General features: G+C 70.5%; 102 protein-coding genes (2 of these 102 only partly in view). 40 read left to right on the plus strand and 62 right to left on the minus strand.

Features of this window, described 5'->3' with window-relative positions; all coding sequences use genetic code 11:
* Nucleotides 1-84: the 3' end of an ornithine--oxo-acid transaminase gene (rocD, locus tag AB0436_RS22995; RefSeq protein ID WP_366469819.1), read on the plus strand. 1,122 nt of this gene lie to the left of the window's left edge; the window shows 84 of its 1,206 coding nt (coding positions 1,123-1,206); its start codon lies beyond the left edge, outside the window; the stop codon is at nucleotides 82-84.
* Between the two features lie 17 nt (nucleotides 85-101).
* Here the strand turns inward: rocD and AB0436_RS23000 are convergent, their stop codons facing one another.
* The 3 genes from AB0436_RS23000 to AB0436_RS23010 form a co-directional block, all read right to left on the minus strand.
* Nucleotides 102-1,307 carry a glutathionylspermidine synthase family protein gene (locus tag AB0436_RS23000; RefSeq protein WP_366469820.1) on the minus strand — a complete coding sequence of 402 codons (1,206 nt, stop codon included), beginning with the start codon at nucleotides 1,305-1,307 and terminating at the stop codon, nucleotides 102-104.
* A 20-nt stretch (nucleotides 1,308-1,327) separates the two neighbouring features.
* Entirely contained in the window at nucleotides 1,328-1,600 is a 273-nt protein-coding gene (locus AB0436_RS23005) for a hypothetical protein (RefSeq protein ID WP_366469821.1), read from the minus strand.
* Between the two features lie 138 nt (nucleotides 1,601-1,738).
* Nucleotides 1,739-3,127, minus strand: a complete 1,389-nt coding sequence (locus AB0436_RS23010) for a PLP-dependent aminotransferase family protein (protein ID WP_366469822.1) — start codon at nucleotides 3,125-3,127, stop codon at nucleotides 1,739-1,741.
* A 47-nt stretch (nucleotides 3,128-3,174) separates the two neighbouring features.
* Between AB0436_RS23010 and AB0436_RS23015 the strand changes: the two genes are divergently transcribed.
* Nucleotides 3,175-3,696, plus strand: coding sequence for a carboxymuconolactone decarboxylase family protein (locus AB0436_RS23015; RefSeq protein WP_366469823.1), 522 nt, complete (start codon nucleotides 3,175-3,177; stop codon nucleotides 3,694-3,696).
* 86 nt (nucleotides 3,697-3,782) lie between these two features.
* Here AB0436_RS23015 and AB0436_RS23020 read toward each other — a convergent pair whose 3' ends face one another.
* From AB0436_RS23020 to AB0436_RS23030, 3 genes are all read right to left on the minus strand, one after another.
* Entirely contained in the window at nucleotides 3,783-4,772 is a 990-nt protein-coding gene (locus tag AB0436_RS23020) for a malate dehydrogenase (protein WP_365851664.1), read from the minus strand.
* Between the two features lie 391 nt (nucleotides 4,773-5,163).
* Nucleotides 5,164-5,709 (minus strand): DUF3017 domain-containing protein, encoded by a 546-nt coding sequence (locus AB0436_RS23025; protein WP_366469824.1) that lies wholly within the window; start codon nucleotides 5,707-5,709, stop codon nucleotides 5,164-5,166.
* Nucleotides 5,699-6,553 (minus strand): bifunctional methylenetetrahydrofolate dehydrogenase/methenyltetrahydrofolate cyclohydrolase, encoded by an 855-nt coding sequence (locus tag AB0436_RS23030; protein WP_366469825.1) that lies wholly within the window; start codon nucleotides 6,551-6,553, stop codon nucleotides 5,699-5,701. The genes AB0436_RS23025 and AB0436_RS23030 overlap by 11 nt, the downstream gene beginning before the upstream one ends.
* Before the next feature lie 213 nt (nucleotides 6,554-6,766).
* On the opposite strand from AB0436_RS23030, the gene AB0436_RS23035 reads away from it, so the two are divergent.
* Nucleotides 6,767-7,390, plus strand: coding sequence for an RDD family protein (locus tag AB0436_RS23035; protein WP_366469826.1), 624 nt, complete (start codon nucleotides 6,767-6,769; stop codon nucleotides 7,388-7,390).
* Nucleotides 7,391-7,473: 83 nt separating this feature from the next.
* On the opposite strand, the gene purH is transcribed toward AB0436_RS23035, so the two are convergent.
* Together purH and purN are read right to left on the minus strand one after the other, a co-directional pair.
* Nucleotides 7,474-9,111 (minus strand): bifunctional phosphoribosylaminoimidazolecarboxamide formyltransferase/IMP cyclohydrolase, encoded by a 1,638-nt coding sequence (gene purH, locus AB0436_RS23040; RefSeq protein WP_366469827.1) that lies wholly within the window; start codon nucleotides 9,109-9,111, stop codon nucleotides 7,474-7,476.
* Nucleotides 9,023-9,709 carry a phosphoribosylglycinamide formyltransferase gene (purN, locus tag AB0436_RS23045; RefSeq protein ID WP_366469828.1) on the minus strand — a complete coding sequence of 229 codons (687 nt, stop codon included), beginning with the start codon at nucleotides 9,707-9,709 and terminating at the stop codon, nucleotides 9,023-9,025. The genes purH and purN overlap by 89 nt, the downstream gene beginning before the upstream one ends.
* Before the next feature lie 171 nt (nucleotides 9,710-9,880).
* Between purN and AB0436_RS23050 the strand changes: the two genes are divergently transcribed.
* Nucleotides 9,881-10,696, plus strand: coding sequence for a hypothetical protein (locus tag AB0436_RS23050; protein ID WP_366469829.1), 816 nt, complete (start codon nucleotides 9,881-9,883; stop codon nucleotides 10,694-10,696).
* Between the two features lie 17 nt (nucleotides 10,697-10,713).
* On the opposite strand, the gene AB0436_RS23055 is transcribed toward AB0436_RS23050, so the two are convergent.
* Nucleotides 10,714-12,552 (minus strand): DUF6350 family protein, encoded by a 1,839-nt coding sequence (locus AB0436_RS23055; RefSeq protein WP_366469830.1) that lies wholly within the window; start codon nucleotides 12,550-12,552, stop codon nucleotides 10,714-10,716.
* A gap of 125 nt (nucleotides 12,553-12,677) precedes the next feature.
* Here AB0436_RS23055 and AB0436_RS23060 point away from each other — a divergent pair, with 125 nt between their 5' ends.
* A complete protein-coding gene (locus AB0436_RS23060; protein WP_366469831.1) occupies nucleotides 12,678-13,481 on the plus strand; it encodes an RNA polymerase subunit sigma-70 in 804 nt (267 codons plus the stop codon).
* A 65-nt stretch (nucleotides 13,482-13,546) separates the two neighbouring features.
* Here AB0436_RS23060 and sucD read toward each other — a convergent pair whose 3' ends face one another.
* From sucD to AB0436_RS23085, 5 genes are all read right to left on the minus strand, one after another.
* The gene (sucD, locus tag AB0436_RS23065) at nucleotides 13,547-14,434 is read right to left on the minus strand and encodes a succinate--CoA ligase subunit alpha (RefSeq protein ID WP_365851673.1); all 888 of its coding nucleotides are present in this window, start codon (nucleotides 14,432-14,434) and stop codon (nucleotides 13,547-13,549) included.
* A 45-nt stretch (nucleotides 14,435-14,479) separates the two neighbouring features.
* Nucleotides 14,480-15,655, minus strand: a complete 1,176-nt coding sequence (gene sucC, locus AB0436_RS23070; protein ID WP_366469832.1) for an ADP-forming succinate--CoA ligase subunit beta — start codon at nucleotides 15,653-15,655, stop codon at nucleotides 14,480-14,482.
* 302 nt (nucleotides 15,656-15,957) lie between these two features.
* The gene (locus AB0436_RS23075) at nucleotides 15,958-17,157 is read right to left on the minus strand and encodes a VWA domain-containing protein (RefSeq protein ID WP_366469833.1); all 1,200 of its coding nucleotides are present in this window, start codon (nucleotides 17,155-17,157) and stop codon (nucleotides 15,958-15,960) included.
* Entirely contained in the window at nucleotides 17,157-19,559 is a 2,403-nt protein-coding gene (locus AB0436_RS23080) for a DUF5682 family protein (RefSeq protein ID WP_366469834.1), read from the minus strand. The genes AB0436_RS23075 and AB0436_RS23080 overlap by 1 nt, the downstream gene beginning before the upstream one ends.
* Nucleotides 19,556-20,659, minus strand: coding sequence for an AAA family ATPase (locus tag AB0436_RS23085; RefSeq protein WP_366469835.1), 1,104 nt, complete (start codon nucleotides 20,657-20,659; stop codon nucleotides 19,556-19,558). The genes AB0436_RS23080 and AB0436_RS23085 overlap by 4 nt, the downstream gene beginning before the upstream one ends.
* Before the next feature lie 118 nt (nucleotides 20,660-20,777).
* On the opposite strand from AB0436_RS23085, the gene AB0436_RS23090 reads away from it, so the two are divergent.
* The gene (locus AB0436_RS23090; RefSeq protein WP_366469836.1) at nucleotides 20,778-22,193 is read left to right on the plus strand and encodes an SWIM zinc finger family protein; all 1,416 of its coding nucleotides are present in this window, start codon (nucleotides 20,778-20,780) and stop codon (nucleotides 22,191-22,193) included.
* Between the two features lie 76 nt (nucleotides 22,194-22,269).
* On the plus strand, nucleotides 22,270-23,823 hold the full coding sequence (locus AB0436_RS23095) for a DUF5691 domain-containing protein (RefSeq protein ID WP_366469837.1): 1,554 nt from the start codon (nucleotides 22,270-22,272) through the stop codon (nucleotides 23,821-23,823).
* A gap of 90 nt (nucleotides 23,824-23,913) precedes the next feature.
* Here AB0436_RS23095 and AB0436_RS23100 read toward each other — a convergent pair whose 3' ends face one another.
* The gene (locus AB0436_RS23100; RefSeq protein WP_366469838.1) at nucleotides 23,914-24,327 is read right to left on the minus strand and encodes a cobalamin B12-binding domain-containing protein; all 414 of its coding nucleotides are present in this window, start codon (nucleotides 24,325-24,327) and stop codon (nucleotides 23,914-23,916) included.
* Nucleotides 24,328-24,606: 279 nt separating this feature from the next.
* Here AB0436_RS23100 and AB0436_RS23105 point away from each other — a divergent pair, with 279 nt between their 5' ends.
* The gene (locus AB0436_RS23105; protein WP_366469839.1) at nucleotides 24,607-25,518 is read left to right on the plus strand and encodes an alpha/beta fold hydrolase; all 912 of its coding nucleotides are present in this window, start codon (nucleotides 24,607-24,609) and stop codon (nucleotides 25,516-25,518) included.
* 270 nt (nucleotides 25,519-25,788) lie between these two features.
* Nucleotides 25,789-27,288, plus strand: a complete 1,500-nt coding sequence (locus AB0436_RS23110; protein ID WP_366469840.1) for a M23 family metallopeptidase — start codon at nucleotides 25,789-25,791, stop codon at nucleotides 27,286-27,288.
* Nucleotides 27,289-27,299: 11 nt separating this feature from the next.
* Here AB0436_RS23110 and pcrA read toward each other — a convergent pair whose 3' ends face one another.
* A complete protein-coding gene (gene pcrA, locus AB0436_RS23115; RefSeq protein WP_366469841.1) occupies nucleotides 27,300-29,801 on the minus strand; it encodes a DNA helicase PcrA in 2,502 nt (833 codons plus the stop codon).
* A gap of 330 nt (nucleotides 29,802-30,131) precedes the next feature.
* Between pcrA and AB0436_RS23120 the strand changes: the two genes are divergently transcribed.
* Complete coding sequence (locus tag AB0436_RS23120) at nucleotides 30,132-31,283, plus strand: NlpC/P60 family protein (protein WP_366469842.1); 1,152 nt, start codon at nucleotides 30,132-30,134, stop codon at nucleotides 31,281-31,283.
* A gap of 7 nt (nucleotides 31,284-31,290) precedes the next feature.
* Here the strand turns inward: AB0436_RS23120 and AB0436_RS23125 are convergent, their stop codons facing one another.
* The gene (locus AB0436_RS23125) at nucleotides 31,291-31,644 is read right to left on the minus strand and encodes a hypothetical protein (RefSeq protein ID WP_366469843.1); all 354 of its coding nucleotides are present in this window, start codon (nucleotides 31,642-31,644) and stop codon (nucleotides 31,291-31,293) included.
* A gap of 354 nt (nucleotides 31,645-31,998) precedes the next feature.
* Here AB0436_RS23125 and AB0436_RS23130 point away from each other — a divergent pair, with 354 nt between their 5' ends.
* The gene (locus AB0436_RS23130; protein WP_366470037.1) at nucleotides 31,999-33,045 is read left to right on the plus strand and encodes an NlpC/P60 family protein; all 1,047 of its coding nucleotides are present in this window, start codon (nucleotides 31,999-32,001) and stop codon (nucleotides 33,043-33,045) included.
* On the opposite strand, the gene AB0436_RS23135 is transcribed toward AB0436_RS23130, so the two are convergent.
* Together AB0436_RS23135 and AB0436_RS23140 are read right to left on the minus strand one after the other, a co-directional pair.
* On the minus strand, nucleotides 33,009-34,157 hold the full coding sequence (locus tag AB0436_RS23135) for an alpha/beta hydrolase-fold protein (RefSeq protein WP_366469844.1): 1,149 nt from the start codon (nucleotides 34,155-34,157) through the stop codon (nucleotides 33,009-33,011). The genes AB0436_RS23130 and AB0436_RS23135 overlap by 37 nt on opposite strands.
* Before the next feature lie 90 nt (nucleotides 34,158-34,247).
* Nucleotides 34,248-34,622, minus strand: coding sequence for a VOC family protein (locus AB0436_RS23140; protein ID WP_366469845.1), 375 nt, complete (start codon nucleotides 34,620-34,622; stop codon nucleotides 34,248-34,250).
* Between the two features lie 277 nt (nucleotides 34,623-34,899).
* On the opposite strand from AB0436_RS23140, the gene AB0436_RS23145 reads away from it, so the two are divergent.
* The 3 genes from AB0436_RS23145 to AB0436_RS23155 all read left to right on the plus strand — a co-directional run bounded on the left by AB0436_RS23145 (nucleotide 34,900) and on the right by AB0436_RS23155 (nucleotide 36,588).
* Entirely contained in the window at nucleotides 34,900-35,793 is an 894-nt protein-coding gene (locus tag AB0436_RS23145) for an SPFH domain-containing protein (protein ID WP_366470038.1), read from the plus strand.
* Nucleotides 35,790-36,047, plus strand: a complete 258-nt coding sequence (locus tag AB0436_RS23150; protein WP_366469846.1) for a hypothetical protein — start codon at nucleotides 35,790-35,792, stop codon at nucleotides 36,045-36,047. The genes AB0436_RS23145 and AB0436_RS23150 overlap by 4 nt, the downstream gene beginning before the upstream one ends.
* 154 nt (nucleotides 36,048-36,201) lie before the next feature.
* Nucleotides 36,202-36,588 carry a cupredoxin domain-containing protein gene (locus AB0436_RS23155; RefSeq protein WP_366469847.1) on the plus strand — a complete coding sequence of 129 codons (387 nt, stop codon included), beginning with the start codon at nucleotides 36,202-36,204 and terminating at the stop codon, nucleotides 36,586-36,588.
* 4 nt (nucleotides 36,589-36,592) lie between these two features.
* Here the strand turns inward: AB0436_RS23155 and AB0436_RS23160 are convergent, their stop codons facing one another.
* The 7 genes from AB0436_RS23160 to AB0436_RS23190 all read right to left on the minus strand — a co-directional run bounded on the left by AB0436_RS23160 (nucleotide 36,593) and on the right by AB0436_RS23190 (nucleotide 43,577).
* Nucleotides 36,593-36,709, minus strand: a complete 117-nt coding sequence (locus AB0436_RS23160) for a DUF397 domain-containing protein (protein ID WP_366469848.1) — start codon at nucleotides 36,707-36,709, stop codon at nucleotides 36,593-36,595.
* 130 nt (nucleotides 36,710-36,839) lie between these two features.
* Nucleotides 36,840-37,757, minus strand: a complete 918-nt coding sequence (locus tag AB0436_RS23165) for an RNA polymerase sigma-70 factor (protein ID WP_366469849.1) — start codon at nucleotides 37,755-37,757, stop codon at nucleotides 36,840-36,842.
* Nucleotides 37,754-38,947 carry an FAD-dependent oxidoreductase gene (locus AB0436_RS23170; RefSeq protein WP_366469850.1) on the minus strand — a complete coding sequence of 398 codons (1,194 nt, stop codon included), beginning with the start codon at nucleotides 38,945-38,947 and terminating at the stop codon, nucleotides 37,754-37,756. Before AB0436_RS23170 ends, AB0436_RS23165 begins: the two co-directional genes overlap by 4 nt.
* A gap of 135 nt (nucleotides 38,948-39,082) precedes the next feature.
* Nucleotides 39,083-40,747 (minus strand): hypothetical protein, encoded by a 1,665-nt coding sequence (locus AB0436_RS23175; protein WP_366470039.1) that lies wholly within the window; start codon nucleotides 40,745-40,747, stop codon nucleotides 39,083-39,085.
* Nucleotides 40,748-40,781: 34 nt separating this feature from the next.
* The gene (locus tag AB0436_RS23180; RefSeq protein ID WP_366469851.1) at nucleotides 40,782-41,561 is read right to left on the minus strand and encodes an SDR family oxidoreductase; all 780 of its coding nucleotides are present in this window, start codon (nucleotides 41,559-41,561) and stop codon (nucleotides 40,782-40,784) included.
* 37 nt (nucleotides 41,562-41,598) lie between these two features.
* Complete coding sequence (locus AB0436_RS23185) at nucleotides 41,599-42,294, minus strand: response regulator transcription factor (RefSeq protein WP_366469852.1); 696 nt, start codon at nucleotides 42,292-42,294, stop codon at nucleotides 41,599-41,601.
* On the minus strand, nucleotides 42,291-43,577 hold the full coding sequence (locus tag AB0436_RS23190; protein WP_366469853.1) for a PspC domain-containing protein: 1,287 nt from the start codon (nucleotides 43,575-43,577) through the stop codon (nucleotides 42,291-42,293). Before AB0436_RS23190 ends, AB0436_RS23185 begins: the two co-directional genes overlap by 4 nt.
* 130 nt (nucleotides 43,578-43,707) lie before the next feature.
* Here AB0436_RS23190 and AB0436_RS23195 point away from each other — a divergent pair, with 130 nt between their 5' ends.
* The gene (locus tag AB0436_RS23195; RefSeq protein ID WP_366469854.1) at nucleotides 43,708-45,027 is read left to right on the plus strand and encodes a PspC domain-containing protein; all 1,320 of its coding nucleotides are present in this window, start codon (nucleotides 43,708-43,710) and stop codon (nucleotides 45,025-45,027) included.
* Nucleotides 45,017-45,340: a hypothetical protein gene (locus AB0436_RS23200; RefSeq protein ID WP_366469855.1), complete on the plus strand. Its 324-nt coding sequence runs from the start codon at nucleotides 45,017-45,019 to the stop codon at nucleotides 45,338-45,340. Before AB0436_RS23195 ends, AB0436_RS23200 begins: the two co-directional genes overlap by 11 nt.
* Here AB0436_RS23200 and AB0436_RS23205 read toward each other — a convergent pair.
* Both AB0436_RS23205 and AB0436_RS23210 read right to left on the minus strand, forming a co-directional pair.
* Nucleotides 45,247-45,747: a DoxX family protein gene (locus AB0436_RS23205; protein WP_366470040.1), complete on the minus strand. Its 501-nt coding sequence runs from the start codon at nucleotides 45,745-45,747 to the stop codon at nucleotides 45,247-45,249. The two genes, AB0436_RS23200 and AB0436_RS23205, sit on opposite strands and share 94 nt — an antisense overlap.
* Nucleotides 45,748-45,946: 199 nt before the next feature.
* A complete protein-coding gene (locus AB0436_RS23210) occupies nucleotides 45,947-46,723 on the minus strand; it encodes a GntR family transcriptional regulator (protein WP_366469856.1) in 777 nt (258 codons plus the stop codon).
* A 249-nt stretch (nucleotides 46,724-46,972) separates the two neighbouring features.
* Here AB0436_RS23210 and AB0436_RS23215 point away from each other — a divergent pair, with 249 nt between their 5' ends.
* The 6 genes from AB0436_RS23215 (at nucleotide 46,973) to AB0436_RS23240 (ending at nucleotide 56,982) form a co-directional block, all read left to right on the plus strand.
* Entirely contained in the window at nucleotides 46,973-48,352 is a 1,380-nt protein-coding gene (locus AB0436_RS23215) for an MFS transporter (protein ID WP_366469857.1), read from the plus strand.
* A gap of 104 nt (nucleotides 48,353-48,456) precedes the next feature.
* On the plus strand, nucleotides 48,457-49,671 hold the full coding sequence (gene manD / locus AB0436_RS23220) for a D-mannonate dehydratase ManD (RefSeq protein WP_366469858.1): 1,215 nt from the start codon (nucleotides 48,457-48,459) through the stop codon (nucleotides 49,669-49,671).
* Nucleotides 49,672-49,679: 8 nt separating this feature from the next.
* A complete protein-coding gene (locus AB0436_RS23225; RefSeq protein WP_366469859.1) occupies nucleotides 49,680-51,086 on the plus strand; it encodes a mannitol dehydrogenase family protein in 1,407 nt (468 codons plus the stop codon).
* A 334-nt stretch (nucleotides 51,087-51,420) separates the two neighbouring features.
* Nucleotides 51,421-51,831, plus strand: a complete 411-nt coding sequence (locus AB0436_RS23230; RefSeq protein WP_366469860.1) for a hypothetical protein — start codon at nucleotides 51,421-51,423, stop codon at nucleotides 51,829-51,831.
* A 160-nt stretch (nucleotides 51,832-51,991) separates the two neighbouring features.
* Entirely contained in the window at nucleotides 51,992-52,558 is a 567-nt protein-coding gene (locus AB0436_RS23235) for a PASTA domain-containing protein (RefSeq protein ID WP_366469861.1), read from the plus strand.
* A gap of 62 nt (nucleotides 52,559-52,620) precedes the next feature.
* Nucleotides 52,621-56,982, plus strand: a complete 4,362-nt coding sequence (locus AB0436_RS23240) for a Tat pathway signal protein (RefSeq protein ID WP_366469862.1) — start codon at nucleotides 52,621-52,623, stop codon at nucleotides 56,980-56,982.
* Between the two features lie 67 nt (nucleotides 56,983-57,049).
* Here AB0436_RS23240 and AB0436_RS23245 read toward each other — a convergent pair whose 3' ends face one another.
* The 5 genes from AB0436_RS23245 to guaA all read right to left on the minus strand — a co-directional run bounded on the left by AB0436_RS23245 (nucleotide 57,050) and on the right by guaA (nucleotide 61,784).
* On the minus strand, nucleotides 57,050-57,616 hold the full coding sequence (locus AB0436_RS23245; protein WP_366469863.1) for an SMI1/KNR4 family protein: 567 nt from the start codon (nucleotides 57,614-57,616) through the stop codon (nucleotides 57,050-57,052).
* Nucleotides 57,613-57,828 carry a hypothetical protein gene (locus tag AB0436_RS23250; protein ID WP_366469864.1) on the minus strand — a complete coding sequence of 72 codons (216 nt, stop codon included), beginning with the start codon at nucleotides 57,826-57,828 and terminating at the stop codon, nucleotides 57,613-57,615. The genes AB0436_RS23245 and AB0436_RS23250 overlap by 4 nt, the downstream gene beginning before the upstream one ends.
* 39 nt (nucleotides 57,829-57,867) lie before the next feature.
* Entirely contained in the window at nucleotides 57,868-59,163 is a 1,296-nt protein-coding gene (locus tag AB0436_RS23255) for a hypothetical protein (protein WP_366469865.1), read from the minus strand.
* Between the two features lie 144 nt (nucleotides 59,164-59,307).
* A complete protein-coding gene (locus tag AB0436_RS23260) occupies nucleotides 59,308-60,096 on the minus strand; it encodes a class II aldolase/adducin family protein (RefSeq protein WP_366469866.1) in 789 nt (262 codons plus the stop codon).
* 113 nt (nucleotides 60,097-60,209) lie between these two features.
* On the minus strand, nucleotides 60,210-61,784 hold the full coding sequence (guaA, locus tag AB0436_RS23265) for a glutamine-hydrolyzing GMP synthase (protein ID WP_366469867.1): 1,575 nt from the start codon (nucleotides 61,782-61,784) through the stop codon (nucleotides 60,210-60,212).
* Nucleotides 61,785-62,081: 297 nt separating this feature from the next.
* On the opposite strand from guaA, the gene AB0436_RS23270 reads away from it, so the two are divergent.
* Complete coding sequence (locus tag AB0436_RS23270; protein ID WP_366469868.1) at nucleotides 62,082-62,408, plus strand: chorismate mutase; 327 nt, start codon at nucleotides 62,082-62,084, stop codon at nucleotides 62,406-62,408.
* A gap of 646 nt (nucleotides 62,409-63,054) precedes the next feature.
* Here AB0436_RS23270 and AB0436_RS23275 read toward each other — a convergent pair.
* The 8 genes from AB0436_RS23275 to AB0436_RS23310 all read right to left on the minus strand — a co-directional run bounded on the left by AB0436_RS23275 (nucleotide 63,055) and on the right by AB0436_RS23310 (nucleotide 78,157).
* Complete coding sequence (locus tag AB0436_RS23275; RefSeq protein WP_366469869.1) at nucleotides 63,055-64,881, minus strand: GMC family oxidoreductase; 1,827 nt, start codon at nucleotides 64,879-64,881, stop codon at nucleotides 63,055-63,057.
* A gap of 19 nt (nucleotides 64,882-64,900) precedes the next feature.
* Nucleotides 64,901-66,523, minus strand: a complete 1,623-nt coding sequence (locus tag AB0436_RS23280; protein WP_366469870.1) for a succinic semialdehyde dehydrogenase — start codon at nucleotides 66,521-66,523, stop codon at nucleotides 64,901-64,903.
* 141 nt (nucleotides 66,524-66,664) lie between these two features.
* Nucleotides 66,665-68,380, minus strand: a complete 1,716-nt coding sequence (locus AB0436_RS23285; RefSeq protein ID WP_366469871.1) for a serine/threonine-protein kinase — start codon at nucleotides 68,378-68,380, stop codon at nucleotides 66,665-66,667.
* Nucleotides 68,381-68,436: 56 nt separating this feature from the next.
* Entirely contained in the window at nucleotides 68,437-70,095 is a 1,659-nt protein-coding gene (locus AB0436_RS23290) for a serine/threonine-protein kinase (RefSeq protein ID WP_366469872.1), read from the minus strand.
* A gap of 32 nt (nucleotides 70,096-70,127) precedes the next feature.
* Nucleotides 70,128-71,681, minus strand: coding sequence for a serine/threonine-protein kinase (locus tag AB0436_RS23295; RefSeq protein ID WP_366470041.1), 1,554 nt, complete (start codon nucleotides 71,679-71,681; stop codon nucleotides 70,128-70,130).
* A 148-nt stretch (nucleotides 71,682-71,829) separates the two neighbouring features.
* Complete coding sequence (locus AB0436_RS23300) at nucleotides 71,830-74,238, minus strand: protein kinase (RefSeq protein WP_366469873.1); 2,409 nt, start codon at nucleotides 74,236-74,238, stop codon at nucleotides 71,830-71,832.
* A 122-nt stretch (nucleotides 74,239-74,360) separates the two neighbouring features.
* Nucleotides 74,361-76,328 (minus strand): protein kinase, encoded by a 1,968-nt coding sequence (locus AB0436_RS23305; protein ID WP_366469874.1) that lies wholly within the window; start codon nucleotides 76,326-76,328, stop codon nucleotides 74,361-74,363.
* A 119-nt stretch (nucleotides 76,329-76,447) separates the two neighbouring features.
* Nucleotides 76,448-78,157: a glycerol-3-phosphate dehydrogenase/oxidase gene (locus AB0436_RS23310; RefSeq protein ID WP_366469875.1), complete on the minus strand. Its 1,710-nt coding sequence runs from the start codon at nucleotides 78,155-78,157 to the stop codon at nucleotides 76,448-76,450.
* Between the two features lie 207 nt (nucleotides 78,158-78,364).
* On the opposite strand from AB0436_RS23310, the gene AB0436_RS23315 reads away from it, so the two are divergent.
* Together AB0436_RS23315 and AB0436_RS23320 are read left to right on the plus strand one after the other, a co-directional pair.
* A complete protein-coding gene (locus AB0436_RS23315; RefSeq protein ID WP_366469876.1) occupies nucleotides 78,365-79,615 on the plus strand; it encodes a nucleotide sugar dehydrogenase in 1,251 nt (416 codons plus the stop codon).
* A gap of 130 nt (nucleotides 79,616-79,745) precedes the next feature.
* The gene (locus tag AB0436_RS23320) at nucleotides 79,746-80,246 is read left to right on the plus strand and encodes a hypothetical protein (RefSeq protein ID WP_366469877.1); all 501 of its coding nucleotides are present in this window, start codon (nucleotides 79,746-79,748) and stop codon (nucleotides 80,244-80,246) included.
* 73 nt (nucleotides 80,247-80,319) lie between these two features.
* On the opposite strand, the gene AB0436_RS23325 is transcribed toward AB0436_RS23320, so the two are convergent.
* The 4 genes from AB0436_RS23325 to AB0436_RS23340 form a co-directional block, all read right to left on the minus strand.
* On the minus strand, nucleotides 80,320-81,444 hold the full coding sequence (locus AB0436_RS23325; RefSeq protein WP_366469878.1) for a GuaB3 family IMP dehydrogenase-related protein: 1,125 nt from the start codon (nucleotides 81,442-81,444) through the stop codon (nucleotides 80,320-80,322).
* Nucleotides 81,445-81,552: 108 nt separating this feature from the next.
* Nucleotides 81,553-83,055 (minus strand): IMP dehydrogenase, encoded by a 1,503-nt coding sequence (gene guaB / locus AB0436_RS23330; protein ID WP_366469879.1) that lies wholly within the window; start codon nucleotides 83,053-83,055, stop codon nucleotides 81,553-81,555.
* Nucleotides 83,056-83,158: 103 nt separating this feature from the next.
* The gene (locus tag AB0436_RS23335) at nucleotides 83,159-83,746 is read right to left on the minus strand and encodes a sigma-70 family RNA polymerase sigma factor (protein ID WP_366469880.1); all 588 of its coding nucleotides are present in this window, start codon (nucleotides 83,744-83,746) and stop codon (nucleotides 83,159-83,161) included.
* Nucleotides 83,747-83,979: 233 nt separating this feature from the next.
* A complete protein-coding gene (locus AB0436_RS23340) occupies nucleotides 83,980-84,591 on the minus strand; it encodes a response regulator transcription factor (protein WP_003948568.1) in 612 nt (203 codons plus the stop codon).
* Between the two features lie 393 nt (nucleotides 84,592-84,984).
* On the opposite strand from AB0436_RS23340, the gene AB0436_RS23345 reads away from it, so the two are divergent.
* Complete coding sequence (locus AB0436_RS23345; protein WP_365851724.1) at nucleotides 84,985-85,308, plus strand: WhiB family transcriptional regulator; 324 nt, start codon at nucleotides 84,985-84,987, stop codon at nucleotides 85,306-85,308.
* A 117-nt stretch (nucleotides 85,309-85,425) separates the two neighbouring features.
* Here AB0436_RS23345 and AB0436_RS23350 read toward each other — a convergent pair whose 3' ends face one another.
* Entirely contained in the window at nucleotides 85,426-86,316 is an 891-nt protein-coding gene (locus tag AB0436_RS23350) for a LysR family transcriptional regulator (RefSeq protein WP_366469881.1), read from the minus strand.
* 80 nt (nucleotides 86,317-86,396) lie between these two features.
* On the opposite strand from AB0436_RS23350, the gene AB0436_RS23355 reads away from it, so the two are divergent.
* The 4 genes from AB0436_RS23355 (at nucleotide 86,397) to AB0436_RS23370 (ending at nucleotide 88,760) form a co-directional block, all read left to right on the plus strand.
* Complete coding sequence (locus tag AB0436_RS23355; RefSeq protein ID WP_366469883.1) at nucleotides 86,397-87,074, plus strand: MOSC domain-containing protein; 678 nt, start codon at nucleotides 86,397-86,399, stop codon at nucleotides 87,072-87,074.
* Nucleotides 87,075-87,269: 195 nt separating this feature from the next.
* The gene (locus AB0436_RS23360; RefSeq protein WP_366469884.1) at nucleotides 87,270-87,569 is read left to right on the plus strand and encodes a multicopper oxidase domain-containing protein; all 300 of its coding nucleotides are present in this window, start codon (nucleotides 87,270-87,272) and stop codon (nucleotides 87,567-87,569) included.
* Entirely contained in the window at nucleotides 87,509-87,976 is a 468-nt protein-coding gene (locus tag AB0436_RS23365) for a multicopper oxidase domain-containing protein (RefSeq protein WP_366469885.1), read from the plus strand. The genes AB0436_RS23360 and AB0436_RS23365 overlap by 61 nt, the downstream gene beginning before the upstream one ends.
* A 10-nt stretch (nucleotides 87,977-87,986) precedes the next feature.
* Complete coding sequence (locus AB0436_RS23370) at nucleotides 87,987-88,760, plus strand: SDR family oxidoreductase (protein ID WP_366469886.1); 774 nt, start codon at nucleotides 87,987-87,989, stop codon at nucleotides 88,758-88,760.
* Nucleotides 88,761-88,793: 33 nt separating this feature from the next.
* Here the strand turns inward: AB0436_RS23370 and AB0436_RS23375 are convergent, their stop codons facing one another.
* On the minus strand, nucleotides 88,794-90,320 hold the full coding sequence (locus AB0436_RS23375; protein ID WP_366469887.1) for a right-handed parallel beta-helix repeat-containing protein: 1,527 nt from the start codon (nucleotides 90,318-90,320) through the stop codon (nucleotides 88,794-88,796).
* 214 nt (nucleotides 90,321-90,534) lie between these two features.
* Between AB0436_RS23375 and AB0436_RS23380 the strand changes: the two genes are divergently transcribed.
* The 6 genes from AB0436_RS23380 to AB0436_RS23405 all read left to right on the plus strand — a co-directional run bounded on the left by AB0436_RS23380 (nucleotide 90,535) and on the right by AB0436_RS23405 (nucleotide 96,652).
* Nucleotides 90,535-91,650, plus strand: a complete 1,116-nt coding sequence (locus tag AB0436_RS23380) for a substrate-binding domain-containing protein (protein ID WP_366469888.1) — start codon at nucleotides 90,535-90,537, stop codon at nucleotides 91,648-91,650.
* A gap of 128 nt (nucleotides 91,651-91,778) precedes the next feature.
* Nucleotides 91,779-93,098: a sugar ABC transporter substrate-binding protein gene (locus AB0436_RS23385; protein ID WP_366469889.1), complete on the plus strand. Its 1,320-nt coding sequence runs from the start codon at nucleotides 91,779-91,781 to the stop codon at nucleotides 93,096-93,098.
* A gap of 5 nt (nucleotides 93,099-93,103) precedes the next feature.
* The gene (locus AB0436_RS23390; RefSeq protein WP_366469890.1) at nucleotides 93,104-93,991 is read left to right on the plus strand and encodes a sugar ABC transporter permease; all 888 of its coding nucleotides are present in this window, start codon (nucleotides 93,104-93,106) and stop codon (nucleotides 93,989-93,991) included.
* Complete coding sequence (locus AB0436_RS23395; protein ID WP_366469891.1) at nucleotides 93,988-94,845, plus strand: carbohydrate ABC transporter permease; 858 nt, start codon at nucleotides 93,988-93,990, stop codon at nucleotides 94,843-94,845. The genes AB0436_RS23390 and AB0436_RS23395 overlap by 4 nt, the downstream gene beginning before the upstream one ends.
* A gap of 41 nt (nucleotides 94,846-94,886) precedes the next feature.
* Nucleotides 94,887-95,915 (plus strand): hydroxyacid dehydrogenase, encoded by a 1,029-nt coding sequence (locus AB0436_RS23400; RefSeq protein WP_366469892.1) that lies wholly within the window; start codon nucleotides 94,887-94,889, stop codon nucleotides 95,913-95,915.
* Between the two features lie 41 nt (nucleotides 95,916-95,956).
* A complete protein-coding gene (locus AB0436_RS23405; protein ID WP_366469893.1) occupies nucleotides 95,957-96,652 on the plus strand; it encodes an ester cyclase in 696 nt (231 codons plus the stop codon).
* 78 nt (nucleotides 96,653-96,730) lie between these two features.
* Here AB0436_RS23405 and groL read toward each other — a convergent pair whose 3' ends face one another.
* Both groL and groES read right to left on the minus strand, forming a co-directional pair.
* Nucleotides 96,731-98,356, minus strand: a complete 1,626-nt coding sequence (gene groL, locus AB0436_RS23410; RefSeq protein WP_366469894.1) for a chaperonin GroEL — start codon at nucleotides 98,354-98,356, stop codon at nucleotides 96,731-96,733.
* Nucleotides 98,357-98,469: 113 nt separating this feature from the next.
* A complete protein-coding gene (gene groES / locus AB0436_RS23415) occupies nucleotides 98,470-98,778 on the minus strand; it encodes a co-chaperone GroES (protein ID WP_328537177.1) in 309 nt (102 codons plus the stop codon).
* A 290-nt stretch (nucleotides 98,779-99,068) separates the two neighbouring features.
* On the opposite strand from groES, the gene AB0436_RS23420 reads away from it, so the two are divergent.
* Nucleotides 99,069-100,268 carry a class I SAM-dependent methyltransferase gene (locus tag AB0436_RS23420; protein WP_366469895.1) on the plus strand — a complete coding sequence of 400 codons (1,200 nt, stop codon included), beginning with the start codon at nucleotides 99,069-99,071 and terminating at the stop codon, nucleotides 100,266-100,268.
* Here AB0436_RS23420 and AB0436_RS23425 read toward each other — a convergent pair.
* The 6 genes from AB0436_RS23425 to tsaB form a co-directional block, all read right to left on the minus strand.
* Complete coding sequence (locus AB0436_RS23425) at nucleotides 100,265-100,630, minus strand: hypothetical protein (RefSeq protein ID WP_365851733.1); 366 nt, start codon at nucleotides 100,628-100,630, stop codon at nucleotides 100,265-100,267. The genes AB0436_RS23420 and AB0436_RS23425 overlap by 4 nt on opposite strands.
* 94 nt (nucleotides 100,631-100,724) lie before the next feature.
* Nucleotides 100,725-101,444, minus strand: coding sequence for a hypothetical protein (locus AB0436_RS23430; protein ID WP_366469896.1), 720 nt, complete (start codon nucleotides 101,442-101,444; stop codon nucleotides 100,725-100,727).
* Nucleotides 101,445-101,513: 69 nt separating this feature from the next.
* Nucleotides 101,514-101,771, minus strand: coding sequence for a hypothetical protein (locus tag AB0436_RS23435; protein ID WP_366469897.1), 258 nt, complete (start codon nucleotides 101,769-101,771; stop codon nucleotides 101,514-101,516).
* Nucleotides 101,768-102,877, minus strand: a complete 1,110-nt coding sequence (tsaD, locus tag AB0436_RS23440) for a tRNA (adenosine(37)-N6)-threonylcarbamoyltransferase complex transferase subunit TsaD (RefSeq protein ID WP_366469898.1) — start codon at nucleotides 102,875-102,877, stop codon at nucleotides 101,768-101,770. Before tsaD ends, AB0436_RS23435 begins: the two co-directional genes overlap by 4 nt.
* A complete protein-coding gene (gene rimI, locus AB0436_RS23445; RefSeq protein WP_366470042.1) occupies nucleotides 102,870-103,379 on the minus strand; it encodes a ribosomal protein S18-alanine N-acetyltransferase in 510 nt (169 codons plus the stop codon). The genes tsaD and rimI overlap by 8 nt, the downstream gene beginning before the upstream one ends.
* A 35-nt stretch (nucleotides 103,380-103,414) precedes the next feature.
* Nucleotides 103,415-104,074, minus strand: a complete 660-nt coding sequence (gene tsaB / locus AB0436_RS23450) for a tRNA (adenosine(37)-N6)-threonylcarbamoyltransferase complex dimerization subunit type 1 TsaB (RefSeq protein ID WP_366469899.1) — start codon at nucleotides 104,072-104,074, stop codon at nucleotides 103,415-103,417.
* A 107-nt stretch (nucleotides 104,075-104,181) separates the two neighbouring features.
* On the opposite strand from tsaB, the gene AB0436_RS23455 reads away from it, so the two are divergent.
* On the plus strand, nucleotides 104,182-104,742 hold the full coding sequence (locus AB0436_RS23455; protein ID WP_366469900.1) for a hypothetical protein: 561 nt from the start codon (nucleotides 104,182-104,184) through the stop codon (nucleotides 104,740-104,742).
* Between the two features lie 43 nt (nucleotides 104,743-104,785).
* Here AB0436_RS23455 and AB0436_RS23460 read toward each other — a convergent pair whose 3' ends face one another.
* The 7 genes from AB0436_RS23460 to glmS form a co-directional block, all read right to left on the minus strand.
* Nucleotides 104,786-104,980: a hypothetical protein gene (locus AB0436_RS23460; protein ID WP_366470043.1), complete on the minus strand. Its 195-nt coding sequence runs from the start codon at nucleotides 104,978-104,980 to the stop codon at nucleotides 104,786-104,788.
* Between the two features lie 294 nt (nucleotides 104,981-105,274).
* Nucleotides 105,275-105,796, minus strand: coding sequence for a tRNA (adenosine(37)-N6)-threonylcarbamoyltransferase complex ATPase subunit type 1 TsaE (tsaE, locus tag AB0436_RS23465; RefSeq protein ID WP_366469901.1), 522 nt, complete (start codon nucleotides 105,794-105,796; stop codon nucleotides 105,275-105,277).
* On the minus strand, nucleotides 105,771-106,985 hold the full coding sequence (locus AB0436_RS23470) for an alpha/beta hydrolase (protein WP_366469902.1): 1,215 nt from the start codon (nucleotides 106,983-106,985) through the stop codon (nucleotides 105,771-105,773). The genes tsaE and AB0436_RS23470 overlap by 26 nt, the downstream gene beginning before the upstream one ends.
* Nucleotides 106,982-108,187, minus strand: coding sequence for an alanine racemase (alr, locus tag AB0436_RS23475; RefSeq protein ID WP_366469903.1), 1,206 nt, complete (start codon nucleotides 108,185-108,187; stop codon nucleotides 106,982-106,984). Before alr ends, AB0436_RS23470 begins: the two co-directional genes overlap by 4 nt.
* Nucleotides 108,188-108,310: 123 nt before the next feature.
* Nucleotides 108,311-109,735, minus strand: a complete 1,425-nt coding sequence (locus tag AB0436_RS23480; protein WP_366469904.1) for an NAD(P)H-hydrate dehydratase — start codon at nucleotides 109,733-109,735, stop codon at nucleotides 108,311-108,313.
* Nucleotides 109,736-109,738: 3 nt separating this feature from the next.
* Nucleotides 109,739-110,107 (minus strand): holo-ACP synthase, encoded by a 369-nt coding sequence (locus AB0436_RS23485; RefSeq protein ID WP_366469905.1) that lies wholly within the window; start codon nucleotides 110,105-110,107, stop codon nucleotides 109,739-109,741.
* Nucleotides 110,104-111,951, minus strand: a complete 1,848-nt coding sequence (glmS, locus tag AB0436_RS23490) for a glutamine--fructose-6-phosphate transaminase (isomerizing) (RefSeq protein ID WP_366469906.1) — start codon at nucleotides 111,949-111,951, stop codon at nucleotides 110,104-110,106. Before glmS ends, AB0436_RS23485 begins: the two co-directional genes overlap by 4 nt.
* Before the next feature lie 175 nt (nucleotides 111,952-112,126).
* On the opposite strand from glmS, the gene AB0436_RS23495 reads away from it, so the two are divergent.
* Together AB0436_RS23495 and coaA are read left to right on the plus strand one after the other, a co-directional pair.
* Complete coding sequence (locus tag AB0436_RS23495) at nucleotides 112,127-112,744, plus strand: GPP34 family phosphoprotein (protein ID WP_366469907.1); 618 nt, start codon at nucleotides 112,127-112,129, stop codon at nucleotides 112,742-112,744.
* An 82-nt stretch (nucleotides 112,745-112,826) separates the two neighbouring features.
* Nucleotides 112,827-113,501, plus strand: partial view of a type I pantothenate kinase gene (gene coaA, locus AB0436_RS23500; RefSeq protein ID WP_366469908.1) — the 5' portion only. 327 nt of this gene lie beyond the right edge of the window; 675 of the gene's 1,002 nt are visible here — the first part of the coding sequence; it begins with the start codon at nucleotides 112,827-112,829; the stop codon falls past the right edge of the window.

Raw genomic sequence — 113,501 nt, forward strand, 5'->3', positions numbered from 1 at the left:
ATTCGGCTCGCCCCGCCCCTGGTGATCAGCAAGGAGGATCTGGACTGGGGCCTGGACCAGCTGCGGACCGTCCTCAGCACCTGACGGCCCCCGCGGGCTCCCTAAAGGATGACGTGGGGCAGGAAACGGGCGTACTCGTCCGTGACCGGCCCCGCCGACTCCCTGATACCGAGCCCCGCCGCCTCGTCCTCGACCACCCACGCACCGAGCACCACACGGTTGCCGTCGAAGTCCGGCAGCGGGGCCAGCTCCTGATAGCAGCAGACCTCGTCGGTCCGCACCGCGCACCCGGCGGTGCTGTCCGGCCCCGTCTCGTGCAGCAGGACCCCCGCGCCCTCGCGGCCGAGCAGCGGCTTGGAGACGTACCCCCTGGACGTCGCCGAGTCGGCAAGCTCACGGGGCCCGTCCAGATAGGCGGCCAGCAGATTGGGGTGTCCCGGATACAGCTCCCACAACACGGCCAGCAGCGCCTTGTTGGAGAGCAGCATCTTCCAGGCCGGCTCGATCCAGCAAGTGGAGCCGGTGGAACCGCCGTTGTCGAGGGTGTCGAGGACGTGCGGCCCGAAGCGGTCGGTCGTCAGCCACTCCCACGGGTAGAGCTTGAAGCAGCTGCGGATGAACCGCATCCGTTCGTCGACGAACCGACCGGACAGCGGGTCCCAGCCGATCTGCTCCACCGAGAGCGCCTCGGTGTCGAGGCCGGCCTGCTGGGCGGTCTCCCGGAGGTAGGCAACCGTCATGAGGTCTTCGCCGAGCTCGTCGGCTTCGGAGTGCGCGAAGTGCAGCGGCCCCGGCGGCAGCAGCGGTGCCTGCCGCTTCCAGGCCGCGATGAGCCGTTCGTGCAGCGAGTTCCACTGGTCGGCGCCGGGGAAGCGGTCCTCCATCCAGAACCACTGGGGGCTTGCCGCCTCCACCAGCGAGGTCGGGGTGTCGGCGTTGTACTCCAGCATCTTGGCCGGGCCTTCACCGTCGTAACGCAGATCGAACCGTGCGTAGACGGAGGGCAGTTCGGCCCGCCGGTGCCACGCCTCGCCGACCAGCCGGGCGAGTCGCCGGTCGGTGATCCCCAGCTCGGCGAACCGGTCGTGCTCGACGATGTGCGCTGCCGCCGCGAGGCACATGGCGTGCAGTTCCTCGACGACCTCCTCCAGCGCCTCGACCTCCGGGAGGGAGAACGAGTAGTAGGCGCTCTCGTCCCAGTAGGGGCGCAGCGAATCGTCGGGGTAGCGGGTCAGTGGATAGATCAGTCCCTGTTCCTCGACGATCTGCTGCCAGCCGGGGCGGGGATCTATGGTGTGGCGCTGCATGATGTCGCGTACGCCCCGGCTCAGCCGCCGCTGGAGTGGAAGCCGCCGCCGAAACCGCCGCGGTGCACCGAGGACTTGTTGAAACTGCCGCCGGAGATCCTGCCGTTCCTCGACGAGCCGCCGTAGTAGTACGTGCCGTGTCCGTTGCTGTCGCTGCACTCGTACTTCGGCAGTTGCTTGTAGGTGTCCGGGTCCACGCAGCGCTTGTCCACGTCGGAACCGCAGGCGGTGAGCGTGGCCGCCAGCATCCCCATACCGCCGAGCACCACGGCGCTCGACCTCATCTTGCGCATGCGCTGTCCTCCCCCGTCGTCGCCGGCACCATCCGGGTGTGGGCGTGTTCGAACTGTCGGTGTACAGACTAGAGGCCGTCCTCGGCAGCCCGCATGGCCGGTAGCCGCACGGCCGGCAGGCGCTGGTCGGCAGGCGCGCTACGGGAGCACCCGGCACAGCGCATCCAGCGCAGCCGGGTAGGCGCTGTCGGTCGGTGTGCCGTACCCCACGACCAGGGCATCGCGCCCCGGGGCCGCGTCGGGGTGGCGGAACCGGCTCAGTCCCTCCAGGGCCAGCCCCTGCCAGGCGGCAGCCTGCACGACGGAACTCTCGGTGCCCGGCGGGAGTTCCAGTACGGCGTGGAGCCCGGCCGCGATACCGTGCACCCGGATGTCCGGCGCCCGTTCGGCGAGCGCGGCCATCAGCTGGTCCCGGCGCCGGCGGTAGCGCAGCCGTTTCCCGCGGACGTGCCGGTCGTAGGCGCCGGACGTGATGAACTCGGCGAGCGTCAGCTGGTCCAGCGCACTCGACAGATCGTGGATCCCCTTCGCCGCCGTCAGTTCCCCCACCACGTCCTGCGGGGCCACCATCCAGGCCAGCCGCAGCCCCGGCGCGACGGACTTGCTCGCCGTGCCGAAGTAGACGACGCGTTCCGGGTCAAGTCCCTGCAGGGCGCCGACCGGTTGGCGGTCGTAGCGGAACTCGCCGTCGTAGTCGTCCTCCAGGATCAGACCGCCCGAGGTACGGGCCCAGTCGACGACTGCCGCGCGCCGGGCCGGGCTGAGCGCGATGCCCACCGGAAACTGGTGTGCCGGGGTCATCAGTACCGCGCCTTCCCGGGTCAGGGCCTCCGTCCGTGACCCTTGTGCGTCGAAGGGCATCGCCGGGGTGCGCATCCCGGCCTCGGCCAGCAGGTCCCAGTGCACGTCGAGGCCGTACGCCTCGACGGCCACCTCCCGTACCCGGCGGTTTCGCAGCACCTTCCCCATCAGCGACAGCCCGTGCACGAACCCCGAGCAGATGACGATGCGTTGCGGGTCGGCGTAGACGCCCCGGGCTCGCGCCAGGTAGTCCGCGAGGGCGGTCCGCAACTCGATGCGGCCGCGCGGGTCGCCGTAGCCGAACGCCTCGTTGGGTGCGGCGAGCAGCGACTTTCTGGCCGCCTTGAGCCACTCCGTGCGGGGGAAGGACGCCAGGTCGGGCGAGCCCGGTTTGAGGTTGTGGACGGGTCCGCGGCGCACCGGCCGCCGGACGGCGACCGCCTTCTTCACCGGCCGCGGCGCCGACCGCCGGGCGACCTGCGTACCGGAACCCTGCCGGGCGGTCAGCCACCCCTCGGCCACCAGTTCGGCGTAAGCATCAGCGACCGTGTTCCGGGCGATACCCAGGTCGGCCGCGAGTGTCCTGGAGGACGGCAGCCGGCTTCCCGGCGCCAGCCGTCCGGTGCGCACGGCCTGGCGCAACGCGTCCGTGAGGCCCAGCCGCAGCCCCGGGCCGGTCACGTCCAGATGCAGGTCGACACCGATAGTGGCCCAGGAATCTGTCATGAAAGTGGACCATACGCCTGCGCCACACCGCCCGTAGTGTTCTAGTCATGACGACAGAACCGAAGCCGGACACGGACCAGCAGGCCCCGCAGTACGCCCCGGAGCACACACCCCGCCTGCAGTTGGCGGAGCTGGCCCCCGAGGTCTACAAGGCGATGGTGAGGCTGGACGCCGCTGCGCGCCAGGGCGTCGATCCGACCACGCTGGAGCTGGTCAAGATCCGCGCCTCGCAGCTCAACCACTGCGCCTTCTGCCTCGACATGCACACCAAGGACGCGCTCGCCGCGGGTGAGTCGTTCGAGCGGATCGTCCAGCTCAGCGGCTGGGAGGAGTCGAAGCACTTCTACACCGAGAAGGAGCTCGCGGCGATCGAGCTGACCGAGGCCATCACGGTGCTCACCGACGGATTCGTCCCGGACGAGGTCTACGCACACGCCGCCCGTCATTTCGACGACACCGAGCTCGCGCATCTGATCTCGGCGATCACCGTGATCAACGCCTGGAACCGCTTCGCCGTCACCACCCGGATGGTTCCCGGCCACTACACGCCCGGCGCCCACCGCGGCTGAGCAGCGGGCACTCACACAGATGCCCCCGGCAACCGGATGGTTGCCGGGGGCATCGTGTGCGGTACGGGCCGCGCGGGCCCGGATGCTCAGATCAGGCCGAGCTCGCGCACCGCGTCGCGCTCTTCGGAGAGCTCCTTCACCGAGGCGTCGATGCGGGCCCGCGAGAAGTCGTTGATCTCCAGGCCCTGGACGATCTCGTACTTCCCGTCCTTCGTGGTGACCGGGAAGGAGGAGATGAGGCCCTCGGGGACGCCGTACGAACCGTCCGACGGAATGCCCATCGAGGTCCAGTCGCCGTCCGCGGTGCCGTTGACCCAGGTGTGCACGTGGTCGATGGCGGCATTGGCGGCCGAGGCGGCCGACGAGGCGCCGCGCGCCTCGATGATCGCCGCGCCGCGCTTGGCCACGGTCGGGATAAAGGTGTCGGCCAGCCACTTCTCGTCGTTGACGGTCTCGGCGGCGTTCTTGCCGGCGACCTCGGCGTGGAAGATGTCCGGGTACTGCGTGGCGGAGTGGTTGCCCCAGATGGTGAGGCGGCGGATCTGCGAGACCGTGGAGCCGGTCTTCTGCGCGAGCTGCGAGACCGCACGGTTGTGGTCGAGACGGGTCATCGCGGTGAAGCGCTCGGCCGGTACGTCCGGGGCCGAGGCCTGCGCGATGAGCGCGTTGGTGTTGGCCGGGTTGCCGACGACGAGGACCTTGATGTCGTCAGCGGCGTTGTCGTTGATGGCCTTGCCCTGCGGACCGAAGATGCCACCGTTGGCGGCGAGCAGGTCACCGCGCTCCATGCCCTTGGTACGCGGACGGGCCCCGACCAGCAGCGCGACGTTGGCGCCGGCGAAGGCGACATTCGGGTCGTCGGTGATGTCGATGCCCTGCAGCAGCGGGAAGGCGCAGTCGTCGAGCTCCATCGCGGTGCCCTCGGCGGCCTTCAGGCCCTGCGGGATCTCGAGGAGACGCAGCCTGACCGGCACATCGGAGCCGAGCAGATGGCCGGAGGCGATGCGGAAGAGCAGCGCGTAACCGATCTGGCCGGCCGCGCCGGTGACGGTGACATTCACAGGAGTGCGGGTCATGGCGTTCTCCGTAAGACAGCTGGCGGTAGGGGTCCTGCCCCTGGTGCGGGAAATCCCGGTGTCTCACATCCGGAACGAATCTTGATGTGAAGAGACTTCCGACGTCAGGCTATCCGACCCGGTGAGTGACCGACTCCCGCCCCCATGTGGCACGCCGCACACAGTGCCGCACACAGCGCCACCGACGCCCGGTGCGTCCCGCATACGACGGTGGCCGCCGGCGCCGCCCGGGGGGGGTGAGGCGGTGCCGGCGGCCACCGTCGGGTGCAGACACCCGTGGGGGGATGCCGGTCGTCTGCCCCGTCCAGCGCGGGGCACTCCCCCGGCTTCCCACTATTTTCCGGGCCACCGGTGCGGCCAACCGACCACGGCAGCACCCGCGTTCCGGCGATCACCGCACGGTGAAATGGACCAGGTCCTCCAGGAACGGGATCTCCAGCCAGGGTTTCGGCTGCACCATCAGCGCAAGCAGCGTGATGGCCGCTCCGAGCACCCCGTAGGTCACCATGTCGGTGAACCGCGAGCGCACGGCCAGCATCCCCACCGACCGCACCCACCAGCGCATCACCGCGCCGGCGATCAGTGCGGCGCCGATGACGAGCAGGCCCACCCGGGTGACGTCCAGGGCGACCAGCAGCAGTCCCACAGCCGCCACGATGAGCACCGTCAGCAGCGGCCACTGGCGGGCGGGCGCCGGGGCGTCGCTCCCGGCGGCGTGGCCGCCGCCCTCCGGCCGGGCGGTGTCGCGGGTCAGCCGGGGGAAGCGCCGGGTGGTGCGTACCGGTTCGCCCTCGGGGCCGGGCGCGCTGACGACGCCCTTCGCCTCGGGCTCGTCCGGCTCGTCCGGCTGGTCCGGCTCGTCCGGCTCCTCGGGTTCGTCGGGCCTTTCGGGTTCGGGCTCGTCGGGACCGGTCCTGGCGGCGGCGTCAGCCGACACTGCGCTCCGCCGCCTCCACGACGTTGACCAGCAACTGGGCGCGGGTCATCGGGCCCACGCCGCCGGGGTTCGGCGAGATCCAGGCGGCCACCTCGGCGACGCCGGGGTGCACATCGCCGACGATCTTGCCGTTCTCGTCGCGGCTGACGCCGACATCGAGGACGGCGGCGCCCGGCTTCACGTCCTCCGGCTTGACGATGTGCGGCACGCCGGCGGCGGCGACGATGATGTCGGCCTGCCTGAGCTGGGCGGAGAGATCGCGGGTGCCGGTGTGACACTGCGTCACCGTGGCGTTCTCGGACTTGCGGGTCAGCAGCAGCGGGATCGACCGGCCGACGGTGATGCCGCGGCCGACCACCACGACATGCGCCCCGTTGATCTCCACACCATGATGGCGCAGCAGCTGGATGATGCCGTACGGGGTGCAGGGCAGCGGGCCTGTCTCGTTCAGCACGAGCTTGCCGAGGCTGGTCGGGTGCAGGCCGTCGGCGTCCTTCGCCGGGTCCATCAACTCCAGGACCCGGTTGGTGTCGATGCCCTTGGGCAGCGGCAACTGCACGATGTATCCGGTGCACTCCGGGTTGTCGTTCAGCTCCCGGACGACCGCCTCGATCTCTTCCTGGGTGGCGGTGTCGGGGAGTTCACGCTGGATGGATCCCATGCCGACCTCGGCGCAGTCGCGGTGCTTGCCGTTGACGTACCACCGGCTGCCGGGGTCGTCACCGACCAGCAGGGTGCCGAGACCGGGAGTGAATCCCTTCTCCTTGAGGGCCGCCACGCGGGCGGTCAGGTCGGACTTGATCGCGGCCGCGGTGGCCTTGCCATCGAGAATCTGGGCTGTCATAACGGCCATTCTTTCAGGGCTTGCCCCGATCCCCCAAGTTGCACTTGCACAACTCATAGTCAATGTGACTGGACAAACTTATGCGTTGTTTAGAACGATGATCCCGCAGTGCCGCGGGCAGTGCCGGGGGGGCAGGACCGCTTCATTCGCTTTTCTCACCAATCCTCCGCTCGAACCGCGTCGTCCCCGCAGTACCTACGGAGGAAACACCGCATGAGCTTCGGCGATCCGAACCCGAACAACCCTTACGGCCAGCCCCAGGGCCAGCCCCAGCAGCCGCCGCAGCCCGGCTATGGCTACCCGCAGCAGGCTCCGCAGGGCGTCCCGCCGCAGCAGGGCATGCCCCCGCAGCCGGGCTACGGCTACCCGCAGGCGCCGCCGGTCCAGCCGTACGGCGCGGGCGGGTACCAGCAGCCGGGGTACGGCATCCAGCCGCAGTACGCCGGCTGGTGGAGCCGGGCCGGTGCCCTCGTGCTCGACGCCCTGGTCATCGGCATCCCTTACGGCGTCATCGTCGGCATCGGTGGCGCCATCGGCGGTGGCGCGGGATCGGCCGTCGTCGTGATCGGCCTTCTCGTCGGCCTCGGGCTCGGCCTCTTCAAGCTCTACAAGGAGGGCACCACCGGCCAGTTCATCGGCAAGAAGGCCCTCGGCATCAGCCTGCTGCGGGAGGCCGACGGCCGGCCCATGGGCTTCGGCATGGCGTTCGTCCGCTACCTCGCCCACTTCCTGGACAGCCTCGCCTGCTACATCGGGTGGCTGTGGCCGGCCTGGGACGCCAAGAAGCAGACGTTCGCGGACAAGGTCTGCTCCAGTGTGGTCGTCAAGGCCGGCTGACCCGCGCACTGCAGGACCGAGGGCCGTGGCCCGGCGCGCATCGCGCCGGGCCACGGCCCTTCGCCGTCCACTCCGCGGCGACGTCAGTGGAAGAAGTGCCGCGTACCGGTGAAGTACATCGTCACGCCCGCCTTCTCGGCGGCCTCCACGACCTGCTCGTCGCGGATCGAACCGCCCGGCTGGGCCACCGCCTTGACGCCGGCGTTGGCGAGGATCTCGAAGCCGTCCGGGAACGGGAAGAACGCGTCGGACGCGGCGTACGCACCCCGGGCGCGCTCCTCGCCCGCGCGCTCCACCGCGAGCCTCGCCGAGTCGACCCGGTTGACCTGACCCATGCCGACGCCGACCGAAGCGCCGTCCTTGGCCAGCAGGATCGCGTTGGACTTCACCGCGCGGCAGGCCTTCCAGGCGAACGACAGCTCGGCGAGCTCGTCGGCCGAGAGGGCCTCGCCCGAGGCGAGCGTCCAGTTCGCGGAGTCGTCGCCGTCGGCCTGCAGCCGGTCGGCCGCCTGCAGCAGCGCGCCGCCGTCGATCTGCTTGACCTCGAAGGCCGCTGACGGCGCGTCGGGGCAGCGCAGCACCCGGAGGTTCTTCTTGCGGGTCAGCGCTTCGAGGGCGCCGTCCTCGTAGTCCGGGGCGACGATGACCTCGGTGAAGATCTCCGCGACCTGCTCGGCGAGGGCCACCGTGACCGGCCGGTTGACGGCGATCACGCCACCGTAGGCGGAAACCGGGTCACAGGCGTGCGCCTTGCGGTGCGCCTCGGCCAGATCGCCCGCGATGGCGATACCGCACGGGTTGGCGTGCTTGATGATCGCCACGCACGGCTCGGCGTGGTCGTACGCGGCCCGGCGCGCGGCGTCGGTGTCCGTGTAGTTGTTGTACGACATCTCCTTGCCGTGCAGCTGCTCGGCCTGGGCCAGGCCACCCGTGCCCGACAGGTACAGCGCGGCGCCCTGGTGCGGGTTCTCGCCGTACCGCAGCACGTTGCCGCGTTCGTAGGTGGCACCCAGGAACTCGGGGAAGCCGCTGTCGGACGCCGCGTCGTCAGCGGCGTAGTCGACCGCGAACCAGCTGGCCACCGCGACGTCGTAGGCAGCGGTGTGCCGGAAGGCCTCGGCCGCCAGCCGCTTGCGCGCGGTCAGGTCGAAACCGCCGCTGCGGACCGCGGCGAGCACGTCCGCGTACCGCTGGGGGTGGGTGACGACCGCCACGGACGGGTGATTCTTGGCGGCGGCACGGACCATCGAAGGCCCACCGATGTCGATCTGCTCGACGCACTCGTCGTCGGTGGCGCCCGACGCGACGGTCTGGGTGAACGGGTAGAGGTTGACCACGACCAGGTCGAAGGGCTCCACACCCAGCTCGTCGAGCTGACGCCGGTGGTCGTCGAGCCGCAGATCGGCGAGGATCCCGGCGTGCACCCGGGGGTGCAGCGTCTTGACCCGGCCGTCCAGGCACTCCGGGAAGCCGGTGAGCTCCTCGACCTTGGTGACCGGCACGCCGGCAGCCGCGATCTTCGCGGCGGTGGAACCGGTGGAGACGAGCGTGACACCCGCCTCGTGCAGTCCGAGGGCCAGCTCCTCCAGACCGGACTTGTCGTAGACGCTGACGAGCGCGCGGCGGATGGGCTTAACGGTGTCCGTATTCTCGGTGTGCACCGACCTGAACCTTTCGTCCCTCAATGCGATAGCCGTCACGGGACAGACGCCCCACGACATCGACGAGCAGCTGTCGCTCGACTTCCTTGATGCGCTCGTGAAGAGCGCTTTCGTCGTCCTGCTCCCGGATCTCGACCACGCCCTGCGCGATGATCGGGCCGGTGTCGACGCCGTCGTCGACGAAGTGGACGGTGCAGCCGGTGACCCGCACGCCGTACGCGAGCGCGTCGCGTACACCGTGCGCTCCCGGAAAGGCGGGCAGCAGGGCCGGGTGGGTGTTGACGAACCGGCCGCCGAAGGCCCCGAGGAATTCCTTCCCCACGATCTTCATGAAACCGGCCGAGACGACCAGGTCCGGCCGGTACGCGGCGGTGGCCTCGGTCAGTGCGGCGTCCCAGCTCTCGCGGTCCGGGTGGTCCTTCACCTTGCATACGAAGGTCGGGATCCCGGCGCGGCGGGCCCGCTCGAGTCCGGCGATGTCGTCACGGTCCGCGCCGACCGCGACGACCTCGGCGCCGTAGGCAGCCGGATCGTCACCGATGGCGTCGAGCAGCGCCTGCAGATTGGTTCCGGAACCGGAGACCAGCACGACCAGGCGGGCGGGAGTGTGCGGGGAGGCCACGGCGGGGCCCTTTCTGGATACGACTTGTGCGGTCATACGAATTGATCGCATCCCCCGATACGGGGAACTCTACGAACGCGCCGACCGTCGGCAACGATACCGGCACACCGAGCGGCCCCCACGGGACGGGGCCACAGCCGGGAGGTAGCGTCTGGGGACAGGACCGTCTTCCGGACGGGAACCGAATGAGGGGAAGACGTTCACCAGATGCAGGACCGACGCCACCGCGCGACTCTCCGCACCCCACTGCAGGAGCAGGGTTCGCTGCTGCTGCGGGAACGCCGGCCCTCTTCCACGGAGCCCGACGACAACCCCTTCGCGCCACCGCCCGAGGACCGGCCGGAACAGCCGTGGCAGCCCCGGCACCCGGCCAACGGTGACGAGGAGTCCTCGTCGTCCGAACCCTCTTCTCCCGGCCGTGGCAGCCAGTGGAGCCCGGTGCAGCCGGGCCGCCAGGACGGCGGTTTCGGCAGCGGTCCGCAGCGGCCCAAGAGCGGCCCGAACGAGCCGGACGGCGGCCAGGGCGGTAAGGGCGGCCCGGGCCCCGGGCTGCGCTGGGACCCGACGGACCCCGTTCAGCGCCGGGCGCGCTATGCCTTGCTCGCCGGGATGTGGGCGTTCTTCTTCGCCCTCTTCAACCTGCCGCAGGTCGGGCTGCTGCTCGGCGCCCTCGCGGTGTACTGGGGCATCAGTTCACTGCGGGCGGAGCCGCGGCAGCGAGCCGGCGGGCACCCGGCTGTGAACCCGCGGACCGACGCGACGGCTCCGCCGACGGGCCCGCCTGCCGCGCCGCCGACACCCGGCCCGTACCCCGGCTCGTCGAAGCCGCAGATCACGGCGGCGGTGAGCGGACTGGTCACGGCGGGCCTCGCGCTGCTGATCGTGGCGCTCACGTTCACGTCGCAGCTGGTGTACCGGGACTACTACACGTGCGTGCACGACTCGCTGACCAAGCAGGGTCAACTCGCATGCAACTCGCATCTCCCGGACTCTTTGGTGCCGATCCTCGGAACGAAGAAGTAGGAAAAGTCGCGGCACTGCTACGCGTCGGCGTCCGGGGGCTCGGCGTCCGGGGGCTCGGCGTCGGCGGTACCGGTGTCGGCAGTAACGGCGTCGGTGGTATCGGCGTCCGTCGCGCTTCTCTCTTGTGGTGGCCGGTCACCGCCCCCTTCGGCAGAACCGTCACCCGAGCTGACGCCGGCACTGCTGCCCGTCCCGGCGGACGCCGTGGCGTCGATCGGGGGCTCTGCGCTCTCCTGCGCCACAGTTGACTCCGGGGGCTCCGAGGGCTCCGGGGGCTCTGCGGTCGGCGCGAGGACGGGGGCCGCCGGGAGGGCGTCCTCAAGCGCCTGAACCGCGCTCAGCACCTCCGCGACCGCCTCGGCGGCCCGGGCATGCGCATCGTCCGGCCTGCCTCCGGTGGCGCCGGGCGCCCCGCCCGGCGCGCCCTCGGCGTCCGGGCCGACCGGCGCCGTGCGCCGCCACCAGTTCCGCCGCTCCGGCCGCGCCGACTGCTCCCGCGCCCGCTCCGCCGCCTTCGCGGCTTGAACGGCCTGCGCGGCCTTCGCCGCTCGCGCCGCCTCCGCGTCCTTCGCCGCCGTCACCGCGGCCCTGCGCGCGACCCTCTCGGGGTGCCCTGCCCACCAGTGCCGGACAAGCGCCACCGGCATGCCCGTGGTCAGGGTCCAGACCAGGGTCGCCACTCCCGTACGCCACCACACCGGCCCGAAGGACCTCAGGGCGCCCGTCCCCAGCGGACCGCCCGCCAGCTCTGCCAGTACCGCCATCGCGATCGCGCACCCCACTGCCGCCACGGCGGCCGTGCGCACGGTGTCGCGGAGCGCTCGGCGCCGGCCGCCGTGCCGCACCCGGGTCGCGAACCAGCCGAGCACCACCCCCGCGGCCACCGGGATTGCAGCAACCGCCCAGGTCAGCGGGGTTCCACGGCCCTCGGTCGGCAGCGCGGCCAGCAGCGGGAAGTACGGCAGGGCGGGATTTCCGGCCATCGCGAGTGGCGTGGCCGTCGCCCCGGCACCGAGCGCGAAGCCCGGGCCGAGCGCGTATGACGCCGCCCACACCGCCGCGTTCGGCACCAGCGCCATCGCCAGCAGCAGCACCGCGAACCGGCCCGACCACACCCCGGTGAGCTGCAGCAAGGAATCCCGGGCCGCACCTTCGTGCCACACCAGTGAGCCGCCGACCAGCAGGGCGCCACCACCCACCAGCACGGCGGTCGCCGCGCCGGCCGACCTGAGCGCGGTGGCCGCCCAGGGGCGCCCGATCGAGGTCCGTACGCCTGCGGGCACTACGACACGCAGCCATCGGGGAAGCGGGCCGCCGGGGCACCCGTTGGCCTTCCAGACGCCGATCCCGGCCGCACCCCCGATGGCGGCCGGCAGATGGAGCAGTGCGCTCAACGGCGCCGCGGGCATCGGACCGCCCGCTGCGTACGCCAGGACGGCGGCGGTGACCAGCAGATAGCCGCCGGTCACCGCCGTGAAGGCGCCTCGGTCGGTGGCGACGGGACGGCGTTCCTCGGGGTCGAGCGCGTCGCGCGCGGCCCGGTAGATCAGCCACATCGGCAGCAGCATCAGCAGCATCGGCGCCACACCGAGCGGGGCCGGCGCACCGGAGAGGGTGCTCTGCCTGGTCAGTGCGGTGCCATGGGCGAGCAACCACAGTCCGGCCGTGACGTGCAGCGCGCCGCGGGGTCCGCTGTCCGGGTACGGGGAGCTGATCCACAGCAGCATCACCAGTACCGCCAGCGAGCTGAACCCGAGACCCGCCGCGACGGCACCGCGCAGCACACAGTGGGCCAGCGCGGTGGGCCGGCTCCGCAGGGGCGGAAGGAGCGGGCGGTATTCGGTCGTCTGGGTCACCCGGCCATGCTGCCAACGACACGCGCTTTCCCGGCGTAACGGCGAAAGGCCGGTCGTGTCACTCAATATACGTTTATGTACTTTTCAGACTGGTGCATGGCCCGGGGCAGCGCAGCGGGCACCTCATGAACGCCACGCCGGCCGAGGCCTTCGACCTGCTCTATGCGGAAGCCGCCCCTGCACTGGCCCAGCAGACGTATCTGCTCACCGGCCGCCGCCGGCCGGCCGAGGAGTCCGTCGAACGCGCCTTCCAGCTGGCCTGGGAGCGGTGGCCCGAAGTCGCGACCGACCCGGATCCAGCGGGGTGGGTGCGCGCCGCGGCATACGAGTACGCGGTGTCGCCCTGGTACCTGCTGCGCCGCGGTTACGAACAGCCCGACCACCCCGTCACCGATCCCGCGGGATCACCGCTGCGGGCGGCGCTGCTCGCGCTGCCGCCCGCCCACCGGCGCACTCTGCTGCTCTACGACGGCCTGGGGCTCGACCTGCCGGAGACCGCCGCCGAGACGGAGGCGAGCACCCCGGCCACCGCCGGCCGCCTGCTGCACGCCAGGGCCGCCGTCGTCCGGCAGGTACCGGAGCTGCGAGCGCCGGGACTGCTGCAGGAACGTTTGAGCGCGCTCGCCCGGATCGGCCCGGCCCCCGGCCTGGCCACTGCCCGGGCGGTGCGCACCGGCAGCGAGCGCAAGGCCCGGTTCTGGACGCGGCTCACCATCAGCTGCGTCGTGCTGCTCGCCGCGGTCACCGCTTTCGCCCTGGCCACCGCGCCGACCCACTACGCACGACCGACCGGCCCGCCGCATCGCGTCGAGGGTGTCCCGCCGCGCGGCGGCCCGCAGAAGCTGACCGCCGCCGACAAGAAGCTCTGGAAGAAGCTCAGCACCACCCGGCCGAACGGCCCGGGCCGGCTGGTCCCGCGACCCGAGTAGCACCGGACATGCGACCGGGCCGGTACCCCCGAGAGGGGTACCGGCCCGGATCAGGCAAACGGTGACTACGCGCCGGCCAGAATCGCCCGGGCCAGCTTGGCGGTCTCGGTCGGCGTCTTGCCGACCTTCACGCCTGCGGCCTCGAGCGCTTCCTTCTTGGCCTGCGCCGTGCCGGAGGAACCGGAGACGATGGCGCCGGCGTGGCCCATCGTCTTGCCCTCGGGCGCGGTGAAGCCCGCGACGTAACCGACGACCGGCTTCGTCACGTTCTTCGCGATGTAGTCGGCCGCACGCTCCTCGGCGTCGCCGCCGATCTCGCCGATCATCACGATCAGGTCGGTCTCGGGGTCGGCCTCGAACGCCGCCAGGGCGTCGATGTGCGTCGTACCGATGACCGGGTCGCCACCGATGCCGACGGCGGAGGAGAAGCCGATGTCCCGGAGCTCGTACATCATCTGGTAGGTCAGCGTGCCGGACTTCGACACCAGCCCGATGCGGCCGGGCTTGGTGATGTCGCCCGGAATGATGCCGGCGTTCGACTGGCCGGGGGTGATGAGGCCGGGGCAGTTCGGACCGATGATCCGGGTCTTGTTGCCCTTCGAGCCCGCGTACGCCCAGAAGGCGGCCGAGTCGTGCACGGCGATGCCCTCGGTGATGACGACCGCGAGGCCGATCTCCGCGTCGATCGCCTCGACGACCGCGGCCTTGGCGAAGGCCGGCGGCACGAAGACGACGGAGACGTCGGCGCCGGTCTTCTCCATCGCCTCGGCGACGGAGCCGAAGACGGGTACGGAGGTCCCGTCGAAGTCGACGGAGGTACCGGCCTTGCGCGGGTTCACGCCGCCGACGATGTTGGTGCCGTCAGCGAGCATGAGCTTGGTGTGCTTCATGCCGGTGGCGCCGGTCATCCCCTGGACGATGACCTTGCTTTCCTTGGTCAGGAAAATAGCCATGGTGTTAGTGCCCTTGTTCCCTTGTCGTGTCGAAGACGCGCGATGTCAGCGTGCAGCCGCGAGCTCGGCGGCCTTGTCGGCGGCGCCGTCCATGGTGTCCACGCGCTGCACCAGCGGGTGGTTGGCGTCCGACAGGATCTTGCGACCCAGCTCCGCGTTGTTGCCGTCGAGGCGCACGACCAGCGGCTTGGTGACCTCTTCGCCCTTGGACTTGAGGAGCTCGAGCGCCTGGACGATGCCGTTGGCGACCTCGTCACACGCGGTGATGCCACCGAAGACGTTGACGAACACGGACTTGACGTCCGGGTCGCCGAGGATGATCTCCAGGCCGTTCGCCATGACCTCTGCGGAGGCGCCGCCACCGATGTCGAGGAAGTTGGCGGGCTTTACGTTGTTGTGCTTCTCACCGGCGTAGGCGACCACGTCGAGGGTGCTCATCACGAGCCCCGCGCCGTTGCCGATGATGCCGACCTCACCGTCGAGCTTGACGTAGTTGAGGTTCTTGGCCTTGGCGGCGGCCTCGAGCGGGTTGGCCGCCGCCTTGTCCTCGAGAGCCTCGTGCTCGGGCTGGCGGAAGTCGGCGTTCTCGTCGAGCGAGACCTTGCCGTCAAGGGCGATGATCTTGCCGTCGCCGGACTTGATCAGCGGGTTGACCTCGACGAGGAGGGCGTCCTCCTTGATGAAGACGGTCCACAGCTTCTGCAGGACATCGGCGACCTGTCCGGCGATCTCGGCCGGGAACTTCGCCGCTGCGACGATCTCGGCGGCCTTCTCCGGCGTGCAGCCGTCGTTGGCGTCGACCGGGATCTTCGCCAGCGCGTCGGGGTTCTCCTCCGCGACGACCTCGATCTCCACGCCGCCCTCGACGGAGGCCATGGCGAGGAAGGTGCGGTTGGTGCGGTCCAGCAGGAAGGAGACGTAGTACTCCTCCGCGATGTCCGCGGTCTGGGCGAGCATGACCTTCTGGACCGTGTGGCCCTTGATGTCCATGCCCAGAATGGCGTCGGCCTTCGCTACGGCGTCGGCCGGGTCGGAGGCGAGCTTCACGCCGCCGGCCTTGCCGCGGCCGCCGACCTTGACCTGCGCCTTGACGACGGCCTTGCCGCCCAGACGCTCGGCCACCTCGCGCGCCGCCTCAGGCGTGTCGATGACTTCACCGGCCAGCACCGGTACACCGTGCTTGGCGAAGAGGTCCCTCGCCTGGTACTCGAACAGGTCCACGCGCGTCCGTCTCCCTTTGCTTTGAATCGTCGTCGCAGTAGTGATCGCGGTTCGTTCTCTGCGTGGGCGTGCCGCGAAGGGCAACGTGACCGCTGTCACAAGGGAGGCGTACACGGTGTCCGAGTACGCGGCATGTCCGTCTCGCAGGTTATCCCCGTGGGAGCTTGGTCCCTAAATCGCAGATCACACCTGCGCGGTGATTACGGTCACAGCCCGCCCGCCCGGCACCAGCGTATCGCTTGCACTCGGAAACTGCCCTGTGAGCTGCGGTGATGCCCCTCCCGGGCCGACCGGGGAGCGGGTCAGGGGTGCGCTCCGAGCGTGTCCGGGACATCGCCCGGGGTGACCGACGACACAAGCGGTCTCTTCTCTATCGCCGCCGCCATGACCTCCGGGAACCGGTCCGGTGTACAGGCGAAGGCCGGCGCCCCCAGCGCGGCGAGGGCAGCCGCGTGTTCGTGGTCGTGGGCGGGCGCCCCCTCGTCGGACAGTGCGAGCAGCGCTACGAACTGCACACCCGATGCCTTCATCGCCGCGACCCGCTTGAGCATCTCGTCCCGTATCCCCCCTTCGTAGAGGTCGCTGATCAGCACCACCACGGTGTCTGCGGGGCGGCTGATCCGCGACTGGCAGTACGCGAGGGCCCGGTTGATGTCGGTACCGCCGCCCAGCTGGGTGCCGAACAGGACGTCGACCGGATCATCGAGCTGGTCGGTCAGATCGACGACTGCCGTGTCGAAGACGACGAGCCGGGTGGCGAGGGAACGCATCGATGCGAGCACCGCGCCGAACACCGAGGCGTAGACGACCGAGGCCGCCATCGACCCGGACTGGTCGATGCAGAGGATCACGTCCTTCTTCACCGACTGCGAGGCGTGTCCGAACCCGACGAGCCGCTCCGGAACGACCGTGCGGTACTCGGGCAGATAGTTCTTCAGGTTGGCGCGGACGGTCCGGTCCCAGTCGATGTCCCGGTGACGCGGACGGTTGATCCGCACCGAGCGGTCCAGCGCCCCGGTGAGCGTGGCCCTGGTGCGCGTCGCCAGTCGCTTCTCCAGGTCTTCGACCACCTTGCGGACCACCGCACGGGCGGTCTCCCGGGTGGTCTCCGGCATCGCCTTGTTGAGCGAGAGCAGGGTCCCGACCAGGTGTACGTCCGCCTCGACCGCCTCGAGCATCTCCGGTTCGAGCAACAGGGCCGACAGTCCGAGCCGTTCGATGGCGTCGCGCTGCATCACCTGGACGACCGAACGGGGGAAGTACCTGCGGATGTCCCCGAGCCAGCGCGCCACGGACGGCGCGGACGCACCGAGCCCCGCCGATCGGTCGCCGCCGCTTCCGGAAGGCGTGCGTCCGGCCTCGGGGAGCCCGCTGCCGTAGAGCGCGCCCAGTGCGCTGTCCATCGCGGCGTCCTTGCCGCCGAGTGAGACACCGGTGCCGTCCGCCGCCTCGCTGCCGAGGACCAGCCGCCAGCGTCGTAGCCGTTCGTCCACCGCCTTCATCAGCCCACCCCCACCAGGTCGTTGTTCCCGTCGGTGCCATGGCCGTCGGTGGCATGACCCTCGCCGAGGATCAGCCGCAGTACCGGAAGCACCGCGTCCGCGCGCTCCGTGTCGAGCCCGGCGCCGAAGCCGGGCGCTGAGGTCTCCAGCGCGGCGGCCCGGCCCGGTCTGCCGTCGGCCGGACCGCGCCCGACCAGCTCACCGAGGGTGCGGCGGACCCCTGGTTGGTACGCCGAGAAGGTGCGGCGCAGCAGGGGCAGCACGTCGGTGAACGCATCCGCCGGTACGGCGATCAGCCAGCCGTCGATCAGACCGAGCAGCCGCTCGTCGTGGACCAGCAGCATTCCTCCGCCGGAGGCTCCGCCGACGAAGCCCTCGATCCAAGCGGCCGCATCGGCGGGCGGCGCACTCGGTGACAGGGCGAGAGCCATCAGCAGCGCCGCCGCGTCCTGCGCCAGTCGGCCGTCGTCGAGCAGCAGGCGGGCCGCCCGCCCGCGTATCACCCCGGCAACCGAGTCATGCCGGGCCAGTCGGCCCAGCACATCGGCCCAGCGGTCGCGGAGTTCGCCGGTGCCGTCCGGAAGCAGCCCTATGGCGGTGTGCACCGCGTCCAGGTGAGTGCGCATCTGCTGTGCGCCATCGGTGTCCAGGCCGGTGCAGGCCGGTGGCAATCCGACGCAGATGCGCTCGGCCAGGCCGACCGCCACCTCGTCCAGCGAGGCGCTGTCCGTGGACCGCACGTCTCCGTAGCGCAGCGAGCGGGCCAGCGCGGGCAGCGCCTGGGCGAGGTGTCCGACGTCGGTGTCCAGCGCGGCACGGTCGGCGAGCGCTCGCATCACCACCGGGAGGGCGTCCGGCAGTTCGGCGAGCAGACACTCCTCGGCCAGCGCGGTGATCGCCGAGAGCGCGGGCGCCGATATGGCCTGTGCCTCGGCTTTGGCGGTGGCCGCGGACAACACGGTGGTTCCCCATACTCCCGCCTCCGCGACCCGCACCGCGAGCTCCGGCTCCCAGCGCAACCGCCAACTCTCCCGGAAGGTGCCGGTGCTCCCCCGGCCTGCGGCAGGCTCGCCCCAGTGCACCCCGAGCAGCCGCAGCCGGTGCAGCATCCGGGAGCGTGCCGCGTCGATCTCTTTCCGCAGATCGAGATCGAGCTCCCGGTCGATCGCTTCCGGTTTGAGCCGCAGGGACCGCTGAGCCCGCGTCAGGTCACGCTGGAGCGGTACGGCCGGCGAGGTGTCCGGGACCTCACCGAGCACATCGCCGACGACGAGCCGGTCGTGTATCAGGGCGAGCGGTAGGTCAGAGCCTTCGCACATCACCGCCCGGATCGCGTCGGTCGTCTCGGTCAGTCCGGGCAGCGGCCTCCCCCGCATGGCGGCGAGCGTCCCGGCCAGCCGCACCGCCTCGATGACGTGGGCCGAGGAGATCAGCCGGTCCTCGCCCCGCAGCAGTTGGGCGACCTTGGTCATCCAGCGCTCGACGGGGCGGTCCGCGGCGCTGAACAGATGCCCGTACCAGCCGGGCGATTCGATGCCCGCGCCGTAACCACTGCGGCGGCCGAGTCTGCGATGGGTCCAGGGCACCCAGGTCATCTCGGTCCTGACCTTGGGCAGCCCCTTGAGCAGGGCGCGGTCAGCGGCGAGAGTGGTCTTCGCGGCAAGTGCGGGCACGTGCCAGGCGCCGCAGACCACGGCCACCGCCGGTCCGAAATCCTTCTGGGCGGTGCGCAATTGGATGCGCATGCTGGCCTCGCGCGCCGCATCGTGCGGAAAGCCGCCGTCGCCGAACGTGTTCCGCAGCACGCCCATGGCCTCGGCGAGCGCGGTGAACGGCGCCAAGGCGTCTGCGGACCCGGAGATCCGGTGCTCGACGACGTCCTCCCACCAGCGCTCGGCGTCGTCGTAACCGGCGGTCTCGGCGAGCACCCCGATGGGATCGATCCTTACCGCACCGGGTCCCGGACGGGATTCCGGATCGGATCGCGCGCTTGGTCCCACGTCTGCTCCGGGACCGTCCTCCCTCTCTTCACTCGCAGCAGTCTCCTCCTCCCCCATCGCCAGCAAGTGGGCTGCCGGCAGGTCGATGAAGCGAACCGGCACCTGGTGCTGCTGGGCCCAGCGGATCGCCACCCATTCCGGTGAGAAGTCGGCGAGCGGCCAGAACGCGGCTCTGCCCGGGTCGTCCATGACGTGGGCCAGCAGCGCGACCGGCGGACGCATGTCGGGATCGGCGGCGAGCGACAGCAACGCGTCGCCTTCGGGCGGCCCTTCGATCAGAACGGCGCTGGGGGTGGCGGCCTCCAGCGCGGCCCGCACCGCACGGGCGGAGCCCGGTCCGTGATGGCGCACCCCGAGGAGCAACGGGGTGGCGAACGCGTGAGGCGTCGAGGATGCCGTCATACCGAGACCTCCCGGCAGGCGCGATAGAAGTCCTTCCAGCCCTCCCGCTCGCGGACCACCGTCTCCAGATACTCCTGCCAGATCACCCGGTCGGCCGCCGGTTCACGGACGACCGCGCCCAGCAGCCCCGCGGCGACATCGGCCGGCCGCAGCACGCCGTCCCCGAAGTGCGCGGCGAGCGCCAGGCCGTTGGTGACGACGGAGATCGCCTCTGCCGTGGAGAGTGTCCCCGACGGCGACTTGACCTTGGTGCGCCCGTCGGCTGTCACCCCGCCCCGCAGTTCGCGGAAGACGGTGACCACCCGGCGGATCTCGTCCATGCCCTCGGGTGCGGCGGGCAGTTCGAGGGAGCGACCTATCTGGTCGACCCGCCGGGAGACGATGTCGACCTCTGCGTCGGCCGATGCGGGCAGCGGCAGGACCACCGTGTTGAAGCGGCGGCGCAGCGCGCTGGAGAGTTCGTTGACCCCGCGGTCTCGGTCGTTGGCCGTGGCGATCAGATTGAATCCGCGGACGGCCTGTGTCTCCTGGCCCAACTCCGGAATGGGCAGCGTCTTCTCCGACAGGATCGTGATCAGCGTGTCCTGCACGTCGGCGGGGACCCGGGTCAGCTCCTCGACCCGGGCGGTCATGCCCTGCGCCATCGCCCGCATCACCGGGCTGGGCACCAGGGCGTCCCGGCTCGGGCCGTGGGCCAGCAGCGCGGCGTAGTTCCAACCGTATCTGATCGCTTCCTCCGGCGTGCCCGCGGTGCCCTGGACGAGCAGCGTGGAGTCACCGCTGACGGCCGCCGCCAGGTGTTCGGAGACCCAGGTCTTGGCGGTGCCCGGGACACCGAGCAGGAGCAGCGCGCGATCGGTGGCGAGCGTGGTGACAGCGACCTCGATGATGCGGCGCGGCCCGACGTACTTGGGAGTGATCACGGTGCCGTCGGGCAGCGTACCGCCCTGCAGATAGGTGGCCACGGCCCACGGCGAGAGCCGCCAACGCTCGGGACGCGGCCGGTCGTCGGCGGCGGCGAGTGCCGACAGTTCGTGGGCGAACGCGTCTTCGGCGTGCGGCCGCAGAACCTCTGCTGGGGTGGTGTCGGACGCGGTCATGGATCCCCCTCCAGATCATTCGACCCGATGTGCTTCCCACCGTGCACCATGCCACTGACAATCGACTGTTTCCGCAGGTCAGGGTCGATTGTCAGTGGCGGCGCCTAGCTTGAGGAACATGCTGCGAAACAGCGGGGAACAACACCCGGCCCCCCGGGGACAGGGGGTGCGCTGGACCGTGGATCAGGTGCTGGCACTGGCTCCTGACGCGGCCTCACGTAAGGCGGGAAGCAGGCTCGGGTCATCAGGGCCGTGGTCGGAAACGGGGTGCGGAGGCGGCTCGGGAGCCGTTTGGGGACTGTGCGGGGGTAGCGGCAGCAAGCCGTACCGGACCGTCGTGGACACGGCGGGCGTGGCGTACCGGTGCAGTTGTCCCAGCCGGAAGTTCCCCTGCAAGCACGCACTGGGACTTTTGTTGCTCTGGGCGGCAGAAGTGCACGAGGTGCGGGAGACGGAGACACCGCCGGAGTGGGCCGGCGAGTGGCTCCGCACACGGCAGCAGCAGGGAGCACGGCAGCCGCAGCGGACGCCGGAGCCGGGCGGTGGGTCCGGCCCCGTGGCGGCCAGGACGGTTGATCCGGAGGCGGCCAGGCGCAGGGCGGAGCGCAGGGCCGAGCGGGTCACCGCGGGGGCGACCGAGCTGGAGCAGCGGCTGGCGGATCTGCTGCGGGGCGGTCTCTCGACGGCCGAGCAGGCGGGGTACGGCCTGTGGGAGGAGACCGCGGCCCGGATGATCGACGCGCAGGCTCCCGGACTGGCCGGCCGAGTGCGGGAGTTGGGGGCGATACCGGCCTCGGGGTCCGGCTGGCCGGTGCGGCTGCTCGAGGAATGCGCCCTGCTGCATCTGCTCGACCGGGCCTGGCTGGAACGCGAACTGCTGCCCGAGCCGCTGGCAGCGACGGTCCGGGCACGCGTCGGCCTTCCCACCGCGCCCGCCGGCCCGGCCATCCGCGACCACTGGCTGGTGCTGTCGCAGTACGACACCTTCGACGGCAAGCTCACCACGCGACGCATCTGGCTGTACGGCCGCCGGACCGGCCGGACGGCCCAACTGCTGGACTTCGGGGCAGCGGGGCGGGCACCGGGAATCGCCCTGCCGACGGGGCTGACGCTGGACGCCGAGCTCACCGCGTACCCGGGCGCGGGTCAACTGCGGGCCGCGCTCGGCGAGCGGTTCGACATCCCCGCGCAGTCGGGACGCCCGCCGTCGGGGACGACGGTCGGCGGCGCACTCGCCGCCTACGGTCGGGCGCTGAGCGACGATCCCTGGCTCACCGACCGACCGGTGACCCTTGGCTCCGTCATACCGATTCCCGACGCAGGCGACGGCGTCGGCTGGCAACTGCTCGACGCCGAAGGACAGTCCGCCCTGCCGGTAGCGCCGGATGCACCGTCGCGGTCCGGGCTGTGGAGGCTCACCGCGCTCTCCGGCGGAGAGCCGGTCACCGTCTTCGGGGAGTGCGGCCACCGCGGCTTCACCCCGCTCACGGCCTGGCGGCCCGGCAGTTCCGAAGCCGTACCACTGCACCGTTGAGCGGAACCATCCGCCTACCCGCACCATCCGCCGACCCGCACCATCCGCCGATCCGCACCATCCATGGAGGGAACCGATGACCAGCACCGCCACCTGGGAAGAGCTCGTCACCGCGGCTCTGCTCGGCACCGATCGCCGCCCATCGCCGGCCGGCGCCCCGGCGCTGCTGGACCTCGCCGCCGTGCACACCGTGCGGCGAAGGGCCGGTCTGCGCCCCGCGCCCGCCGCGGCTCGGCCGGTCCCGGCGCCGCCCGATCCACGGCCGGAGCCGCCGGCGCCCGCCCGGCACAGACTCGCCCAGCTGCTCGCCGACCGGGCCGGAACCTCGAACTCCGGCGGCCGACGCGGCGCTGCCCCCGATCTGACCGAGCTGCTGCCCGCCTGGCTGACCGCGGCAGCCCACTTCGGCTACCGGGCACCGGCCTCGCTCATCGACGCGCTGCTGGACGCGGCGCGGGCCCGGACGGATCTGCGGCCTCAGGCCCTGGCCTTCGTCGGACCGCGTGGACTGTGGCTGGCCCGGCTCAACCCGGAGTGGAAGTACGCGCTGCGCGGTACGTCCGGCGCAGCCGTGCTGCCGTCACCGGACGACGCAGGAGCCGTCCGGCGTCTGTGGGAGGAGGGCCTGTTCGCCGAGCGAGTCGCGCTGCTCGCCGCGGTACGGGCCGACGCCCCCGCGGCCGGGCTCGAACTGCTCGGCACCACCTGGACGACGGAGCGGGCCGAGGACCGGCTGATGTTCCTGGACTCCCTGCGCACCGGGCTCACCGCAGCGGACGAACCCTTCCTGGAACAGGCCCTGTCCGACCGCAGCCGGAACGTCCGCAGCACGGCGGCCGAGCTGCTTTCCGCGCTCCCCCGGTCCGCCCTGGCCGGGCGGATGGCGAGCCGTGCGGTGACCTGCGTCAGCCTCGACCGGACCGACGACCATGCCCGCATAGCGGTCGAGGCGCCGCACGAATGCGACGCGGCGATGCAGCGCGACGGTGTGGTCCCGGTACCTCCGGCAGGCCGCGGCGAGCGGTCCTGGTGGCTCGGCCAGCTGGTGGAGGCGGCGCCCCTCACCGTTTGGCCCGGGGTGCTCGGTGGCCGTACACCGCAGCAGATCGTCGGTCTGATGGTGACCGACGGATGGGACGAGGAACTGCACGCCGCATGGTGCCGGGCCGCGGTGCGGCAGGGCGACGCCGAGTGGTCCCGTGCGCTGCTGGCCGGGCCCGGTACGGCGTCGCCGGCCGAACGCGCCAAGTTGCTGGCCACGCTGCCGGACGGCGAGCGAGCCGACCGGGTCGCCGGGTTCATCGCGGGACACGGCCTGTCCGAGGCGTTCCAGCTGCTGTCCGTCTGCGCGGTCCCCTGGGCCGAGCCGCTGGGCCGGGCGGTGGTCGAGGCCCTGGAGATCGCCCGGGACGCGGGCAGCTACCCGTGGAGCTTCAGCGGTGTCATGGGTCTGGCCGAGCGCTGCCTGGACCCGGCGGAGGCGCGTCGGCTGGAGGCCCTCACCGCGATACCCGCCGAGCTGGAGGGGGCGTCGCCAGGGGCCGGGGGCTACTGGTCGGAGGCCTTTCAGCGGCTGGTGGCCACGTTGCGGCTGCGGGCCGCGATGTGGGCGGAGCTGGCGAGGACGTGACCCGCTGCGCGGGGTTCAGCCGCCGCGTGGGGAGCTCCCACACGGCGGATCCTCCCATGGAGGGCCCCTGAGGTCCCGCAGCCCGGTTTCCTACGCCTCGGCCGGCTGGCGGACATTCGCGTGGACCCAGTCCACGATGGAGGCCGTCGTCGCGCCGGGCGTGAAGATCTCCGCCACGCCCTGCTCCTTCAGCGGTGCGATGTCCGCCTCCGGGATGATGCCGCCGCCGAAGACCTTGATGTCCGCCGCCTCGCGTTCCCGGAGCAGCTCGAGGACCTTCGCGAACAGCGTGTTGTGGGCGCCGGAGAGGATGGAGAGCCCGATGGCGTCGGCATCCTCCTGGATCGCGGTGTCCACGATCTGCTCGGGTGTCTGGTGGAGGCCGGTGTAGATGACCTCCATACCCGCATCCCGCAGCGCACGGGCGATTACCTTCGCGCCGCGATCGTGCCCGTCGAGTCCCGGCTTGGCGACCACTACGCGGATCGGACCGACGACACCCATCACTGCCTCCATGCACGATGTGAACGAACGTTATCCACAGCATCCCGCAACCAGCGGTTTCGCGGTGGCCGGAGAGGGGGAAATCACACATGGGACGTATTCGTTACGCGCCGTACCCCCCTTTCGGCAGACAAATGGGCCGCATTCGGGGCCGGTGCAAGCGGGAGTCGCAGTCGAGAGGCGGTCTACGGCCCACCGGCCGGTCTCTCCCCGGCGACCCCATGAGTGCATACGGATTCCACCGCGTCACCCTCCGTATGCCGTTCAGGAGGTCGGCCAATGAAGGTCCTGCCCTTCGTCCTCTGCCCGCGGTCCTTGCTCAGCCCGCAGCTCCTGCCCGGCCCGCGAACCCTGCTCAGCCCGCGGGGCCTGATTCGGCACCTGCGCCTCTCTTCGGTGCTGCTGCGAGCCACCGCGCTCGACCTGGCGATTCTCGCCGGCCATCTGTTGCTCTACCCGTCCGGCATCTCGGCCGAGCGCAGGACCCTCCCGCCCGTGAGCGAGACCCCCGACTCCACGCCGGCTGCTGCCCAGGGGGCCGAGGCGGCTGCGGTGAGTGATCAGCCGCCCGTCATCCTGCTGCACGGCTTCATCGACAACCGCTCCGTTTTCCTGCTGCTGCGCCGCTCACTGTCCCGGCACGGCCGCCCCCATGCGGAGTCACTCAATTACTCGCTGCTGACCTGCGACGTCCGGGCCGCCGCCGAGTTGCTGGGACGCCACATCGAGGAGATCTGCGCCCGCACCGGACACCACCAGGTGGACATCGTCGGCCACAGTCTGGGCGGACTGATCGCCCGCTACTACGTGCAGCGCCTGGGCGGCGACGTCCGAGTGCGGACCCTGGTCACCCTGGGCACCCCGCATGCGGGCACCCAAATGGCCCAGTTGCTGAGTGCCCATCCCCTGATGCGCCAGATGCTCCCGCACTCCGACCTGATCGAGGAGCTGCGCAGTCCGGCGGTGGGCTGCCGCACCCGGTTCGTGAGCTTCTGGAGCGATCTCGACCATCTGATGGCACCGGTCGAAGCGGCCTGCATCGACCACCCGGATCTGATCGCGACCAACGTCCGGGTCACCGGCATCGGCCACCTCGCCCTGCCGGTTCATCCCGCCGTCGCGGCCGGTATCCGGCAGGCCCTGGACGCTCAGGAGACCACCGGCCTCGAGGGCGCGGCGTCGGTGGCCTGAGGGAGGGCCTCGTACCGTTGGCTCGCCCCGGTGACTCGTCCGTGGCTCGAAAGGAGCCCCGGAAGCGGGTCGGCAGCTCGAACGCTCTCCGAACGCCGTACCAAAGGTGCGCCCATAGTCCCCCGAAAGACGGCCGAATGACCCTTTCGCGAGCCACCGATGGCCGCCGAAGATTGTCGCCGCCGCGTACTGCCGGGTACAGTCGCGCCACTGCTCTGGACCGGGGGGTGCCCCAGGGCAGGCCCTGCTGCCGAGGCGAGAGAGACGTTGGTGAACGACCAGCAAACCCACGCCGGGTATGGGGAAAGCGACTCCCTCCCCACCCACGGTTACCCCACCGGCGGCTACCCCGGCAGCAGTTACTCCACCGGCACGTATGCGGCCGACCCGCTCTTCGGCGACCTACCCGGCCATTACGAGGCAGGGCACCCGGCACATCCCAGCGGGCAGTACGACACCACTCAGTGGGACACCGGGGCGCAACAGACGGCCGGTTACGACGCGGCCCATGCGGCTGCCCAGCAGGTCCAGCAAGGCGGCGGGGACACCTACAACACCACCGGCCAGTGGTCCTTCCCGACGCCGGCCCACGAGACGCCGGCCCACGGGACGGCGACCGCCGACTACGACACGACCGGCCAGTGGGACGCCAACGCCTGGAACGGCACGGGCCAGTTCGAGACGGCCGCCCAGGCCACCACGCAGTGGCCGGCTCAGGACTACGGCACGGGGATCACGTACGGCACCGACACGTACGGCACCGACGCGTACGGAAGCACCGGCAGCTACGACACGGGCGCCTACCTCGATGACCCGACCGCCTACGGCACAAGCCAGTTCAGCGCCATCGACGTCGCGGACATCGCCGACGTCCCGGACCTCGCGGAAACCGCCGACACCGCCAACCCCGCGGACGCCCCGGAGGCCCCGGAGAGCGCCGACGACAGCGCGGACCGCACGGAGCAGGCGGAGAGCTCGGGCCACGCCCCCTACGAGCTGAGCCGCGCGCCCGCCGCCCGCCGCGCCTCCGGCGGTCGCGGCCGCCGCCGCACCCCCGCGAAGCGCTCCGCGCTGCTCACCGTCGCCGTCCCCTCGGTGTGCGTGATGGGCGTGGCCGGGGTCGCCGCCGCGACCGTCGGCGGCTTCAGCGGGGACGACAGCGGCGCCACGACCCGCGCCGCGGCCGATCCCTCGTCCGTCAAGCCGGTCGCCGTCAACAGCAAGTTGGACACCCAGCTCGCCAACCTCAGCCATGAGGCCGACGATTTCGCCGGCCGCGCCAGCCGCACGCAGGAGCGCATCGATCTCAAACAGCGGCAGGCCGACGCCAAGAAGAAGGCCGCGGAGGAGGCCGCACGCAAGGAAGCCGCGCGGCCGAAGTTCCTGCTGCCGGTGAAACAGAAGGGCCTCAGCGCCTACTTCGGCCAGGCGGGGGTCAACTGGATGTCGGTGCACACCGGTATCGACTTCCCCGTCTCGTACGGGACCCCGGTCATGGCGGCGACCGACGGCACGGTCCGGACCAAGTGGAACAGCGCCTACGGCAACATGGCGATGGTGACAGCGCCCGACGGCACCGTGACCTGGTACTGCCACCTCAGCAGCACCAAGATCCGTTCCGGCACCGTCAAGGCCGGTGACGTCATCGCCTACTCGGGGAACTCCGGTAACTCCACCGGACCGCATATGCACTTCGAGGTGCATCCGCACGGCGGTGCAGCCGTCGACCCGCTGCCGTGGCTGCGCAGCCACGGCCTCGACCCGACGTAAGCGAAGCCCCGCTACAGCTTCTCGACCGGTGCGTACCGCAGCAGCAGTTTCTTCGGCCGCTCGTCGCCGAAGTCCACCGTCACCTGGGCGTCCGCACCCGACCCGGTCACCTGCATCACGGTGCCCAGGCCGAACTGGTCGTGCGTGACCCGGTCCCCCACCTGCAGCGTGATCACCGGCTTGTCGCCGGCCCGCCGCGTCGCGAAGCCCGTGGCGCCGCCCGAACCGGAGCGCGACCGCGAGGACGACAGCGACGAGGTCAGCGAGGAAGTGACCCCGGACGTCGGGCCCGCCGGCGCCGCCATCGCTCCGGTGCGCTTCCACTCCAGGTGGTGCGCGGGGATCTCCTCCAGGAACCGCGAGGCCGGGTTGTACGAGGGCTGGCCCCAGGCGCTGCGCAGCGTCGAGCGCGTCAGATACAGGCGCTCACGGGCGCGGGTGATCCCGACGTACGCCAGCCGCCGCTCCTCCTCGAGCTCCTTCACCTGCCCCAGCGCGCGCATGTGCGGGAAGACGCCGTCCTCCATACCGGTCAGGAACACCACCGGGAATTCCAGGCCCTTCGCGGTGTGCAGCGTCATCAGCGTTATGACGCCGGAGCCGTCCTCGTCCTCGTCGGGGATCTGGTCCGAGTCGGCGACCAGGGCGACCTTCTCCAGGAATTCCGCCAGCGTGCCCGCGCCCTCCTCCTCGCCGCGCTCCTGCTCGAACTCCAGTGCCACCGCGGCGAGTTCCTGCAGGTTCTCGATCCGGGTCTCGTCCTGCGGGTCGGTGGACGCCTGCAACTCGGCGAGGTAACCGGTCCGTTCGAGGACCGCCTCCAGCACCACCGCAGGTCCGGCCCCCGACTCGACGACGGTACGCAACTCCTCCATCAGCACGTTGAAGCGTTTGACGGCGTTCGACGAGCGGGCCGCCATGCCGTACGCCTCGTCGACCCGCCGCAGCGCCTGCGGGAAGCTGATCCGCTCGCGCTGCGAGAGCGCGTCGATCATCGCCTCGGCCCGGTCGCCGATGCCGCGCTTGGGCACGTTCAGAATCCGGCGCAGCGGAACGGTGTCTTCAGGGTTGGCCAGCACCCGTAGGTAGGCCAGCACGTCGCGGACCTCCTTGCGCTCGTAGAACCGGACACCGCCGACGACCTTGTACGGCAGCCCGACCCTGATGAAGATCTCCTCGAAGACACGGGATTGGGCGTTCGTACGGTAGAAGACGGCGACGTCGCCCGCCTTCGCGTCGCCCGCGTCGGTCAGCCGGTCGATCTCATCGGCGACGAACTGCGCCTCGTCGTGTTCGGTGTCCGCGACATAGCCGATGATCTTCGCGCCCTCGCCCGCCTCCGTCCAGAGGTTCTTGGCGCGGCGGTTCTCGTTGCGCTCGATCACGGCGTTGGCGGCGGAGAGGATCGTCTGGGAGGAGCGGTAGTTCTGCTCCAGCAGGATGGTCGTGGCGTCCGGATAGTCCTCCTCGAACTGGAGGATGTTACGGATGGTGGCGCCGCGGAACGCATAGATCGACTGGTCCGCGTCACCGACCACGCAGAGCTCTCCGGGAGCCTTGTCCTCCCCGGACGGGCCGACCAGTTCGCGGACGAGCGTGTACTGGGCGTGGTTGGTGTCCTGGTACTCGTCCACCAGGACGTGCCGGAAGCGCATCCGGTAGTGCTCGGCGACGTCCGGGAACGCCTGGAGCAGGTGCACGGTGGTCATGATGATGTCGTCGAAGTCCAGGGCGTTGGCCTCGCGCAGCCGCGCCTGGTACAGCGCGTACGCCTCGGCGAGGGTCTTCTCGAAACCTCCCCCGGACTCCGTCTGGGAGGTGCCCCCAGCGGCCTGCCCGGCGAAGGTCTCCTCGTCGATCAGCTCGTTCTTCAGGTTCGAGATCTTGGCGCTGAAGGACTTCGGCGGGTAACGCTTCGGGTCGAGGTCCAGGTCACGGCAGACCAGGGCCATCAGCCGCTTCGAGTCGGCCGCGTCGTAGATCGAGAACGACGAGGTGAAGCCGAGCTTCTTGGACTCGCGGCGCAGGATGCGGACGCACGCGCTGTGGAAGGTCATGACCCACATGGCCTGGGCGCGCGGACCGACGAGCTCGGCCACCCGCTCCTTCATCTCGCCCGCGGCCTTGTTGGTGAAGGTGATCGCCAGGATCTGCCCGGGGTGCACCCCGCGCGAGCCCAGCAGATGCCCGATCCGGTGGGTCAGCACCCTGGTCTTGCCGGAACCGGCTCCGGCCACGATGAGCAGCGGGGAACCCGCGTGCACGACGGCGGCGCGCTGCTCGGCGTTCAGCCCCTCGAGCAGCGCGGCGGGGTCCACGGCCGGGCGCGGGGCACCATTCCGGTAGTACGCGTCCCGCTGGGGCGGGGGCCCGTCGAACGCGCCGCCGAAAAGGTCGTGCGGGACCTCTTCCCGGTCCCCGGGCCCGCCGGCGGGGTCCTCGGCGGGCGGCGGGGGCTCTTCCTCCGAGGGCTGGAGGTTCGCCAGGAAACTGTCGTCAAAGAGGCTGCTCATCGTCTACCGAGTCTAGGCCGACCCACCGACAGCCCGGAGCCGTATCTCCGGAGCCGAACCTCCGGAGCCGAACCTCTCCGGGGCCGGGCCCAGGTCACGAAAATGTATCGGGCATATCGAACATCAGCCTTCCCAGCCGTCACAGGAGTTGGCTATCTTGCTCGCTCAGGACCGCCCGTACCCGTCGGCGAACCACGCCGAAGCGAGCGGCCCGCGCCGAGTCCGCTCTGCCGTGAACCGCGTCACGTACCGGATATGACGTATGTCGCACGGCCTGGGCGGTACCCCCGCCGCTAACCCGGTAGGCGGTTCACGGAAGGAATGCCCGACTTGGCATCGCACCGAAAACCGCGCAACCGCTCGCACAGTACGGTCCCCGCCCTCGGCATCACCACGGCCGCGCTCGCCTCGGTCTCGCTGCTCGCCCAGAGCGCCGGCGCCGCCCCGGCTCCCGCCGCCAAGCCGAAGCCGAGCATCGAAGAGGTGCAGAAGAAGGTCGACGACCTGTACCGGGAAGCCGGGTCGGCCACCGAGAGGTACAACAAGTCGAAAGAGGACACGACGACCCAGCGCAAGAAGGTCGGCGGTCTGCTCGATCAGGTGGCCGCGCGCACCGAAAAGCTGAACGAGTCCCGCCGGACGCTCGGCAACTACGCCGCCGCGCAGTACCGCGAAGGCACCCTCTCCTCCACCGCCACGCTGCTGCTGGCCGACGACCCGCAGTCGTACTTCGACCAGAACCACCTGATGGCCACGCTGACCGGCCGGGAGGGCAAGGCGGTCGCGGACTACCGGGTGCAGCAGAAGGCAGCGGCGGAGAAGCGCGGCGAGGCCGCGCGCGGTCTGGCGGCGCTGACCGGAAAGCAGGCCTCGCTCAGGTCGAGCAAGGAGACCGTGCAGTCGAAGCTCGCCGAGGCGCGTCGGCTGCTGTCCAGGATGACCGCCGAGGAGAAGGCGCGACTGGCGGCGCTGGAGAAGAAGAAGCAGGCCGAGGCCAGGCGCAGGGCGGCGAAGCTGGCGCAGGAGCAGGCCGCGGCGGAGCAGAAGCGCAAGGCCGCCGAGAAGGCGGCGGCGAAGAGCGGCAGCAGTACCGGACCAAGCACCGGTACCGGTGCCGGCAGCAGCACGTCCTCCGGCAAGGCCGCCCGGGCCCTCGCCTTCGCCCGCGCCCAGATCGGCAAGCCGTACGTCTGGGGCGCCACCGGGCCCAGTTCCTACGACTGCTCGGGGCTCACCCAGGCCGCGTGGAAGGCGGCCGGCGTCGATCTGCCGCGGACCACCTGGGACCAGGTGAAGGTCGGCACCCGGGTCGCCACGCAGGATCTGCGCCCCGGTGACCTGGTCTTCTTCTACGACGACATCAGCCATGTCGGGATGTACATCGGCAACGGCATGATGATCCACGCCCCGAAGCCGGGTGCGTCCGTGCGTGAGGAGTCGATCTACTACATGCCGATCCACGGCAGCGTGCGGCCGGGCTAGTGCTCGCTCAGGTCCAGAGCAGTGCGATGAAGATGTTGACGACGGTCAGACCGCCGACCGCCCCGAAGACGCGCTTGTCGATCCGGTCGTCGTCACGCTTCACGTAGACGAGTCCCAGGATCACCACCAGTACCGCAGCCTTGATCCCGTACTTGACGGTGTTGATGGTGTAGCCGTCGGCCTGGCTGAGGCCGATCAGCGCGACCCCGGTGACCAGCATCGTCAGTGCGCCGTACAGCATCGGCTGCCCGAAGCGGGCGGTGCCCGAGCGCATCGGGCCGAGCTGGGTCAGAAAGCCGCCGAGCAGTGCCCCGATGCCGATGATGTGCAGGCCGACAACGGCATGGATCAGTTCGTTCATGAAATTCGACCTTAGCCACCCCGCCACCGGCTTCGGTCAGAGGGGCACGCAATCAACGAGCGCACCGAAGATCCAATGATCCTTGACGGTCACGGTCGGCCAGATGCGACCAGTACCTTTCATGACGTCTCGTTCCCATAACCCCGGGTTTAACGTTCTTGATCAGGTGACCGGCTCCCCACCGTCGTCCGGAATCGGACGGCCGTCGGTCACCACCGCCGAGAGATCCGGCGGCGGCCCGTTCCCCCTGTGCGGACCGCCGCCGGGCACGTATCCGTCCGCCGGCTCACCGGCTCGCCCGGGGCGAACACGGGTGGATGCGGCAAGGACGTACGGAAGGACGTGAACGCCCTCGTGGCCGCTCACCGAAAGCCCAGGCAACGCCCGCTCACCGGCCCCGCGGCCCGGACCGCCGCCACCCTCGCACTCGCCGGAGCCGCGTCGGCAACCGCCTTCGAAGGCGTCGGTCATGCCGAACCCCAGCTCTCCCGGGCACAGGTCAAGGCCAAGGTCGACCAGCTGTACCAGCAGGCGGAGGTCGCCACCGACAAGTACAACGGGGCGAAGGCCGAGACGCAGGCCACCGAGAAGTCGCTGCGGACGCTGCACGACGAGGCCGCCCGGCGGACCCAGGAGCTCAACACCGCCCGCGACGCGCTCGGTGCGGCCGCCGAGGCCCAGTACCGCAATGGTGCCATCGACCCGTCGCTCCAGGTCCTCCTCTCCTCCGACCCCACGCAGTACCTGGAGCGGGCGGCCTACGTGGAGCGCGCGGACGACCTGCAGGCCGCAAAGGTGACCGGGGTGCGCAAGCAGCTCGGCGACCTCGCCCAGCTCCGCTCGGAGGCGGACCGCAAGATCAGCGAGCTCCGCACCCAGCAGGCGGATCTGAAGAAGCAGAAGACCACCGTGCAGAGCAAGATCCGCACGGCGCAGGCACTGCTCGCCCGGCTGACCGCCCCGGAACGCGCGCAGTACGCCGCTCAGGACACCGGAGCCGCCGTGCCGCGCGCCGACCGTTCCGCCCTGCGCGGCTCGTTGGTGGCTCCCAGCTCACGTGCCGCGCAGGCCCTTGCCTTCGCCTACGGCGCCCTCGGCAAGCCGTACGCATGGGGGGCGACCGGTCCTTCGTCCTTCGACTGCTCGGGGCTGACCCAGGCGGCGTACCGCTCGGCCGGCGTATCGCTGCCGCGCACCACGTACACCCAGATCAACTCGGGCCGGCGGGTGAGCCGCTCGGAGCTGGCGCCGGGGGACCTTGTCTTCTTCTTCTCGGGCATCAGCCATGTGGGCATCTACATCGGCAACGGCGAGATGATCCACGCCCCGCATCCCGGCGCGCCGGTCCGGATCGCCCCCATCGATCAGATGCCCTTCGCCGGAGCGACCCGCCCGGTGTAGGGCGCCGACCCCGCGAACTGTTCCGACAGCCACAGGAACACGTCCGGTACCTGCTTCCGCCAGACGGCCCGGCTGTGCCCGCCGGTCACCGGTACGACATGCACCCGCGTCGGCCTCCTGGCCGCCGCCCGCAGTGCGAGGCCGTCCCGGTAGCCGTCCCGCGGAGCGCCCGAGAGGTACAGCGCCGTACGGGGCGGGGTCTTGGCGTGCCGCAGAATCCACAGCGGGTTGTTGTCGCGGCGCAGGGCCGGGTTCTTCGCCGTGATGGACGCGCGTTCGGCGGCCGGATCGTTGTAGCCGGAGAGGCCGACGGCCGCCCGGTAACGGTTGGGGTGCGCGAGCGCGAGCTTGACCGCGCAGTGCGCCCCCGCGGAGTATCCCGCGACCGCCCACCCCCGCGGCCCCCGCTGGGCCCGGAACGTGTCGGTCACCATCCTCGGCACGTCCACGCTCAGCCAGGTTTCCGCGTCGACCACGCCCGCCACGTTGGCGCACCCGGTGTCCCGGCTGCCCAGCAGCGACGTCCTCGGCGACACCAGGATGAACGGCGCGACTTCCCCGCTCGCCATCATCGGCGCCAGCTGGGTCTGCACGTCCAGGCTGCCGAACCAGGCCTTCGCCGTCCCGGGGAAGCCCGCCAGCAACTCCACCACCGGAAACTTCTTGTCCCGGTACGCGGGCCGGTCGTACTGCGGCGGCAGCCATACGTACACCTCACCGCGTACCCCGGACACCCGTCCGGTCAGTGTCGTGCCGATCACCCCGCGCCCCATCCGCCGGTCGTGCGACGGCGCGAAGTCAGCCGGCTGCCGGGGCCCGGCGTCCGGTCGCAGGCCGCCCAGACCGTCGGGTCCGAGGTCGGGCGCGGCGACGACGTGGTGGCCCCTGCCCAGCAGGTCGGACCAGTTGTCGTACAGCCCGTTGCTGTTGTTCACCGCGACGAACACCGTCAGCACCGCGGTCGCCTGCGCCACCAGCACCATGCCCAGCCGCACCGCCCCCCGCACAGCCGCGGGACCGGCGACCCGCCCCCACAGCAGCAGCGGCAGCAGCACTGCGATGACCGTCGCGGCAATCGCGGTCAGGAAGAACGGGGTCCCCGTCAGGCTCATCACGCGTGAAGAGATGCCCAACCGACGACCGGGGTTACCTGTTTTGCCCCCTTTTTACATCGGCGCCCCCGGCGGGTGCGCCCGTCCGGTTCAGGACGTTGCGGGCCCCTGCAGGAGCTGGAGGTAGTTGCCGACCGGATCCAGCACGGTGCAGATGATCCAGCCGCCACCCATCTCCTCGACGGGTCGAGCCCACTTCACCCCGACGCTGTCGAGGTGCTGCTCAGCGGCGCGGATGTCCCGAACCGTGATGTTGACCATGTGCCGCCCCGGCTCCGCCGCCGTGTCCGCGACATCGTCGCGCCGGTCGAACCCGATGATCGACTGCTGTCCGATGACCAGCATGTGCCCTTCCCAACGGGCGCCCAATGGCTCCAGCACGGCGCGGTACCACTCGACGAGCCGGTCGGGCTCCGCACTGCCGAGAATCACACCGAGTCCGGTGAGGTTGTCCTGCGATGCCATGAAGGCACCTCCTTGTGCATAGGTGGTTGCAGAGGTGATGACGCCGCGCGGAGGCCAAACTCATCGCTCGGCGGCTCGTCGGCCGCCGGCAGCTACCGCACCGTGCTAAATTAGCTATCACTTTGATTCTTCCCCGCAAGCAGACATGCGACTCCGGTCCGGCCGGAGTCCGGAGACGGAGCTCTTCATGACCGGATCGCCCGACCAAGACCCTGCGAAGCACCCCGCGCACCCCGCCACGACCACTGCGGCGGGGCTCGATGCGGACACTCCGGAGATGCCCGCGCCGCAGGTCCGGGAAAGGACCGCGCACGGCATCGCGGGCGGGCTGGCACTGCTGCTGACCGTGCTCGGTGTCGCGGTGGGCCTCGGCCTGCTCATCGGCGGCGGGGTCTCCACCGGCGGCGGCAGCAAGGCCGCCCTGATCATCGTCGGCATCCTGGTGCTGGTCGTCTCGCTGTTCTGCATGACCGGCGTGAAGATGGTCGCGCCCGGCGAGGCCCGGGTCATCCAGCTGTTCGGGCGGTACGTCGGCACCATCCGGCAGGACGGCCTGCGCTGGGTCAACCCGCTGACCAGTTCACGGAAGATCTCCACCCGGGTACGGAACAACGAGACCTCCGTCCTGAAGGTCAACGACGCGTACGGCAACCCGATCGAGCTGGCGGCCGTCGTGGTGTGGAAGGTCGAGGACACCGCGCAGGCGCTGTTCGAGGTGGACGACTACCCGGAGTTCGTGGCCACCCAGACCGAGTCCGCCGTCCGGCACATCGCCATCGAGTATCCCTACGACGCCCACGACGACAACGCGCTGTCGCTGCGCGGCAACGCCGAGGAGATCACCGAGAAGCTCTCTCTCGAACTGACCGCCCGGGTGCAGGCCGCGGGCGTACGGATCATCGAGTCCCGTTTCAGCCACCTCGCCTACGCACCGGAGATCGCCTCCGCGATGCTCCAGCGCCAGCAGGCCGGCGCCGTCGTCGCCGCCCGTCAGCAGATCGTCGAAGGCGCGGTCGGTATGGTCGAGCAGGCGCTGATCCGGATCAGCGAGCAGGGCATCGTCGAACTGGACGAGGAGCGGAAGGCCGCGATGGTGAGCAACCTGATGGTCGTGCTGTGCGGCGACCGGGCGGTACAGCCGGTCCTGAACACCGGCTCGCTCTACCAGTGAACGAGGACGAATCCGGCGCACCGCCGCCACCGCGCGCGGCCCGGCAGCGCAAGCAGGTCCTGCTGCGGCTGGACCCCGCCGTGCACGACGCGCTGGCCCGCTGGGCCGGCGACGAACTGCGCAGCACGAACGCGCAGATCGAGTTCCTGCTCCGCAGGGCCCTGGCCGACGCGGGCCGCCTGCCGCGCGATACCGGCGCCCTCCCCCGTCGGGGCCGGCCGCCGGGGTCGGGGCGCGGTCCGGCGAAGGCATAGGCAACGCAGCGCCTCGAGGCCATCCGTTCGGGTGAGCCGTCGGCCCGGTCGGCTCCGTGGATCGCCACGTCCTGCGGTCCGCTCCGGAACACTCGAGCCAACAGCCGTACCGTTATGCCTGCTTGCCCCGATCGTCCGAGACCACCGGAGAGAGATGCCCTTCCTCACCCACAAGCCGTGCGCCGTCGCGGCCGTGGCCGCACTGTGCGTGCTCACCACCGTGACCGGTTGTTCGAGCGGCGGCTCGAAGACCTCTTCCGCTACGGCGTCGGCGTCCGGAAGCGGCAAGTCGGCGCACATCACGATCAAGGACTTCGCGTTCAAGCCCGCACATCTCACGGTCGCCGCCGGAACGAAGATCACCGTGACCAACAACGACTCGGCAGCGCACACCGTGACGGCCAAGGACAAGAAGTCCTTCGACACCGACACCATCGCGCCGGGGCAGACGGTCACCTTCAACGCGCCCGCCAAGGCGGGCACGTACCCCTACTACTGCTCGATCCACCCGTACATGAAGGGCACCCTCACGCTCCGCTGACCGCCTACACGAGAAAGGCCGCCCAGGCCGGGGCGGGCACGGCCAGTTGGGAACTCCCGGCCAGCTTCGAGTCCCGGACGTGGACGGTGGCGGGACAGGCGCCGACCTCTACGCAGAACACGCTCTTCAACCGTCTCAGCGCGAACTCGTACCAGCAGACGGCAACTGCGCGCTTTTCCGCCTCCGCGTACTCCTGCGAGTACTCCGCAAACTTTTCCGGTCGCAGGAAAGCCAGCGTGCTGCGGCAGCGGTCAGGAGAGCTCGTGCCGAGTGCCGTCGGCGACCGCGTGGAGCTTGTCCGGGTTGGCCACGTTGTGGATGGTCGAGATGCTGCCCGCCGGATCGAAGTCGAAGGTCAGCGTGGCGATCACGCGGTCCGGGCCGCGGAAGACCACGCCCGGGCCACCGTTGATCCAGGTGAGCTCTGCCCGCATCTGCCCGGGCTCGATGCCCTGGTAGGTCGCGGTGCCGAGCGCGGCGAACCAACGGGCCACGGCCTCCAGGCCGACGACCGGCTTGAGGGCCTGGCGGACCTTGCCGCCGCCATCGGTCCACAGCGTCACGTCCGGGGAGAGCAGCTCCATGAGGGTGTTGATGTCGCCGCCCGACGTCGCCGCCAAGAAGCGCTCGGTGACGTCGCGTTGGCGGGCGCGGTCCGCGGTGAAACGGGGCCGGCGGGACTGGACGTGCTCCCGGGCGCGGTGCGCGGCTTGCCGGACCGCCGCCTCCGAGCGTTCCACCGCCTCCGCGATCTCCGCATAGCTGAAGGCGAAGACCTCCTTCAGCACGAAGACCGCGCGTTCCAGGGGGCTCAGTGTCTCCAGCACAACCAGCAGGGCCATGGAGACCGAGTCCGCCGTGGCAACGCCGTCAGCGGTGTCCGGGCCCGTGAGGATCGGCTCGGGGAGCCAGGGCCCGACGTACGTCTCGCGCTGGTGGCGGGTCGAACGAAACCGCTCCATCGCCAGGTTGGAGACGATCCGGGTCAGGTAGGCCTTGGGGTCGGCGACCTGCGAACGTTCGGCCGCCGACCACTTGAGCCAGGCGTCCTGGACCACGTCCTCGGCGTCGGCGGCGGTGCCGAGGATGCGGTAGCCGACGGAAAAGAGCAGGGTGCGGTACTTCTGGAAGGCAAGCTGGTCGGGTCCGGCCTGCTGCGGCTGGTTCACTTGGCGCTCCGAATCCGGGTGTAGCGGCCGCCGTGCGGCCAGAAGGCGCCCGAGGCCGGCATCTTCTTCATACGGGCGAAGGTCGGCCACGGCGCGGCGGTGACCGTCTCCTTGTACTTCGCGGCTCGCTTGCCGGTCAGCACGATACGGCGCGGGCTGTCGTCGGGGTGGGTGAACTGTACGACGGCGTCGTTCCGGCCCAGGCTGACAGGTGTGTGGTAGTAGCCGAAACGGAAGGGCTTGGGCTCCTTGCCGGCCAGCACCCGCAGGATCGAACGGGCCGCGTGCACGCCGGTGGGCATACCGCCCTGACAGGTCCCGTGCATCACGCCGTAGCCCTGACCGATCGCCGCCGCGTCGCCCACGGCGTAGACATCCGGGTGGGAGACCGAGCGCAGCGCGCTGTCGGTGACCACACGGCCGCGCTCGTCGACGGTCAGGCCCGCGGCGGCAGCCAACGGCGAGACACGGGTGCCGCTGGTCCACAGCACCGCGCCCGCCGGGATGCTGGAGCCGTCCGCGAGCTCGACACTGTCCGGCAGTACCTTGGCCACTTCAACGCCGCTGCGCACCCGCACGCCGAGCCGGGCGAGCGCCGCGTCCAGGTAGGCCTTGGCCTTCGGGTGCATGGTCTCCCCCGGTTCCCGCCGTCCCAGCAGCACGACTTGGAGCTCCGGATGCCGCTCGGCGATCTCCGCGGCGGCCTCGACGCCGGTGAGGCCGCTGCCGCCGACCACGACGGTCCCGCCGTCGAGCCGGGTCAGTCGGTCGGCGAGAACAGCGGCGTCCTCCGGGCTGTTGAGGGTGTGGGCGTGGTCGTCCACGCCGGGGACGGCGATGGTGTCCGCGATGCTGCCCAGGCCGTAGACCAGGGTGTCGTAGCGCAGGACCCGGTCGTCATCGATCCGGACGGTTTTCGCCTCGGCGTCCACGGCGGTGACCCAGCCGCGGACGAAGCCGGCGCCGGTGCCGTCCAGCAGGTCCGGGATGTTCCTCTCGGCCGTCTCCTGACCGGTGGCGGTCATGTGGAGTCGGAGCCGCTCGGTGAAGGTGTCGTAGGGGTTGACCAGCGTCACTCGCAGGTTCCCCTGCTTCCTGGCGCGGGCCGCGAGCTGGATCGCGGCGGAGAGCCCGGCGTAACCGGCGCCCAGGACCAGGACCTCGTGCTGCTGCGCTGCTGTCGCGTTCATTGCTCTGCCGTCTCTTTCCTGTCGGTCATTCCCGCTGTGCGGACGACCACCAGACGCAAGCTGCCCTTCCGTTCGTGACGCGAGGCTGGTGTGACCTGCGTCATATTTCGAGGGGAGAGCGGGGCGCCTGCGGGATCAGCAGCCGTTCGCCCACGGGAGCCGGTACTCGGAGCTCAATCGGTACGTCCCGGCAGCCGGGGCCGTGAGCCGCACCCAGTCACCCGCCCGCTTCAGGCACGCGCCACCGTCGGCGTGCAGCCAGGACGAGAAGACGATACGCACGAGAACCGGCCCCTTGCGGCGGGCTTTGATGACGACCTCGGAACCGTCGGACGAGACGACCTGTGCCGGGCCGGTGACGAGTGCCGGTGCGCTGCGTACGCGGTAGATGCTCCAGTGGCTGTCGTGCCAGACCGGGTCGAGCCAGCCGGGCCCGGACCGTACGAGAGCGGCCTCCTGCTCTGCCGGGCCGTCCGGTTTGCCGTCGTGCAGGACGACGTAGCCCACCGCCCAGTGGTTCAGCCAGTCGCGGTACGAGGCCTCGGACAGCGTGCCGTCGTAGAAGAGCCGTCCGCGTTCCACGTCCAGTTGCCGGTTCCAGCCACGGGCCATGTTCACGTGGGACGCCAGCACGTCGGCCTCACGGTGGTTGCGGGCCGGGACGACTTCCACCCGGGTCCGGTCGGCACGGAGGGCCGCCAGTTCGCGTACGACGCCGTCGGTGTGCGATGCCCAGGCCGGCACCTCGGTGGAGACGGTTATGTCATCCGCCGTCTTCTTGATCACCCAGCCCGACGATACGGCGACCGAGACGGCCGCTCCGATACTCACCAGGGACCGGAGCCGGCGGGGGACGGGCTGGAGGGCGCAGGCGAGCAGGGCCGCCGGTGCGGCGAGTTCGGAGAGTCGTTCGACGTTCGTGCCGATGGGGGACGGAATGAGATACGTGAGGACGATGCCCACTGCGTAGACCGCTGCCGCGTTCCGCAGCACCCGCCAGGCCCGGGGGGCGAACACCACAACGGCGAGAGCGAGACAGGACGGCTGCCAGACCCGGCCCAGGGACATGGGTTGCTCACCCTGAAACGGAAACAGCAGCGTCGTCGCGCCGACAACGACCGCGGGCGGAAGCAGCAGAACCGACGCCCTGGGCCAGTCTCCGGCGAGGAGCCAGCCGGCGCCCGCCACGACGAGGAACAGGCCCGCGACCGGGCTCGCCAGGGTCGCCAGCGCGGCGAGCATCGGCGCGGCGACGAGCTTGCGCGCACCACCGGTCACCACGAGACACGCCGCGAGGGCGAACGCCGTGCCGAGTGCGAAGGTCGTCCGGCCCGACACCACGTCGCACCACAGCGCGAGCGCCGCCAACAGCGCGGGCCACAGTGGTCTGCGGACCCCGGCGCGTACCATCAGCACGCCCACCAGCCACGAAGAGGCGAGCCCGGCAAGGACGCTGACCGTCCGGACTCCGAAGAGCGCCATCAGCTGGGGCGATATCACGCTGTAGTTGGCGGTGTGCATGCCGCCGTACCAGAAGAGGTTGTACGCGGACGACGGGGACCGCGAAACGAACCCGGCCCAGGCGAGCTGCGCCGCCAGGTCGCCGCCACCGGTGGCCAGGAAAACGGCCCATATCGCGTAAAGGGGCGCGGTGACGGCCACAGCGCACAGCGGAACGGCGTATCGGTCCCGGGTGAGCTGAGACCGGAGGAGTCCCGGCTTCTCCGCCGGACTCGCATCGGACCGTCGTACGGGCAGCTCATCAGTGGACACGGGACATCGTTTCTGTGCGGACGGCAGACGACGGGCCGGAGTCGACCAGGATCGCAGAATCTCAGTGAACGGAGAACCCGCCATCGACGAAGACCGACTGCCCGGTGACGTAGGCGGATGCGCGGCTTGCCAGGAAGACCGCCGCGCCCGCGAAGTCCTCGGCCAGGCCGTTCCGCCCGACCATCGTGCGCGCGGCCAACGCCGCCACCTTCTCGGTGTCCGACGACAGCCGCGCGTTGAGCGGCGTCCTCACGAAGCCGGGCACGAGCGTGTTGCAGGTGACGCCGTACGGCGACCAGGCCTCGGCCTGCGAACGGGCCAGTGACTCCAACGCCCCCTTGGAGACCCCGTAGGCACCGCTCTGGACGAACGCCCGATGCGCCTGCTGGGAGGTGACGTGGATGATCCGGCCGAAGCCGCGGTCGGCCATGCCGGGACCGAAACGCTGTCCCAGCAGGTAGGGCGCCTCCAGGTTCACCGCCATCGTGGTGTCCCAGACCTCGTCGCCCAACTCGCTCATCGGCGGGCGCAGGTTGACGCCCGCGCAGTTGACGAGGATGTCGGGCTCCCCGAACGGCTCTGCCGCCCGGTCGGCCGCCGCACGCACACGGTCGCGGATGCCGAGGTCGGCGCTCACCCACGCCGCCCGGCAGCCTTCGGCCGTCAGCTCGTCCACCGTGGCGGCCAGCTCCGCCTCCTTGCGCGCCACGATGACGACGCTCGCCCCGGCCCGGGCGAGTGCCCCGGCGATGGCCCGGCCGATGCCGGAACTGCCGCCGGTCACCAGGGCGACCCGGTCGTCCAGCGAGAAGAGTTCGGAGAGGTAGGCCTGCGCAGTCATGACCGCACCCTAACCGCAACGCGGCGATAAGTGCAGGTCAGACCAGGCGTCGTGCCGTCGCCCAGCGGGTCAGTTCGTGACGGTTGGAGAGCTGGAGCTTCCTGAGCACGGCGGAGACATGGGACTCGACGGTCTTCACCGAGATGAAGAGCTGCTTGGCGATCTCCTTGTAGGCGTAGCCGCGCGCGATCAGGCGCAGCACCTCGCGTTCGCGCTGGGTCAGCCGGTCCATGTCCTCGTCGACCGGCGGGGCGTCCGTGGAGGCGAAGGCGTCGAGGACGAAGCCGGCCAGGCGCGGGGAGAAGACCGCGTCGCCGTCCTGGACGCGGAAGATGGAGCTGACCAGGTCGGTGCCGGTGATCGTCTTGGTGACGTAGCCGCGGGCGCCGCCCCGGATGACGCCGATGACGTCCTCCGCCGCGTCCGAGACGGACAGGGCGAGGAAGCGGACCGGGCTCTCCGCGTCGGACATCAGCGCGGCCGAGCGGCGCAGCACCTCGACGCCGCCGCCGCCCGGGAGGTGGACGTCGAGCAGGACGACCTCGGGGCGGGTGGCCTTGATGACGGTGACCGCCTGGTCGACATCGGCCGCCTCGCCGACCACTTCGACGCCGGTGGTCTCGGTCCGGCCGATCTCGGCCTGTACGCCGGTGCGAAACATCCGGTGGTCGTCGACGAGCACGACCCGGACCCGGCGGCTCTCGGTGGTCTGCTCGGTCTCGGTCTCGGTCATGCTCGCTCCATCTCCAGTTCCACTACGGTGCCGCCCTCCGGCGCGGAACGCAGGTGCGCCGTACCGCCGTTGCGCTGCATCCGGCCGATGATCGATTCCCGGACGCCCATCCGGTCGTCGGGTACCGCGTCCAGATCGAAGCCGGGGCCCCGGTCGCGTACGGATACGAAGACGGTACGGCCTTCGACCTCCGCGTAGACCTGCACCGCCCCGCCCCCGCCACCGTACTTGGCCGCGTTCACCATTGCCTCGCGTGCGGCCTGCATCTGTGCGGACAGCTTCTCGTCGAGCGGGCAGTCGCCGACGACCACCACCTCCAGCGGCACACCGTGCTTGTCCTCGACCTCGGCGGCGGCGCTCTTGACCGCTTCGGCGAGGGTCTCGGGTTCGTCGTCCTGGTCCTTGCCGGTGCCCTCGGGTTTGTACAGCCAGGCGCGGAGTTCGCGTTCCTGGGCGCGGGCGAGCCTGCGCACCTCGCCGCCGTCGTCGGCGTTGCGCTGGATCAGGGTGAGGGTGTGCAGCACCGAGTCGTGCACATGGGCGGCGACCTCGGCGCGTTCCTGCGCGCGGATGCGCATCAGGCGTTCCTGCGAGAGGTCCTGGGTCATCCGCACCAGCCAGGGGCCGGCGAGCAGGGCGATGCCGGCGACCACGGCGAGGGTCGCGGTCAGTACGTTGCCCAGCTGGGCGGCCGAGCCGCGGATCACGATGAACGCCGCCAGGCCGGTACCGACCAGGACGACGCCCGCCAGCGCCCGTCCCAGCGGGAGCAGCCGGCTGCGGCGACCGACCTCGGACCAGTGCGCGCGGCGGGAGTTGTCCGCCTGGCGCCAGACCAGCACGACACCGGCGCCGATCAGCAGGACGGGCCAGATGTACGGGCTCGCGGCGCCGCCGATGTCGACGTTCGTCGCGAAGATCCCCACCCCGATGACCAGCGCGATCAGTGCGACGATCTGGCCCCGGTCCGGCTTGCGCAGCAGCCGGGCGCGGCCGTCCGGGGACTCCTCGAAGGCAGAACGGTTGGCATCCACCCCACCCGCACCCAGCGGGACCACGAACCAGAACGCCACATAGACCAGGGCACCGAGCCCCTCCAGCGTGAACAGCACGATGAAGGCCGCCCGCACCCAGGAGACGGGCACCCCGAGGTGGCCGGCGAGCCCGCGCGCGACACCGCCCAGCATGCGCCCCTCGGCGCTGCGGTACAGCTTGCGCAGCGGGGGCTCTTCCGGCGCTTCGGCGGCGCCGGAGCCTGCGGCGCGGGGTGGGGCGACTGGCATGGTTCGATCGTCACATGCACAGGCATACCGAGGCATCAGGGAAAACCCCCTGGTTCGCCGCACCGAAATCAGGGACCGGCCAGGGTTGCGACGGCTCCCTTCCGTGCGCGGTGCCGGTCACCATGGACGCATGACATCCCCGCCGCCGCAGTACGAGCCGGCACCGCAGTTGCGGCGCCACCGGAGGAACAAGGTGGTCGCCGGGGTGTGCGGCGGTCTCGGCAGGCATTTCGACCTGGACCCGGTGATCTTCCGGGTGGTGCTCGGGGTGCTGACGGTGACCGGCGGCCTCGGGCTGATCTTCTACGGTTTCGCCTGGCTGCTGCTGCCGCTGGACGGCGAGGACGAGAGTGAGGGACACCGGCTGCTGACCGGGCGGGTCGAGGGCGCGTCGATGGCGGCGGTGCTCGCCGCGCTGGTCGGCTGCGGCCTGTTCCTGTCGATGCTGCACTACGTGTCGGTACTCGTCTTCTCGGCGCTGCTCGCGCTGGCCGCGGGCGGCTCGGCGGTGTGGTCGCAGCGGCGGCGGCTGGTGCCACCGGAGGAGACCGCCCCGGACGGCGGCCAACCGGCCGGCCCGGCCAGGGCCTCCGCGCAGAAGGTGGCGGCGCAGCGGGTGACCGCGCAGACGGTGGCCGACGCGCCGCCGGAGACCCAGGCGCCGCCGTCCCCGGGAAGCCCGTCCTGGTGGCGGGATCCGATCATCAAGGACGGCACCACGGGGCCGGTGGGCCCGGGTTATCTGTGGGGGCCCGCGGATGCCGTGGTGGACCGTCCGGCACCGTCCCGAGGACCGGCCTGGCCTCCTGCCGCGATCCGCGGCCCCCGGGGCATCGGCGGACGGGTGTTCCTGCTGGCGCTGTGCGCGGCCGGTCTCGGCGCCGGGCTCTCCTGGCACGCCCAGCCGGTCGGCAGCAGCCTGCAGATCGGGCTGGCCTGCGCACTCGCCGTCTTCGGCCTGGGCATGCTGGTGAGCGCGTTCGTCGGGCGTACCGGCGTCGGCACGATCATCCTGGCGGTGCTCACCACGGCGCTGCTCGCGGTGTCCGCGTCCTTGCCGAAGAACATCACATCCGACTGGGTCCGTACGGACTGGCGGCCCGCGTCGGTCTCCGCTCTGCAGCCGAAGTACGAGGTCGGCTCCGGGGTCGGCACCCTGAACCTCCGCGATCTGGCCCTGCCGGCGGGCGCCTCGGCCGGCACCCGTGCGGAGGTCGGTGCGGGGCGGCTGGTCGTGGTCGTACCGAAGAATGTGACGGTACGGCTCCGGGTCGACGTCGGCATCGGCGACATCCAGTTGCCCGGCGAGGACGGCAATGACGTCGACATTCAGCCCGACCAGAAGAAGACGGTGACGCTCGACCCGCCGCCCGGCGGGAAGGCGGCAGGCACCCTCGACCTCCGCATGGAGGTCGGCGTGGGACAGGCGGAGGTGACCCGTGCACGGTGACGACTCGGGGCGTGAGCGCGGGGACGAACGGCTGCGCACGCCCAGGCGTGAGTACCGGCATGAGGTCCGGCCGGGGAAGGTGGTCGCGGGGCTGGTGCTGCTGGGCATCGCCGCCCTCTACCTCGGTGATGCGGGCGGTCTCTGGGTGACACCGGCCGGGGTCGCCGCGCCGGTACTCATCGCCGGTCTGGTGGTGGCGGGGGTGACGAGCCGGATCAGTTACGGCGTACGCCGGCGCCGGGCCGCCCGGAGGGCATCGGCGGACAGCACAGACGATCCCGCGAGCACCAGCGGCAGCCAGGCCATGAGGTAGGCGAGGTCGTTGCCGTAGTAGTACGGCGTGGTCTGCCAGCTCACGGTCAGCCAGAGGCTGAGCGAGATCGCCGCCCCGCCGAGCGCGGCGAGCCGGCCGAAGAGCCCGAGCAGGGTGCCGACGCCCACCGCGAGTTCGCCCAGGGCCATGGCGTAGCCGAAGCCCGACGGGTTCTTCAGGGCGAGGTCCACCAGGGCCGGGACGGCGGCCGAATCGCGGACCGAGTGCATGAGTTCGCCGATGGAGCCGGTGCCGGATGCGTGCAGGAACGCGGAATCGGTGAGCTTGTCGAGACCTGCGTAGGTGAAGGTAACGCCGAGGAAGAGGCGGAGGGGGACCAGGGCGTAGGTGCGGGCGGTCTCCCTCCAGTCGGCGCGCCGGCTGCCGCGCCGGGCGGGGCCGCCCATGGCGGCGGGCGTCGTCTCTGTCCGATATCCGTGAACCATGTCTGGGTTCTGCCTCTCCGGGTGCCCCCGTCCGCGCGGATCGCGTTTTGGGCCTTGGTGAGGAATACGTGTGGGGTGGGCGGGGAGCTCAATCCCGCGCCGAGCAATCCCGACAGGCGGTAGACGGGGCGCCGCCCCGGTCCGCCGGGGGGCTGCGCCCCTAGGCTCCTGACCGCCTGCGGGGACGCGCACCCGCGCCGTCCTCCGCGAAGAGTTCCGGGTGCTGCCCACGGATCTTCTGCACGTCGCTGAAGACCAGGCGCAGATGGTCGCGCAGCGACTGCTCGGCGCGGGAGTGGTCGCGGGCCTCCAGCAGGTCGACGATCACGCGGTGCTGGCCGATCAGCAGCGGCAGCTGCTGGGTCAGCGGGAGGGACAGCCGCCGCGCCCGGTCCAGCTGGGCCTTGGCCTGGGCGACGACCGGCCAGGCGGGGGCATGTCCGCCGACCGCCATCAGCCGCGCGTGGAAGTCCTCGTCCAGCTGGAAGAACTCGTCCATGTCGCCGTCCTGCGCCGAGTCCTCCTGGGCGCGCAGCAGTCGGCGCAGGTCGGTCAGGTCGCGTTCCGAGGCGCGCCCCGCGGCGTCCTGCAATGCCGCGCACTCCAGGGCCTCCCTGATGAACTGTGCGGCGGTGATGTCGCTCAGCCGGATCCGCGAGACGAACGTGCCCAGCTGCGGATAGACATCGACAAGTCCCTCGTCCCCGAGCAGGATCAGGCTCTCCCTGACCGGGGTCCGGCTCACGCCGAGCTCTGCGGCGAGGTCGTTCTCCGAGAGGGCCGTGCCCGGCTCGAGCTCGAGGCGGATGATGCGTGCGCGCAGCAGCTCGTGCACCCACTGCCTGGTATTGCCGCCCCGGCCGCCGGCACCCCGCCGGGCCCCCGTGCCGTCCTGACCGAGTGTGCCCTGCAGATTTCCATTTCCGCTGGATGCCACGAGCTCCCCCTTGCTCCTTCACTGCTCGGACCGATGACCGGACGCTACCTGGTGCCGCCCGGCCGCTTTCCCCGAACGTCCGCGTATGGCGCCCCGGCCGCGGCAGTGGCGGCCGGTGCGGACCCTTGACCGACTCCACTGATGTACTTGTATGGTAGCCGACGCGAGACAAAAGCGGCGACCGCTCGGCGGCCTGCCGACGGCCGTCCCGCCGTTCCCTCCGTTCCCGCCGTCTTCAAGGACCCCACCATGAGCGGACCAACCCGGCCGGCAGCCACCGAAGACCCCGTGCTGCCCGCAGAGAGCACTGCCAACCGTCGGGCGCTGTGGCGGATCGTGTTCGCCTCGGTCGTCGGGACGGTGGCCGAGTACTACGACTTCTTCATCTACGGCACGGCCTCCGCGCTCGCTTTCGACAAGGTCTTCTTCCCGGACGTCGATCCCGCCCTCGGCACACTCGCCTCCTTCTCCACTTATGCGGTCGGCTTCTTCGCCAGGCCGCTCGGCGGACTCGTCTGGGGCATGGTGGGCGACCGATTGGGCCGTAAGAAGGCCCTGGTCTTCACCCTGCTGCTGACCGGTCTCGGGACATTCGCGGTGGGCTGCCTGCCGACCTACCACCAGATCGGCATCTGGGCCGCCGTCATCCTGGTGTTCGTCCGCCTGGTGCAGGGCTTCGGCGTGGGCGGGGAACAGGGCGGTGCGGTCCTGCTCACCGCGGAGGCCGCGCCCCGCGAGCGGCGCGGTTTCTGGGCGAGCCTCGTCCAGCTCGGCTCCCCGGCTGCCTATCTCATCCCGACCGCTCTCTTCGCGCTGCTCGACAACCAGTTGTCGGAGGCGGCCTTCCTCTCCTGGGGCTGGCGGGTGCCCTTCCTGCTGAGCGCGATCGTGGTGGCCGTCGGTCTGTTCGTACGCAGCCGGGTCGAGGAGTCCGAGACGTTCCGCGCGGTCAAGGAGCAGCGCCCCGAGCGGTCGCCGGTGAAGACCCTGTTCCGCGGCCACCGGCGGGAGCTCGTCGGCGGGCTGTTCGCGAAGTTCGTCGAGGCGGCGGTCTTCCCCTTCTACACGGTGTTCCTGGTCTCCTACGCCGATTCACTGCACCATGACACCGGCGTCGTCCTCGACGCCGTGATCATCGCGGTGATCTGCGAACTCGTCGCGCTCCCGCTGCTGGGCCGGCTCACCGACCGGGTCGGCAGACGCCCGGTGTTTCTTGCCGCCGCCGTACTCAACCTGCTCCTGGTCGTCCCGGCGTTCGAAGCCGTACGCAGCGGGGACACCGCCGTGATCGTCATCGCGCTCGTCGCGGGGCTGGCCCTGGGGCATGCGGGGTCCTACGCTCCGCAGGCCTCGTACTTCCCCGAGCTCTTTCCGTCGGCCACGCGCTACAGCGGGGTCTCGATCGTCTGGCAGTTCGGCTCGATGATCGCCAGCGGGCCGTTCACCGTGGTGGCCGCAGCGCTGCTGATCGCGGGGGACGGCTCGTACGTCTGGGACGCGGTCTATGTCTGTGCCCTGATCACCACCAGCATCGTCGCTCTGTGCCTCCTCCCGGAGACCGCACCCGCCCGGCGCGGCGGGCATGAATACGCACCATGGCCGCAGCGGGAGGCCCGCCGGTCCGGGTGAATCACCGCCCGGCCGCGTCGGGAACCCAGCGGAACGGAACCGCGGCACCAGCGGAAACCGCAGCACCAGCAGAACCGGAACAGCCGGCAGAAAGAGGACGGCCCATGGCCACCATCACCGACGCACAGGTCTTCGTCACCTCCCCCGGGCGTAACTTCGTCACCCTGCGGATCACCACGTCCGACGGCGTGACGGGCCTGGGCGACGCCACGCTCAATGGCCGCGAACTCGCCGTCGCCTCCTATCTGCGCGACCACCTGGTGCCGCTGCTGATCGGCCGCGACCCCGCGCGGATCGAGGACATGTGGCACTACCTGTACAAGGGCGCGTACTGGCGGCGCGGTCCCGTCACGATGACCGCCATCGCCGGCGTCGACACCGCCCTGTGGGACATCAAGGGCAAGGTCGCCGGGATGCCGGTTTACGACCTGCTGGGCGGCCGGGCCCGGGACGGCGCGATGGTGTACGGGCACGCGAGCGGGCAGGACACCGCTGAACTCCTGGACGACGTGGCCCGGTTCAAGGAGCTGGGGTTCCACGCGATCCGCGCACAGGCCGCTGTCCCCGGATCGCCCGGCAGTTACGGCATCCGGCACGGCGACGGCCAGGGCTACGAGCCCGCAGCGACCGCGCTGCCGGACGAACAGTCCTGGCACACCGAGGACTACCTGGATTTCGCCCCGCAGTATCTGACCGCGGTCCGCGAACGCTTCGGGTTCGGCTTCCATCTGCTGCACGACGTGCACCACAGGCTCACCCCGACCGAGGCCGGACGGCTCGGCCACCGGCTGGAGGAACTGCGGCTGTTCTGGATGGAGGACCCGTCCCCCGCCGAACTCCAGGAGTCGTTCCGCGGCATCCGCCGGGCCACCACCACGCCCATCGCGGTCGGAGAGGTCTTCAACTCCATCTGGGACTGCCAGCAGTTGATCACCGAGCGGCTCATCGACTACATCCGGGCCTCCGTGGTGCACGCGGGCGGCATCACCCATGTGCGGCGCATCTTCCATCTGGCCGAGCTGTACCAGGTGCGCACCGGCTCGCACGGCGCCACCGACCTCTCCCCGGTCAGCCTCTCCGCCGCGGTACATCTCGACGTCACCGTGCCCAACTTCGGCATCCAGGAGTACATGGCGCACGACCCGCTCACTCACGAGGTGTTCCAGCCGGGTTACACCTACCGCGACGGTGCGCTGTACCCGTCCGACCGGCCCGGGCTGGGTATCGAGTTCGACGAGAAGGCGGCCGCCCGCTTCCCGTACGACCCCAAGTACCTCCCGGTGAGCCGCCGTACCGACGGCTCCGTGCACGACTGGTGATGGCGCCCATGTCCCGCCTCTCGTACGCGGCCCTCCCCGGCCTCCCACCCGAGACCCGCCCGCAGGCCGACCCGCGGGAACTGCGGCCGCGCATCGTCCACCTCGGGCTCGGCGCCTTCCACCGTGCCCACCAGGCTGTGTACACCGAACAGAACACCGGTGGGGGCGGCTGGGGCATCGCCGGGTTCGCCCAGCGCAGCCACAGCGTGGTGGAAGCACTGCGGCCGCAGGACGGCCTGTACTCGCTGACCCTGCGCCACCCCGGCGCGCCGTCCACCCGGGTCGTCGGTTCGCTCGTGGAGGTCCTGCACGCCACCGGCGACGCCGAGCGGCTGACCGCGCTGCTCACCTCGTCCGACGTCACGGTCGTCACCAGCACCGTGACGGAGAAGGGCTACCGCCGCGATGCCGTCGGCGGGGGGCTTGATCTCGCCGATCCGCTGATCCGTGCCGACCTCGGCGCCGACTCGGACCACGCACCGGCCACCGTCGTCGGCCAGGTGGCGAACGGGCTGCGTGCCCGCTTCCGGCGGAGCGGCGCCCCGCTGTCGATGGTGTGCTGCGACAACATGGCAGCCAACGGGCCGGTGGTGGCCCGCCTGGTACGGGAGTTCATCCAGGCCGCACCGTGGCCGGAGCGCGACCGGCTGCTCGAGTGGGTGACCGAAGCAGTGGCCTTCCCGGCGACCGTCGTGGACCGCATCGTTCCCGCGGCGACCGAAAGAGACCGGGTCACCGCGGCCGGTGTGCTGGGGGTGCGCGACGAGGGAGCCGTGGTCGGCGAACCGTTCACCCAATGGGTCCTGGAGGACCGCTTCGCAGCGGACCGTCCGCGCTGGGAGACGGGGGGCGCCCGGTTCGTCGCGGATGTGACCCCGTATCAGCTGACCAAGCTCAGGCTGCTCAACGGCGCGCACTCGCTCATCGCCCAACTCGGCCTGCGGGCAGGCTGCGTCACGGTCGCGGACGCACTGGCCACCGAATGGGGCGAAGAAGCGGTACGGGCCTTCTGCGCGGAGGTCTCCCCGACCCTGCCGTCCGCCGAAGGCCTCGACATCGCCGCTTACACGGACGCCCTGGTGGCTCGCTTCGGCAATCCGTCGATGCACCACCGGCTGCACCAGATCGCTTCGGACAGCTCCCTGAAGATCCCGGAACGCTGGCTCGCCCCGGTACGCGAGCTCCGCGCCGCCGGCCGGGAAACCCCCCAGCTTTCCCGCGCCCTGGCCGCCTGGGCCCGCGGCACCCGCGATCCGTCCGCTGCCCGCCCGGCCGACCCCGCCGCCGCCCTGCTGCACGCGGCCTGGCAGGGGCGGGCCCCCGCTGACGCGGTCCGCGCGCTGTTCACGGTGCTGGGCGCGGACGATCTCGCGCAGGACGGCGAACTGGTCGCAGAGGTGGCAGCGGAGCTCTGACCGCCCGCCGTCCGGGAAGTGAGGTAGCTCACGCCCTACTACCTTCCGTTGACGAATTCCGCAGGGCGAATCAGGCATATGCAAATCAAGCCAGGTCCCTCGTGCTACGCACGGTAACTGTCCGATCGGCGGCCTCAATATTCCTGTGCAGCCTGTGCGCCTCATGTGATTAGCTTGTGCAGTACGCGGTCAAGTCGCCGTCAGGCGATATGGGGGGCCATCTATTCATCCATCTTTCGATGGGCGGAGGCCGCGCTTTCGGGGAGAAAAGGGCCGGGCTGCGCCCCCTTGACTGCTGAACACATGGAACCTCTGATCATTCATGGGGAGAGAAATGAACAAGTTCATGAAGGTTGTCAGCGTCGGCGCCACCGTCATTACACTCGCTCTGGCGGGTGCGACGAACAGCCAAGCGGCGAGCGGGGACGGCACCGCTTATGCGAGCGGATCGGCCGGAAAAGCGCATTTTCAGGCGTACGGAGAAATCTTTACCGTCTACGACCTGAAGAAGGACGGGCACTCAGCGATAGGCATTCTGAGTTTCGGAAGTGCATCAAGCAATTACTACTACTGGGACCGAAACGGTTCTGGCACGAGCGTCAAGCACGACCTGTCGATCGCGGAGGGGACGCCGCTCCACATCTGGTCGTGCTTGGGCGACTGGGACGGCACGGTGACCGGTGGTCTCCACTGGGAAACCGGCTGCAGCCCGTCCACTTGGCCGGGCACCTCCGTCTGGGCGTGAGCTGAGCAGGCACCTTTCATAACGGCGAGCCCCACAGGACGAGTGGCTCCCAGGTCGGGGGCAAGGGCGACGAGGTCGCCCTTGCCCCCGGCCGTCTCTACCGCAGGCCGCACATTCACGGAAGATCGGACGATTGAAACTAAAACCACTTGGTAGTGCCGTGGGACTGATTCTGGCGGCGACCCTGATGGTCGGTTGCTCGGATCATCCTTCCGATGATGCGGCTTCGGCGACACACAGTGCGTCAGCATCGGCGACCCTGCCACCGGACAGCTTGCCCACAAAAATGAAAGGCGCGATCAACAAAGACCTCGCCTTTTCCGTTCAGGATGCCACGGACCTCGGCCGAACGGTCGATCTGCAGCATGCGGATGTGTGGCGCGTCTGTCTGACAAGGAAAGGGAAGCTGGAGAATTCTGTCACCTTCGGCGCCGTCCCGCGAGGGGAAAAATGTCCGACTCATTGGGACGCGCATGTCCCGACCCCGCAGACGCCAAAAGTCATCGGGGATGATTTTCAGCACGCCTACAAGGAGCTGCTGAAAAAGGGATACAACCACGAATTCATTGATGTCCTGTACGGGTCGGACCAGGGCGCCGTCAATCAGCAGGACATCCAGCGTGTTCACGGTCAGGTATGTCATCAGTATCCGAAACCGGGGCAGCCGCTCGACGCTTCGGAGAACGTCAAGCTCTACGTCGCCCTGAAAAAGTGTCCGCGCACATGAGGAGACGCTCCGTGAAATCCAGAAGACGACCCCGCACAGGGTTCGTTGCCACGCTCGCCTGCGTGGTCGTGGCTGGGGGCGTGCTGCCGGCCGCCGGGCCGGCCTTCGCCGCGTCCAGCGCCGAAGCCGCCCCGCAGCAGCAGGAGAAGCCGCTTGCTCCCGGGCACGTCCCCGACCCGGACACGAAGCTGGGCAAGGGATGGAAGACCAGCACGGACCGCGCCGTGATCGCTGCTGCGGACACCGACGGCCTGAGTGTCCTGGTCGCCGACCGCGCCAAGGCGTACGCATGGAAGACCGCTGCGGTGTTGAGCGAACCGGGACTGCCCGCGGACTCCTGGATCGGCAACCAGTGCGTCATGGACCACGACCATGCCGCCGTGGTCTACGCGCCCCGTACCTTCACCAACAAGCCCGACCTGATGCAGGGCGGCGCTTTCACCGCCATCGTCGACCTCAACACCGGCCGTGTGACGAAGCTGCCGTTCACCGCGTCGCTGGCGTACTTCGACCCGTCGTGCAACCCGGGCACGCACACAGCCGCCTTCACGGCCTTCCGCGACATGAACGACCCCGCCCGCACCAAGACCCGGGTCGTGACCGTGAACTCCGCCGGCAAGACGCTCAGCAAGGCGGCGGCCAAGGGCGAGATCACCAGCGCCGTTCCGAGCCAGGACGGCACGATCGCCGCGCTGGGCCCGGACCTGGTTCACCTCGACGCTTCCGGCAAGGTCAAAAAGCTGGTCGCAACCGGCGGCGTCCCCTCCGACATCCAGCCGGTCGACGGCGGCGACGTGGCCTTCGTGGAAAGCCACGGTTCCACCACGGCACGAGCGCGAATATGGCACGGCAAGGGCGAGCCCGTCACGATCGCCACGGGCAAGATCGGCGACCTGGAGCTGAAGCGGGGCGGCTCCAGCAAGGTGTTCCTCACCGGCCACCCCTCCGGCACTCCGGAAACCCACGGCACCGGCGTGACCCGCATCAAGGCCGACGCCGGCGCCGACGTCTCCAGCCAAGGCCAACTCGCCGTCGATCCCGTCCTGACGGCCGGGATGCGATCGGGCCTCGCGCACATCAAGAACGCGGGCAGGAACGTCAGCGGATCCGAACCCGCACCGCAGTACGGCGGCGCCGAGACCGCTGCGGCCGACGCACCCATGACGGTGACCTCGACCGCGACAGGCACCGGCGCGGACATCAGCCAGCAGGTCGCCGGCCCCGGGAAGTCCGCCGGGCAGCGCACCGTCTCACCCGCACTGGGCGGCGGTCGGACCGCGGCTTCCGGGCCGGACAAGCAAGCCAGGACCACACTGAGCTCGGCAGACATCTCGCACGACCCCACCGACCCGGACCGCTGGTGCGCGGTCTCCCGCAATGACGTCAAGGCGCAAGCGCTCCAGCCCACCCCCAACCAGGTCGAGTGGGCCGTCGACATGGCGGTGCGCGGCGACCTGCGTGCGCAGTACCTGCGCCAGGGCGGCTACCGTGACCAGGCAGGCCTGGGCACCATTGATCCGCAGGGGCTCTTCCCACCCCCGTCACTGACAGGTGGCGGCAGAATTCCTGCCAACGTGATGCTGGGCATCATGGCTCAGGAATCCAACCTGTGGCAGGCCGAATCCGGCGCCATCCCGGGACAGATGGGCAGCCCGCTCGCCGCAGTCGACGGCTATTACGGCCACCAGATCGACCCCGGCATGCCGGAATCGTACTGGAACATCAACTGGGACAAGTCGGACTGCGGTTACGGTGTCGGCCAGGTGACCGACGGTATGCGTCTGGCGGGCCACGAGAAGGAAGGGGAGACCAGCCTGTCCCCCTCCCTGCAGAAGGCAGTGGCGATCGACTACGCGACCAACATCGCCGCGTCCATGAAGATTCTCGCCGACAAGTGGAACGAGGTTCACGAGGACGGTCAGAAGGTCACCGTCAACGACGACGACCCGGCGTACGTCGAGAACTGGTTCACCGCGGTGTGGAACTACAATCTCGGCTTCAACCCGCCCTCCAAGGCTTCCGAGAACGGCGGGCACTGGGGCCTGGGCTGGTACAACAACCCGGCCAACCCCATCTACAAGAAGAGCTGGGGCCACCCGTTCATGGACACCGACGTGGACGGCACCGAGGCCAACCACGATGCGGCCCACCCGCAGGACTGGCCCTATGAGGAGAAGGTGATGGGCTGGGCCGCCTGGTCCATCGACACCGGCTACTCCTACAGCACCGACGGCCGCCAGGACTGGCAGGGCGAGTCCGGCTTCTCCTCGGCCGGCTTCCGTCCCGCCTGGTGGACCAGCACCGCCCAGCGCAGCCGGGTCTCGCCGGACCTGACCGTCTTCTGCAACAGCGCCAACAACTGCGACTCCCTCACACCGCCCAACTGCGGCACCGAGGAGTGCTACGCGCAGTACTGGTGGAACAAGTCCAACGCCACCTGGAAGACCGACTGCGCCAACGACTGCGGGCACGAACTGATCAAGTACCAGACGCTCGTCCAGGAGCCGGGGCGCGGTTACCGACTGAAGGACGGCACGCCCGTGTGCTCCGGAGCGCCCGCCGGCTCACAGGTCATCGCCTCCGTACCCAAGGGGACCGAGACCTGGGGCGACTGCGGCACGGCGGACTCGGACGGCAGCTTCCAGTTCACTTTCAACCCGGACACACTGGGCACCCACTACGAGGCCAAGGCCGACCTTCACCAGATCGGTGGCGGCTACGGCGGCCACTTCTGGTACGCGCACACCCGCGACGAGGACCATCTCGGCGGCGACGGCGGGCTGATGACGGTGCTCGGCGACTGGAAGCTCGGCAGCGCCGTCAAGGGCGGCCAGGCGAAGCTGTACGCGCACATACCCGACACCGGGGCGCAGACCGGCCAAGCCGTGTACCAGGTCGTCACCCCCTTCGGGACCGTCGACAAGCGCATCGACCAGAAGGCGAACGCCGGAAAATGGGTCTCGCTGGGCGCCTATCGCTTCAACGATCAGGCACCCGAGGTCAAGCTGAGCAACAGCACATCGGACGGGACCGCCAGTGACGACATCGCCTGGGGTGCCATCGCGGTGCTGCCCGGTGACTTCAGCGGATTCCCGACGATCAACTTCAAGGCGGAGAACCCGAACGCGCCCGATATCGACAACATCGCGGCGCAGACCCCGCAGGACGTGTCGGCCCCGGTGCCGGCCGACCTGCTCGCCACGCAGCGGACGAACTCCGCCGGCGTGACCGGTGCGAAGCCTGCGGAAAAGTGCTCGCAGCCGAACGGCTCCGGACTCCGTGTCTGCACCGGCCCCTTGACGACCTCCGGGAGCAAGACCAGGACCGGGAAGTCGGCCACCGGTGCCCGCGCGCTGTCCGCCACGGCCGGTCCGGTCGACTGGTGTGACGCCATCTCGGGGGTGACGTCGAAGTCCACCCGCACCGAGGGCTGCATCAAGGGCACGTACGCCGTGAACGTGACCAACGACGACGGCGCTACGGTCGGAGGCGGCACCGTACACACCACGCAGCAGATCAAGCTGAACCCCAAGTCGCAGACGTTCACGGTGTGGTCGCAGTTCTCGCTGCCCGACCTCCAGGGCGAGGCGACGTCCCTGACCCTGGACAACTACGTCAACACCTGCTGGGCGACCAGTTCGTGCACCAAGGACAGTCTGGGTGCGTGGCAGGGCAGCACCACCTTCACGCAGCACGACGCGCATGCCGTATCGCGCACGGAGACCTTCAGCTGGAACAAGGTCGCGAGCGGGCAGGCCACCTTGAGCTTCACCTGGGACACCAGCTGGACGGGCCCCGGCATGAAGGGCAGCGCGAACAACAGCTGGCGGGACACGGCGTTCAACATCCGATGCGACAACCAGGTCGCCGGCAACACCGGATGCGTCTTCCCCGGCACCGCCCCCACGCTGCCGCTGAACACCCAGAAGTACCCTGCGGCTGCCGCCTACTACTACGCCATGCAGGAGAAGCTCGCCTCACACCCGGGCAGCAAGAAGTACAACAAGCCGCTGCACCGTGAGGCCAACGGGACGACCGCCGGCAACAACCGGAACATCATCTGCAAACTCGCCGTCGCGGAATGGAAGCCGAACCCCAAGGCGATCGGGACGAGCTGCGATGAGTATCCCTTCGCCAAGTCCAAGGAGAGCGGCGGACAGCAGGTCACGTCCGGCAAGGAATGCGTGCAGATGTACGCGGTGGCCAACGGCGACGGGACGTTCACCGTCAAACTCGACGAGAACTACGCCTACCCCACCTGGAACGAGGTGTGCGGCCGTCTGGCCGTGACGACCGGCCAGAACACCGCTGCGGGTGGCGACCTGGGACGGTTCACCCAGGACGTGCGGCTGCTCGACAACGACGCCTATTTCGTCCGGACGGGTTACGAGTCGTGCGACGTCAACACCGTCTGTAACTTCTAGGACGCCGACTTCCAGGACGCCCAGGATGGCCGGCGGCCCGCTCACCCGGTGAGCAGGCCGCCGGCCATCACGCGTGGATCTCCCACTGCACCATGCGCTCCTCGTGCACCCGCGGGGTCAGCGCCGGCACCGAGGCGAGTGCTGCTCCCGACCGCAGCGCGGACATCATGTCCTGGAGCATCGAAGCGAGGGACGGCCATGGGTGGGTGGGCTCCGGATCACCGAACGACATGATGCCCACCGCTCCGTCGAACCCTTCACGGTGATCGACGAAAACGATGTCGCCGGTGAAGTCCTGTGCGAGGGGAACCCACGCCACTGATTCGTCGACGATGTCGACCAGTTCGCGGTGTGCCGTGAGAATCCCGTCGATGTCGAGGAGTGTGAATCCGAGGAAGAAGGCGCCCGGGTCCATGCTCGTCCCGGGGGGACGGCAGCCGCCCCGCACACCGAGGAACCACCGCAGATCGGGGTGGACGGGAAACCCGAGGCCGCTCGCCAGTCGTTCGATCTCCTGGTCGGACGCGCCTGCGTTCAGCGTCGCGAAGTCGCCCGGCGCGTGACGCGCCAGCCAGCTCTCGATCTGCGTCCAGAGGCCCGACAGTTCGTCACCGTTCATGAGGTCGTAGGTCATCCGACCCAGGTCAGGAAGCGCAGACGTTGGTCACCGCAGCCTGTCGGCCCCGAGGACTGCCCGGCATCGTGCGGGCTGTAACTGGACCCGTACGGCTCGGAGGAGAGGGAGCACCCGGTCTTCACCGGGGACAGGGCATAGAAGCAGAAAGCGGTCAGCACGAGAACAACCAGGCCCCAGGCTGTCCTGCGGCGGGTGACGGGGGCGACCATGCCCCGATCATACGACGCCGCCGGCGTCCGGCCGGAGTGCTAATCCGTGACGTCGACCTCGTGCGGCGCCGTCTCCAGACCCGCCGCTGTGACCACCCGGACCTCGACCCGCCCGGGCTCAACCTCCACCGGTACGGGCACCACGAGCACCGTGTCGGTCGGGTTGGCGAAGCCTCCGGGGACCGGGACCAGGGGGACATGGACGTGCACGGTTCCGATGCGGACCATCATGCGGGCCAGCAGGTCGGGGGTGCCGGCGCCCGCGGGGATGAAGCCGGTGCCGCGGATTTCGATGTCGTCGCCGGTACGGATCGGGGCGTCCAGGTCGCCGGCCTCGCGGGCGCGGACCACCGAAAGGATCACCGGGCGGCCGCCCTCCGCGCACTTGCCGGCGAAGTAGGTCGCCGCCGATACGGCCACCAGCAGGGCCACACCCCACGGCAGGTCGGGGAGCTGGTCGGGACGGCGGGCCAGGCGGACCGTGGCGAAGACCGCCGCGACCGCGTTCAGCAGGACGTACTGCGTGTCCGCGAAACTTCCGCGGCCGGCGTCGTCGGTGAGGAGGTCGGCGGCGCGGGGGCGGTCGGCCGGTACCTTCTGGAGTTTCTGGGCCGGCACCCGGATGGCCACCACCCGGCGCACCACCACGGCGATCAGGCAGGCCACGGCGAGCACGGTCACCAGGCCGGCGCCCCGGGCCAGTTCGAGGCCGTCGATGAGGGCGTCGCGCCGGTCATGGCCGGACGCGCCGGCCAGTTGGAGCGAGAGGACCAGGACGGCGAAGACCGCCACCAGCACCCACACTCCGGCGACCGCGCGCGAGGTGGAGAGGCGGTTGTCCTCGCCGATCAGCGGGGCCAGCAGCCCGCCGCGCGCCCGGTGGAAGCGGGCCGCGCCGGTCAGCAGCCCGGCGGTGACCAGCGCCGCCAGTAGACCCGCCGTGCGCGCCGCGCCCCAGCCCGCGCCGATCGCGGTCGCCGATTCGACCAGGGCCAGTACCAGCGCGCCACCCCAGACCAGCAGCAGCGTGCGCTGCCACACCTGGTGGAACCAGGCTTCACCGGCCTCCCGGTTGCGGTCGGCCACCGTACGGGCCGACTGGGTCAACTCGTCGGAGACCCACTGCCGTGACGCGCCGGCCGAGTGCGCGACGGCGGTGGGCAGCCCCCGCCCGGCCGCCAGCTCGTCCCGCTTGGCGAGGAACGCGGCAACGGCACGCCGATGCCCCTCGCGTGCGCCGTGCGGACATGCGGGACATGTACAGCCGCTGCCGTGCGCACCGGCGTGCGTCCCGGCGTACGCGCCGTCGTCCTGCCTTGTCTCCTGCAACGCCACGACGAACGCCGCCCTTTCCGCACCGTGAACTTCCTTGGGAGTCAAGGGGATTGTGCCGTACGGAAAGCGCGCCGGCCGCAGCAGGTCAGGTCAGCGGGGGTGATGTGCGAGCCGTTGTGTTGACGGACGGCAGGCAACAGGCCGTCAGGGCGAGGTGTCCGGCAGCGTTCGGCTGATGCGGCGCCACAGCGGCTGGTAGTTGATCCAGGCGACCAGGTCACTGCCGAGCTGCTCGCGGGTGGCGACCGCGTCACCGTGCTCGATCAGTACCGGCTTTCCGGCGGCCCGGGCGGCGAGCTGCACCTGGCAGCAGCGCTCCATGGTGTGGAACCACCAGGCCGCCGCGTCCACCGAGTCGCCGACGGTCAGCAGCCCGTGGTTGCGCAGGATGATCCCCTTGCCGTCGCCGAGGGTGGCGGCGATCCGGCGACCCTCCTCCTCGTCCACCACGACGCCGCTGTATGCGTCGTACAGCGTGTGGTCCTGGTAGAAGGCGCAGGACTCCTGGGTGATCGGGTCGAGCAGCTCGCCCAGCGCGGACAGCGCCCGCCCGTGCACCGAGTGGCTGTGCGCGACGGCGACGACCTCGGGCCTGGCCCGGTGCACCTGGGCGTGCACGGCGAACGCGGCCTGATTCACATGGTGGCGGCCCTCCACGACCTGCCCGTCGCCGTTGGCCAGGATCAGATCCTGCGCGGTGATGTCCGCCAGGGGCGCGCCGAAGGGGTTCACCCAGTAGCAGTCGGCGTATCCGGGGTCGCGTGCGGTGATGTGGTCGGAGACGCCGTCCTCGTAGCCGTAGTGGGCGAACAGCCGTAGCGCCCCGGCCAGCCGTGTCTTGCGGTAGTGCCGCTCATCGGCGAGCGATTCGTGGACGGGCGGCATGGCGAACTGGAGCTGTTCCACCGGTATGGGGGCTGGCGCATCGGTCATGGCGGGAAGCTACCTCGCGGTAACCACAGGGGGGAAGGGGTTCGCGGCGGAGAAACGACCGCGCCGCCGGCCGGAGGTCCGGGCGGCGGCGCGGTGCGGGTCTGCCGGGGAGGTCACTCCCACTCGATGGTCCCCGGCGGCTTGCTGGTGACGTCGAGCACGACCCGGTTGACGTCGGCGACCTCGTTGGTGATGCGCGTCGAGATCTTCGCGAGCACGTCGTACGGCATCCGGGTCCAGTCCGCCGTCATGGCGTCCTCGGACGAGACGGGGCGCAGCACGATCGGGTGGCCGTAGGTCCGCCCGTCGCCCTGCACGCCGACCGAGCGGACGTCTGCGAGCAGCACCACCGGGCACTGCCAGATCTCGCGGTCCAGGCCGGCCGCCGTGAGCTCCTCACGGGCGATGGCGTCGGCCTCGCGCAGCAGGTCGAGGCGGTCCTTGGTGACCTCGCCGACGATACGGATTCCGAGGCCGGGGCCGGGGAAGGGCTGGCGGTGCACGATCTCGTCGGGCAGGCCGAGTTCCTGGCCGACCATCCGGACCTCGTCCTTGAACAGCTGCCGCAGCGGCTCGACGAGCTCGAACTCGATGTCGTCGGGGAGCCCGCCCACGTTGTGGTGGGACTTGATGTTGGCGGTGCCGGTGCCGCCGCCGGACTCGACGATGTCCGGGTAGAGGGTGCCCTGCACCAGGAAGGCGACGTCCTCGCCCGCGTCGGCGATGATCTCGGCCTGGGCCTGCTCGAAGACCCGGATGAACTCGCGGCCGATGATCTTCCGCTTCTCCTCGGGGTCGGAGACGCCCTTGAGTGCGGTCAGGAAGCGTTCCTCGGCGTCGACGACCTTGAGCTGGACGCCGGTGGCCGCGACGAAGTCCTTCTCGACCTGCTCGGTCTCACCCTTGCGCATCAGACCGTGGTCGACGTACACGCAGGTCAGCTGGGATCCGATGGCCTTCTGGACGAGCGCGGCGGCGACCGCGGAGTCCACGCCGCCGGAGAGCCCGCAGATGGCGCGCTTGGTGCCGACCTGCTCGCGGATCAGCGCGACCTGCTCCTCGACGACGCTGGTCGTGGTCCAGCTCGGCTCGATGCCGGCGCCTCGGTAGAGGAAGTGCTCGAGGAGCTGCTGGCCGTGCGTGGTGTGCAGCACCTCGGGGTGGAACTGCACGCCGTAGAGCTTCTTGTCGTCGTTCTCGAAGGCCGCCACCGGCACGACGTCGGTCGAGGCGGTGACCGTGAAGCCCTCGGGTGCCGCGGAGCAGGCGTCGCCGTGCGACATCCACACCGACTGGTCGAGCGGAGTGCCCTCGAAGAGGGTCGAGCCGGGCTGGGACACGGTCAGCGAGGTGCGTCCGTACTCGCGGGCGCCGTTGTCGTCGACCGTGCCGCCGAGCGAGGTCGCCATCAGCTGGAAGCCGTAGCACATCCCGAAGACCGGTACCCCGGTCTCGAAGAGCTCGGGTGCGGTGGTCGGGGCGCCCTCCGCGTACACCGACGAGGGGCCGCCGGAGAGGATGATCGCCTTCGGGTTCTTGGCCAGCATCTCGGCCACCGGCATGGTGGAGGGAACGATCTCGCTGTAGACCCGCGCCTCACGGACACGACGGGCGATGAGCTGGGCGTACTGGGCGCCGAAGTCGACGACGAGTACGACGTCGGGGGCGGCGGGGGGCGCTGCTGGCACGGGGCGGCCTTCCGGCGGGGCATGAACGGGGACACCAAGAGGTCTGGTATGTCGATTCTACCGGGGTCGGCGGGGGGCACTTGTCCCCTCCCTCCGGACCCCGCATAATGGCGCTCATGCATCAGCAGCTGACCTTCGTCTTTACCTATGGCACCGGCCCGTCCGGCTGCCATGGTCGTGCTGCTTGATCCACTGACAAGCACTTCCCCAGGCGCCCCGGGCCGACAAGGTCCGGGGCGCCTGTGCATTCCGGACCGTGCCGGCTCCGGGGGCCTCGCCCCTCGAGGAGATACCGACATGAGCACCTCCACCACCCGGTCCGTCACCACCGCGAACACCCCGCCGAACGCCCCGGAGAAGACCGGCGCGCGCAGTGCGGAAGCGGCCGCGCTGATCACCGGCGCACGCGAACGCATCGACGGCCTGGACGACCGGATCATCGGCCTGATCCAGGAACGGATCGCGGTGTCGGCCGTCATCCAGGACGCCCGGATGACCTCCGGCGGCCGCCGGGTGAACCTCTCGCGCGAGATGGAGGTGCTGAGCCACTACAGCGAAGCGCTGGGCAAACCGGGCACCGGTCTGGCGATGACGATGCTGGAGCTGTGCCGGGGACGGATCTGAGCACCGGGCTGGCGGGGCGGCGGGTTCCGTATCTGAGTTCGGGCCCGCTCTCACCCGTACGGCGCGTGACCGGGCTCGACGGCGCTTCGTTGGTCCCTACGTCCGCACCAGCCAGGGGCGGCCCGTCAGAAAAGCAGAATCCACGCGTGGCTCCGCCGCGGTGTGTGACGTACTGCAGGTGCGTCGTGGGACCACACTTCGGCGTGCGTGACCGGACGGCAGGGGACAGCGGCCCGGTCACTCCAAGGCGGTCGGTTCCGGGGACGCCCGGGGCCGACGGCCCGGTCCCCCCGGGTTCCCACCCCCGCAGATCCCCATCATCGGACGCGCGTCCGCAGCACTTCTTCAGGGCCCCGTGGAATTCCTTCCACGGGGCCCTTGCCGTTGCCGTTGCCCGGCCATCGCCGGCGGCATCGATGCGGTGACATAGGTCACATAAATGTTTTGTGAATCCGGAAGCAACCATTCACCGGGTTCGCGGGTCATCCATGCGGAACCACCAAAGGCCCCAGCTGTGCGCACGCGCACCACGGCGGGGCCTCGGCCGGACTCGGGAGGGCTGCACTCGGAGGGGGGTGCAGCCCTCCCGCACGCCGGGACGGATCGTGCCGGGCGTGCCGGAGCGGGTCGTGCCGGGCGTGCCGGATTACTTCTTCGGTGGCATCGCCGGCATCCCGAGGAACGGCAGCTTCAGCGCGCCGAAGGCCTCCGCGGGCACCGCCGGCGATTTGGGTTCGACCGGGGCGAGGCGCCGGTATGCCTGGTCCTGCCCGGGGCGCGGGTCCTCCTCGCCCTTGTTGGGCCAGTAGGACATCGCGCGCTCCGCCTGCGCGGTGATGGTCAGCGAAGGGTTGACGCCGAGGTTCGCCGACACCGCCGAGCCGTCGACCACGGAGATGCCGGGGTGGCCGTACAGCCGGTGGTACGGGTCGAGCACACCGTCGTCCGCGGAGGCGCCGATCGGGCAGCCGCCGAGGAAGTGCGCGGTCAGCGGTGTGCCCATCAGCTCGCCCACGTTCGAACCGGCGAAGCCGTTGATCTCCTCGGCGATCAGCGTCGCGGCCCGGGTGCCCGCGGCGATCTGCTTCGGGTTGGGCGCGCCGTGGCCCTGCTTCGCGGTGAGCAGGCCCTTGCCGATGCCGCCGGGCTTGCGGTAGGTCGTCAGCGAGTTGTCCAGGGACTGCATCACCAGACCGATGATGGTCCGCTCCGACCAGTGCCGGTTGGAGAACGAACGGGCGGCCGCGGAGGGGTGTTTGACGACATTGCCGAGCCAGCCCAGCACGCGCCGTGAACCGTAGGGGACCTGGATGATGGACATGGCGCCCATCGCGTTGGACCCCTTGCCGTACCGCACCGGCTCGATGTGGGTGTCGCCGTCCGGGTGGATCGACGAGGTGATCGCTACGCCCCGGGTGAAGTCGGCCTTCGGGGTGCCGTGCTTCTTGCGGTAGCGGCGGTTGCTGGTCTGCGCGCCCACCAGCGCTTCGGAGTTGGTGCGGGTCAGCTCGCCGAGCTTCGGGGAGATCCGGGGCAGCAGACCCTGGTCGCGCATGGTGTGCAGCAGCGTCTGGGTGCCGTAGGTCCCGGCGGCGACCACCACCCGGCGTGCGCGCAGCACCTTCGGCGCGGGTTTGCGGACGTTCGTGGGGACGGTGGTGACTTGGTAGCCGCCCTCGCCGTGCTCGGCGATCGCGGTCACCGAGGTCAGCGGGTGGATGACCGCACCGGCCTTCTCGGCGAGGTAGAGGTAGTTCTCGGTGAGGGTGTTCTTCGCGCCGTGCCGGCAGCCGGTCATGCACTCGCCGCACTCGGTGCACGCCTTGCGCGAGGGTCCCGCCCCGCCGAAGTACGGGTCGTCGACCGCTGTTCCGGGCTTCGCCCGTGCCGCGCCTCCGGCGTCCTTTCCGTCGCCGAAGAAGACCCCGACGGGTGCCAGGTGGAAGGAGTCACCGACGCCCATCGCTTCGGCGGACGCCTTCAGGTGGACGTCCGCGGGCGTCATGGTCGGATTCAGCCGCACCCCGAGCATCCGCTTGGCCTGGTCGTAGTACGGCGCGAGCTCGGACTGCCAGTCGGTGATGTCCGCCCACTGGGGGTCCGCGAAGAACGGCGCCGGGGGGACGTACAGCGTGTTGGCGTAGTTGAGGGAGCCACCGCCGACGCCCGCCCCGGCGAGCACCATCACGTTGCCGAGCAGATGGACGCGCTGGATGCCGTAGAGACCGAGCGCCGGGGCCCAGAGGTAGTTCTTGACGTCCCAGGAGTTCTTGGGCAGCGTCCCGGCGGTGAAGCGGCGGCCCGCTTCGAGTACGCCGACCCGGTAACCCTTCTCGGTCAGTCGCAGCGCGGTGACGGAACCGCCGAAGCCGGAGCCGACGACGAGCACGTCATAGTCGTAAGCGGCGTCGTCGTGCGCGATGTCGTTGCCCTGTTCCCCGTCCTCGCTGCGGACGGAGCTCTCCTGTGCCATGGACTCTCCTCGTGAGGAACTAGCGGAGGCGGAAGGCCTTCATCGCCTTGAGACTGCGGCTCATGAACGCGGCGTACTTCTCGTCGTTCATGCCGAACGACGGGGCCATCGGCATGATCCGCTGATGGGCGACGGTCTGCGCCTCGGTGTATTTCAGGATGCCTTCGGAGCCGTGCCGGCGGCCCAGGCCGGACTCCTTCATGCCGCCCATCGGGGACTGCACGCTGCCGTACGCGGGGGCGTACCCCTCGTTGATGTTGACCGTGCCGGTGCGCAGCCGGGCCGCGACCGCGTGACCGTGCTTGCCGTCCTTGGTCCAGACGCTCGAATTGAGGCCGTAGGGCGTGGCGTTGGCGATGGCGATCGCCTCGTCCTCGTCCTTGAAGCGGTAGATGGAGACGACCGGGCCGAAGGTCTCCTCGGAGCAGACGGACATCGGCGCCTCGACACCGTCGAGAATCGTCGGCTCGTAGAACAGCGGGCCGATGTCCGGGCGGTGCACCCCACCGGCGACGAGCTTGGCGCCCTTGGACACGGCCTCGTCGACGTGCCGCTGCACGGTCTCCAGCTGGCGCTCGCCGACCAGGGAACCCATGTCGGCGCCGTAGGCGAGGGAATTGCCGAGACGCATCGCCCGGGTACGGGCCGCGAAGCGCTCGACGAAGTCGTCGGCGATCGACTCGTGGACGTAGAGCCGCTCGATGGAGATGCAGAGCTGACCCGCCGACGAGAAGCAGGCGCGGACGGCTCCGGCAGCGGCCTTCTCGACGTCGGCGTCGCGCAGCACCAGCATGGCGTTCTTACCGCCGAGTTCGAGGGAGACACCGACGAGCCGGGCCGCCGCACCCTGGGCCACCTCGCGGCCGGTGCGGGTGGAACCGGTGAAGGAGACGTAGTCGGCGTGCTTGACCAGCTCGGGACCGACGACCGGGCCGTCGCCGATGACCACCTGGAAGACCTCGCGCGGAAGACCCGCCTCGATCAGCAGATCGCGGGCCCACAGGGCGGTCAGCACCGTCTCGGTGTCGGGCTTCATCACCACCGCGTTGCCCGTGACGAAAGCCGGCAGGGCGTCGCCGACGGACAGCTCGAAGGGGTAGTTCCAGGGGGCGATCTGGCCGACCACGCCACGCGGCTGACGCAGCTCGGTCACCTTGGTCAGGGTCGGCACCGCGCCGGTGTGACCCTTGGGCTTGAGGTACCAGGGGGCCTTGCGGCCGTAGTGGCGCGCGGCCACCGCGACCGCCTGCACCTCCTCATGGGCGTGCAGCCTGGCCTTGCCGGTCTCCAGCTGGATGAGGTCGAGCACCTCGGCCTGCCGGGAAAGGACCAGGTCGTGGAAGCGCAGCAGGACGGCGGCCCTGCGGCGGACGGGGATCGCGGCCCAGGCGGGCTGCGCCGCGCGGGCCCGCTCGAAGGCGGTCGCCACGTCCTCGGGGGTGGACTCGGGCAGATCCGCCAGCTTCTCACCGGTGAACGGCGTGTGGTTGGCGGTGCGCCCGGAACCGACCACGTCGCGGGTCAGCTGGGCGACCACCTCGGGGGTGACCACATCGGCAGCGGTGCGCACACCGGCGGGCGCGGGGGCGATCGGGTTCGTGCCGTGGGGGGCGGCGGCGGTGGGAGCCTGCGAGTCCGTCATGAGGGGAGGCTATGCCTCGGCGGACACTTTCGGTACCCATCGGTAACACCTTTTCACGATCCCCCCTTATACCGCCAGCGATCACTGGCGGCATAAGCCCTGATCAGGTGGCTTGTGCCGCTCGATCATGCGGGAGGCGGCTCAGAGCCCGTCGATCCGAAGATGTGCGGCAGCGTCCGAGAACAGCTGGTCGCCGACCTTCGCGGCCCAGCCGTGCGCGGGTCCCGTGACCCGCAGCCGCCAGTAGACCGTGACCTTGTGCTTGCTGTTCGCCTGACCCGGGACGAGCAGTTCGTGGTAGCGGTGAATGACCGGGGTGTCGCTGCTGTCCGAGGGATCCACGAAGTCGGTGATGATCTCCGAGGCCTGCTGCCCCTGATGGTCCAACGGCTTGACGGTGACGTGGGGCTTCGAGAGCTCCGTTCCGCTGTCGCCGCCGGATTCGTAGTGCTTCTTCCAGGCGTCGGGGTCCGGGCCGATCACCGTGTCGTCATCGGTGGCGGCGGGGTCGGCGGTCGCGGTGTCCACCCGGTCGACGAAGACGGAGAAGACTCCGCTGGGATCCCAGTAGGTGACACTGTTGTCGTCGGAGTCCCCCTCGACACGCTGATAGTCCTTGGGTACGGCGACGTCCGCCTTGAGCACTTCGGTCTCCGGGCGCACCAGCCAGCCGGACGGCAGGCCGCCGCCGCCGAACGGGTCGGCGAAGATCAGCACGAGTACGACCGCCACGGCGAGCAGCGCGGCGCCGAAGCCGTACTGGGCCTTGCGGTTGCGGTGCAGGACCGGCGGAACCCAGATGTTGGTCGCCGACGGATCCGACAGCGCCCCGGCCGGACCGAAACCACGCGGCTGCACGGCGGTCGGCCGGGCCGGACGGGCCACCGAATCCAGCGTCTGCCGGATCTCGGCCGTGTCCGGCCGGTCCGCCGGATTCTTCCGCAGCAGCTGCATCACCAGTGTGCCCAAGGGGCCCGAGCCACGAGCCGGCACCTGTGGCTCGGCGCTCAGTACGGCCTGCAACGTGGCAGGAGTGTTCGAGCGGCGGAACGGAGACACACCCTCCACCGCCGCATAGAGCACCACGCCCAGTGACCAGAGATCGGACTCGGGACCGGGGCGCTGCCCCAACACCCGTTCGGGGGAGATGAATTCGGGCGAGCCAACAAACGCGCCGGTCTCGGTGAGGCCCTGCTCCCCCTCCACCTGAGCGATGCCGAAATCGGTGAGCACCACGCGCTCACCACGGCCGAGCAGCACATTGTCCGGCTTGACGTCGCGGTGCAGCACGCCCGCCGCGTGCGCCGCGCCCAATGCGCCGAGTACCGCGAGGCCGATACGCGCGGCCTCCCTGACGTCCAGGGTGCCTTCGCTGAGCCGGTCGCGCAGCGAGGGGCCGTGCACCAGCTCCATCACGATCCACGGCTTGCCGTCCTCGACGACCACGTCATGCATGGTGACGACGGAGGGGTGATCGATCCGGGCCGCGGCACGCGCTTCGCGCTGCATCCGCAGATAGACGTTCTCGCGCTCACGGGCCGGCAGATTGTCCGGAATCCGCGGTTCCTTGATCGCCACATCGCGGTCGACGACCTCGTCGTGCGCGCGCCACACCGTACCCATCCCGCCGTGGCCCAGTCGGCTGACGAGACGGTAACGGCCGCCCAGGACCCGCCCCACGTCGGCATCGGCGGGGGGCCGGACCGCGGACACCTGCGTCGGTTCGTACCGCTGCGTTTCGGGTCGCTGCGTTTCGGGTCGCTGCGTTTCGGGCTGCATTGCTGCGGGCTGCCGCGGTGCGGGTGGCCGCAGACCATAGCTTGTGGGCTCGTCGGCCCGCCCCCCGTTGTCGCTCATGATCTCCATCCTGGCGCAATAGATCGCTCGTCCATACCTACTGACCCCTACCCGCCTCAGCCGGCGGCCGTGAACGAGTCCACGGCCCTTTCGAAGTGCCGTTTCGCCGTGGCGACGCTGCCGACGGGGGCCGAGACCCAGACGTCGTAGAGGTGGCCGTCCTGTTCCCAGCAGAGGTCATAGGTGTGGCGCTGCCCCTCCGCCTTCGAGAACCCGTTCCAGCTGAACTCCCAGAGCGCGGCGTCGTGTCCGTCGTGGGTGGTGGCGGTGACCCGGCCGTCGTGATAGCCCGGATTGGTGGAGGGGCCCGCGGCGTCCGACGCGCGCTGGGCGGCGAGCGGGCCGTCGCCGGTGGTTCCGTGGACCCGGATGCCGATCCGGAAGACCTTGTCCGGCGTCATGTAGTAGATCCGTTCGCCATCGGTCCAGCGGGTGGCGTCGCTGGGCACGGCGAGCGAGAAGCCACCCGGATCGTCTGCGGTGCGGTAACCGGCCGGGGCGTCGGAACCACCGGACGCGGAACTGACCGGACGGGCGTCGCGGCCGCCGGAACCGCCCTTTCCGGCGGCCGTGGCAGCGGGCTGCCGGGTCACCGTGACGGTCGGGGCCGGCGCAGGGGACGCCATGGACGGCTCGTGCGCCGGTGCGCTGCGGCCCGCGGCGGCCTTGCCCGTCGACGAGCCGTCCCCCCGGACGACCAGCGCGACGGCTGCACCGGCCACCGCCACCACCAGCACCGCGGCGACCAGGGCGGTACGGCCGGTGAACCGCCGACGCGGCGGCGGGGACGGTGGCGTGGCGGCCCCGGCCGGCTGCGGGAGCGTGGCCGACTCGGGAACCGGGGCTGGCACGGGGACCGGGGCCTGCGCGGGGACGGTGGCCGGCTCCGGGTCGGCGGCCGGGTCCGTGGAGAGGTAACCGGCGAGCAGCCGCTCGGCCTCGTCGGCGGTCAGCCGCTGTGCCGGGTCCCGCGCCAGCAGCCCGTGTACGACGGGGAGCAGCGGGGCCGCCGCAGCGGGTGGCCGGATCTCTTCGGCGACGACGGCGTGCAGCACCCCGCCCAGCGAGTCGCGGTGGAAGGGCGATTCACCGCTCAGCGCGGCACACAGCAGCGCGCCCAGTGACCACAGATCGGCTTCCGGACCGGCGGTCCCGCCCTGCATCCGCTCGGGAGAGGTGTACTCGGGCGAGCCGATGAAGGCCCCGGTCTCGCTGATCGTCGTGGCTCCCGCGACCCGGGCGATCCCGAAGTCGGTCACCACCACCCGGCCGCCGTCCTCCAGCAGGACGTTGGCGGGCTTGATGTCCCGGTGCAGCACCCCCCGGGCGTGTGCCGCCCGGAGCGCGCCGAGCAACGCGATTCCGATTCCGGCGGCCTCCCGGGCGTCGACCGGTCCGTGGTCCTTGAGCCGGTCGGCCAGCGAGCCGCCGACCACCAGCTCCATGACGATGTACGGACGTTCGTCCTCGACGACCACATCGTGCACGACGATCACCTGCGGGTGCTTGATCTGCGCCACCGCACGCGCCTCGCGCAGCGCCGACGCGGTGGCCGCTCCGCTCTCCGGATTCAGCTCCTTGACGGCGACCTCGCGGCCGAGCAGCTGGTCGGCCGCCCGCCAGACGGTGCCCATACCGCCTCGGCCGATCCGGTCACCGAGCAGGTAACGCCCGGCGATCAGCCGGCTGTTCCGCGATGGTTCGTCGTGTGGCACTCGTGCTCCCCTACGTTCCCCGCGCCGGGTGGTCAGCTCGGCGGCTGCCAATAGCGAAGGACCGTGTCGAACCGCTGGCGGTTCCAGTCAGCGGCCGGACCACCCATGTAGATCGCGTACTCTGCCCGGCCGTGGTCCACGTTGTACATCTGGTCGATGGCGCGGCGCAGGCCCGGGTGGTCCTTGGTCTCGGTCCAGGTGAACTCCCAGAGCGAGGCATCCTGGTCCCGGAAGTTGTTGACGTGCAGGGTCAGGCGCTTGTAGTCCGGCAGCCGATCGAGCTGAGGTTCCAGAGCCAGCTGGTGCAGATACGGGGTCTCGTAGTCCGGGCTGTTGTCGACGCTGATCCGGATGAAGTGGTTGCCGTCGTCGGGCGTGTAGTCGATCTCCCCCGTTCCGTCCGTCTGGCGCTCCCAGCCATCCGGTACGGCGAGGCTGAACCCTTCAGGGTCCTGCACCCGCTTCCAGCCGTCGGGCAGACCCTGATGCGACTTGGGCTTTCCGCCACGCGGGGTGGGCCCGGGCGTCCGCACCTCGCCTGCGGTGGAACTGCCGTGCCGGTTCTTGTACTTCATGGCGCCGAAGCCGACCACTCCACCGGCCAGCACCGCCAGGACCATCACCAGTACGAGCGTACGCAGCCGCCGGCGCCGGGGTCCGGCTGTGCGGGGCGGGGCTGGTTCGGCCACCGGGTCCGGTATCGCCTGCCGGTGGGTCGTGGCTTCCTGCAGCATCCCCTCCGCGAGCAGCTGCGTCGGGACGTACGCCTGGGCCTCCTTCGGGCGGCGTCCCTCCATCGCGTCGAGCAGCATCCGCTCGGCCTCGACGGGGTCGGGCCGGTCGGCGGGGTCCTTGCGCAGCAGCGCGGTGATGACGGGTTCCAGCGGACCCGCCCGGTCGAGCCGCGGCAGTTCGTCATTGACCACCGCCTGCAGGGTGGAGATCGGCGAGGTGCGGCGGAAGGGGGAACGCTCCTCGACGGCGGTGTAGAGCGTGGCGCCCAGCGACCACAGGTCCGATGCCGGGCCCGGAGCCTCGCCGTAGACCCGCTCGGGAGCCAGGTAATCGATGGAACCGACGATCTCGCCGGTCCGGGTTATCTCCGTGTCCCCCTCGATCGCGGCGATCCCGAAGTCGGTGAGGAGCACCCGGCCGTCCCGGGCGAGCAGCACGTTGCCCGGCTTCACGTCCCGGTGCAGCACCCCCGCGGTATGCGCGGCACGCAGCGCGCCCAGCACGTGCAGCCCGACCCGGGCGGCCTCGGCGGGTGACAGCGGGCCCGACTCCTTGACCTCGTCGGCGAGCGAGGGGCCGTCGACGTACTCCATGACGATCCACGGACGGTCGTCGTACTCGATCACGTCGTGGACCGTGACCACGCCCGGGTGGTTGATCCGGGCGGCGGCGCGCGCCTCCTTCTGGGTCCGGGCATGCAGGACGACGCGGTCTGCCTCGGCCACGTACAGACCGGCCGTCAGTTCCTTCACGGCTACGGTCCGGTGCAGCACTTCGTCGTGGGCGCGCCAGACCTTGCCCATACCGCCACGGCCGATGAGCTCGCCGAGCCGGTATCGGTCCGCGAGCACCAAGTCCGCGCTGTGAGTGTGTTCCACGTGCCCCTGTCCCCGTTCCCTCGACTGCCAGGTTACGGACGGAGGTTCGGTCGTGGAACCTCGGGGCGGACCGTGATACCGCACTGTGACGGGAGCCCACCACCCTTTGCCTGCGGGGTGGTTACGTGTCGGCGTGGTAGCCCGCAACGGCCTGTTCGTAGATTTCGGTGACCTTGTCGCGCTGCGACTCGGGGCCGATGACCTGCACAATGTGGTACCGACCGTTGATAATCATCGCTGCGTTGCGGACGAAAACCTCGCGGCCGCTACTGTCCTGCCAGGTGAACTGTCCCTCCGCCATGGCCTGCGTCCCGACGTCGATCCGGCGCAGCCCGGCAGCGGACGACCACGTGGAGTCACGGAACGGCTTGAGTTCACGCTCCTTGTTGCGCTGATACGCCATCGGGTCGGCGCCGTCGTCCTTCACGCTGTCGCGGCCCGGCACGACGATCAGCTCGAAATCGCCGCCGAGATACCGGATCTGTCCGGCGTCGTTGACCGGGCGGCGCTCCCAGTCCTTGTCGACCGCGACGCTGAATCCCTCGGGGTCCTTGCGAACGGCGTACCCGGCGGCCGGTCCCCCGCTGTCCGGCTCGGTGCCCTGCGGCGCCCCGGGTGACTGCGACTGCTGCGAGGGCCCGGTGTCCGGTTTCCCGGCGGAGGTCCCGGCGGAAGCCCCGGTCGCTGTCCCGGTGGGAACGACGGTGGGTGAACCACTGCTGCCGGACTGCCGGGTCCCGGCCTCGGGCATGAACTTCAGCGCGTAGACCAGCGCGGCGATCAGCACGACCAGGATGACGATGACCAGGGTGCGGCCGAGCGAGCGCGGCTGCCCGCCGCCGCGGGGCTGCGCTGACCACTGTGGGGCGGTCCGGCGAGCGGCGACCGGCTCCATCGCCTGTACGGACGGGACGGCTTCGGTCTCACCGCGCCGGTCACCCCGCTTCCGCTGGCGATGCCTGCCGTGCATGTCGGCCGCGGCGGCCTTGCGGTTGCGGCGCCTGCGGACCAGCTCGCCTCTGCGCCGTACGATCGGCAGCCGCGTGGCGTCGACGGCGGGAACCGGCACGATGCCCTGGCCCGCGTCCGGCTCCGGCGCGGACCGTACGAGCGAACGCAGCCAGCCGCGCAGCTCCTCCATGTCCGGGCGCTCCGTCGGGTCCTGACGCAGCAGCGACTCGACGACCGGCCGCAGCGGGCCGCACTCCTCGGCAAACGCGGGCGGCTCGGCGCACACCAGCTGGACGAGCTCGGCCGCGCTCTCCTCGGGATACGGGGCATGGCCCTGGACGGCCCGGAACAGCAGCGCGCCCAGCGCCCACAGGTCGGTGGCGGGACCGACCGGGGCGGCAAGCTGCCAGTTCTCATGGACCGGGCCCGCCTGTTCGGGCGCCCAGCGTTCGGTGACCGGCCCGACGACGGCGATCCGCGCCTGTCTGGCCCGCTCGGCCGCGAGCGGTGTCGCGGGGCCGCGGCGTACGGGCACGACGGACTCCGCGGCTGCGCGGTCCCAGCCCCCGGCGACTGCGGGCCGCTCCGTGGGCTGCGAGGGCAGGACGGGGTCGCTGGGGCGTGGCTCGGTGTCGTACCAGTGGCCTGCCACCTCCTGCCGCTCGACGTCACTCACCCGGGCGGCGGCGCGGGTGCCCGCCCGGTAGGCGGCGATCGCACCGGCGCGGGCGGCCCTGATGTCTCCCGAGCCGCCGCCCCGGAGGGTGGGCACGGCGGGCAGTGCGGCATCGGCCCCGGGGCCCGCACTCGGGCCGGCGGTGGGGGCCTGCCGCTGTCCGGGCATCGTGTCGCCGTAAGGACGCTCGTACCGCGCCTGCGGATCCGACTCCTGCGGGCTCGGCTCCGGCGGGCCCGACTCGGTCGGACTCGGCTCCGGCGGGCTCGGCTCCGGCGGTAAGTCCGGTGCCGGCACCGGGTCGTAGCCGCACAGCGCTTCCTCCGCCGCGCCCGAGGCCAGTCCGGTCAGCACCACCCTGCCGTCCTCGCAGACGAGCACCGTGCGGGCGGTGATGTTCCGGTGCGTCCAGCCGTGGGCGTGCAGCACCCGCAGCGCGGTGAGCACATCGGCGGCTATCTCCGCCGCCCGGTACGGGTTCAGCGACTTCTCGGCGAGCAACGCCGCCAGCGGCCTGGCCGCGACGAGTTCGCTCACCACCCACAGCGAGCCGCCCTCCGCGAACACGTCGAAGACCTGGTCCAGCCGGGGGTGGTCTGGAATCTGCGCGGCGGACTGCGCCGCCTCCATCGCCCGCCGTACGGCCGGCTCGGTGGGCCGCCGGGTGGTGCCCGCCGAGGGCCGCCGGGGAGACGGCACGCCGGAACCTGGCCCGAGGCCGGCAGCTGCGCCGTCGTCCAGCACCTCGGCATCGACGACTTCGGGCAACGGCACCTGTCGGACCAGGACTTCCTGTCCGCTGTAGGTGTCGAAGGCGCGGGTCTCGGCAAGCTCGAACTCATCGGAAGGCGGCAGCGGAAGGCGGTAGCGGTCGGCAAGCACCCTTCCCGCATACTCGTCCACGACGCCTCCCCGAAGCGCGCTGTTCCTTGGTCAGGGGACCCCACCAAACCGTCAATTGCGGTCGATTACGGGCCCATTGCGGCTGCGTACGGTCCGCGTCCTCTCACGATACGTGTTTTCGGTCACTTCTTGGGGCTGAACGTCCTGAACGCCGTATCACGCAGCGTGCGGCAGGCGTCGCCGTCCCACTCGCTCGCCTTGCAGCTGATCATGATGGAGTAGCCGCGGTGGGCGTCCACCTTGAATCCGCGGTTGAGCACCCGGACACGTTCGCCGTTCTGCTCCCGCTCGAACTTCCAGTCGGCGACGGTCGGATACCCCTTGTAGTCGACCTTGGCGATGCCGAGATGCTTGTAGGAGTTGCTGCTGCCCGAGACCGCCGTCACCGCGGCCCGCCAGGCGGCAGCGGCGTCGTTCTTGGGAGAGTCGGTGAAATCGACCTGGACGCGCGGAAAGTCCCGGTGGGCGCTGTATATGCCGCCCGAGTTCTGACCGGCTATCGATCCGCGGCTGAACGAGGCGGGCATCGCCATCGAGAAGTGGAACCGGCCGTCGGTGATCGTCTTGTACCCGCCGGGCAGTGCGGAACCGGACGGCGCGGTCGATGACGGGCCATCGGTCTTCGATGACGCGGCGCCACCGTTCTTCCCCTTCGCCTTGCCGTTCCCCTGATCGCCGGTCGCGTCCTGGCCGGTCTTGCCGCTCGGCTCGTCGGGCTTCGCCTTGCCCGTGCTGTCGGCCCCGGCGCTCGTTCCGCTCGAAGTGCCGGTGCCGGCTTTGGCCTTGCTGTCATTGTCCTTGCTGCCGCCACCCAGCGAGAAGGCGAGCACGGTCCCGAGCAGAACCAGGACGACGACGGCAGCGATGATCACCAGGGTGCGGCGCGGGACGACGTCGGTGAGCGGCGCCCTGGCCCGGGCCGGGGGCCCGCCCACCGCACCGGCGGGCTTGGCCGGGGCGGCCTCGGCTCTCGCCTGGCGCACGGATTTCAGCGCGCTGCGCACGCGTTCCGCGGCAGCCGTGTCCAGCACCTTGGGGACCTTGAACTCCCGGGGTGCAGCGGGCTCTGCGGCCGTCGCACCGAGCGCCTTCGGCCCGGGCTCCGCCCGGAGCCCGGACGGGGACTTCGGCTTCGGCTTCGGCTTCGCCACCGGCTTGGCCTTGGCCTTCGGCTCGTCCGGCGCCGGGGGCAGCGGAACCACCCGGGTGGCGTCCAAGGGCACCGGCTCTTCCGCCCGCTCCGGCGCATCGGGGGCGTTGATCACCGCGTTGAGCAGGGTCCTGGCACCCGCGTCGTCGAGTCGCTGGGCCGGGTCCTTCGCCAGCAGGCCGTAGATGACCTCCGTCAGCGGGCCCGCGTTCTTCGGCGGGTCGACGGGCTCGGTCATCACTGCGGTGAGGGTCGCGATGGCCGACCCCTTGTCGTACGGAGGCGCGCCCTCGACGCTTGCGTACAGCAGCCCGCCGAGCGACCACAGGTCGGCCGGAGGGCCGGGTTTGTGACCGCGGGCGCGCTCCGGCGAGATGTACGAGGGGGCGCCGACGAGCATGCCGGTCGAGGTCACCGACGGGTCACCCTCGACCTGTGCGATGCCGAAGTCCGTCAGCACGACGCGGCCGTCCTCGGCGATCAGCACATTGGACGGCTTCACATCACGGTGCAGGATGCCTTCACGGTGCGCCAGCCGCAGCACGTCGAGAATCGCGAGGCCCACCTCGGCCGCGCGCCTGGGGGTGAGCACGCCCTTCTCCCGCACCAACTCGGCGAGCGAGCAGCCCTCGACGAGTTCCATGACGATCCACGGCCGGTCGTCCTCGTCCACCACGTCGTAGACGGTCACCGCTCCGTTGTTGCGGATCCTGGCGATCGCCTTCGCCTCGCGCAGGGTGCGCGTGACGAGCCTGCGCTTCTCGTCCTCGTCGATCGCCGAGGGGAAACGCAGTTCCTTCACTGCGACGGTGCGGCCGAGTGTCTCGTCCACGGCCCGCCAGACCGTGCCCATGCCGCCCTTACCGAGCACCCCTCCAAGCCGGTACCGCCCAGCCAGGAGGCGCCCCGTGGGTTCCTTCGCCTGCTCCGCCTCCGACATGCGTCCCCTCTGCGTTCAACCCGCCCTGGCAGAGCGACCATTGTCCCTCACTCCAGGACCGGTGATGGTGCGGGGTCCGCAGGCCCGGCTGTCCCCCCGTGGCCGGGCCCCGGGGGAACTCATGCCAGCGGCGAGATGTCCGGAGCGCCGAGCCTCGCCGCGTCCGCGGTCAGGTCGTCCGGCTGCCGCTGCGATTCCCGCTCCGCCTCCACCCGCTTCTCGTAGTGCTCGATCTCCTTTTCGATCTGACCCTTGTCCCAGCCGAGCACCGGTGCCATCAGCTCAGCGGCCTCTCTGGCACAGCGTGTGCCCCTGTCGAAGGTTTCTATCGAAATTCTGGTGCGGCGGGTGAGCACGTCGTCCAGGTGGCGTGCGCCCTCGTGCGACGCGGCATGGACCACCTCGGCCCGCAGATAGTCGTCGGCACCCGTCAGCGGCTCGCCCAGGGAAGGATCCTTTTCGATCAGCTCCAGCAACTCCTGCGTCATGGCGCCGAAGCGGTTGAGCAGGTGCTCCACGCGGGCCACATGAAGACCCGTCCGTGCCGCGATGCGCGCCCTGCCGTTCCACAGCGCGTTGTAGCCCTCGGCGCCGATCAGCGGCACGTTCTCCGTGACGCACTCGGCGACCCGCTGTTCCAGGGCGTGCACCGCCGCGTCCACCGCGTCCTTGGCCATCACCCGGTAGGTCGTGTACTTGCCGCCGGCCACCACCACCAGGCCGGGCACCGGATGCGCGACCGTGTGCTCCCGGGAGAGCTTGCTGGTCGCGTCGGACTCGCCGGCCAGCAGCGGCCGCAGGCCCGCGTACACCCCCTCGACGTCGTCCCGGGTCAGCGGCACCGCGAGCACCGAGTTGACGTGTTCCAGCAGGTAGTCGATATCGGCGCTGGACGCCGCGGGATGCGCCTTGTCGAGATCCCAGTCCGTGTCGGTGGTCCCCACGATCCAGTGCCGGCCCCAGGGGATCACGAACAGCACCGACTTCTCGGTCCGCAGGATCAGCCCGGTCGTGGAGTGGATGCGGTCCTTGGGTACGACCAGGTGGATGCCCTTCGACGCCCGGACATGGAACTGCCCCCGCTCACCGATCAGCGCCTGGGTGTCATCGGTCCACACCCCGGTGGCATTGACCACCTGCTTGGCGCGGATCTCATGCTCCCCGCCGCTCTCGACGTCCTTCACCCGGACGCCGACGACCCGTTCGCCCTCGCGCAGGAAATCGACCACCTTGGTCCGGTTGGCGACCAGCGCGCCGTAGCTCGCGGCTGTCCGCACCAGGGTCGCCACGTAGCGCGCGTCGTCCATCTGCGCGTCGTAGTACTGCAGGGCTCCGACCAGAGCGTCCTTCCGCAGGGCCGGTGCCACCCGCAGGGCGTGCTTACGGGTCAGATGGCGGTGGGTCGGCAGCCCGCGGCCATGTCCGGAGGAGAACGACATGGCGTCGTAGAGCGCCACACCGGAGCCCGCGTAGAGCCGCTCCCAGCCCTTGTGCTGCAAGGGGTAGAGGAACGGCACCGGCCGCACCAGGTGCGGGGCGAGCCGCTCGAGAAGCAGGCCGCGCTCCTTGAGCGCCTCTCTGACCAGGGCGAAGTCGAGCATCTCCAGATAGCGCAATCCGCCGTGAATGAGTTTGCTCGACCGGCTCGATGTGCCCGATGCCCAGTCCCGCGCCTCGACGAGGCCGGTCGCCAGGCCACGCGTGGCGGCGTCCAGCGCCGTCCCCGCGCCCACCACACCGGCGCCCACCACCAGTACGTCCAGTTCACGCTCGGCCATACCGGCGATCGCCTCGGTGCGATCGTCGGGTCCCAGTGTCGCTGTCCTCACTGTTGCCTCCCGCGTAGATCGGGTCGGTCGTTCACCCCCGATTCTGTCCGCCTTCGACGACTTCAGCCACCGCCTGTGGACAACACTCGGCCGACATGAACCGCGCAATACCGCAAATCGGTCATATTTACTCCTAACCTGACATTGCGCTGTCCACAGGACTTGCGTCATCGTCCCCCTCCGGCTATTGGGAAGACGGACCACCCCATGCCCGCAGATCTCGCCGTCATCGGACTCGGCCACCTCGGCCTGCCGCTCGCCCAGGCCGCTGTCGCCACCGGCCTCGAAACCATCGGTTACGACACCGACCCGCACCGGCTGCTGCAACTGTCCGCGGGGCACACCCCCGTCGACGGTTCACTCAGCGCCGCCGACATCCGCCGGATGCTCTCGGGGGGCTTCCGGCCGGTCACCGATCCGGCCCAGTTGGGCCGGGTCCGTACTGCCGTCATCTGTGCGCCGACGCCACTCGGCGAGGACCGGGCACTCGATCTCGCCCCGGTCACCGACGCGACCCGCGCACTCGCGGCACGGCTGCGTCCGCACACCACCGTCATCGTCGAATCCGCCGTCTATCCGGGCACCACCGAGGAAATCCTGCGCCCCCTGCTGGAAGAGGGCTCCGGACTGAGGGCCGGCCGGGACTTCCATCTCGCCTACTCCCCCAGCCGGCTCGACCCGGGCAGCCGAAATCACCCGTATGCCGCGACGCCCAAGATCATCGGCGGTCTCACCCCCGCCTGCACCGAGTCGGCCGCGGCCTTCTACGGGCGGCTCAGCGACAAGGTGGTGCGGGCCCGCGGCCCGCGCGAGGCCGAGATGACCAAGCTGCTCGAGACCAACTTCCGCCATGTCAACATCGCGCTGGTCAACGAGATGGCGATGCTCTGCCACGAGCTCGGCGTCGATCTCTGGGACGTCATCCGCTGCGCCGAGACCAAGCCCTTCGGCTTCCACGCCTTCCGCCCCGGCCCCGGCGTCGGCGGCCACGGCGTCCCGGTGGACACCGCGGGGCCGCCGCACGCGGCTCGCCCGCTGCGCATGGTGGAACTCGCCCAGCAGGTCAACGACCGTATGCCGCAGTACGTCATCCAGCGTTCCGCCACCCTGCTCAACGAGCACGGCAAATCCGCCCGCGGCGCCCGGGTGCTGCTGCTCGGCGTGACGTACAAACCGGACCTCGCGGACCAGGAGAACTCCCCGGCCGGCGAAATCGCCCGGCGGCTGATGGACCTCGGCGCGTCGGTCAGCTATCACGACCCGTACGTCCCCGACTGGCGCATCCGCGACGTACCGGTCCCGCGGGCCGACTCCCTCTACGAAGCCGCGGCGGACGCGGATCTGACCCTGCTCCTCCAGCACCACCGCACCTACGACCTCCAGGGCCTTGCGGTGAAGGCCCAGCTGCTGCTGGACACCCGGGGCGCCACCCCGGTCGGAGCCGCCCACCGCCTCTGAGACGAGCAACCACCCGCCACGGCCTCCACAACCGCAGGAGCCCGCCCACCCCCCTTGGCGCTGCGGACTGCTAGCCTGCGGCGTTCGCTTACCGCACACCAGTGCGTAGTCGTCCCAGGGGGGATCCAGCATGAGCCAGCCCGTACCACCGCCGTACCCGTCCGACCCGTCGCAGCCGGCCCAGCCGCCGCAGGGCTTCGGTTACCCGATGGCTCCGCCGCCCGCCCCGGTGCGGAAAAACCTCGCCGGCGGTGTGGTGGTGGCCCTCGTCGCGGCCATCGCCGTGGGGGCCGCCTACGGCGGCATCCTGGGCGCCACCAGCCACGAGATCGGTTACGCGGCCATCGCCGTCGGCTTCATCGTCGGCTTCGCCGCAGGCAAGGTGGGCGGCGACCACGTGGCGCTCGCCGGGATCAGCGCCGTTCTCTCGCTGGCCTCGATCTACTTCGGCCAGCTGCTCGGCGAGGCGATCATCGCCGCCAAGCACCTCCCGGTCTCCGTGTCCGAGCTGTTCTTCCAGCACTTCGGTCTGCTCAACGAGGCCTGGCGGGCCGACTCGGACTTCATGAGCTACGTCTTCATCGTGATCGCGGTGTGCGCTTCCTTCGCCGGCATGAAGCGGGCGGTCTGACCGCGGACACCACGAATCCCCGCTGCCGTTCGCGTACGGCAGCGGGGATTCGGGTGTCCGGACCGAGCCGGTTTCAGCGCTTGTGCTGTGCGTCGGCCACCGTCACCTCGACGCGCTGGAATTCCTTCAGCTCGCTGTAGCCCGTGGTCGCCATCGAGCGGCGCAGCGCCCCGAAGAAGTTCATCGAGCCGTCCGGGATGTGCGAAGGCCCCGCCAGCACCTCCTCGGTGGTACCGACGATGCCCAGGTCCACCAGCTTGCCGCGCGGCACATCCTCGTGGACGGCCTCCATGCCCCAGTGGCGGCCCCGGCCGGGGGCGTCCGAGGCACGGGCCAGCGGGGAGCCGATCATCACCGAGTCCGCGCCGCAGGCGATCGCCTTCGGCAGGTCGCCGGACCAGCCGACGCCGCCGTCGGCGATGACGTGCACATAACGACCGCCGGACTCGTCCATGTAGTCCCGGCGGGCCGCCGCCACATCGGCGACCGCGGTCGCCATCGGCACCTGGATGCCCAGGACATTGCGGGTGGTGTGCGCGGCGCCGCCGCCGAAGCCGACGAGGACGCCCGCCGCCCCGGTACGCATCAGGTGCAGCGCCGCGGTGTAGGTCGCGCAGCCGCCCACGATGACCGGGACGTCCAGCTCGTAGATGAACTGCTTGAGGTTCAGCGGCTCGGCCGCGCCGGAGACGTGCTCGGCGGAGACCGTCGTACCGCGGATGACGAAGATGTCGACACCCGCGTCGACCACGGCCTTGGAGAACTGGGCGGTGCGCTGCGGGGAGAGCGCCGCGGCGGTGACCACGCCCGAATCGCGCACCTCCTTGATGCGCTGACCGATCAGCTCCTCCCTGATCGGGGCCGCGTAGATCTCCTGCAGGCGACGGGTCGCGGTCTCCCCGTCGAGCTCGGCGATCTCGTCGAGCAGCGGCTGCGGGTCGTCGTACCGGGTCCACAGGCCTTCGAGGTTCAGCACGCCGAGGCCGCCCATCTCGCCGATGCGGATGGCGGTCCGCGGCGAGACGACCGAGTCCATCGGTGCGGCCAGGAACGGCAGCTCGAAGCGGTAGGCGTCGATCTGCCAGGCGATCGAGACCTCCTTCGGGTCCCGGGTGCGCCGGCTCGGCACGATGGCGATGTCGTCGAACGCGTACGCCCTGCGGCCGCGCTTGCCGCGCCCGATCTCGATCTCAGTCACGATGTGTGGCCTTTCCCTCTACGTATGCCGTTCCAGTATCCCCGACGCTCATACCGAAGCCCGGCCGGCCATCGGCCGGTCGGGCTTGTGCGGTAGTACGCGGGCAGTTCAGCGCCGGGTGTAGTTCGGCGCCTCGACCGTCATCTGGATGTCGTGCGGGTGGCTCTCCTTGAGGCCCGCCGAGGTGATCCGGACGAACCGGCCCTTGCTCTCCATCTGGTCGACGGAGGCCGCGCCCACGTAGCCCATCGTCTGGCGCAGACCGCCGACGAGCTGGTGCAGTACGTTCGCCAGCGGGCCCCGGTAGGGCACCTGGCCTTCGATGCCCTCCGGCACCAGCTTGTCGTCGGAGGACACCTCGGCCTGGAAGTAACGGTCCTTGGAGTACGACCTGGCCTGACCGCGGGTCTGCATCGCGCCGAGCGAGCCCATGCCGCGGTACGACTTGAACTGCTTGCCGTTGATGAAGAGCAGCTCGCCCGGGGACTCCTCGCAGCCCGCGAGCAGACTGCCCAGCATCACGCTGTCGGCGCCGGCCGCGAGGGCCTTGCCGATGTCGCCGGAATACTGCAGGCCGCCGTCGCCGATCACCGGGACACCGGCCGCGCGGGCGGCGAGCGCCGCCTCGTAGATCGCGGTGACCTGGGGAACACCGATACCGGCGACCACCCGGGTGGTGCAGATCGAGCCGGGGCCGACACCGACCTTGACGCCGTCCACGCCCGCGTCGAGCAGGGCCTGGGCGCCGTCGCGGGTCGCGACGTTGCCGCCGATGACGTCCACCGGGACGCTCGACTTGATCTTCGCCATCCAGTTGAGGGCGTTGCTGTTGTGACCGTGCGAGGTGTCGACGATCAGGAAGTCGACCCCGGCCTCGGCCAGCGCCTGGGCCCGGTCCAGCGCCTCGGGGCTCGCCCCGACGGCCGCGCCGACGAGCAGCCGGCCCTCGGCGTCCTTGGCGGCGTTGGGGTACTTCTCGGCCTTGACGAAGTCCTTGACCGTGATCAGGCCCTTGAGGATGCCCGCGTCGTTGACCAGCGGCAGCTTCTCGATCTTGTGCCGGCGCAGCAGCTCCATGGCGTCCGCGCCGGAGATGCCGACCTTGCCGGTCACCAGCGGCATCGGGGTCATGACCTCGCGCACCTGGCGGCTGCGGTCCGACTCGAAGGCCATGTCACGGTTGGTGACGATGCCCAGCAGCTTGCCCGCCGGATCGGTGACCGGCACACCGCTGATGCGGAACTTGGCGCACAGCTCGTCGGCCTCGCGCAGCGTCGCGTCCGGGTGCACGGTGATCGGGTCGGTGACCATGCCGGACTCGGAGCGCTTGACCAGGTCGACCTGGTTGGCCTGGTCCTCGATCGACAGATTGCGGTGCAGCACGCCGACACCGCCCTGACGGGCCATGGCGATGGCCATCCGGGCCTCGGTGACCTTGTCCATCGCCGCGGAGAGCAGCGGGATGTTCACCGTGACGTTCCGGGAGATCCGGGACGAGGTGTCGACCGCGCTCGGCAGCACGTCCGACGCGCCCGGCAGCAGCAGCACATCGTCGTACGTCAGCCCGAGCGTCGCGAACTTCTCGGGCACTCCGTCGACGTTTGCAGTCATGACACCTTCCCCAAATGGCCTTGATCGGTGCGGATGTCCATGCTAACGGGCTCCGGAGGCGTCTCATTCCACGATCTGCATGATCACCGGAGCTTGGAGCTTCCTACTGTTCGGCCAGTGCCCGCAGCCGGCTCAGCGCCCGGTGCTGCGCCACCCGGACCGCGCCGGGGGACATCCCCAGCATCTGCCCGGTCTCCTCGGCGGTCAGCCCGACCGCGACGCGCAGCACCAGCAGCTCGCGCTGATTCTCCGGCAGGTTCGCAAGGAGCTTCCTGGCCCAGGCGGCATCGCTGCTGAGCAGCGCCCGTTCCTCGGGGCCGAGCGAATCATCGGGCCGCTCCGGCATCTCGTCCGAGGGCACAGCGGTGGATCCGGGATGGCGCATCGCCGCCCGCTGGAGATCGGCGACCTTGTGCGTCGCGATCGCGAAGACGAAGGCTTCGAACGGCCGCCCGGTGTCCTTGTAGCGCGGCAGCGCCATCAGGACGGCGACACAGACCTCCTGCGCGAGGTCCTCCACGAAGTGACGGGCATCACCGGGCAGCCGGTTCAGCCGGGTACGGCAGTAGCGCAGGGCCAGCGGATGGACGTGGGCCAGCAGGTCGTGGGTCGCCTGCTGATCGCCGTCGACGGCGAGATGGACGAGTGCGCCGATGGCCGCATGGGCATTCGAAGCCTCCTCCTCGCGCATCGGTCCATGGTGCCCCGGCGCCGGACCATCCACTCCACCGGGCTCGTAGTTGTGCACTGAAGCGTTATGAGCAAGTGCGCCGGAACTCATCCGCTGCGCCCTCCCCTCCCGCTCGAACGACTCGTCCCCGAGGAACTCCACACCTCAAGGATGCGGCATCGCTCGGGAAACCGAGTTGGGGCGTCCGCCACCCCGTCCGCCGTCGGGCGGACGGGGGTCCTGCCGACCGTGCTCTAACGCACCAGGCCCCAGCGGAAGCCGAGCGCCACCGCGTGCGCGCGGTCGGAGGCGCCGAGCTTCTTGAACAGCCGCCTGGCGTGCGTCTTCACCGTGTCCTCGGAGAGGAAGAGCTCCCGGCCGATCTCCGCGTTGGAGCGGCCGTGACTCATTCCTTCGAGCACCTGGATCTCCCGCGCGGTGAGCGTGGGAGCGGCTCCCATCTCGGCCGAACGCAGCCGGCGCGGGGCGAGCCGCCACGTCGGGTCCGCGAGCGCCTGGGTCACCGTCGCCCGCAGTTCGGCGCGCGAGGCGTCCTTGTGCAGATAGCCGCGGGCACCCGCGGCGACGGCGAGCGCCACTCCGTCCAGGTCCTCCGCGACCGTCAGCATGATGATCCGCGCGCCGGGGTCGGCCGAGAGCAGCCGCCGCACGGTCTCCACGCCGCCCAGACCGGGCATGCGTACGTCCATCAGAATCAGGTCCGAACGGTCGGCGCCCCAGCGGCGGAGGACTTCCTCGCCGTTGGCCGCCGTCGTCACACGCTCGACGCCGGGCACGGTCGCGACCGCGCGACGGAGCGCTTCTCGGGCAAGCGGGGAGTCGTCGCAGACGAGGACGGATGTCATGACCGCCCTCCGCAGCTGATGCGCGTCACCTTGAGCCTCCAGGCTGGGTACGAATCGTCACCTGTGCGGTCGACGCCTCTCGGACATGTGCCCGAGCGCTTGTTGTTTCAACCGCCCACGCACTCTCAACGACGGTCACTCGAAAGAGTTACGGGCCGGACGGCCGCCTTCAGCACTCTACGTGAGGAGTCGGTTGCGGAGGAGAGCCATGCGCGTCACCTGGGGTTATTGGCCAGACATGACCCATTCAGCTGCTTTTCTTCCGTTTCGCCCGCGTATGTGACTAGATTCGTAATGAGTCATATTTACATCTACTTACATCGCGGATGTACCGTCGCGGGGCACGGTCGACGTCACCGCCCCCGCCTGACAACGGCTTCAAGGGGACAAGCAATGGCAGATTTCTCCCGCCTTCCCGGACCCAACGCCGACCTGTGGGACTGGCAACTCCTCGCGGCCTGCCGCGGGGTGGACAGCTCGCTGTTCTTCCACCCGGAGGGCGAACGGGGCGCGGCCCGCAGCGCCCGCGAAGCCTCGGCCAAGGAGGTCTGCATGCGGTGCCCGGTCCGCGCCGAATGCGCGGCCCACGCGCTCGCCGTGCGGGAACCGTACGGGGTGTGGGGCGGGCTGACCGAGGACGAGCGCGAGGAACTCATGGGACGGGCCCGCAACCGGCTGATCGCCGCCGCGACCCCCAACGGCTCGGGCCCCGGCTGACGGACCCGCGGTCGCCCACCTCGCAGCAGAAACGTTCCCGCAGGCCAGGCCTCCCGGCCCGCGAGCCCCGAGCGCCCGGCATCCAGGACTCGACGACATCCACGACTCGACGCCCCGTCAGCGTGCGGCGACCCCGGCAAGCCGGTCCAGTGTCGCCGCCACCGCCGGTACCCGGGCCAGGTCCGGCAGCGTCAGCGCGACGATCTCCCGCTGCACGGCGGGCTCGACCGGCACCACGCTGGTGCCTCTGCGGCGCACCGTCCCGATGGCGAGCTCCGGCAGGACGGCGACGCCGAGACCCGCGCCGACCAGCCCGATCACCGCGGGGTAGTCGTCGGTCGCGAAGTCGATCCGCGGCGTGAATCCCGCGCTCTCGCAGACCTCGACCAACTGGCGGCGGCAGCGCGGGCAGCCCGCGATCCAGGACTCGCCGGCCAGGTCGGCCACCCCGATGGCGCCCGCACCGGCGAACCGGTGGCCCTCGGGCACCAGGCCGACCATGCGGTCGGTGAGCAGCGGACGCACGACCAGGTCGTCCCATTCGCCGGTGGCCGCTCCGTACCGGAAGGCGAGTGCCACGTCGCAGTCACCCTCGCGCAGCATGTCGACGGAGCGCGGCGGCTCCGCCTCGACGAGCGAGACCCGGGTCCCCGGATGCGCGGCGCGCAGGGCGGCGAGCGCGGCAGGGACCAGTGTCGAACTGCCGCTGGGGAAGGACACCAGCCGTACCCGGCCGGACCGCAGCCCGGCGATGGCGGCGACCTCCTCCTCCGCGGCCGTCAGCCCGGCGAGGATGCCCGCCGCGTGCCGCACCAGGGCGTCGCCCGCCTCGGTCAGCCGCATTTCCCGGCCCGTCCGGACCAGCAGCGTGGTGCCCGATGAAGCCTCCAGCGCCTTCATCTGCTGACTGACCGCCGGCTGGGTGCAGCCCAGTTCACGGGCGGCCGCCGAGAAGGAACCGGTGGCGGCGACTGCGCGCAGGACACGGAGATGGCGGGCCTCGATCATGAGGCGAGCATAAGAGACCCTTGGGGCAAGCGGCGATTATTGCTTTGTGGCTTGGGCAGCAGCCCCTCTAGCCTGCCGGTATGAAGCTTCTGTCAGTGAATGTGGGGCGGGCGAAGCGCGCCGATTACACGGATGCCGAGGGCGGCCTCACCGGCGTCGACAAACGCCCGGTCGACGGACCGGTACGGGTGTTCAAGCCGGGTCCCAAGGGCGTGGCAGCCGGCGGAGTCGTGGGGGACGCGGTCTGCGATCTGCGGTTCCACGGCGGCGAGGGGCGGGCCGTGTACGCCTTCGCGAGGGAGGACCTCGACGACTGGGAGCGGCAGCTCGGGCGCCCGCTCGCCGACGGCTCGTTCGCCGAGAACCTCACCACCAGCGGCGTCGATGTGAGCGGCGCTCTGATCGGTGAGCGTTGGCGGGTCGGCCCCGAGGTGGTGCTGGAGGTCACCGGCGGCCGGATCCCCTGCCGTACGTTCCAGGGCCACCTCGGCGAGAAGGGCTGGGTCAGGCGCTTCACGCAGGCCGGGGCGCCGGGTGCGCTGCTGCGGGTGATCGAGACGGGTGAGTTCAGCGCCGGCGACCCGATCGAGGTGGTCCGCCGGCCCGACCACGACATCACGGTGGCGCTGCTGTTCCGGGCGGCGACCACGGAGCGTGAACTGCTGCCGCGCACGCTGGTCGCCGCGGAGTGGATGGAACCCGACCTGCTGGCCGTGGCACGCCAGTACAGCGAACAAGGGACCGGGAGGCACTCCTAGGGTTCGCTCAGGGGGCTTGTCAGGGATCTGCCCGACGCCGAACAGGGGCCTGCCGAAGGAGGATTGGCGCCATGGCCAAGACCAGGGGCATGGACGCCTCAAACGGGTACTGATCATCTTCGGCTCGGTGCTTGCGGTGCTCGTCGGGCCGCGTCGACGGTGCGGAAGGACGGCACCCGGGTCTTCGATCTGCGCATGCAGGCGGGTACGACCGCGTTCACGTCGGGGGCCAGGACACCCACCTGGGGCTTCAACGGCAGTTACCTGGGGCCGACCCTGCGCGCGAAGCGCGGCGAGAAGGTCGAGTTGCGGGTCAGGAACACCCTCGACGAGGCATCCCCCGTGCACTGGCACGGTATGCATCTGCCCGCGAAGATGGACGGCGGTCCGCACCAGATGGTGCAGCCGGGGGCCAATGCGGGCGGCCGAGGAAGATGGGCAAGCCGGAGCTGCCGGGTCCGAAGGACGCGGTGCGCGGACGGTACTTCGATCTGAAGCGGTCGGGGATCAACGGCAAGAAGATGTCCATGAGCCGGATCGACGAGGTGGTCACCCGGGGCGCCACCGAGGTGTGGACGCTGCACAACGGCGGTGACATGACACACAACTTCCATGTCCACGATGTGCAGTTCAGGATCCTGTCGGTCAACGGGAAGGAGCCGGAACCGGTGCTGCGCGGGCCGAAGGACACCATCGCCATGCCGCTCGGTGCGACGGTGAAGATCGCGGTGCGCTTCGACGGACCGTCCGATCCCGACCATCCGTACACGTACCACCGCCATCTGCTCGACCATGAGGACCACGGGATGGTGGGGCAGTTCGTGGTGGTCGACAAGGGGCAGCAGGCGGGACGCGTCACCGACCACGCCGCCGGTCACTCGGGTGGCCACGCGGGGCACTAACGTTCCGCTCATGACGACTGCACTGATCACGGGCTCGACCGCCGGAATCGGAGCCGCCTTCGCGCGGCGGCTGGCCACGGACGGCCACAACCTCGTCCTGGTCGCCCGGGACACCGAACGGCTGCGTGATCAAGCGACCGAGCTGCACGACCGGCACGGCATCGAAGCGGAGGTGCTGACCGCGGACCTCGCCACGGACAACGGGATCGCGGCCGTCGAGAAGCGCCTCGCGGACCCCCGGAACGTGGTCGATCTGCTGGTCAACAACGCCGGCTTCGGCAACAAGGGCCGCTTCCTGGACGTGCCCATGGCCGACGAGCTGACCATGCTCAAGGTGCACTGCGAGGCGGTGCTGCGGCTGACCGCCGCGGCGGTCCCCGGGATGCGGTCGCGCGGGCGCGGCGGGGTGGTGAACGTGGCGTCGGTGGCCGCGTTCCTGCCGCGCGGCACGTACGGGGCATCGAAGGCGTGGGTCGTGCAGTTCACCCAGGGCGCGGCGAAGGATCTGGCCGGGTCGGGGGTGCGGATGATGGCACTGTGCCCCGGCTTCGTCCGTACCGAGTTCCACGAGCGGGCCGGAATGGGAACCGACGGTATCCCGGGGTGGATGTGGCTGGACGCCGACAAGCTGGTCGCGGCGGCGCTGGCGGATCTGGCCCGGGGCAAGTCGGTGTCGATTCCGGACCCGCGGTACAAGGTGCTGATGGGGGCGGCGAAACTCGCGCCGCGCGGCCTGCTCGGAGGGATCACCTCCAAGACAGGCCGCAAGTACGGGCCCCAGTAGCGAGCCGCAGCAGCGAGCCGCAGCAGCCCGTGGTTATCGGCTGATGCCACGGCCCGCGTAGGCACCGATGTTGGGTGTGCCGGGAGTCAGCCGGTTGCCGAAGTAGTCCTTCCCTCCGTTGTCCGCGACGGCGGTCCCGGCGCCGAGCGCGGGTGAGCCGCCGGCCAGCCGGAAGTCGTCGCGGAGCAGCGGGTCGGCGGTGATGCCGCCGGGATCGGCCACCGGCGAGCCGATGCCGTAGAAGGCGTTGTGGTCGAAGCTGATGGTCGGAATGGTCACGTCGTACGCGTAGCCGCCGGCGCCCCGGCTCGCGAAGATGTTGTTGCGAAAGGTCAGTTCGTGCTGGGTGGTGGCCGCCGCGGCGTCCTCCACCAGCTTCGCGGGGATCTGCTCCTTGTTGGAGAAGGTGTTGTTGTAGATCTGGGTGTTCAGGATCGGTCCCCAGCAGTTCTGGACCAGCCGCGCGCCGTCGTTGTGGCTGACGTTGTAGCGGGCGACGGTGTCGACCGTCTTCGCCCCGCTGTACGGGCAGACCAGCAGGAAGCCGCCCTTGTTGTCGTGGCTGTAGTTGTACTGGAAGACCGTGTGGCTGGAGGCACCGTCCGCGTCGAAGGACATGCCGTCGTGGCTGTTCCCGCCACCGGAGACCTCGTTGTACTCGATCGTCGTGTCGTCGGTGTTGAAGGTCCAGATGCCGGCGTTGGCCGAGGGCGAACGGAGCTGGAAGCCGTCGACGCGGTTGTGGTCGACCCGGGCACCGCTGGTGGTGTCCAGCTTCATCCCGTCCCCGCCGATCGATGTCAGCGTGTTGTGGTGGACATGGACCCGGGTGGAAGGCGTCCAGGCCCCCGGATAGGCGTTCGGGTCCTGCTGGTTGCCGACCAGGTCCCGTTTGGAGAAGGTCGACTTGAAGTAGATGCCTTCGCGGTCGACGTCCTCGATGCGATTGTGGTGGATGTCCAGGCCGTCGTAGCGGCTCGCTCTGGCCGTGCCCTCGACGCCGATGTGAATGGCGCTGGAACCGGTGAGGGTCTTGGCGTCACCGCCGCGTACGTCGTGGATGTAGAGGTGGTCGATCTCGAAGCCGTGGGCGGTGCCGTAGTCGGTGAGGCGCAGCCGGACGGCGTTGCGTTCGCTGCCGGGGTTCGCGGCGTTGGTGATCTCCAGGGCGGTCAGCCGGACGTGCTGTGTGTTGGAGAGGAGTACGGCGTCGTGCGCTCCGGCACCGTCGACCACGGCGCGTTCCTTGTCCCGGCCGTAGTCGGCGATGGTGAAGGGCTCGCGGGCGGACCCGGACCCCTTCGGGGCCAGGGTGCCCGTGCAGGTCGTACCCCGCTTGAGGACGAGCCGGTCGCCGGGGCCGTACACGTGGGCGTTGGCCTGGTCGAGGGTGGTCCAGGGGTGCTGCTCGGAACCGTCGCCCGGGGCGGTGGCCGAGCAGTCGACGTGGAAGTCGGCACCGTGCCGGTCAGCCGCCCGGGCCGGGACGGCCAGTGCGGTCGCCGCGAGCGCGGCGAGGGAGGCGGCGGCCAGAGCGGCGTGCGTACGGCTGTGTCTCATGAGTCCTCCGGGAGTTGCGGAAAGGCGGCGGCGCTGTCCTGCCGGTCACGTAGCGCTGTGAGTCGTATGCGCCGGAATCGTGGACCGAGGAATGTTCGAACGTCAATGGATGAGTGATGAATGATCGAAACTTCCATCATTCGATCAGCCTGCATTAGGGTCCGGCCGTAGGATCCGACCAGCCGAGCCACCACAGCCCGAGGGGATCGCCACCGTGCGCGAAAGTGCTGCCGAACGTCACGACCGCCTGCTGGCCCTGGTACGGGAGCGCGGTTCGGCCCGGGTCTCCGACCTGGCCTCCCGGCTCGGGGTCTCGCCCGTCACGGTCCGGCGGGACGTCGAGGCGCTGGCCGAACGCGGTCTGCTCGACCGGGTGCACGGTTCGGTCTCCTGGCCGTCCTCCGCCGGGCCGGGTACGCCCGCGGCCGGCGGCGGCCCGGTCCTCGGGCTGCTCGCCCCCTCGGCCACGTACTACTTCGCCGAGGTGATCAGAGGGGCGCACGAGGCGGCGGCGAGCGCGGGGGCCCGGTTGATCCTGCGGATCTCCGACTACCGCCCCGCGGAGGACAAGGCCCGCACCGAGGGACTGCTCGCCGCGGGCGCCGAGGGGCTGCTGATCGCGCCGGGCTGGCAGGCGCCGGGCGATCAGGCGGCGTACGGGGACTGGATGGCCGAGTTGCCGGTGCCGTCCGTACTGCTGGAACGGCAGCCCGCACCGGGCAGTGCGCTGGACGACCTGGACCGGGTGTGCTCGGACCACCGCCACGGGGTGCTGCTCGCCGTGCGCCATCTGGTCGGCCTCGGTCACCGGGCGCCGCTGCTGGTGGCGCGCAGCGACAGCCCGACGGCGCTCGCGGTGCGGGCCGGGTACGAGGAGGCGCTGGGCGCGCTGGGTCTCGACCGGCCGCATCGGGTGATCGATTCGGCGCCGGCCGAACTGGACCCCGGGCGGTTCGAGGAAGCGGTGCGGGAGGTGCAGACAGCCGTGACCTCGGGGCGGGTGACGTCGGTCCTGGTCCACAACGACGTGGACGCGATCCATCTCGTACAGCGGCTGGCCGAGCTCGGGGTGCGGGTGCCGGAGGACCTGGCCCTGGTGGCCTACGACGACGAGGTGGCCGCGCTCGCCGACACACCGCTCACCGCGGTGGCCCCGCCCAAACGCCATGTCGGGCTGCACGGCGCCCGGTTGCTGATCGAACGGCTGGGGACCGAACGGCTGGGGACGGCGGCGAGCGGCGAAGAGCCGGGGCAGCATCTCGCGCTGCTCCCCCGGCTGCATGTGCGGGCCTCCTGCGGCGCCCCCGCACCGACGCGGATAACGCGCTGAAGCCTGCCACATATTCGGTAACACTCTGATCTTTTTTCGATCATTCAATCTTTCGCTCTTGACTTCGGTCATTGCGGGGCCAAGGATCACGGCCAACGCCAATGTCGCCGCTAGCTCAGGAGCCCGCTGTGAGCCGCAATCGGAGCAGAACGACCCTTTCCATAGTCGGCGCCGCCACCGCCCTGGCCGTCCTCACGGCCTGTGGCGGCAGCGGTGACGACTCCGCGAAAGGCACCGCCGGCAAGCCGGTCACCGTCACCTTCTGGGGCTGGGCCAAGGGCTCCAAGGAGACCGTGGACGCCTTCAACGCCTCGCACAGGAACGTCCAGGTGAAGTACGAGGAGATCCCGTCCGGCAACGCCGGCGGCTACGCCAAGATCTCCAACGCGGTCAAGGCGGGCAACGCCCCCGACCTGGTCTCCATCGAGTACCCGCAACTGCCCGAGTACGTCAGCCAGGGCGCGCTCCAGGACATCAGCAGCTACCTGACCGACGACCTCAAGAAGAAGTTCCTGCCGCAGGCAGTCGAGCAGACGACCTTGGGCGGTAAGAACTGGGCCGTTCCGTTCGACGCGTCGCCGCAGGCCTTCTACTACCGCAAGGACCTGTTCGCCAAGTACGGCGTCGCGGTCCCCAAGACCTGGGACGACTTCCGCAAGGCCGCCGAAAAGATCAAGAAGGCCGACGGCAAGGCCAGGATCGGTACCTTCTTCCCGGACGATCCGACCACCTTCGAGGCGATGGCCTGGCAGGCCGGCGCGCAGTGGTTCAAGGCCGACGGGGACACCTGGAAGATCAACACCACGGACCCCGCCACCGACAAGGTCGCCGACTACTGGCAGGGCCTGGTCAAGGACGGCCTGGTCCGTTCGCAGGCCTCCTTCAGCCCAGAGTGGACCAACTCCCTGAAGAGCGGCGGCACCATCGGCTACCTCGGCGCGGCCTGGGGGGCCGGCGTCCTGAAGTCCACGCTGCCCGAGCAGAGCGGGAAGTGGGCCATCGCCCCGATGCCGACCTGGGACGGGCAGGCCGCCAGCGGCATGCTCGGCGGTTCCACCTGGGCGGTGACCAAGGGCAGCAAGCACGCCAACGCCGCCATCGAGTTCGCCACCTGGATGTCGACCACCCAGGACGGCATCAAGGCCCGTATCGCCTCGGGCAGTTCGAGCGCCTATCCGGCCGCGACCGAGCTGCTGCCCGCCGCGAAGAAGGCCTTCGACGCCTCGTTCTACGGGGGCCAGGACATCTACCGGCTCTTCGGCACCGCGGCTGCCTCGATCAAGCAGGGCTGGACCTGGGGTCCGGCGACGGGCACCACGAACACCGCGATCAAGGACCAGTTCGGCAAGGTCGCCAGTGGCGGGTCCACCATCCGGGGGTCGGTCAAGGCCGGTCATGACGCGACCGTCCAGGAACTGAAGAAGCGCGGCCTGAAGGTCGAGGGCTGACCGGTATGAAGGCCCGCACCCGCGCCGCCGCGATTCTGCTGACCCCGTTCTACGTGCTGTTCACCGCTGTGATGCTGGTGCCGATCGGATACGCGGTCTGGCTCAGCCTCTTCACCGAGAAACAGTCGGGGCTGGGCTTCGGCGGCTCCGAGTCCGTGTTCTCGGGTCTCGACAACTATGCGGCGGCGCTGGGTGACCGGGCGTTCCGCGACGGCTTCGGCGTCCTTATCGGATACTGCGTCAGCTACATCCCGCTGATGGTCTGCGGAGCCCTCGCCCTGGCGCTGCTCCTGGACTCCGCCTTGGCTCGCGCCAAACGCTTCTTCCAGCTCGCGCTCTTCCTGCCGCACGCCGTGCCCGGCATCATCGCGGCGCTGATCTGGGTCTACCTCTACACGCCCGGACTGAGCCCGGTGGTCTCCGCGATGCGCTCCGGCGGCATCGGCTTCAGCTTCTTCTCCTCATCGGGTGCCCTCCCGTCGGTGGTCAACATCGCGCTGTGGGAGTGGCTGGGCTACAACATGATGATCTTCTACGCCGCTCTGCAGGCCATCGACCGCTCCGTTCTCGAAGCGGCCACGGTGGACGGTGCCGGTGGCTGGCGCATCGCCCTCAGCGTCAAGCTTCCGCTGATCCGCGCCTCCGTCGTGATGGTCGCGCTGTTCACCGTCATCGGCTCGCTCCAGTTGTTCACCGAGCCGCTGATCCTCAACAGCGGTGCCGGATCCGCCGTCTCCTCCACCTGGACCCCGAACATGTACGCGTACACCGCGGCCTTCTCCCGCAACGACTACGGGCTCGCGGCTTCCGCCTCCGTACTGCTCGCTCTCGCCGCCGCGCTGCTGTCGTTCGCGGTCACCCGCTTCACCGGCCGCAAGGGGAAGAACGCATGACTACCCGCCCGGCACCGGGCAACCCCTGGCTGTCGAAGACCGCGGTCAACGGTGCACTGCTCCTCGCCGTCGTCTACATGCTCTTCCCGCTCATCTGGCTGGTCACCGCCGCCACCAAGGACACCGGCGGACTGCTCTCCGGCAACGCCTTCTCCTTCCAGGGCTTCAACCTCGGTGAGAACCTCTCCGGCCTGGCCTCCTACGGTGACGGTGTCTACTTCCGCTGGTACGGGAACAGCCTGCTGTACGCGGGGGTCGGCGCCGTCCTCTGCTCACTGATCTGTGTCGCGGCCGGGTACGCCTTCGACAAGTACGAGTTCCGGGGGAAGGAGAAGCTGTTCGGACTCGTACTGCTCGGCGTGCTGGTGCCCACCACCGCGCTGGCTCTGCCGATGTATCTGCTGGCCAGCAAGATCGGCATCGTCAACACCTACTGGTCGGTGCTGATCCCGGTCCTGGTCAACCCCTTCGGCGTCTACCTCGCGCGGGTCTTCAGCGCCGGCTATATCCCGAACGAGGCGCTGGAGGCCGCCCGCATCGACGGGGCCGGCGAGCTGCGCACGTTCTGGTCGATCGGTCTGCCCATGGTGATGCCGGGGTTCGTGACCGTCTTCCTCTTCCAGTTCACCGCGATCTGGAACAACTTCTTCCTCCCGCTGGTCATGCTCTCCGACCGTGACCTCTTCCCGCTGAGCCTCGGGTTGTACTCCTGGAACACCAACACCCACGCCGAACCGAGCTTCTATCCGCTCGTCGTCACCGGCTCCCTGCTCGCTGTCATCCCCCTGATCGTCGCCTTCGTCTCCCTGCAGCGGCACTGGAAGGCCGGTCTGACCGCCGGAAGCGTCAAATGACACCTCGCCGAGGAGTACCGCTAAGGAGTACGGGACCCACCATGCACCACGCCACTGACAAGCAGCCGGACGTCCTGCTGGCGATGGCTCCGGGCATCGTGGAGCGGCTGTTCGCCGAGCGCCACCACGTCCGGCTCACCGCCCTGGCGCGTACGGACAGCCGACTGGTCGCCCACGACCTGGCGGACCCCGCCCCGGAGGTCGCCGCGGCCCTTGCCGGGGCCGAGGTGCTCTTCACCTGCTGGGGTGCCACCCGGCTGACCCCCCGGATCCTGGATGCCGCTCCGCGGCTGCGCGCCGTGGTCCACGCGGCGGGATCGGTCAAGCACCACATCACCGACGCCTGCTGGGAGCGCGGCATCACCGTCACATCGGCGGCCGCGGCCAATGCGCTGCCGGTCGCCGAATACACCCTTGCGGCCATCCTGCTGGCCAACAAGCGCGTCCTGCAATCCGCGCACCGGTACCGCGCGGTGCGCGGCGAGCACGACTGGCGGGACGAACTGGACGGCGCGGGCAACTACCGTCGCACCGTCGGCGTCGTCGGCGCGTCCCGGATCGGCCGCCGACTGATCGAACTGCTGCGCCCCTTCGACCTGCGGGTGCTGCTCTACGACCCGTACGTCGACGTCGCCGAGGCGCGCGCCCTCGGTGTGCGGCCGGCCGGGCTTGACGAGTTGTGCGCCGGCAGCGACATCGTCACCGTGCACGCACCGCAACTGCCGGCGACCCGGCACATGATCGGCGTCCGTCAACTGGCCGCGATGCCGGACGGTGCGACGCTGATCAACACCGCGCGCGGTTCGCTGATCGACGAGTCGGCGCTGTTGCCCGAGCTGGCGAGCGGCCGCCTGCACGCCGTGCTCGATGTGACGGAGCCCGAGACCCCGGCCGCCGGGTCACCGCTGTACGACCTGCCGAACGTCCTGCTCACGCCCCATGTCGCGGGATCGCTCGGCGGAGAGCTGCACCGGATGGCCGACCAGGCGCTGGACGAGCTCGAGCGGTATGCGCGTGGTCGGCCCTTCGCGGATCCGGTGCTGCCTACGGACCTGACCCGATCCGCCTAGACTGGGACTATCCCACTCAAATCGTGAGACCGGGAGATGCCATGAAATTCGTACAAGTAGTCGACTGCAAGACCGAGCGGTTCGACGACATGGACCGCCTCATGGACCAATGGGTCGAACAGACCAAGGGCAGGCGGACCGCCACCCACAGTCTGATCGGCAAGGACCGCTCCGACGGCGCACACTACGTCGAGATCGTCGAATTTCCGTCGTACGAAGAGGCGGTGGCGAACTCCAAGCTGCCGGAGACCGACCGGATCTTCCAGGAAATGGTGGAGCTCTGCGACGGAACGCCCACCTTCACCGACCTCGATGTGGTGCGCGACGAACAGTTGAACCAAGAGCTGTCACGTCGGTTCTTCCATGAGATTGCCGCAGGCGGCAATCTCGACGCCATCGACGAGGTGTTCGCGGCCGACTATGCCGACCACGACATCCTGAAGGAAGAGGACACCGTGATCGGGTGCGACGGTCTGCGAAGCGATGTCAGCAGATGGCGTTCTGCCTTCGACTTCACCGTCAGCCTGGACCGGCAGATCTGCGAGGGGGACGACGTCGCGACGCTGTGGACCTTGACCGGCATCCACAAGGGCGACTTCATGGGCATCGCCCCCACGGGCAAGCAGTGCACGATGACGGGCACCACGATCTTCCGGTTCAAGGACGGCAAGATCCAGGAAGGCTGGTGGCACCACGATGTGCTGGGCCTGATGCGTCAGCTCGGCGCGCTCGGCTGATCGCAGAAGGCCCCTGTCCTCCACCCGAGGGTGGAGGACAGGGGCCTTCTGCGGCTTGTCAGCCGGTGCGGCCAGGCCTCAGTGCGAGTGGCCGTGGCCGTGGCCGGCGGCCTCGGGCTCCTCCTCGGCCGGCTTCTCGACGACCAGGGTCTCGGTCGTGAGCAGCAGCGAAGCGATCGACGCGGCGTTCTCCAGCGCCGAGCGGGTGACCTTGACCGGGTCGATGACGCCGGCCTTCACCAGGTCGCCGTACTCGCTGGTCGCGGCGTTGAAGCCCTCGCCCTTGCCGAGCTCGGCGACCTTCGCGGTGATGACGTAGCCCTCGAGGCCCGCGTTCTCCGCGATCCAGCGCAGCGGCTCGACGACGGCGCGGCGGACGACGGCGACACCGGTGGCCTCGTCGCCCTCCTTGCCGAGGGAGCCTTCGAGGACCTTCCCGGCGTGCACCAGAGCGGAGCCACCACCGGAGACGATGCCCTCCTCGACCGCGGCGCGGGTCGCGGAGATGGCGTCCTCCAGGCGGTGCTTCTTCTCCTTGAGCTCCACCTCGGTGGCGGCGCCGACCTTGATCACACACACGCCGCCGGCCAGCTTCGCGAGGCGCTCCTGGAGCTTCTCGCGGTCCCAGTCGGAGTCCGTGGACTCGATCTCGGCCTTGATCTGGTTGACGCGGCCCTGGACCTCGTCGGCCTTGCCGGCGCCGTCGACGATGACCGTGTCGTCCTTGGTGATCGTGACGCGGCGGGCGGAGCCGAGTACGTCCAGACCGGCCTGGTCGAGCTTGAGGCCGACCTCCTCGGCGATGACCGTGGCACCGGTGAGGGTGGCCATGTCGCCGAGCATCGCCTTGCGGCGGTCGCCGAATCCGGGGGCCTTGACCGCGACGGCGTTGAACGTGCCGCGGATCTTGTTCACGACCAGGGTCGACAGGGCCTCGCCCTCGACGTCCTCGGCGATGATCAGCAGCGGCTTGGAGCTGCCGGCCTGGATGACCTTCTCGAGCAGCGGCAGCAGGTCCTGGATCGAACCGATCTTGCCCTGGTGGATCAGGATGTACGGGTCGTCGAGGACGGCCTCCATACGCTCCTGGTCGGTCACCATGTACGGCGAGAGGTAACCCTTGTCGAAGGCCATGCCCTCGGTGAAGTCGAGCTCCAGGCCGAAGGTGTTGGACTCCTCGACGGTGATGACACCGTCCTTGCCGACCTTGTCCATCGCCTCGGCGATGAGCTCACCGACCTGCTTGTCCTGCGCGGAGAGCCCGGCGACGGCGGCGATGTCGGCCTTGTCGTCGATGGGACGGGCGGTCGCGAGCAGCTCGTCGGACACGGCCTTGACCGCGGCGTCGATGCCCTTCTTCAGGGAGGCGGGCGAAGCGCCGGCAGCGACGTTGCGCAGGCCCTCGCGGACCAGCGCCTGGGCCAGCACGGTCGCGGTGGTGGTGCCGTCACCCGCGATGTCGTTGGTCTTGGTCGCCACCTCCTTCACCAGCTGGGCGCCGAGGTTCTCGTACGGGTCGTCGAGCTCGACCTCACGGGCGATCGTGACGCCGTCGTTGGTGATGGTGGGGGCGCCGAACTTCTTGTCGATGACGACGTTGCGGCCCTTGGGGCCGATCGTCACCTTGACCGTGTCGGCAAGCTTGTTGACGCCGCGCTCGAGGGCGCGACGGGCGTCCTCGTCGAACTTCAGGATCTTCGCCATGGAGCTGATTCAGTCCTCTCAAAAAACGAACTGCGCCCCCGGCGCCCGCCACTCGGTGTGCGAACACAGCAGATGCGGAGCCAGGGGCGCAGATCAGGAAACGCGCAGGTGAATTACTTCTCGATGATCGCGAGCACGTCGCGAGCCGAGAGCACGAGGTACTCCTCGCTGTTGTACTTCACCTCGGTGCCGCCGTACTTGCTGTACAGCACGACATCGCCGGTCTTGACGTCGAGCGGAAGACGCTCGCCGTTCTCGAAGCGGCCCGGGCCCACGGCCAGGACGACGCCCTCCTGGGGCTTCTCCTTGGCGGTGTCCGGAATGACCAGGCCGGAGGCCGTGGTCTGCTCGGCGTCGAGCGGCTGGACCACAATGCGGTCCTCGAGCGGCTTAATGGCAACCTTGGAGCTGGTTGTCGACACGATCCGGTCTCCCCCTTCGGAGATCTCACGGGGTGAACTTGTTTGAGGTGGCGACCGGATGAATCCGTCGTCGCGGGTGCCGGACCGGCCCGTCGCCATGTTTGGCACTCTCCCGTGGGGAGTGCCAGAACTGAGACTAGGACGGCGATTAGCACTCGGTCAAGCGGAGTGCCAATGCCGCCCGTCGGTGTCGCCGCGTCAGCACCCTTTCGGCATGGCGTGGAACCGCTTGCCGCCTGGTTCTGCACGCCGAGCCGAGCGGGCTCCACCGGCGCTGAGACACTTGACGGGTGACCGACCTCGACGCCTTCTCGCTCCTGCTCACCGCCGAGGGCTCCGCCCTGCTCGACTCGTTGCGGGACTTCGACCCGGCGCAGGAACTGGCCGTCGCCACCCGGCTGCGCCGCTCGCACCCCACCGAGCTGGTCTCGGCCGCGCTCGCCCAGGCGCGGCTGCGGCAGCGGGCGGTGGCGAAGTTCGGCGCGGACGACGCGTACCGGATGTTCTTCACTCCGCACGGGGTCGAGCAGGCCACCCGTAAGTCCGTCGCCGACTACCGGGCCGGGCGTCTCTCGGCACTGGGCGTGCGCGGGGTGGCCGATCTCTGCTGCGGCATCGGCGGAGACGCGGTCGCGATGGCCCGGGCCGGGATCTCCGTGCTCGCGGTCGACCGTGATCCGCTGACGGCCGCGGTGACACGGGCCAACGCGGAGGCACTGGACCTGGGCGAGTCGATCGAGGTCCGGTGCGCGGACGTCGCGGACATCGACACCGGCCCGTACGACGCGGTCTTCGTCGACCCGGCCCGGCGTGGCGGACGGGGCCGGATCTTCGACCCCGAGGCGTACTCCCCGCCGCTCTCCTGGGCGGTGGGCGCCGTGCATGCGGCGACCGGGGCCATCAAGATCGCGCCGGGAATCCCGCACGAGATGATCCACCGGGCCGCCGAGGCCGAGTGGATCTCCGACGGCGGTGACGTCAAGGAGGCGGTGCTCTGGTTCGGTACCCGGCCGGGACTGCGCCGCGCCACCCTGCTGCCGTCCGGTGCGAGCCTCACCGGACGCGGCCTGCCCGATCCCGCGCCCCGCAAGGTCGGCCGGTACCTCTACGAACCGGACGGCGCCGTCATCCGGGCGCACCTGGTCGCCGAGGTCGCCGAAGAGCTCGACGGCGGGCTGATCGACGAGACGATCGCCTACATCACGGCGGACGAGCTGCGCGCCACACCGTACGCGACCGCGTACGAGATCACCGACGAACTCCCCTTCGGCCTCAAGAAGCTGAAGGCGCTGCTGCGTGAGCGGGAGGTCGGCAGCCTGACCGTCAAGAAGCGCGGTTCGGCGGTCGAGCCGGAGGAGGTGCGCCGCCGGGTGAAACCCAGGGGGCCCCACGCGGCGACGGTCTTCCTGACCCGGGTCGCGGGCGCGCCGGCCATGCTGATCGGGGCACCCGTGGCGAAGCCAGGCGGACCCCGGGCTGGTTGGTCCTAGGCCAGGTCGGTGAGATCGTCCGCGTACACCTGGGAGAGCGGCTGCGGCCCCACGTATTGCTGGCAGTTGCAGACGCCCGGCTCGAAGCTCAGCGGCTTCTTGTTCTCGTCCCAGGCCGTCGGCACCTCGACCGTCTCGTGGCATTTGCCCTGCCGGTCGTGCTTGGCGAGATGATGCGTGCAGCCGCAGATCGGCTCGGGCGGCTTGTGCGCCGCCTCGATCTCCCTGCGCTCCCGCTCCGCGGTCTCCAGCCGCTCCATCCGGCGCTCGTGCCGGGTGCGCAGTGCGGTGCGCCCCTGGTCGGCGACCCAGCCGAAGCCGCCGACCATGAAGAAGATGAATACCCACCAGAACCAGTCCACTTGCCGCCCCTTCCCCCTGGCACGCGATCCTCGCCCCAGGTTACGCGCAGTGCCGCGATGATCCGCAGTCCGCGGGCCGGCCCCCCGCCCCGGTTCAGTCGCTCGCCCGGCGGCCGGGGGGCAGCAGGTCGGTGGCGAGCCTTACGACCCGGTCGGCGAGGGGGCGCTGGGCAGGCTCCTGCCGAACGGCCGCATCGGTGAGCCGTACGACGTCCTCCTGCCACCGCCCGGTCACCGCATCCGGAGCGCCGACCCGCCGCAGGCCGCGCTCCAGCAACCCCCATGCGGTGTCCGGCCGTTGGCGCAGCACCGCCTTGACGGCGGCCACCGCATTGGCGAGCGCGCTGGCGGCCGCCGACCAGTCGTCGCCGCGCGCCAGCGGGTTGTCGCGGTCGTACGCCGGGTCGTCCGCGACCGACTCCGCGGAGATCTCCAGGTCGACGCGCCAGAAGAGCGGCAGGTCCCGGAAGTTCACGAAGAGCAGGCGTCGCTTGCTCGACCGCTGCAGCTCGGGGTCGCTGCGCACCGAGACCACCTCCCGCACCTGTCCGAGACAGGCGGCGGCCCCTGCTGCGCAGTCGTCGAAATCTGCGTCGGGAACGATCCAGGCGAGGTCGATGTCGCTGTACGGATCCGCCGTTTCCCGGGCGAGCGAGCCGCGCAGCTCCGCCCGCGAGCCGGGGCACCGGGCCCGCAGCGCGGCCAGCGACCGCTGAGCCAGGGCGTCCCGGTCTGCCGGGTCCAGGGGTTCGGATCCCCACCCGGCCCTCCGCGCCTGTGCCGGCGTGCGCGCTCGCCGGTCGTCCCGCGTCAATTGCCGCTCCTCCCCCGGGCTCGCACCCCGCGCTTCTCAGGCTACGCGCGGCCGGGCCGGGGCCGCCCGCTAATCGACCGCGACCGACTCGAAGCGCCAGCGGTGCACGGCCCGGGTGATCAGTTCCGGTGCCGGTTCGGGGAGTTCCGGCAGGTCCGCGTCGTAGGGAGCGTTCCACCAGGTCAGCACGAGCACCCGGTCCTGCGGGGCGCGCAGGTACTCGCGGCGGGCCGGCGCCGGTACGAGGATCTGGGCCCGCGCCCAGTCCAGCAGTTCGGCGCCCCGGCCGTCCGCCGCGCGGGCCTCCCACATCAGCGCGACCGTCATGAGTAGAGGTTGTCCTTGCTGACCTCGTGCACGTGGTCGTGAGTGGGGGCGGGGGTGTGCGACTCGCCCGGTACGTGTGTCTCGGTCACCGGCAGCGACGAGTCCGCCGACAGGTCCCAGTCCGACGCCGCCCGGTTCCTGGCCACCATCTCCGCGCCGAGTGCCGCCACCATCGCGCCGTTGTCCGTGCAGAGCCCGGGGCGCGGTACCCGCAGCCGGACGCCGGCCCGCTCGCAGCGTTCCTGGGCCAGCGCCCGGAGCCGGGAGTTGGCGGCGACGCCGCCGCCGATCATCAGGTGGTCCACGCCCTGGTCCCGGCAGGCCCGGACGGCCTTGCGGGTGAGTACGTCGACGACCGCCTCCTGGAATGAGGCCGCGACGTCCCGCACCGGGACCTCCTCGCCGGCCGCGCGCTTCGCCTCGATCCAGCGCGCCACCGACGTCTTCAGGCCGGAGAAGGAGAAGTCGTACGCCGCGTCGCGCGAGCCGGTGAGACCGCGCGGGAACGCGATCGCCGCCGGGTCGCCCTCCCGGGCGAGCCGGTCGATGACCGGGCCGCCGGGGAAGCCGAGATCCAGCACCCGGGCGATCTTGTCGAAGGCCTCGCCCGCCGCGTCGTCGATGGTCGCGCCCAGCGGGCGGACGTCCGAGGTGATGTCGGGGGCGAGCAGCAGCGAGGAGTGGCCGCCCGACACGAGCAGCGCCATCGTCGGCTCCGGCAGCGGGCCGTGCTCCAGCTGGTCGACGCAGATGTGCGAGGCCAGATGGTTCACGCCGTACAGCGGCTTGCCCAGCGCGTAGGCGTAGGCCTTGGCCGCCGACACGCCGACCAGCAGCGCGCCCGCCAGGCCCGGTCCCGCCGTGACCGCGATCCCGTCGAGGTCCCTCGCGCCGACTCCGGCGTCCTTCAGCGCACGCTCGATGGTCGGGACCATCGCCTCCAGGTGCGCCCGTGAGGCGATCTCCGGCACCACGCCGCCGAACCGGGCGTGGGTGTCGACGCTGGACGCCACGGCGTCCGCGAGCAGCGTCGTACCGCGGACGATGCCGACGCCCGTCTCGTCGCAGGAGGTCTCGATACCGAGTACCAGGGGTTCGTCAGCCATGGGTCTCTGTCTCTGTTCCTTGTGCGAGGCCGCTTCCGGGCCCGGTTTCCGGGCCCGGGTCCCGGCCCGGTTCGAGGCGCATCACGAGCGCGTCCACGTTGCCGGGCTGGTAGTAGCCGCGGCGGAAGCCGATGGGTTCGAAGCCGAAGCGCTCGTAGAGCTTCTGGGCGCGGAGGTTGTCGACCCGCACCTCCAGGAGGACTACCGCGCATTCGAAGGCGGTGGCGTGCTTGAGCAGGTCGGTGAGCAGTTCGGCGCCGAGGCCGCTGCCCCATCGGTCGCGGGCCGATGCGATGGTCTGGACGTCCGCCTCATCGCCGACGGCGGCCAGCCCGGCGTATCCGACGATCCGGCCGTCGGCCTCCGCGACCACGTAGCGCCGGGTCGCTCCGGGCCCGCGCGCGTGGGCGAGTTCGGACCAGAACATGCCCTCGGACCAGGCGTCGTCGGGGAACAGCTCGTGTTCGAGCTCCAGTACGGCTGCAATGTCCCACCAGCGCATTTCGCGCAGTACGGCGGTCGTGGGAGTGGCCCGGATCACTGCGGGGTGACCACCTTGTAGTTCTTCGGCACCTGCGCGTCGGGGCGCCGCAGGTAGAGCGGGGCGACGGGCAGGAAATCGCCCTCCTGACCCTGCGCCAGCTTCTCGGCGGCCAGCGCGCCGAGCGCCCCGGCCGACACGTGCTCGGGGGCGCGCGCGTCCGGGAAGGTGTCCGGGTAGAGCAGCGCGCCGGCTCCGACCGCGGGCAGTCCCGCGACCTGCTCCGCGATCTCGGCGGGACGGTCGACCGCGGGCTCGCCCAGGCGGTTGCGGGAGCCGTCGTACCGCGCCCAGTAGACCTCCTTGCGCCGGGCGTCCGTGGCGACCACGAAAGGGCGGTCGAGACCGGCGACGTGGGCGAGGCCGTCCAGCGTGCACAGCCCGTACACCGGCACCCCGAGCACCGACCCGAAGGTGGCGGCCGTCACCAGGCCGACCCGCAGTCCGGTGTACGGGCCCGGGCCGACGCCGACGACGATGCCGGTGACGGCGTCGAGTTTCGCCCCGGCTTCGGCGAGCACCCGGTCGACGGCGGGCAGCAGTAGTTCACCGTGGCGGCGGGCGTCCGTCCGGCTGGACTCGGCGACGACGGACGCGCCGTCATGGAGAGCGGCGGTCACGGCGGGGGTGGCGGTATCAACGGCAAGCAGGAGCACACAAACAGCCTACGGCTCCCACGGCGGGGGCACGGCGCCCCGTCCGGTCAGCCGCCTGCTGCTAACGTCACCGAGAATTCGTACGTACGAGAAGTCGGGAGCGCCAGGTGTCCAGGAGCAGCTCGGGAATCGTGGCCGGGCTCACCGCCGCGGCCATGGCCGCGGTCGGGTTCCTCGCCTACCAGGCATCGGCGAACGCCCCCGCCGATCTCGGCTCCGCCAAGCCGTCCACCTCGGCCTCGGCCTCGTCCGACTCGTCGGGCGCCGCGGGCAAGCCGGGCTCCTCGGACACCCGTGCGCTGCCGCCGCATTCGGGCACCGGCACCCGGCTCGTCTACGCGCTGTCACTGAAGCGGGTGTGGCTGGTGAACGGCTCGGAGGTGAAGACCTTCGCGGTCATGCCGAGCGCGGTCGATCCGAAACCGGGCTCCTACCGGGTGAGCTCCCGCTCGGGGAGCGTCATCGGCTCGGACGGGGTGCCCGTCGAGCATGTGGTGCGGTTCGCGACGGTCGACGGGGTGACGGTCGGCTTCAGCGCGGCACGCAACAACTCGATGGCCAACCCGAGCCCGAAGCTCAAGACCGGGGGCATCCGGATGAAGCGGGCGGACGGCAACGCGCTGTGGACGCTCGCGACGATCGGCACGAAGGTCGTCGTCGTTCCCTGACCCGGTGGTCGGCCGGCCGCGGGTCACCCGTACGGACGACGGGTCAGGCCGCGTCGCGCTGCCGCCCGGGTGTCGCGGTGGCGGCCTCGGGCTCCTTCTCGGGGGCGCGCGGGGGCCTCGACACGGCGTCGGCCGCGGCGCAAGAGGCGAGCAGGTCACTCATCGGCAGATCGCCCATCGGCAGATCACGCAGCGGCAGGGGGGACGGCGACTGCGCTTCGGGGTCCGACGCGGACATGGCTGCCTCCTCGATCTCCTCGGCGTGGTTAGGCAGACCTAACCAGGTCTTGGCCTCCATGTGACCACGCATGGTGGGATCCGTGCAACACCTTACCGACGGCTTGTCGGAAAGTACGGGCCGCGCATGCGGCGTGCTGGGGCTCCGCCCCGGACCCCGCTCCTCAATCGCCGGAGGGGCTGGATTTGCCCCATCGTCGGTCGGTAACCGTCTGTGCCGGCGCGATAGGCCGAGCCCGGCAAAAACCAGCCCGGCCGGCGATTGAGGCCACCCGTTCGGCCCGCGGCCGGGCAGCTACCCCCCGAGGTCGGCGAGCGGTTCGTGGCGCCAGCGGGTTCCCATTCCGCTCACCGTCACCACCCGGCGCTCATCGTCCGTGGCGCCGACCGCGCGCTCGATGAGCACCCGCAGGCGGTCCTGCGACAGGTCCTCGACCTTCCCGTCCCCCCACTCGACCACGATGACCGAGTCGGGCAGCGAGACGTCCAGGTCGAGGTCCTCCATCTCGTCGAGCCCGCCGCCCAGGCGATACGCGTCGACGTGGACCAGCGCGGGGCCGTCGCCCAGCGGCGGATGGACCCGGGCGATCACGAAGGTCGGCGAGGTGACCGCGCCGCGTACGCCGAGGCCTTCGCCCAGGCCTCGGGTGAGGGTCGTCTTGCCCGCGCCGAGTGCGCCGGAGAGCATCACCAGGTCACCGGGGCGCAGCAGCGCGGCCAGCCGGCGGCCGAGGTCCTGCATACGTTCCGGGGAGTCGACGGTCAGACGGGTGACGAAGGGGGCAGCGGCGTCAGCTGCCGGGGTGTGCGCTTCCATGCATGCCAACGTTAGCGTCTGCCGGCACCGCGCCCACCCGGGCGAGGAGCGCGAGGAGTCCGGCCGTCACGGCCTCGGGGTGTTCGAGCATGACCAGGTGCCCGGAGTCGGGGACGATGACCAGCTCCGCCTCGGGCAGCAGCGCGGCGATCGCCTCGCTGTGTGCACTCGGCGTCACCAGGTCGCCGTCGCCCGCCAGGACCAGCGCCGGCACCTCCGCGAAGACCGTGGCCAGCGCCTGGGACTTGTCGTGGTCGGTGAAGGCCGGGTAGAACTCCGCGACCACATCGATCGGGGTCGCCTCGATCAGCCGCTCGGCGAACCGGGCCACCGCCGGGTCGACGTCCTTCGAGCCGAAGGAGTAGCGCTTGATCACACCGGCGAACAGATCGGCGGTGGCCCGCCGCCCCCGCTCCACCAGCTCGCTCTGCGAGCCGAGCGCCCTGAGTACGCCGGGAAGCACCCGCCGTACCGCGTTCACCCCGGCCACCGGCAGTCCGAAGCTCACCTCGCCGAGCCGCCCGCAGGACGTGCCGACGAAGGCCGCCGCGACGACCCGGTCCCGTACCAGCTCGGGGTACTGGTCGCCGAGCGCCATCATCGTCATGCCGCCCATCGAGTGCCCCACCAGCACCAGGGGCCCCTCGGGCGCCGCCACGTCGATGACGGCCTTCAGGTCGCGGCCGAGCTGATCGATGGTGATCGGTGCACCGGCGGCCTGCGCCAGGCCGCGCTGTGAACGCCCGTGGCTGCGCTGGTCCCAGTGCACGCTGCGGACGACGCCGCGCAGAGCGGCGCGCTGGAAGTGCCAGGCGTCCTGGCCGAGGCAGTAGCCGTGCGAGAAGACGACGGTGACCGGCAGGCCGGCCCTGCGGCCGAAACGCTTGCGCTTGCCGGTGCCCGAGGCCGCCGGGGCGACGTCGTCGACCTCGTAGTGGATCGCGGTGCCGTCGTCGGCGAGGGCCCGGCCGGGGACGCCGCGCAGCGAGCCGTACGGACCCGATGCGTCCAGCGCCAGCCGTGCCTTCCGGCGCATACCGCGGCCGACGGTCATCCGTTCGACCGCCACACCCGCTGCCGCACCCGCCGCGAGCACCCCGATGGCGGCGCCGGCGAAGCTGCCGGCCCGGCGCCAGCCGACGCCTGTCGCCACGGCCTCGGCCACCTCCATGCTGGTGCTCTCGCTCACCGTGCCGCTCCCACTGGTCCGTCCGGGCCGGTGCCCGGGTCTGCCGGCTCCTCGTTGACATACACCCGGTCCACCCGCGGACCGATGCGGGTGACGATCTCGTACGCGATCGTGTCCGCGGCCACCGCCCAGTCCTCGGCGGTCGGCTCGCCCCGGTCGCCGGGGCCGAACAGCACGGCCTCCGCGCCCGGTGCGGGCTCGTCCCCGCCCAGGTCCACCACGAACTGATCCATCGCCACCCGGCCCGCGACCCGCCGCCACGCGCCGCCGACCAGCACCGGACCCTTACCCGAAGCGTGCCGCGGGATACCGTCCGCATACCCGAGGGGCACCAGGCCAAGGGTGGTCGGGGCCGAAGTGACGTAGTGGTGCCCGTAGCTGACGCCGTGCCCGGCGGGGACGTGTTTGACCAGGCCGAGGCGGGCGCTGAGGGTCATCACGGGACGCAGCCCGAAGTCGGCGGCGCTGCCGAGCTGCGGAACCGGCGAGATGCCGTAGAGGGCGACACCGGGACGCACCAGGTCGTACTGCGACTCCGGCAGCGTCAGCACGGCGGGCGAGTTGGCGATGTGCCGGACCTCGGGCCGCAGCCCGGCCTTCTCCGCGTGGGCCACGGCCTCGTCGAACCGGGCGGTCTGTGCGGCGATCGAGGGATGGCCCGGCTCGTCGGCGCACGCGTAGTGCGACCAGAGTCCGGTGACCCGCAGCAGCCCGGCCGCCTCGGCCGCGAGCGCCGCACCGACCAGTTCCGGCCAGTCGGCGGGCTGGCAGCCGCCGCGGCCCAGGCCGGTGTCGGCCTTGAGCTGCACCCTGGCGGTGCGGCCGCAGTCACGAGCCGCGGCACACACCTCGTCGAGCGCCCACCTGGCGCTCACCGAGACATCGATGTCCGCCTCGATGGCCTCGCGCCAGGGCCCGCCCGGCGTCCACAGCCAGCACAGCAGCCGAGTCCGCAGCCCCGCCGCCCGCAGCGCCAGCGCTTCCTGCGGGGTGGCGGTGCCGAGCCAGTCCGCCCCGGCCAGGACCGCCGCCCTGGCGCAGGGCACCATGCCGTGCCCGTACGCGTCGGCCTTGACCACGGCCATCAGCCGGGCCCGGGGCGCGCGGGCGCGCAGCGCGTGAACATTGGCGCGCAGCGCCGCCAGATCGATCTCGGCCCGCGCCCTCAGGGGTGCGCGCACTCGCATGGGTGTTTCAGTCATCGCCGGCCCAGTCTCTCAGAGCGAGGCCGACGAAGACCCACGGCAACGCGCTGACCCCGCAGCACCCCGCGCGTCCGGGCCCGCCCCACCGCACCGTCCCGCGTGCACGGACCCGCACCCGCCTCACCGTTCGCGGCAGACGTCCCGCCAGGCCCCCGCGATGCCGCCCGCCACGTCCTGCGCCGCCACGCCCGCTCCGCCGGACGCCTGCCGGGCCGCGAGCCCGTGCAGGTAGGCCGCCACGGACCCGGCATCCCTGGCCTCCAGGCCCGCCGCGAGCAGCGAGCCCGCGAGACCGGACAGCACGTCGCCGCTGCCCGCGGTGGCCAGCCAGGGCGTGCCGGTCGGGTTCACCCGGACCGGGACGTCACCGGACGGCGATGCGACCAGCGTGGTCGAGCCCTTGAGCAGGACCGTCGCCCCGTACCGTGTCGCCAGGGCGCGCACCGACGCCAGCCGCGCCCCTTCGACCTCCTCCCGGGACACCCCGAGCAGCGCGGCCGCCTCCCCGGCGTGCGGGGTGAGCAGCGTCGGCGCCGGCCTGTCCCGTACCGCCGCCGCGTCCAGCAGCCGCAGCCCGTCCGCGTCGACCAGTACGGGCACGTCGGAGGCCAGTACGTCGTCGACCGCCGAGGTGTCGTCGCCGATCCCGGGGCCGACCACCCATGCCTGCACCCGTCCCGCCTTGGACGGCGGGCCGCTGTGCACCAGGGTTTCCGGGAAGCGCGCGATCACCGCGTCGGCCGCCGGACCCGTGTAGCGCACGGCGCCCGCCCCGCCGTGCAGCGCGCCCGCCACCGCGAGCACCGCGGCCCCCGGGTAGCGCGCCGACCCGGCGGCGATGCCGATCACCCCGCGCCGGTACTTGTCGCTCTCCGCCGCCGGTTTCGGCAGCAGTGCGGCCACATCGGCGTACTGCAGCGCCTCCAGCTCGGGCACCGCGGGCAGGTCGAGCCCGATGTCGACGAGCCGCACCGCTCCGGCGTACTCGGCGGCCGGGTCGATGAGCAGCCCCGGCTTGTACGCACCGAACGTCACCGTCGCGTCGGCCCGCACCGCCTCGCCCACCACCTCGCCGGTGTCGGCGGACACCCCGCTCGGCAGGTCCACAGCGACCACCGGCACCGCGTCCGGGATCGCCCAGAGCGCGGCCTCCGCCTCCGGACGCAGCCCACCGCGGCCGCCGATGCCGGTGATTCCGTCGACGACCAGGTCGGCGCGGCGGATCACCGACGGGTCGTCGACCCGCCCGCCGGCCGCGAGCAGCGCCCGCAGCCCGCCCGGGTGTGCCCGGTCCGGGTCGAGCAGTACGGCGCGCACGCCGGCGCCGCGCCGGGCGAGCCGGGCGCCGGCGTGCAGCGCGTCCCCGCCGTTGGCCCCGCTGCCGACGAGCAGCACGATCCGGGCGCCGTACACCCGGCCCAGCAGGTCGGCGCAGGCCGCGGCGAGCCCGGCGGCGGCCCGCTGCATCAGGGCTCCGTCCGGCAGCCGCGCCATCAGCTCGCGCTCGGCGGTCCGTACGGTTTCCACGCTGTAAGCAATACGCATGCCTCAACCCTCCGCGATCACGACGGCCGAGGCCACTCCCGCGTCATGGCTGAGCGAAACATGCCACGACCGCACGCCGAGTTCGGCGGCCCGGGCCGCCACCGTCCCGCGGACCCGCAGCCGGGGCCGGCCGCTGTCCTCGACGTACACCTCGGCGTCCGTCCAGTGCAGTCCGCTGGGTGCCCCGAGCGCTTTGGCCAGTGCCTCCTTGGCCGCGAACCGGACGGCCAGCGACGCGATGCCCCGGCGCTCCCCGTCGGGGAGCAGCAACTCCGCCGGAATGAACAGCCGTTCAGCCAGATTCGGGGTCCGCTCCAGCGCCGCCCGGAATCGGTCGATCTCGGCGACGTCGATCCCCACCCCGATGATCACTCGACGGTCACCGACTTCGCGAGGTTGCGCGGCTGGTCGACGTCGTTGCCGCGCGCGGTCGCCAGTTCGCAGGCGAAGACCTGCAGCGGCACGGTGGCCACCAGCGGCTGCAGCAGCGTCGGCGTGGCCGGAATCCTGATCAGATGGTCCGCGTACGGCACCACCGCCTCGTCCCCCTCCTCGGCGATCACGATCGTCCGCGCCCCACGGGCCCGGATCTCCTGGATGTTCGACACCACCTTGCCGTGCAGCAGCGACCGCCCGTTCGGTGACGGCACGACGACCACCACCGGCAGATCGTCCTCGATCAGCGCGATGGGCCCGTGTTTCAGCTCGCCCGCCGCGAAGCCCTCGGCGTGCATGTAGGCGAGCTCCTTGAGCTTCAGCGCGCCCTCCAGCGCGACCGGGTACCCGACATGACGGCCGAGGAACAGCACGGTCTTCTTGGCGGCCAGCGACCGGGCCAACTCCCGGACCGGCTCCATCGTTTCGAGTACCCGCTCGACCTGGCAGGAGATGTCGGACAGCTCCCTGACGACGGTCCGGATCTCGTCCGCCCACTTCGTCCCGCGCACCTGCCCCAGATAGAGCGCGACGAGGTAACAGGCCACCAGCTGGGTCAGAAACGCCTTGGTCGACGCGACCGCCACCTCGGGACCCGCATGCGTGTAGAGCACCGCGTCCGATTCTCTAGGAATCGTCGACCCGTTGGTGTTGCAGATGGCCAGCACCTTGGCGCCCTGCTCGCGCGCGTGGCGCAGCGCCATCAGGGTGTCCATGGTCTCGCCGGACTGGGAGATCGCGACCACCAGCGTCTGCTGGTCCAGGATCGGGTCCCGGTAGCGGAACTCGCTGGCCAGCTCGGTCTCGCAGGGCAGCCGGGTCCAGTGCTCGATCGCGTACTTGGCGATCATCCCGGCGTGGAACGCGGTCCCACACGCCACGATGACCACCTTGTTGATCTCCCGCAGCACACCGGCCGGGATCCGCACCTCGTCCAGCGTCAGCAGCCCGCCCGCGTCGATCCGCCCCAGCAGGGTGTCGGCCACCGCCTTCGGCTGCTCGGCGATCTCCTTGAGCATGAAGTAGTCGTAGCCGCCCTTCTCGGCGGCCGACGCGTCCCAGTCCACGTGGTAGCTGCGGACCTCGGCCGGCGCCCCGTCGAAGTCGGTGACCACCGCACCGTCCCTGCGCAGCTCCACCACCTGGTCCTGGCCCAGCTCGATCGCCGAGCGGGTGTGCGCGATGAACGCGGCCACGTCCGACGCCAGGAACGCCTCGCCCGCCCCGACGCCCACCACCAGCGGCGAGTTCCGCCGCGCGCCGACCACCATGTCCGGCTCGTCGGCGTGCACCGCGACCAGCGTGAACGCCCCTTCGAGCCGCCGGCACACCTGCCGCATCGCCTCGGGCAGATCGCCGCACGAGGAGTACGCCTCGGCCAGCAGATGCGCCACCACCTCGGTGTCGGTCTCGGACACCAGGGCGTGGCCCCGCCCGGTCAGTTCCTCGCGCAGCGCGGCGAAGTTCTCGATGATCCCGTTGTGCACCACGGAGACCCGTCCCGCGTTGTCCAGATGCGGGTGCGCGTTGACGTCATTGGGCGCCCCGTGCGTCGCCCACCGGGTATGCCCGATCCCGGTACTCCCGGCAGGCAGCGGCCGATCGGACAGCTCCTTCTCCAGGTTGACGAGCTTCCCGGCCTTCTTGGCCGCCGCGAGCCCACCGTCCGCGAGCACGGCCACGCCCGCCGAGTCGTAGCCCCGGTACTCCAGCCGCTTCAGACCCGCGATGACAACATCCAGCGCCGACTGCCCGCCGACGTACCCCACGATTCCGCACATGTCGGCAGCCTACGGGGACCGCGGGCGAACACCCGTCGGACGCAACGCCCCTGCGCCGGGTCGGGGCCTATGCTGGGTGTACGCGCTGAGCTGCGCATGCGTGTTGATCGACGCCACAGCCCGACCGACCCGTCGCGCTGACTGACCGACCCATCGCGCTGACCTGGAGTCACGCATGACCACACCACGGGATCTGCTGATCGTCGTCGTCGACATGGACTCCCGTCGACCCGTGGAGCGGGGCGATCTCTCCCTCGCGCTCGCCGGAGCCGAGGCCGTCGACCTGCTGACCGGCGAGGACATCACGCTGGCCGACCAGCGCATCATCCCGGGCATCGAGCGCGCCATGCCGGACATGCTGCTGGACGAGGCCGTGTCGGCGCTCCACCGCGAAGCACCGTACGAGCCGATCGGCGAGTGGCTGTGGCGCAGAGGCCGGGGCCTGTCCGAGGCCTATCTGGCCACCATGGAAGCCGAAGGGCTGCTCACCCGCCAACGCCGCCGCCACTGGATGTTCCTCAGGGACAACGGGTTCGCACTGGCCGACTCGGCCGCTCGCCGGACCGCCCTGGCCCGCTGGGCGGCGGATGAGCCCGTCCTCGCCGCCCTGGCCGAGGCCATCGGGCTCCGCGACCCCCAGCCGGCGGACGACTCGCCGAGCGCCGCCGACGACTCGGTGGCAGCCGTACTCGATGCCGTGGGCGACGCGGTGAGTGAACTGTCGGCGGAACGGCAACGGCGCGCCCGAAGGCTCCAGGAGGCGGCCGCGGACAACGTCCAACGAGGGTACTGACGGCCGTCGGCCGCCCGCCCGCCGCGCCCGGCGTGACGTACTCCACCCGCCACCGGCCCCGTACAGCCCCGACAATGAGCAGGTGATCTCTCCGGTCTCCCCACCGCCGAGGAGCGCCCACCGGTCCAGGCCGGAGGCGACTCCCTATGTCGACCTCACTCGCGCCGAATGGAGCGCCCTTCGCGAGAAGACGCCGTTGCCGCTCACCGCCGAGGAGGTGGAGCGGCTGCGCGGGCTCGGGGATGTCATCGATCTCGATGAGGTGCGGGACATCTATCTGCCGCTCTCCCGGCTGCTCAATCTGTATGTGCAGGCCTCGGACGGGCTGCGCGGTGCGCTCAACACGTTTCTCGGGGACGCCGGGAACGGCCACGGCACCCAGCACGGCACGCCGTTCGTCATAGGCGTCGCGGGGAGTGTGGCGGTGGGCAAGTCGACCGTCGCCAGGCTGTTGCAGGCGCTGCTCGCGCGCTGGCCGGAGCATCCACGGGTGGAGTTGGTGACGACCGACGGGTTTCTCCACCCGATGGAGGAGTTGAAGCGGCGCGGGCTGATGTCCCGCAAGGGGTTCCCCGAGTCGTACGACAGGCGGGCGCTGACCCGGTTCGTCGCGGATGTGAAATCGGGGAAGGACGAGGTGACCGCGCCGGTCTACTCGCATCTGATCTACGACATCGTGCCGGGCGAGCGACTGACCGTGCGCCGGCCCGACATCCTGATCGTCGAGGGGCTGAACGTGCTGCAGCCCGCCCTGCCG

Source organism: Streptomyces sp. NPDC051322 (assembly GCF_040689485.1).
Classification (GTDB): domain Bacteria; phylum Actinomycetota; class Actinomycetes; order Streptomycetales; family Streptomycetaceae; genus Streptomyces.

Excerpts from the sequence above, each read along its gene's own strand:
- pcrA (WP_366469841.1), bottom strand. The coding sequence starts at position 29,801 with ATGAGCAGCCTCTTTGACGACAGTTTCCTGGCGAACCTCCAGCCCTCG.
- AB0436_RS23495 (WP_366469907.1), top strand. The coding sequence starts at position 112,127 with ATGACCACACCACGGGATCTGCTGATCGTCGTCGTCGACATGGACTCC.
- rimI (WP_366470042.1), bottom strand. The coding sequence starts at position 103,379 with ATGCGCTGGTGGGACATTGCAGCCGTACTGGAGCTCGAACACGAGCTG.
- AB0436_RS23100 (WP_366469838.1), bottom strand. The coding sequence starts at position 24,327 with ATGGGTGTCGTCGGTCCGATCCGCGTAGTGGTCGCCAAGCCGGGACTC.
- AB0436_RS23405 (WP_366469893.1), top strand. The coding sequence starts at position 95,957 with ATGAAATTCGTACAAGTAGTCGACTGCAAGACCGAGCGGTTCGACGAC.
- tsaD (WP_366469898.1), bottom strand. The coding sequence starts at position 102,877 with ATGGCTGACGAACCCCTGGTACTCGGTATCGAGACCTCCTGCGACGAG.
- AB0436_RS23050 (WP_366469829.1), top strand. The coding sequence starts at position 9,881 with ATGCAGGACCGACGCCACCGCGCGACTCTCCGCACCCCACTGCAGGAG.
- AB0436_RS23090 (WP_366469836.1), top strand. The coding sequence starts at position 20,778 with ATGCTGCGAAACAGCGGGGAACAACACCCGGCCCCCCGGGGACAGGGG.
- AB0436_RS23305 (WP_366469874.1), bottom strand. The coding sequence starts at position 76,328 with ATGTCGGAGGCGGAGCAGGCGAAGGAACCCACGGGGCGCCTCCTGGCT.
- AB0436_RS23230 (WP_366469860.1), top strand. The coding sequence starts at position 51,421 with ATGAACAAGTTCATGAAGGTTGTCAGCGTCGGCGCCACCGTCATTACA.
- manD (WP_366469858.1), top strand. The coding sequence starts at position 48,457 with ATGGCCACCATCACCGACGCACAGGTCTTCGTCACCTCCCCCGGGCGT.
- AB0436_RS23075 (WP_366469833.1), bottom strand. The coding sequence starts at position 17,157 with ATGAAGGCGGTGGACGAACGGCTACGACGCTGGCGGCTGGTCCTCGGC.
- AB0436_RS23395 (WP_366469891.1), top strand. The coding sequence starts at position 93,988 with ATGACTACCCGCCCGGCACCGGGCAACCCCTGGCTGTCGAAGACCGCG.
- AB0436_RS23435 (WP_366469897.1), bottom strand. The coding sequence starts at position 101,771 with ATGACGGTCGCGCTGATGTGGGAGGCCCGCGCGGCGGACGGCCGGGGC.
- AB0436_RS23215 (WP_366469857.1), top strand. The coding sequence starts at position 46,973 with ATGAGCGGACCAACCCGGCCGGCAGCCACCGAAGACCCCGTGCTGCCC.
- AB0436_RS23250 (WP_366469864.1), bottom strand. The coding sequence starts at position 57,828 with ATGGTCGCCCCCGTCACCCGCCGCAGGACAGCCTGGGGCCTGGTTGTT.
- AB0436_RS23085 (WP_366469835.1), bottom strand. The coding sequence starts at position 20,659 with ATGACCGCGTCCGACACCACCCCAGCAGAGGTTCTGCGGCCGCACGCC.
- AB0436_RS23390 (WP_366469890.1), top strand. The coding sequence starts at position 93,104 with ATGAAGGCCCGCACCCGCGCCGCCGCGATTCTGCTGACCCCGTTCTAC.
- AB0436_RS23005 (WP_366469821.1), bottom strand. The coding sequence starts at position 1,600 with ATGCGCAAGATGAGGTCGAGCGCCGTGGTGCTCGGCGGTATGGGGATG.
- AB0436_RS23145 (WP_366470038.1), top strand. The coding sequence starts at position 34,900 with ATGCCCGCGCCGCAGGTCCGGGAAAGGACCGCGCACGGCATCGCGGGC.
- sucD (WP_365851673.1), bottom strand. The coding sequence starts at position 14,434 with ATGGCTATTTTCCTGACCAAGGAAAGCAAGGTCATCGTCCAGGGGATG.
- AB0436_RS23375 (WP_366469887.1), bottom strand. The coding sequence starts at position 90,320 with ATGAGACACAGCCGTACGCACGCCGCTCTGGCCGCCGCCTCCCTCGCC.
- AB0436_RS23010 (WP_366469822.1), bottom strand. The coding sequence starts at position 3,127 with ATGACAGATTCCTGGGCCACTATCGGTGTCGACCTGCATCTGGACGTG.
- AB0436_RS23345 (WP_365851724.1), top strand. The coding sequence starts at position 84,985 with ATGGCAGATTTCTCCCGCCTTCCCGGACCCAACGCCGACCTGTGGGAC.
- AB0436_RS23035 (WP_366469826.1), top strand. The coding sequence starts at position 6,767 with ATGAGCTTCGGCGATCCGAACCCGAACAACCCTTACGGCCAGCCCCAG.
- glmS (WP_366469906.1), bottom strand. The coding sequence starts at position 111,951 with ATGTGCGGAATCGTGGGGTACGTCGGCGGGCAGTCGGCGCTGGATGTT.
- AB0436_RS23125 (WP_366469843.1), bottom strand. The coding sequence starts at position 31,644 with ATGAACGAACTGATCCATGCCGTTGTCGGCCTGCACATCATCGGCATC.
- purN (WP_366469828.1), bottom strand. The coding sequence starts at position 9,709 with ATGACCGCACAAGTCGTATCCAGAAAGGGCCCCGCCGTGGCCTCCCCG.
- AB0436_RS23355 (WP_366469883.1), top strand. The coding sequence starts at position 86,397 with ATGAAGCTTCTGTCAGTGAATGTGGGGCGGGCGAAGCGCGCCGATTAC.
- AB0436_RS23280 (WP_366469870.1), bottom strand. The coding sequence starts at position 66,523 with ATGACGGACTCGCAGGCTCCCACCGCCGCCGCCCCCCACGGCACGAAC.
- AB0436_RS23020 (WP_365851664.1), bottom strand. The coding sequence starts at position 4,772 with ATGACCCGCACTCCTGTGAATGTCACCGTCACCGGCGCGGCCGGCCAG.
- AB0436_RS23155 (WP_366469847.1), top strand. The coding sequence starts at position 36,202 with ATGCCCTTCCTCACCCACAAGCCGTGCGCCGTCGCGGCCGTGGCCGCA.
- AB0436_RS23365 (WP_366469885.1), top strand. The coding sequence starts at position 87,509 with ATGGGCAAGCCGGAGCTGCCGGGTCCGAAGGACGCGGTGCGCGGACGG.
- AB0436_RS23190 (WP_366469853.1), bottom strand. The coding sequence starts at position 43,577 with ATGCCAGTCGCCCCACCCCGCGCCGCAGGCTCCGGCGCCGCCGAAGCG.
- AB0436_RS23180 (WP_366469851.1), bottom strand. The coding sequence starts at position 41,561 with ATGACTGCGCAGGCCTACCTCTCCGAACTCTTCTCGCTGGACGACCGG.
- AB0436_RS23400 (WP_366469892.1), top strand. The coding sequence starts at position 94,887 with ATGCACCACGCCACTGACAAGCAGCCGGACGTCCTGCTGGCGATGGCT.
- AB0436_RS23340 (WP_003948568.1), bottom strand. The coding sequence starts at position 84,591 with ATGACATCCGTCCTCGTCTGCGACGACTCCCCGCTTGCCCGAGAAGCG.
- AB0436_RS23320 (WP_366469877.1), top strand. The coding sequence starts at position 79,746 with ATGAGCCAGCCCGTACCACCGCCGTACCCGTCCGACCCGTCGCAGCCG.
- AB0436_RS23275 (WP_366469869.1), bottom strand. The coding sequence starts at position 64,881 with ATGGCACAGGAGAGCTCCGTCCGCAGCGAGGACGGGGAACAGGGCAAC.
- AB0436_RS23205 (WP_366470040.1), bottom strand. The coding sequence starts at position 45,747 with ATGGGCGGCCCCGCCCGGCGCGGCAGCCGGCGCGCCGACTGGAGGGAG.
- AB0436_RS23185 (WP_366469852.1), bottom strand. The coding sequence starts at position 42,294 with ATGACCGAGACCGAGACCGAGCAGACCACCGAGAGCCGCCGGGTCCGG.
- AB0436_RS23095 (WP_366469837.1), top strand. The coding sequence starts at position 22,270 with ATGACCAGCACCGCCACCTGGGAAGAGCTCGTCACCGCGGCTCTGCTC.
- AB0436_RS23060 (WP_366469831.1), top strand. The coding sequence starts at position 12,678 with ATGAACGCCACGCCGGCCGAGGCCTTCGACCTGCTCTATGCGGAAGCC.
- AB0436_RS23080 (WP_366469834.1), bottom strand. The coding sequence starts at position 19,559 with ATGACGGCATCCTCGACGCCTCACGCGTTCGCCACCCCGTTGCTCCTC.
- guaB (WP_366469879.1), bottom strand. The coding sequence starts at position 83,055 with ATGACTGCAAACGTCGACGGAGTGCCCGAGAAGTTCGCGACGCTCGGG.
- AB0436_RS23315 (WP_366469876.1), top strand. The coding sequence starts at position 78,365 with ATGCCCGCAGATCTCGCCGTCATCGGACTCGGCCACCTCGGCCTGCCG.
- alr (WP_366469903.1), bottom strand. The coding sequence starts at position 108,187 with ATGACTGAAACACCCATGCGAGTGCGCGCACCCCTGAGGGCGCGGGCC.
- purH (WP_366469827.1), bottom strand. The coding sequence starts at position 9,111 with ATGTCGTGGGGCGTCTGTCCCGTGACGGCTATCGCATTGAGGGACGAA.
- AB0436_RS23225 (WP_366469859.1), top strand. The coding sequence starts at position 49,680 with ATGTCCCGCCTCTCGTACGCGGCCCTCCCCGGCCTCCCACCCGAGACC.
- AB0436_RS23105 (WP_366469839.1), top strand. The coding sequence starts at position 24,607 with ATGAAGGTCCTGCCCTTCGTCCTCTGCCCGCGGTCCTTGCTCAGCCCG.
- AB0436_RS23370 (WP_366469886.1), top strand. The coding sequence starts at position 87,987 with ATGACGACTGCACTGATCACGGGCTCGACCGCCGGAATCGGAGCCGCC.
- AB0436_RS23140 (WP_366469845.1), bottom strand. The coding sequence starts at position 34,622 with ATGGCATCGCAGGACAACCTCACCGGACTCGGTGTGATTCTCGGCAGT.
- groL (WP_366469894.1), bottom strand. The coding sequence starts at position 98,356 with ATGGCGAAGATCCTGAAGTTCGACGAGGACGCCCGTCGCGCCCTCGAG.
- AB0436_RS23260 (WP_366469866.1), bottom strand. The coding sequence starts at position 60,096 with ATGACCGATGCGCCAGCCCCCATACCGGTGGAACAGCTCCAGTTCGCC.
- AB0436_RS23245 (WP_366469863.1), bottom strand. The coding sequence starts at position 57,616 with ATGACCTACGACCTCATGAACGGTGACGAACTGTCGGGCCTCTGGACG.
- AB0436_RS23335 (WP_366469880.1), bottom strand. The coding sequence starts at position 83,746 with ATGCGCGAGGAGGAGGCTTCGAATGCCCATGCGGCCATCGGCGCACTC.
- AB0436_RS23285 (WP_366469871.1), bottom strand. The coding sequence starts at position 68,380 with ATGAGCGACAACGGGGGGCGGGCCGACGAGCCCACAAGCTATGGTCTG.
- AB0436_RS23170 (WP_366469850.1), bottom strand. The coding sequence starts at position 38,947 with ATGAACGCGACAGCAGCGCAGCAGCACGAGGTCCTGGTCCTGGGCGCC.
- AB0436_RS23015 (WP_366469823.1), top strand. The coding sequence starts at position 3,175 with ATGACGACAGAACCGAAGCCGGACACGGACCAGCAGGCCCCGCAGTAC.
- AB0436_RS23270 (WP_366469868.1), top strand. The coding sequence starts at position 62,082 with ATGAGCACCTCCACCACCCGGTCCGTCACCACCGCGAACACCCCGCCG.
- AB0436_RS23030 (WP_366469825.1), bottom strand. The coding sequence starts at position 6,553 with ATGACAGCCCAGATTCTCGATGGCAAGGCCACCGCGGCCGCGATCAAG.
- AB0436_RS23350 (WP_366469881.1), bottom strand. The coding sequence starts at position 86,316 with ATGATCGAGGCCCGCCATCTCCGTGTCCTGCGCGCAGTCGCCGCCACC.
- AB0436_RS23460 (WP_366470043.1), bottom strand. The coding sequence starts at position 104,980 with ATGTCCGCGTCGGACCCCGAAGCGCAGTCGCCGTCCCCCCTGCCGCTG.
- AB0436_RS23000 (WP_366469820.1), bottom strand. The coding sequence starts at position 1,307 with ATGCAGCGCCACACCATAGATCCCCGCCCCGGCTGGCAGCAGATCGTC.
- tsaE (WP_366469901.1), bottom strand. The coding sequence starts at position 105,796 with ATGGAAGCGCACACCCCGGCAGCTGACGCCGCTGCCCCCTTCGTCACC.
- AB0436_RS23360 (WP_366469884.1), top strand. The coding sequence starts at position 87,270 with ATGCAGGCGGGTACGACCGCGTTCACGTCGGGGGCCAGGACACCCACC.
- AB0436_RS23480 (WP_366469904.1), bottom strand. The coding sequence starts at position 109,735 with ATGCGTATTGCTTACAGCGTGGAAACCGTACGGACCGCCGAGCGCGAG.
- AB0436_RS23195 (WP_366469854.1), top strand. The coding sequence starts at position 43,708 with ATGACATCCCCGCCGCCGCAGTACGAGCCGGCACCGCAGTTGCGGCGC.
- AB0436_RS23135 (WP_366469844.1), bottom strand. The coding sequence starts at position 34,157 with ATGAGCCTGACGGGGACCCCGTTCTTCCTGACCGCGATTGCCGCGACG.